The following is a 115343-nucleotide window of genomic DNA, read 5'->3' on the forward strand; positions in this document are numbered from 1 at the left end:
AGCGGAACGGAAAAGACATGGGCGATGCGAAATGCCACTTCGAGCGACGGCGAATAGCGCCCCTGCTCGATCGCCACGATGGTTTGCCGCGTGACGCCGACCTTTTCGGCCAATGCCGCCTGGGTCATTTCGCCGGCATGGAAGCGCAGGGTGCGGATCGTATTGCTGATGCCTGGAGGTCCTTTACCCATGCCGGTCACATGGTCCGGTAATAGTAAAGCTGGGAAAGCGCATTGATCGTGCCGCCGAAAACCGGCGCCAGAAACAGGGCGTAGGCGGCGAACTCGGGAGCCGTCCCCATCGCCAATGGGATCAGCGACAATGCCGCGGCCACTGATGTCACAATGCCGCTGTTTCTGAGACTGCGCGCCTCGATCTGCACGTCGCGCTCGTCGGCGGGCTCGTCCTTGAGTTCCTCGCGACGAATGATCGAAATGATGATCGTCGCGAGTATGGTCCCGACGATATTGAACGTCACCAGGCCACCCACCGCCCACAGAAGCTTGATGGCCACCCCGGCCATGCCGAGCCCTTCAGCACCACCCGTAGCAAAATCCCAGGCGAGCCAGCCGACCACCACGACCACACCCGCGAGTTGTACGCCCGCCATCATTTCTTTGAATGTCATGGTCACCTCCATCGTGTGGTCACGGATGTAGGCTTTTCACGACACTGTGTCAACTATTTCCGACATTATATACTTGACGTACCACGCTCAATTTGGCACAAGGGGCGCAGGAGATACGCCATGTTTGACCTGTCGAACCCGATCTACCAGAACCCCGAAGCAGCCCGCGAACACCTGGAAGCAATCCAGTGGCCGGCTGGCCCCGTATGCCCGCACTGTGGCAACGTTGATCGGGCGCGTATCAAGAAGCTGGAAGGCAAGTCCACGCGCCCCGGCGTCTATAAGTGCAACGAATGCCGCAAGCCCTTCTCGGTCACTGTCGGCACCGTATTTGAGCGCTCCAAAATCCCGCTGCACAAGTGGGTTGCCGCTACGCACCTGATGGCCGCCAGCAAGAAGGGCATTTCGGCCCATCAATTGCACCGTATGCTGGGCGTGACCTACAAGACCGCTTGGTTCATGGAACATCGCATTCGTGAAGCGATGGTCGTCGCCCCGAAGGATCGCGGCCCCATGGGCGGTTCTGGCAAGACTGTCGAAGCCGACGAAACCTATTTCGGCCCCAAGGACGATCAGACGCCGCCCGCTCGACCTGCCGCTCAGGGTCCGCGCACGACCAAGCCAAAGAAGGGCTTCTACAAGCGCACCGTGATGGCCCTAGTCGAACGCGGCGGCGAAGTCCGTTCCTTCCATGTCGAGGCGGCCAATATCCAGACCGTGAAGGAAGTCCTGTTCCGCAACGTTGACCGCAAGTCCACGCTCTACACCGATCAGGCCCAGTTCTATAAGCAGCCCGGCAAGGACTTCGACACCCACCGTTCGGTCAACCATTCCAAGGATGAATACGTCCGTTGGGAAGGCGAGAAGGTTGTGCACACCAACACCATTGAGAACGTGTTCTCGGTATTCAAGCGCGGCATGAAGGGCACTTACCAGCATGGCGGCGAGGCTCACCTGCACCGCTATCTGGCCGAATTTGACTTCCGCTATAACCGCCGCTCGGCTGTAGGCATCGAGGATAACGAGCGCCATGCCATGTTGCTCGCTGCCATCCGTGGCAAGCGCCTCACCTATCGGCGGATTGGTGAAGCCAGTTTCGCTTAGTCAGCAGATTAAGCGCCTGAAACGAGTGGCGAAAAAAGTGAAGGCTAGACGAAAGACGTCTATATTGACGTGACGATTCGATTCTTCTTTCCGAGGTGCATTGCCTTGCACAGAGGGGGCTACTGCCCCCGGAAAGGAGGTGAAAGCTATGAGCAAGAAAGTCGTCAAGATCGGCCGCAATGCGGGTACTGGTCGCTTCACTACGGTGAAAACCGCAGTGAACCGTCCCAAAACCCACATCGTGGAGACGATCAAAAAGTAACGTAGCCTAGGCTACTGAGCTTCCGGGCGGTCTTTCTTGACGGGAGGGCCGCCCGGTTTCTTTTTGTGGCCCGCTTCGGTTAACGGGCGGTTAATCTCGTCCATTCCATTTCGTGGCTTCGGCGGCGTCTTCAGCATCCGTCGCAATATCTCGTCTCGCTCTTTTTCGTCTTGGTCTTTTTGAGGTTCGGTCATGCAGCACCAGGCTGTTCTGTGAACAGACTTGGCGCACCGCTTTCTTCGTTTGCTGGCACAAGTTGGCCCGATCTCATTTCTCGGATCATTTCCACAACGGTCACAGCAGAAAGCTTAAACAGTTGGTCAGCGGCTACCTCATCAAGAGTGTCGCGCGGATGCATGAGAGGATTTCGATCAAGAGTGCGCATGCGGTCAAGCATTGCCGTCACACGGGGCGATGGCTTTTTTCCGCTCTCATTTCCGTCCCTGATCAGTTTCTCAGCCGCTTGGATGTAGTCATTCCACGTCTTGAAAGTGTCCGTGACGACCTGAAACGAACGAAGGTAATCATCCATTACCAGTTCCATCCCCCTCAGGGCGTGGAAGCCGCAGGCCGATGGCAAATCGAACGCCAAACACTTTCCGGCGTTCCGAAATTCATCAACGGCCACTTGCGACATGTGCGCGCGAACTTCAATCGGGATGACGCTTGCACCGTCTGAAACGAGGGCGCTCGTCTTGTAGATGCCGATCTGACCCACTGAGTATACGTCAACCTCTCGACACTCAGCATCAAACACGTTTTTGAACGAGTCGATGCGCCTGACGAAGTCTGAGAACTCCCAGGATTGGTGGTCCTTGTCGAAATTCTCAGAGATAAACTTGCCCTCAGGAGTGACCTTCTCTAGCCATGTCTTTGCGGTTTCTAGCAGATCCCCGGCAGCGTGCTTGCAGGTGTAAAATCCATTGTCGTCAGCAATAAATGACTCGATCTTACTCCTGACGTCCATGGCAGAAAAATACATGTGACCGCCCTTTACCACGTCTGGGGTCATTGTCTGCTTGGCTGACTGTAGCGTTTCCGCAAGGTGGAAATAATTCAGAAGATTGACGCGCTTCACGGACTCGCTCCCCGCCTGTTTGCGGGAAGCATATCAGTCACTCAATCGGAATCCAAAAGCGCCGGCCTGTCCCACGAATCATGCCCTGCGGGCAATTGGTACGTCAAGTATATAATGTCAACTATTTCATACATGATGTCGGGAAAGCCGACCTGCAGGTCGATCGGGAGGTTGCCGTAGAACCAAAAACGCAAAACGGCCGGGAGAGCCCCGGCCGTTTCAGCAAACATCCATACACAGTAACGGTCAGGCGCCGCCGACCTGCGCGGTTCGGCTCCGTGAGGTGCGGAACTCCGCCGGGTTGAAGGCCCGGTCTCCCTGCGCATCCCGAACCCGCGTCGGCAGGCCCATGCGGCCCAGCAGGTCGATGAACGGCACGGGGGGCAGTTCTTCGACATTGGCCATGTGGTGGCAATCCCACTCGCCCCGGGCGATCAGCATGGCGGCGGCCACTGCGGGAACCCCTGCCGTATAGGAAATCGCCTGGCTGTCGGTTTCGGCATAGGCCTCTTCGTGGTCGCTGATATTGTAGACCAGCAACTCGGCCTCGGCGCCGTCGCGGATGCCCTTGACGAGGTCACCGATGAAGGTCTTGCCGGAATAATCGGGCGCCAGAGACATCGGATCGGGCAACACCGCCTTGACCACCTTGAGCGGAACAACATCGAGCCCCTCTGCAGTGGTGACCGGCTGCTCGGAGAGCAGGCCGAGATTATTCAGCACCGTGAAGACGTTGATGTAATGCTCGCCAAAGCCCATCCAGAACCGGATATCGGGCACGTCGAGATTGGCCGACAGCGAATGGATCTCATCGTGGCCGGTGAGATAGGTGGTGTGCGTGCCCACGACCGGCAGGTCGTCCGAGCGCTGCACCTCGAACATCTTGTTCGCTGTCCACTGGCTCTCCTGCCAGCTCCAGACGGTGCCGGTGAATTCGCGGAAGTTGATCTCGGGATCGAAATTGGTCGCAAAATAGCGGCCATGACTGCCGGCATTCACATCGATTATATCGATGGAATCGATCCGGTCGAAATAGGCATTCGCGGCCAGGGCCGCATAGGCGTTGACCACGCCGGGATCAAAGCCCGCGCCAAGAATGGCGGTAACGCCCTTGCGCTCGCATTCCTCACGGTGCTTCCACTCGTAATTACCATACCAGGGCGGGGTTTCGCACACCTTGGCAGGATCCTCGTGGATGGCCGTGTCGATATAGGCCGCGCCCGTATCGAGACAGGCACGCAGCACGCTCATATTGAGGAAGGACGAACCGGCATTGATGACGATCTGGCTCTTGGTCCGCCGGATCAGGGCCTTTGTCGCCTCGATATCGAGTGCATCGAGATGATGGGCGGCCAGGACGCCCGGGCGCTTCAGCGCCTTTTTCTCGAGAATGCCGCCAATGATGGCTTCGCATTTCGAGAGTGTGCGGGAGGCAATATGGATGTCTCCGAGCACATCGTTGTGCATGGCTGCCTTAAAGGCAGAAACTTGCGCGACACCTCCGGCGCCGATGATCAACAGGTTCTTTTTCAATTGGCACGAAACACCTTTTTCGCGGGGTAACGGGTCAGTCCGGCTTTACGACAGACTGGATACATAGTCGGCATAATCGAACGATTGTACAAGATCGACGCTGCCGTTTTTCCTGCGGATGGCTATAGCGGGCATGGCCACGCCATTGAACCAGTTTTTCTTCACCATCGTGTAACCCCCTGCATTGAGCAGGGAAATCCGGTCGCCCACCGCAAGGGGCTGTGGAAAATCGAAGGTGCCAAAGACATCGCCGGCCAGGCAGGATTTTCCGGCGATCTGATAGCGGTGCGGGCCGGCATCGGGCGCGACCGAGGCGCTTTGCCGATAGACCAGGAGGTCGAGCATATGCGCCTCGACAGCGCTGTCGACCACGGCCACATCCATGCCATTGCTGACGATATCCAGCACGGTCACTTCCAGCGTGGTTGTATCGGTGACGACGGTATCGCCCGGTTCGAGATAGACCTGTACCCCGAACTTTTCCGAGAAGGCCCTGAGCCGGGCGGCGAGGCCTTCTATGTCATAACCCGATTTGGTGAAGTGGATCCCCCCACCCAGGCTCACCCAGTCGAGCCGGGCCAGCAGATCGCCGATCCGCGTTTCAATCTGATCCAGCAGCGCCGAGAACGCTTCAACGGAATCATTCTCGCAATTGCAGTGCAGCATGAACCCGGAAACCCGGTCCATTGCAGCTTCCACCCTGCCCCGGTCCGCCTCGCCGAGCCGGCTGAACTGGCGGGCCGGATCAGCCAGGTCGAAATGCGAATGACTGACGCCGGGATTGACGCGCAGGCCAATCGGCATGTGCCCGGCCTTGTCCGCGAACCGGTCGAGCTGTCCGAGCGAATTGAAAATGATCTTGTCGGCATTGGCGAGCGCTTCGTCGATTTCGCCATCCGACCATGCGACGGAATATGCGTGCGTCTCGCCGCCGAACTTTTCCCGCCCAAGCTTCAGTTCATTGAGCGAGGACGAGGTCGTGCCATCCATGTGCGGCGCAAGCTGCGGAAAGGTCGACCAGGTCGCAAAGCACTTGAGCGCCAGAAGGCATTTTGCCCCGGACAGCGACCGCAGCAGATCGACCCGTTCCAGATTGGCCGCCAGCGCGTTCTCATCGATGAGGTAATGGGGGGTAGCCAGGGGCATCGCGCCAAACTCCAACCAGCGTGTGCCCGCCGGTGACCGGCGGAAGTAAAGCGCATCGTTTAGCGACGATGGAACCGAAGAGTCAACGCCAGTTGACCTGTAAGCCGGGTTCTGTAGGGCCGTGTTTCCACGACGTGGTGACCATTCATCTGTGGCGGCTGTTACCAGCGCGCTCGTGCAACCAACCCGGACGACATGGCCTCGAAACAGGCTGAGGTTGCCCCCGCGTCATCCCTATTTGGTCTTGCTCCCGGTGGGGTTTGCCGTGCGATCCCTGTTGCCAGGCACCCGGTGCGCTCTTACCGCACCCTTTCACCCTTGCCGTCCCGAAGGCGGCGGTTTGCTTTCTGTGGCACTTTCCCTGGGGTCGCCCCCGGCGGCTGTTAGCCGTCACCGTGTTTCGATGGAGCCCGGACTTTCCTCCAGCGGGCAGTTACCCACCCGCCAGCGGTCACCCGGTCAACTGGCGCGGCCTATGTGCGGGAGGCTGTTGCCGCCGTCAAGTGAGCAATGGCTGTGGCTTGGGGCGGGTAATGGCCTGATAGGCCAGGTTGATCGCCGCCATGCGGGCCGTTGCCACGTCGACCAGGTCTTCCGGCACGCCGCGGGCAATCAGCCGGTCCGGGTGGTGTTCGGCCACCAGCTGCCGGTAAACCCGGCGCACTTCCTCGGGCGGTGCATTGTGGGACAGCCCCAGGACCGTATAGGGATCAACGCCCTCTTCGAGAAAAACATGCTGTGACGCCATCTGCTCGAAGCGGGCATCGTCAAAGCCGAAAATGCCGCTGACATTGCGCAGATATTCAAGCTCGGCTTCATGCACCAGCCCGTCGGCCGTGGCGATGAAGAACAGGCCATCGAGCACATGCTCGAGGGTTTCCGGCGTTTCGGCGAAAAAGCGTGCCACCTTGCGCGCATAGGCGTCGTAGCCGGCGACATCTTCCTTGGCGAGATTGAACAGCCGTTCGACCTGAGGCTCGCTGCCCTTGGCAACCTCGACGGTCGCATTGAAGGCCCGCACTTCCGAGGCGGTCACCGCGCCATCGGCAACCGCCATCTTGGCCGACAGGGCGATGAGCGCCAGCGTAAACGCCGCTTCGCGGCCACCGGGAAGCCAGGTGTCGGGGTCGAGGATATTGGCGACATGCCCGGCAAGGCCGGTCCGGCGCGAAAACGAGCCGAGGAATTGCGCGAACTTGTCGCGCAGGTCGCAGTTTTCGCTTTCCTCACGCACGCAGCGCAGCATGGCAATTCCCTGACGAACCAGATGCTCGGCCCGCGACCATAAACGTCCAGTCCGGCGCGGTCCATGGCCGCCCCGTCATGGCCGCCCTGCGCTACTGTCCGAATGGCCAGAAATACTCTTCTTCATAGACCGGCTGCGGACGGCGCGGCCGTGGGGACTGGTCGAGCCAGAAGCCTTCCGGCTCATACTGTTCGACCACGACATCTCCGTTTCCACGCTGGCGATTGTTCAGGAACTCGGACAGCGGCCCGGATTCCCAATCGGCCAGGTCTTCAGCGGTAACGACCCGGGGGTCTTCAACGATAAGCGGCGGCTGCTGCGCCTGCTCTATGGGCTGCACCGGAACCGGCGTGGCCGGTCGCGCCGCCGGGCGCTGCGACAGCGGTGTCGGCATGGCAAAGGCAACGGGCTTTGGCCGCTCGGGCTCAGCGGTGGCAGCAGGCTGGGTGGCAGGCACTGGCCTTGCCGGCTGCTGCACGGCCGCAGTCTGCGTATTGCTGGCCGGCTGTGGCGTCACGGCGGGCTGGGCGGCCGGTTTTGCGGCCGTTTGGGCCGGGGGTGTCGCAGGTGCGCTGTCGCCACCCGAGATGTAGCTCGGCAGCGGCTTGCCGGAGGCAAGATAGCTATCCACCGCATCGCCGCCCGGATTTGCCGGTGCAGGCGTGATGCTGGCCGTGGTTTCGGGCGCCGTTACGGTTGCGGGCGCGTTCGACGGTTGCGGCGCTGTGGTGACAGGCGCGACTTCGGCGACCGGCTGCGGTGCTTCCTGAACCACGACAGCCTGCGGCCTGTCCCCCGAAAACTGGGACGACAGGAAGTCGATTGCAGGAATACCGACCACCAAGGCGGCACCGGCCCAGGCCAGTCCTGTGGTCCAACGACGATCAATCTGCATGGGCGCTCATAGTCCGATGGATAAATCCGGGGCAGCAATGGCGCACAACATGGCCATAATATGAACCGCCCTCACCCAGAGTGCCGCTCCGCGCCTGAACGGCACATGAACGCTCTACCCCGCCAGTGGCCGGCGGCCCAGGAGACGCGCCAATGCCAGGACCAGGTTGGAGCGGTTGAGCGTATAGAAATGGAAGTCGGTCACGCCCTCGTCGAGCAATTCGGTGACCTGCTCTGCCGCAACGGCCGCGGCCACCAATGCGTGGGTTTCGGGATCGTCCTCGAGGCCCTCGAACCGGTCCGCCAGCCAATCGGGGATGGACGCGCCACAGCGGGCGGCAAAGCCCGATATCTGGCGGAAACTGTGGATGGGCTGGATACCGGGCACGATCGGCGCGGTAATGCCCGCACGCCGCGCCCGTTCGAGATAGCGAAGGTAATCGCTATTGCGGAAGAACATCTGCGTGATGGCCCGCGTGGCGCCCGCATCAAGCTTGCGCTTGAGGTTGTCGATATCGGCGTTCCAGTCCGGACTCTGCGGATGCTTTTCGGGATAGGCGGCAACCGAGATGTCGAAATCGCCTATCCTGCGAATACCGGCCACCAGGTCCGCGGCGTTACGGTAGCCATCGGGATGGGGCGTGAACGGCTGCCCGACGCCTTCGGGCGGATCGCCACGCAGGGCGACGATACTGTTCACGCCAGCCTCGCGATAACCGCGCACCACCGCATCGACCTCATCGCGGCTCGCCCCGACGCAGGTCAGATGCGCCGCTGCCGGCACGCCGGTATCGGCGGTGATGCTGCGCACCATGCGCAATGTGCGCTCGCGGGTGGACCCACCGGCGCCATAGGTGACCGACACGAATCGCGGATTGAGGGGAGCGAGCTTGTGGATGCTGTCCCAGAACCGCTCTTCCATGGCGTCGGACTTGGGCGGGAAGAATTCGAAGGAAATCTGCAGGTCAGGGCGCTGGTCTGCCGTCTGGCGGCTGGCCCGCATTGTATCGTCGATCATTAGGTCAATCCGTCTTGTCGGAATCGGTGAGGCGCCAGAGGCAAACGGTGAGGCCGCGCGTGCCGGCCTTGCTCGGAAAATCGCGAACCGAAGCCACGTCCAACGACGCTGCATCGGCCCAGTCCTGCATCTGCTCATGGGACAGGCCCAGGCGCCGATGCTCATGCTCGCTGCGCAGGACTTCCAGTTCATGCGGCGCAAAATCGACGATCAGCACCTCGCCGCCCGGCTTGAGCGCCCGCCGCGCCAGGGCCAGCATCCGGCCTGGATCGTCGAAATAGTGCAGCACCTGGTGAATGACGATGACATCGGCCAGCCCGATGGCCGGATCGATATCGGCAATGTTTCCAAGCCGGACCTGCGCATGATTGATCCCGGCCGTCGCCAGCCGCGAGCGCGCCACGGCCAGCATTTCACGGCTCGAATCGATACCGATTCCGCGCCTGTATGCAGGAGCGAGCACCTCCAGCATGCGGCCGGTGCCCGTGCCCAGGTCGACCAGCAGCTCTGCCTCGCGATCGCCGAGCGCTTCGAGCACTGCCGCTTCAACCGCAGCCTCGGGTACTTGCAGCGTGGCCTGCAGATCCCAGCTGTCGGCGACCTTGGCGAAGTAGGCCGCCGCCTGAGCCTGCTGGGCGGCGCGGGTTTCCACCTGGCGGGCCCGGTCACGCCGGTGGTCGGGGTCATCGAGATCGATGCGCGCCGTCAGCCAATGCGCCAGATCGGCCCCTGCCCCCGACGGTGCCAGGCGATAATAGGCCCAGGCGCCCTCGGCGTGACGCTGGATCAGTCCGGCATCGGCCAAAAGCTTGAGATGCCGGGACACCCTGGGCTGGCTCTGGTCGAGGATTTCCGTGAGGTCCTTGACCGAGTGGTCGCCTTCGGCGAGAAGCGCCAGCAGACGCAGCCGCGTGCTTTCGCCCGCAGCCTTCAAAACCCCCACCAAATTCGACAGATTGCCCATTCGCACCTCAGATATAAAGATATCTTTATATTCAATGTGCGATGGGGTCCAGCACCCATGTGGCGGCTTTTTCGCTGCATAGGCGGACCAGTCCGGTAGACCGCGACACGCGCACTATCACACCGGCTCCGGCCATCTCGAGAATGTGCTGGAGATGGGGCGGCGGCCCGTCAGGCCGCCTGCCCCGTTGGATCAGGCCGACTGGCGTTCTTCGCTGGCGGCCCGCTTGCGGAAGGAATGGGCGCGCCACAATTCGAAGATGCTGGTCGCATCCTCGACCTCCAGCGCCTTGAAGCGCGACAGGATCATGGACTTTTCCGTCTCGCTGGGCAGGTCCCGCCAGGGCAAGGTTGCGGCAATGGCCTCGAACAGGTCCGGCGACAGGCGTGCGGCACGCAGGGCCACGGTCACGGCGACATAGTCCTGGCTGGCCAGCCACTTGACGACGACTTCCGGCCCGACCCGCAGCATGACGGTCATGGCGGCGGCGGCATGATGGCCATAGCCGAACCGGGCAAACCGGGCCAGCGCCCGGTCGTCGAGCTGCTTGCGATCGGCAAGGCCCTTGACCTGGTTGTAGGCAACCTTCCACTCCTGCGCATTGAAGCCGGCGCGGTTGCGGATGCGGTTATAGACCACGGTGTTGATCTTGCCGGCGGCAACAGGATCGAAGCGCTTTTCGGATTCGCCCAGCGTCTGCAGCACCTTGCCGGCAGCGGATTCGATCTTTCCACGCAGGCTGTCCCAGTCGATATCGGTGCGGCCACGCAGGTCTGCCGCAAGCTCGGCATCGTTCATGGCGCGTTCGACCAGCTTTTCCAGCGTCGCGCCGTGAAGTTCTGCAGCCTGGTTACGGACCAGGCGCGTTACCGAACTGGGCTCGCCATGCTCGACAATGGCTTCGCCCACACGCTCGTTGACGCTGCCGCGACCGGCAATGGCCACACGATGATCCTCGGACTGCTTGGAGACGATGTCGATGAGATCGTCGTCGCTGAGGACCGTGGAAAATTCGAGAAGCGGCCGGGCGATCTCGATATCGTCATTGGCCAGCTTGAGCACCACCGTGCCCGGGGCACGATCCAGCGGCGCCAGCAGCTTGGCCACATGCGCCCGCGCTTCGGCCTCGACCAGCTCGGCAAGCTGACACAGGACCTCATCGTATTGGGCCACCTGATCGTCATCGCAGCGGTCGGAAACATAGCTGAACAGCTGCGCCATGTTGCGGAACAACTGGTCGCGTTCGGACTGGTTTTCCTCACCATTGAGAACGCGGAAATTCGCAAATGCCCGGTGGCCTTCGTCGAATTCGGTCATAGATCGATCTCCCGGCTTCTGCCGCTCACTACGGCCACACTGGCTCGCCACATGCTTGTGCCGCCTGAAGGCCCGAGATCGATTTTGATTCAAATTTTATCGGTCGCGCGCCGCAACAAAAAAAGCCCCGGGGGAAATCCCCCGGGGCCTGTGAAATCGCGGACAGGGAGCGCCTAGCGCAGATCGAAGCGATCCGCGTTCATCACCTTCACCCATGCGGCCACAAAGTCCTTGGTGAACTTTGCTGCCGAATCCGACTGGCCATAGACCTCGGCATAGGCCCGCAGATGCGAGTGCGAACCGAAGATCAAGTCTACGCGGGTGCCGGTCCACTTGAGTTCACCGCTCTTGCGGTCGCGCCCCTCATAGACACCCTCGTCCCCGGCCTTGGGCGACCAGACGGTCTCCATGGTCAAAAGATTGACGAAGAAGTCATTGCTCAGTGTGCCCGGGCGGCTTGTCAGCACGCCATGGTCATTGAGGCCGGTCTTGAGAACGCGCAGCCCACCCAGCAGCACCGTCATCTCGGGGCCGGACAGGCCGAGCAGATTGGCCCGATCGACCATTGCCTCCTCCGGCTGCATGAACTGGCGGCCGCTCAGATAATTGCGGAAAGCGTCGGTACGCGGCTCCAGAGCGGCAAAGGAGGCCGCATCGGTTTGCTCGGCCGAGGCATCCATGCGGCCGGGCGTGAACGGCACGCTGATGGCCTGACCCGCATCGGCTGCGGCCTTTTCGACCGCCGCCGACCCGGCCAGCACGATGAGATCGGCCAGGGAGACTTTCTTACCGCCGGTCGCCGATGCATTGAAATCGGTCTGGATGGCTTCGAGCTTTGCGAGGACGCCAGCAAGCTGCGCCGGCTGGTTGACCGCCCAATCCTTCTGCGGGGCCAGGCGGATGCGGGCACCATTGGCGCCGCCGCGCTTGTCCGACTTGCGGAAGGTCGAGGCCGAAGCCCAGGCGGCCGAAACCAGCGCGGAAACCGGCAGGCCCGTTGCCAGCACCTTGGCCTTGAGTGCCGTAATGTCGGCCTCGTCGATCAGGGCGTGGTCGACGGCCGGAATAACGTCCTGCCAGATCAGGTCTTCGGCCGGAACTTCCATGCCGAGATAGCGCACCTTGGGCCCCATGTCGCGGTGGGTCAGCTTGAACCAGGCACGGGCAAAGGCATCTGCGAACTGCTCGGGATGCTCGAGGAACCGGCGCGAAATTTTCTCGTAGATCGGATCGAACCGCAGCGACAGGTCCGTGGTCAGCATGGTCGGGCGATGCTTCTTTGAGGGATCGAACGCATCTGGAATGACCGCATCATCCGTCTTCGCCACCCACTGCCTGGCGCCGCCCGGGCTGGCCGAAAGCTCCCACTCATAGCCGAACAGGTTCTCGAAGAAGAAATTGCTCCAGCGCACCGGGGTCTGCGTCCAGGTCACTTCAAGCCCCGACGTGATCGAATGAGTTCCGACACCGCTTTCATGGCCACTCTTCCAGCCAAGGCCCTGATCTTCCAGGTTCGATCCTTCCGGATCGACACCGACAAATGAGGGATCGCCAGCGCCATGGGTCTTGCCGAAGGTGTGGCCACCGGCGATCAGCGCCACGGTTTCCTCGTCATTCATGGCCATGCGCGAAAAGGTCTCACGGATGTCCCGCGCCGCCAGAAGCGGGTCGGGATTGCCGTTCGGCCCTTCCGGATTGACGTAGATGAGACCCATCTGCACGGCAGCCAGGGGCTCTTCGAGCTGGCGTTCACCGCTATAGCGGCTGTCGCCCAGCCAGGTGCCTTCAGGACCCCAGTAGAGCTCCTCAGGCTCCCACACATCGGCGCGGCCACCGGCAAAACCAAAGGTCTTGAAGCCCATGGATTCGAGCGCGACATTGCCGGTAAGGATCATCAGATCGGCCCACGAGATCGCATTGCCGTATTTCTGCTTGATCGGCCACAGCAGCCGCCGGGCCTTGTCGAGATTGGCATTGTCCGGCCAGGAATTGAGCGGGGCGAACCGCTGCTGACCCATGCCGGCGCCACCCCGGCCATCGGTGATGCGATAGGTGCCGGCACTGTGCCAGGCCATGCGGATGAAGAGTCCGCCATAGTGACCAAAGTCGGCGGGCCACCAATCCTGCGAATCCGTCATCAACGCGGTGAGGTCGGCCTTGACCGCAGCAAGATCGAGCGCATTGAACGCCTCGGCATAGTCAAAGCCGGCATCCATCGGGTCGGAAAGGGCCGAATTGTTGTGCAGGACCTGCACATCCAGGGCCTCGGGCCACCAGTCGCGATTCTTCGGGCCGCGCCCGGCGCCATGCGGGAATGGGCATTTGCCGGCTTCGGTCTTGGGATTGGGATCGGTCATGGCGGGGGGCCTCCTGAATAGATATGCCGGCGTTATAGTCAGCTGGTCTCCATTAGGCCAATCGATTAAACTTCCTGCCACGATAGGAAGAAATTATGATGTCGGTATCGCTCAAGCAAATGCGCTACGCCCTCGCCGTAGCCGAACATGGGCATTTCGGTCGCGCGGCCGAGACCTGCGCCATCTCCCAGCCAGCGCTGTCCCAGCAAATTCTGGCGCTGGAAGCACGATGCGGCACGCCGCTTTTCGATCGCCTGAAAGCGGGCATCTCGCTGACGCCCTTCGGGCGGGATTTTGTCGAGCTCGCCCGCGTGGCGGTCAAGGGAGCCGAGGCGGTGGACAGCCTGGTGGAGGGCCTGGCGGGTCAACCGGGCCGTGCCGTGCGATTTGGCCTCATCCCCACTGTCGCGCCCTACCTGCTGCCGGAGATTTTTCCGGCGCTTCTGGCACAGTTCCCCGCCCCCGGCTTCACCATCAGCGAAAACCGCACCGAGGCCCTGCTCATGGGTCTGCATGATGGCACGCTGGACATCGCGTTGATCGCAACCGAACTGCCGGAAGCAGAAACCCGCTGGCAGGATTCGCCGCTCTTCGATGACCGTTTCGTGCTGGCCACGGCCCGGAGCGAGCCCACCCTTGAGCCGGTTGCCTTGTCCGCCCTCAATCCGGATCGGGTCCTCTTGCTCGACGAGGGGCACTGCTTTCGCGACCAGACAATCTCGGCCTGCCGCCTGGACGCAGCGCGCACGACCCGCACCTTTGCCGCGACTTCGCTGTCGACCATTGTGGAATTTGTCGCCAACGGCCAGGGCGTCACCCTGCTCCCCAGCATTGCCCTGCGCAAGGAGGCGGCCGATCCGCGCATAGCCATTCACCCGCTCGACGATCCCGAAGCCGGGCGGCAATTGCGCCTGGTCTGGCGGCGAGGATCGCCCTATGCGGATCTCTTCGAGCGGATTGCCGAAGCGATCCGATCAGGGCGCGGCGGTGCGCAGGCGGCGCTGTCTGAAACTGTCAAAGCTGAAGACCGCCAGTGACACCCAGATCAGGGCAAAGCTCAGGAGCCGCAATTCGTTGAGTGGCTCACCGAACATCAGGATGGCGATCAGGAACTGGATCGAGGGTGCCAGATACTGGAACATGCCGATGGTGGTGAGGCGCAGGCGGCGCACGCCATAGGCAAAAAGCAGCAGCGGCACCGCGGTCGCCGGACCGGTGAGCACCAGCAGGGTCATCTGCATGGGATCGGCATGGACACCGGGGCCGCGGGTCATGAGATCGAAGGCGACATAGGCCAGGGCAAAGGGCGCCACCACGGCCGCTTCGGCAAAGAGGCCCGTGGCCGGTCCGGCCTGCGCCGTCTTGCGGATGAAGCCGTAAAACCCGAAGGAAAAGGCAAGGCCCAGCGCGACATAGGGCACTTTGCCGAGGCCAAAGGCCTGGATGAGGATGGCAATGCAGGCGATGGCGATGGCCACGGTCTGCAGGCGGTTCTGCCGCTCGCCGAGCAGCACCATGCCGATGGCGACATTGACCAGCGGGTTGATGAAGTAGCCAAAGCTGGCTTCGAGCACCTGCCCGGTCTCCACCGCCCAGACATAAAGCAGCCAATTGCCCACCAGCAACACGGCCGAAAGAGCGATGATCCGCATCCGCCGCCAGTCTTTCAGCAGGCGGATGGCCTCCCCCATGCCACCGGTAAAGACCAGGATGGCCGCGAGCAGCAGCAACGAAAACAGGGTCCGCTCGGCGACGATGAGCACGGCCCCAGCCTGCTCGAGCAGGTGAAAGAGAATGGGCAAGAAGCCCCAGAGCAGGTAGGCCGAAAGCGCCGCAACCACGCCCTTTTGGGTCTCAATACCATCGGGAGATCGGACACGCGTCGCCGGTGCGGCAACCTCAGGGCTCTGTTCGGGGAGGGTCATCGGCATACTCCGCGCCGCGACGGGCGCCTTGCCGGTCTATCAGCCGCATCCGGCCGCGACAAATCAGAACTTGTGATCGCAAACCCTTGCAATGGTGATGGCTGGCACCCAACCTTTTAGGGTGTCGGACGTTTGCCCTTGGCGCGACCATTGCCGGCCGCGCCTCACGCCCGTCCCAACCTGAGGAGCAGATGATGAAATCCACCAAGACCTGGATCCTGATCGCCGACGGCACGCAGGCCCGTATTCTCCAACACAATGGGCCGGGCAAGGGACTGGCCCAGGTAGAGAATCTCGACTGGTCCATCGATCCCCTGCAAACCCAGGACATCAATGCCGACCGACCCGGCCGCAGCTTCTCGTCCGTCGGCCCCGGACGCAGTGCCATGGAACCCAAGACCGACCCCGCCGAACATCGCGAGGCCGAATTCGTCCGCTCCGTCGCGCAGGTGCTCGAGGCCAAGGCAAAGTCCGGTGCCTATGACCGGCTGGTGATCGCCGCGGCACCCATTGCCCTGGGCAATTTGCGCAAGGCGCTGTCCGACCATGTGAAGAAAACCGTGGTTGCCGAACTCGACAAGGACCTGACCAACCTGCCGACGCCGCAACTCAACAAGCACTTCGATGGCATCATCGCCGTCTGACCTGCAAGGATGAGGCCGGAGCACCCCATAGCGGGCGCTCCGGCCCAAATTGCGATTCAGCTGCAATGACTTGCGCCGCCCGGCTGATTCGATTTGTGGACACATTGAATCGATGCATCAGGGCGTTGAATCGATGTCTTAACGGTTTGAATCAATCTCGCAGAAGCCGCACCGGCCTTGCGCTAGTCGATTGACTCTTCGTGCTCATCATCACCGTCAAGCGCATCGAGGAATTCATCAATCAGGCGGCTGACAAATTCAGGCCGCTCGATGCTGGGCAGGTGTGCAGCGCCTTCGATGACCATAGCAAAGGCATTCGGCATGGTTTCCGACAGGGTCTCGTGCCGGTCGATGATGCAGGCAAAATCCTCGCTGCCGACAAGCAGCATGGTGGGCGCATTGATCGCCCCAACCTGGTTCCAGGCGTCGGGTCGCGCCTCTTCCATCGTCAGCTGCGGCGCATTGAGAATGATCCGGTTCATGTCGAGAAACAAAGACCGCGCGGGGTCCCCGACGCGGCCGCCCGGACCGCGAGGGCCGTCGAGCCAGGCATGGGCCTCCACGCGATTGACCAGATCGAGATCGCCGCGCTCCCAGGCGTCCTCCTCGGCCATCTCGACCCCCTGCTCTTCCGCCGACGTGCTCCACGGCGCCCCGGTCACCGAGGTGCCGATAAGCACGAGGCCCAGGACGCGCCCCGGATTGGCCAGCGCAAAATCGACAGCCAGCCCGCCACCCATCGAACAGCCGACGAGCAATGCGGCATGAAGATCAAGGGCGTCGAGCACGGTCGCGAGATCATCGAGGTGATTGAAGGGCTCGTCTGGCGTCCTGGTCTCGCCATGTCCGCGCCGGTCATAGGCGATGGCGCGCCAGCCGGAATCGGCGACGGCCTGCATCTGGTTGCGCCACATGCGCGAGTCGCAGACACCAGCATGCAGAAACACCACCGGAAGGCCCTCGCCCAACTCCCAGCAGGCCAGGCTTGCGCCGCCGACTTCGATGGAAAAGGGCTCGGGGGCCTCTTGGGACAAGTCGGTCACTGCGCGATAGCGGCGCAGAATTTCAGCTCGTCCTTGCTGCCCAGCCAGCAGCCGGGCTCTCCCTCGACGGGGCTGAACGCGCCAAGTTCTTCGGGACGCTGGCCCGGTTTGACATCGGCGGCGATCCGGTAACCCAGCCCCTCACCATCCTCTGTCTGTGCGAACACGAAGAGGTCGCCATCCGGCAGGGTGAAGGTCACGCCACCACCATCGGCGGCCACGTCACAGTCAAAGCTCTCATAGCCGGTGAATGAACACTCTCCCGGCGCGGCCATCGCCGGAACGGCGAGGGCAAGGCCGAACAGCACTGCCCCCGTCAAAACCTTGTTCATGCATTCCCCCAAGAACGCGAAATCATGGGGATATCTCCCCGTTCCATATAGCTTATTGCAGAAAATCCCGGCGGACCCAATGGGCATTTGCGTCCGCCGCCAACCCTATCGGCATCGTCGTTTACAAGTGATGCAGGTCAGGCCCGCAACACCAGTTCGCTGGTGACCTCGAGCGCGCGGTCCTCCCGGGCGATGCCCCCGGCGGGGGCGACATGGGCGCCAAGCACGCCATCGCGCTGGCGGATAAGGCCGGCAATGTCATCCTCATAGGCGACCAGGATTGCCGTGAGCCAGCGATTGACCAGATAGGACGGCCGGGGCATCTGCATGTCGAAGCGCGACAGCAGCGGGATGGTCGTTTCCGCATCGGCCCAGTCGTCACCCACGACCCATTGGTTGACCGTGAACAGCCGCAACAGCCTGCCGTCCTCTCCGACACCGGCGGCCACCAGATGATGGATCGGACCGTCCCTGCCCTCGGGGCGCAGGAAACAATGAAAGTGCCCGTGTTCCGCCGCGCCCTCTTCTGCCGGATGACAGTGATAGAACCACTGCGCGCCGCTGGCCGGGTCGAAAACATCTCCGGCGGGATAGTGGTCCCAGGCTGCGATGGCGTCGACGCCCTGAAATGTTTCGGTCAGCACGTTGAGCCCCGCCTTGGCCAGCACGGCCTCGCAGAAGGCCATTTCGGCCAGGGCCTGCTCACGCGCTTCGCTCATGCGCCAGTCTCGACCACGAGATCGGGCGCTTCTTCATCCGCAGGCTTTGGCTTCGGTGCGGGCGGAGGCGGCTGGAGCGCCGGCGTTGCAGCTGGAGGCTGCGCTGGCGGCAGTGGCGGCGCCAGCTTTTCCGGCTCGGCGGCAGCGGACGGGGTCGCAGGGGGCGGTGGTGGCGCCAGCTTTTCCGGCGTGGCCGGAGCGCCAGCCGCACAGGGCGCCGTTGCCGGAGGCGGCGGTGGTGCGGCCTTGGCCGGCGTTGCAGGCGCCCCGGCGGCGCATGGCGCCGAACTCACCGCGCCTGCGGCGCATGGTGCAGCCGCGCAGGGTGCAGCTCCGGAAACCGCCGTATCGGCGCCATAGACAGGACGCGGCGGCACCGGCTTGGTCAGGTGATCGGCGGCAATCGCCGCCGTTGCCGCGACCAGCGCTGTGCCGAACAGAATGGTATTGCGCCCGCTCATTTCCTGAACCCATCGAGACCGAAGACCGGCCGCAGCCAGACGCCGAAGAACGAACCCACAAAGGCCGCAGCAAACCACAGCCAGCCATGCAGGCTCCCCGTGGCAATGCCCGAGAACAGCGCCCCGATATTGCAGCCGAAGGACAGCCGGGCCCCGTAGCCCATGAGCAGGCCACCAATCATGGCCGCCACCAGCGAGCCGAGCGGCAGCGCGGCTTTGGGCGCAAACTTGCCGGCAATGGCCGCCGCCAGCGCGGCCCCGAGCACCAGTCCGAAATCCATGACCGACACCGTATCGTTGAGCACGCTGGAATTAAGCGCCTGCGCCTGCGCGGGCCAGGTCCAGAACTCCCAGGATGCGACATCGACGCCGATCGCCTGCGCGAACTTGGCGCCCCACAGGCCGAAACCATAGGTGATCGACCACGGGTGTCCGGCAACCAGCAGCGTCGCGATGTTCAGCAGCGCCAGGGCCAGGCCCGCGCCCACCAACGGCCAGGGGCCATAAAGCAGCCAGGACCATCCCTGCCGGGCGGGAGCCGGTTCCGGCTCGATATTGCCATGCACGCGCTTTTCGATGAGCGCGGTGATCAGCGCCACCAGCGCCAGGCCCGCAATGGTCACGGCCACCGCAAAGCCCACGCCCAGTTCAGCGCCCAGGCTGATGGCCGGCAGCGCCGGCTGTTCGAGCCAGAACGGCAGATGCGCGGTGCCGATCACGGCGCCGATGATGAAGAAGGTCAGCGTCACCAGCATACGCGCCGAGCCGCCGCCCACGGTGAACAGCGTGCCGGAACCACAGCCGCCGCCCAATTGCATCCCGAGCCCGAAAATCGCCGCCCCGATCAGGACCGAAACGCCGACTGGCGCCATGGCGCCGACCATGGCCTGCCCGCCGATATTGCCGGCCGCAACCAGCGGCAGCATGGCCAGTGCGGCGACGCCGATGGCCAGCATCTGCGCGCGCATGCCGCGTCCGCGCTTTTCCACCACCATGCGCTTCCAGCCGCCGGTAAAACCGAACGAGCCGTGATAAAGCGCCACGCCCAGCCCGCCGCCAATGACAAACAGCGCCCCCTGGCGCAGGTCGACCTGCCAGGTGATCAGGGCAAAGCCGGCCAGCAGCATCAGGGCTGCAACGAGCAAGGGCCCTTTATCCGCAACGGCAGGCGGCAGGAATTTCGGGGCTGTGGCGGATAGGTCGGTCATGATTCTCGAAAATGCAGTGATCTAAATGAATTAGGATGCTGCGCTCGTTCAGCGCAACATCCAATCTCTCTCCGATGCCTTGACCACCGCCGCGAGTCACCCTCGGGCCTGACCCGAGGGGACTCTACTTGCGGCGCGTTGGTCAAGTGAAACGCCCTTGGGTCAAGCCCGAGGGTGACGCGCGGTGAAATCGACCTTACTGGATCGGACGCGCCGGATCGGCAGCCCATTCGGCCATCGAGCCGTCATACATGGCCGTGTTCTGGTTGCCCTGCACTTCATGGAGCGCAAACCACACCACCGAAGCCCAATGGCCGGTATTGCAGAACACGATGTTCTTGTCGCCATTGGCGACGCCCACCGCCTCGGCCAGCGCCGACACGGTTTCCGGCTGCGCGAAGCTGGCATATTCGGCGCTGTAGAACTTGGCGTTCGGAATATTGACCGCGCCGGGAATGGTCCCCTCGATGCGCACGACCGGGCTCTTGGACTGGCCCAGGAACTGCTCTTCCGGGCGGCCGTCGATCAGGGGCGTGCCATCGGCCAATGCGGCTTCGACATCCGCCGTGGTGGCGCGCAGTTCCGGCCGTACATTGGCGACAAATTCCACAGCCTCGGGGGTCGCGGGCTCGGCGACGCGCTCGCCACCCTGCGCATCATATTGACGCCAGCCGCCATCGAGGATCGAAACGGCATCGTGGCCGAGATACTTGAAAGTCCAATAGACGCGGGTAGCGCCGCCGAATTCCGAGGAATCGGTGCCCCAAGGCACGATCACCACGTGATCATCGGCGTCGACGCCCAGCCCGCCGATCAGCGCGGCAACCTCTTCCACCGGCGGAATCTGCCCGGGCACGCCCTCGACCTCGATGCGCCAGCCGGCCGAGGCATAGGGCGCCACGACGGCATTGGCGATATAGGGCAATTCACCCAGGTCGGTCTCCGCAACCTTGTCGCGAATGTCGATGACAACGACATTCTCGTCCGCCGCATGGGTCTTGAGCCATTCGGCGGTGACCAGCGGGGTCACGTCCTGAGCCTGAGCAACAACGGGAGCCGCAACCACAAAGGCAGCGGCGGTGACGAGCGTAGCAAGACGCATGGCGATAGCTCCAGTTCCAGATTGCCACCAATCTAGAGCGAAATGGTCGGCAAATCGACGGATACCGGTCCAAATGTGGCGCCTGCACGGGAAAACTATGTTGGCAGCGGGCCGCGGCGCGCAATGAAACCGTCCCTGCGGGTTGAGCGCCGCGGGGAAAATAAATCCCCCGCATCCCGGATCCACGTTCTGCTTCGCCGCACGCCAGGAGATCGGGTCGCGCCCCGCCCCAAGTCCCTACCGCGTCAGCGGTTTATACGTCGCGCGTTTCGGGTTCACCGCATCGGCGCCCAGTCGGCGAACCTTATCCGCTTCATAGTCCTGGAAATTGCCCTCGAACCATTCGACATGGCTGTCGCCCTCGAAGGCCAGCATGTGGGTGGCGAGGCGGTCGAGGAACATGCGGTCGTGGCTGATGATCACGGCGCAACCGGCGAATTCCTCCAGCGCCTCTTCGAGCGCCGCAAGGGTTTCGGTGTCCAGATCGTTGGTCGGCTCGTCCAGCAGCAGGACATTGGCGCCGCTCTTGAGCATCTTGGCCAGGTGCACGCGGTTGCGCTGCCCGCCCGAGAGATTGCCGACCTTCTGCTGCTGATCGCCACCCTTGAAGTTGAAAGCCGAGGTATAGGCGCGTGAATTCATCTCGCGCTTGCCGAGCAGCAGGATTTCGTCGCCCCCGGAGATTTCCTCCCACACGGTTTTGTTGGAGGCCAGGGCGTCGCGGCTCTGGTCGACATAGCCGAGATGGACATTGTCGGCGACGCTGACGGAACCGCTGTCGGGCTGTTCCTGCCCGGTCAGCATCTTGAACAGCGTGGTTTTGCCGGCGCCATTCGGCCCGATGATGCCGACAATGCCGCCCGGCGGCAGCTTGAAGGAGAGGTCGTCGATGAGGAGGCGGTCGCCGAAGGACTTGCTCAGGTTTTCGACCGTGATGACATTCTGGCCCAGCCGTTCGCCGGGCGGAATGATGATCTGGGCGGTATGGGACTGGGTGCGGGCTTCGTTGAGCTTGACCAGTTCGTCATAGGCCTTGATGCGGGCCTTGGACTTGGCCTGCCGCGCCTGCGGCGACTGCCCCATCCATTCCTTTTCGCGTTCCAGCACCTTGGCGCGGGCCGCGTCTTCGCTCTTTTCCTGGGCAAAGCGCTTGGCCTTGGCATCGAGATAGGCCGAGTAATTGCCCTCATAGGGCACGCCGCGGCCGCGATCGAGCTCGAGAATCCAGCCGGTGACATTGTCGAGGAAGTAGCGGTCGTGGGTGATGATCAGCACCGCACCGTCGAATTCGCGCAGGTGACGCTCGAGCCAGGCGGTGGTTTCCGCATCGAGATGGTTGGTCGGCTCGTCCAGCAGCAGCAGGTCGGGCTTTGAGAGCAGCAGCGCGCAGAGCGCCACGCGGCGCTTCTCGCCACCCGAAAGATTGGTGACATCGGCATCGCCCGGCGGGCAGCCGAGCGCTTCCATGGCCACTTCCACCTGAGATTCGAGATCCCACAGGTTCTGGCTGTCGATGATGTCCTGCAGCTTGGTCGCCTCGTCGGCGGTCTCGTCGGAATAGTTCATCATCAACTCGTTGTAGCGGTCGACGATTTCCTTCTTTTCCTTGACGCCGGTCATGACATTGCCCAGCACGTTGAGCGCCGGGTCGAGCTGCGGTTCCTGCGGCAGGTAGCCGACCTTGGCTCCATCGGCCACCCAGGCCTCTCCGGAAAATTCGCTGTCGATGCCGGCCATGATCTTGAGCAGGGTCGACTTGCCCGAGCCATTGGGGCCTAGGACGCCGATCTTGGCATCGGGGTAGAAGGAGAGGTTGATGTTATCCAGCACCTTCTTGCCACCGGAATAGGCCTTACTCATTCCGTGCATGTGGTAGATGAACTGGCGAGCCATGTGCCGCGACCTCTCAGAAACTATTCGGTTGTCGGCGCCTATGTAGGCCATGGCCGTGCCGGGGGCAACTGCCCGGCAGCCGAGCTGCGCAGCCAAAAAACTTCGGCAAAGGAACGAAACCACCCAAGGGGCATTGAAACGGGCATGAGGGACCAGATTTGACTGAATTTCCGGCACCGCCCGTATTCTCGCACCGCCGCCCGAGCGCCTTTGAAAGCATAGCGACCTTTGCGATCATCGCCGCCCTGCTCTATCTCGGCGCCGGCATATTCGTGCCATTGGTCCTTGCGGTCCTCCTGGCCTTCGCGCTCAATCCGCTCGTCTCGTGGATGAACCGGCGGGTCGGGCTGCCCGACCCTGTTGCCGTCATCGTCGCGGTGCTGCTCGCCGTCGCGGTCCTGTCCAGTTTCGCCATTCTCGCCGGGACGCAGATCGCCAATCTCGTTCAGGAATTGCCGCTCTACCGCCAGGTCATCCAGGACAAGATGACCGGTCTGCAGGAGCAGTTCGGCGGGCTGGTCTGGATCGATCAGATCTATGCCATGCTCGCCAATGTCGGCGAAAATATCGGTGCCGAACCCGGACCGGGGCAGATGGCGCCGGTCCCTGTGACCATCTCCAATGAACTGGGCCCGTTGAGCCTGATCACCTCGATCATGGGTTCGGTCGTGGGGCCCGTGGCCACCATCGCCATCGTCACCGTGTTCCTGATTTTCCTGCTGCTCGGCCGGGCCGACCTGCAGGACCGCTTCATCCGGCTGGTGAGCGCGGGACGCTATTCCCTGACCAATCTCGCCATCAGCGATGCCAGCCGCCGCGTCGGGCGCTATCTCATCATCCAGCTGATGGTCAACGTGACTTATGGCACGCTGTTCGGGTTCGGACTCTGGCTGATCGGCGTGCCCAGCGCCCCGCTCTGGGGCCTGCTCATCGTGCTGTTTCGCTATATCCCCTTTGTCGGGGCGCTGATCATCGCCACGGTTCCCTTTGCCCTGGCCTTCGCCGTCGATCCGACCTGGAACATGCTGCTTCTTTCGGTCGGCCTGTTTCTCGTCATCGACCTGACGACGGCCAATGTCATCGAGCCGCGTCTCTATGGCTCCAGCACTGGCGTTTCCCCGATTGCCATCCTGCTTTCAGCCATGTTCTGGGCAACCCTCTGGGGCCCGGTCGGCCTGATCCTCTCCACCCCGATGACGGTTTGCCTGGTGGTGATCGGCCGGCACCTGCCGCAGTTCCAGTTTCTCGAAACCTTGCTCGGCAGCGAGCCGGTCCTGTCTCCACCCGAGCGCCTCTATCAGCGCATGCTCAAGGGTGATGCCGAAGACTCGATCGAGATCAGCGAGGCTTATCTCGAAACCCACGACAAGGGCGCATTGATCCGCGACATCATGCTGCCCGCCCTGCGCATGGGCGCGGCCGAACTGGCCGACCGCCCCGAATCCGTGCCCCAGAGACGGCAGTTGATCACTGCCTTCGATACCGTGGTCGATGCGGTTCTTGAACCAGCTTGGCCGGAAACAGCGCCGATACTCGTTATCGGCGGGCGAACAGAGATCGATGAGGCCGCTGCGCGCCTGATCGGCTCGGAACTGCTTGACGAGTCCGTCGCCAATTTGGTCCTGCCGCCCGGAGCAATCCGGCAAGAGGCCATCGGACGGCTCGATCTGGAAAACGTGCACGATATTCTGCTCGTCTTCCTGGGCGCTGACCTGCGGGCCCAGTGCCGCTATGTCGCCCGCCGCGTCCGCCGCATGGCGCCCGATGTCCGGATAACGGTGGCCGTGCTGAACGAGTTGGCCGCGGGTGAAACCGCCGAAACGCTGCATGTCGACAGCGTCGTCCGCGACCTCGATGCCGCCCTTGAGGCGCTGGCGTCGGCTGCAATGCCCACAGCGCCCGTCAAGGCAAAAGCCGTGCGGCGCCCCTTTGCCGGGCTCGGGCGCGGCGACGATGCCCTTGGCCGGGAACTCGACACGATCGCCGAGTCCTTTGGCGTGCCGGCCGCCATGATCAACCTGCTCGATGACGAACGCCACCTCGAAGATACCGACTCCGTGCGGCTGACCCGGCTGGTGGCCGAACGGAACGAACCTCTGGTCGTGCACTCGAACACGCCCGACGAAACCGTTGGCGACAACGACTATCTCGTCACCAACGGCATCGACTTTTATGCCGGTGTGCCGATCGTCCTGCCCGATGGCAACCGCGTCGGCGCGCTGGTTCTGGTCGACTACGAGCCGCACGATTTCTCCGGGGAGGACCTCGCGCGCCTCCACAGCATATCGGGCGACCTCGTCGAGCGATTTGGCTAGAGAGTTTCACCCTTAAACCGAACCATCGCCTTCATAGCCCCCTCTCCCCTCAGGGGAGAGGGATGGGGTGAGGGGTGAAAGCCCCTCGGCATGAACGCGAATGTGAACCCCACATCCGGCGCTTCGCGCCACCTTCTCCCCTCAGGGGAGAAGGGAAGGGCTCCGTCGTTTCATTCCTATCGTGAAGGGGTCTCGCCCCGGGCGGCAGCCAGGTCCGCGACAGGATCAGGGCTGATCGAAGCTTACGATGCGAAAGGCTGGCGCGTCGGCCAGTTCACCCATCCGGAAATGCTCGGTCTGGAGCGGCAATTCCGCGCGCTGGCTATCCGGCACCGGTTCCAGCCGATAGGCGCCCGGATCAAAACTCCCCGCCTCCGCCTGCGATCCAAGTGTTTCGAGAAATCCGGGGTCAAAGACCACGGCATCCTGAAAATCGACGCTGGCCATATTGGCGCCCGAGAAATCGACCGCACCGAAGGTGGCGCCGCGGAATGTCGAACCGGCGATCGAGGCGCCGGAAAAATCGACCTCATGCAAAAGGGCACCGTCGAAATTGATCGCAAAGCCCGCAGCCCCTGCAAAGCTGCTCGCTTCGATGCGCGCCCGGCGAAAATCGGCGCCGCTCATGCGGGTGACCCACAGCGTTTCGCTGTCTGGGGCCTGGTAAGTCTGGTGCGCCTGACTATTGGTCAGCGCCGCAAAGGAGACCGACTTGAGCTCCGTCCGCACGAACCTTGCCTGCTCCAATACGGCGCCACCGAACTGGACCTGGTTGAGAGAAATCCGAGAAAAATCGGCAAAGCGCAGATTGGCGTGCCGCAGCGACATCAGCACGAGAATGGGCGCGCGCACCTCTGCATAGCTGAAATCCGCGCCCACGCTGGTCAGCCACTCCGTGTCGAAAAACCGGCTCTGGAACAATAGGGTCAGCAATTGCCCCCGCTCTGGCGAGACCGGGCGATCGATCAGTTCCCCGGCCCCCAGTTCGGTGATGGCTTCGGGTTCGATCCCGGCGGCACGCAACTGGCTGGCCACACGCTCGGCCACGGGCAGGTCGCGGCGGCGCAGCAGGGCGGAGACGGAAATCTGCTCGTCATCGAGCTGCAGGATCGGCGATTGCAGGTACCGATAGGGTCGCGCTGCGTTGCTGGCCGCGACGATCCGGGCCTGGAGCGAGGCGCTGAGCGCATTGGTCGACAGCGAGCCATCGGCCATCGGGTCAATCGAATTGGCCTCATTGCCCAGTTCCGCCCCGATATCCAGGATTTCAGGCAGGATGGCGGCGCTGCGATCTGCATCACCCAGCTCGATCTGGTACTCGATCATGCGGTTCTGTTCGCTCAACCGCTCCGTCTGCTCGCGCAGCAACTGGTTTTGCTGGAACAGAAGGGCCGACCCGGCGAGTGCCGCAATCGCCGCGATAAAGGCGGTCATCGTCGCAACCAGCCAGCGCCGTGTCGCGATCCAGGCATAGCGCGCCAGCACCAGCTCTGCGAGCGACCGGGCCGCATCGGTCGCTTCGTCGACCTTCTGGGTTGCCGCATAGCGGGCGACATCGGCCAGCGGCTGGGCGAAACGCTCCATCTCGATTTCGCCGCGCCGGAACAGACTGCCCCAGATCTGCTTGCGGAAGATGAACAAAAGCGTGGCGATGACCAGGGCCACCAGCAACAGCACCAGCAGAACCGTAAGCACCTGCCCCAGATTCTCGGTGAGAAACTGCACGCCCGTCGTCGCGAGCGGAAATCCCGTGACCACGCCCAGGACAAAGACGAGCACGGCAGCCAGAATGTTGGCGGCGTCGGACTGCCGGCCGTTTGTCCGCGGACCAGCCAGTTTGGGGCCTTCGCCCTCGTTCATGAGTTTAGCCCCCTGATACCGGCCACAGCTTAATCGCAGGCGTAGCCCAGCAGAACCCCGAAAAGGGGGCGTCACACATCGGACCGGCTCTGGCCACGAACTTCGACCCGGTGCTAGGCTGTGATGCGCCACGTTTTTTGGAGGCCCCGATGACCGACACGCCAAGGTATAAGACCTATCAACACCCGGCTGGTGGCTGGGGTGCTGCGGCGGCAACGGCGAAAGTCCTCATGGAACAAAGCGTGCTGACAAAGGGCTCGCGCGCATTGCTGGAAATGAACCAGCCCGGCGGATTTAAATGTCCATCCTGCGCCTTCCCCGATGCGGACGAACGCAAGCGCCTGGAATTCTGCGAGAACGGAGCCAAGGCGCTCGCCCACGAGGCTACGAGAAACCGCGTTACGCGAGACTTCTTTGCGCAGCACAGTGTTGCCGACCTGATGGAGCAATCCGACTACTGGCTCGAAATGCAGGGTCGCCTGACCGAACCCATGCGCTACGACGCATCGTCGGACCACTATGTGCCTTGCAGCTGGGATGACGCCTTTGCGCTGATTGGCAAGCACCTGCGCGCACTCCAGAGCCCGCATGAAGCCGAATTCTACACCTCCGGCCGCACCCCGAACGAAGCGGCCTTTTTGTACTCAATCTTTGTGCGCGAATTCGGCACCAACAATTTCCCCGATTGTTCGAACATGTGCCATGAGCCAACCAGCCGTGGCCTGCCTCCGGTGTTGGGTATCGGCAAGGGTTCCGTCATTCTCAAGGATTTCGACGAAGCCGAAGCAATCTTCATCATCGGCCAGAACACCGGTACCAATTCTCCCCGCATGATGACCAACCTTGTGGAAGCGCGGAAACGCGGCATTCCTATTGTCGCGGTCAATCCGATGCCCGAGCGGGCGCTGATCAAGTTTACCGAACCCCAGGACGTCGTCCAAATGGCGACGTTCGGCTCGACCCCCATCGCCAGCGAGTTCGTCCACATCCGGATCGGCGGCGACCTCGCCCTCCTCAAGGGCATGATGAAGGTCATGTTCGAACGCGAGGCCGCAGGCGAACAAGTCCTTGACCACGCCTTCATCGACGAACATACCGCCGGTCTCGACGGCCTGCGCGATGATGTGTTGAGCCATTCCTGGCCGGAATTGGTAGAGGCCTCGGGCATCAGCGAGGAACAGATCCGTCGCGTTGCGGAGATCTATATCCGATCCAGGGCAACGATCATCTGCTACGGCATGGGCCTGACCCAGCATCAACAAGGATCGCGCCTGCTGCAACAAGTGGCCGCCCTGTTGCTGCTGCGCGGCAATATCGGCAAGCCGGGTGCCGGGATTGCGCCCATCAGGGGGCATTCCAACGTCCAGGGCGACCGCACGGTCGGTATCGACGAAAAGCCGACGCCAGAATATCTCGACCGCGTCAGAGACGTCTTCGGCTTCGAGCCGCCGCGCGACCATGGTCATCACGCCGTGGAATCGGTCGAAGCCATGAAGGCCGGCAAAGCCAAGGTTTTTATCGGCCTTGGCGGCAATTTTGTACGGGCAGTGCCCGACACCAACGAAGCCTACGCAGCAATGCGCAGGCTCTCGCTGACGGTGGGCATAGCCACCAAGCTCAATCGTGGCCACCTGGTGCATGGCCGGGACGCGTTGATCTTGCCGGTAGTGGCGCGATCCGAGCATGTCCGGACGGCCCTGGGCGAACAGGTCGTCACCATCGAGGATGCGATGAGCAATGTCACCCCGTCGCGGGGGGTGCTTGAGCCGGCCAGCGAGCACCTCCTGCCGGAAACGGAAATCGTCTGCCGCATGGCCATGGCCACGCTGCCCGACAGCAAAGTAGATTGGGCCCGCTACATCAACGACTACGCGGCCATACGCGACAAGATTGCCGAGGTTTATCCGGCCATCTATTCTGGCTTTAACGACAAGATCAAAAACCCCAAGGGTTTCCATCTCGATGTCCCCTCGCGCCGTCGGGTTTGGAAAACACCCAATGGCAAGGCCAATTTTCTGGTCTTCGAGGGGCTGGATGCCAATGCGCCGGTGGATGACAAGGACATGCTGCGGCTCGCGACCGTCCGCAGCCACGACCAGTTCAACACCACCATCTACTCCAACTCCGACCGCTATCGCGGCGTCTATAACGACCGCATGGTCCTGTTTATGAATGCGGATGACCGGCAGGATCGCGGACTGGAAGCAGGCCAGAAGATCAGTGTCGAGACGATCTTCCACGACGGCGTCTCAAGGCGTGTCGATGCCCTTACCGTGCTTGACTACCCCATGCCGCGTGGCGCAGTCGCGGGTTACTACCCCGAACTCAATCCCCTCTTGCCGCTGGATTATTACGATCGTATCAGCGGCACCCCGGCCGCCAAGTCGATTCCCGTGCGCGTCGTTCGGCAGTAATGTCCAGCACATCGGCAACTCGGACCATGGATGTTCTGCGATTGGGGCTCGGGGAACCGGGCACCAGCGAGACGGTCCGCCCCCTAGCGATCGAGGCGCCGATAGCCATAGAAGTCGGCGGCATCGGCTATGCCGTGATGATGGCAACCCCGGTTGACCTCGAAGACTATGTTGTCGGATTTGCCTTGTCCGAAGGACTCATTGCCCATCAGGATGAAATTTCAAACATGGTCATAAGCCCGATTGAAGGCGGCTTTCTCGCGCGCCTTGGACTGCCGCCGGAAGGTGTGCGAAAGGCTGTGGCGCGCGCGCGCAAACGCGTCGGTGAAAGCTCGTGCGGACTGTGCGGGATTGAGAGTATCGCCGAAGTCCTCAGGCCCCTGCCACGACTGAGTGCGACAATCGCGACGACCCGGTCTGCGATAGCTCGGGCTCTGTCCAATCTGCCCACTCATCAACTACTGGGTAGCGAAACAGGCGGTGCTCATGCCGCTGCATTCTGCACGCCGGCAGGCGAAATCCTGATGGTGCGGGAGGATGTGGGCCGGCACAATGCACTCGACAAATTGCTGGGCGCCCTGGCCCGATCAAACACCTCGCCATCGAATGGCTTCATCCTGCTGACAGCGCGTTGCAGCTACGAGTTGGTCGAAAAAACCGTGCGTGCCGGTTGCCCCATGCTGGTGACCATATCGGCGCCAACCAGTCTGGCAGCTGAGCGCGCGCGCGCGTCGGGATTGACCCTGGTGGCCCTGGCGCGTCCTGATGCTGCGCTCGTCGTCCACGGCGCAGAGGCCATCACCGGCTAATTGGCCATGGTGCTCCGGTGCGCCCAGCCGGTCATGCGCTTTTCGATCCAGGCCATCAGCGCATACATGGCAATGCCCTCGACGGCGAGCATGAGCAGGCCCGCAAACACCAGTGGCACGTTGAAGTTGGACTGCGCCGACGCCATCATCTGCCCCAGTCCATTGTTCGACGCCACCGTTTCGCTGACCACCGAACCCACAAAGGCCAGCGTGATCGCAACCTTCAGCGACCCGAAGAAATACGGCATGGACCGCGGAATCCCGACCTTGAGCATGATGTCGAGCTTCTTGGCCCCCAGGGCACGCAGCACGTCCTCGGTCTCCGGCTCTATGGTGGCGAGCCCCGTGGCCACATTGACCACGATGGGAAAGAACGAAATCAGGAACGCAGTCAGCACCGCCGGCACGGTGCCGATGCCGAACCAGATGACCAGGATCGGCACCAGCGCCACCTTGGGAATGGCGTTGAAACCGACCATGATCGGATAAAGACCGGCATAGATGGTCTTCGACCAGCCGATGAACAGCCCGATCCCCAGCCCCGCAACCACAGCGATCAGGAATCCGAGAACGGTGGTGTAGAGCGTCTGCACCGAGTTCTTCCAGATCGGCGACCAATACTGGACGATTGCCTCGAAGATGCGGCTCGGAGTCGGCAATATGGTGTGCGGCAGGCCGGACAGGCGCACGCCGATTTCCCACAGCACGAACAGCCCGATCGTGTAGAGCACGGGGGCCAGCCGCACCCAGTTGATCCGCAGGGCCGGGCGCGGCGGCGCGGCAATCGGGGAAACCGTCTGGTCGGCGCTCATGCAGCCACCCTCGCCGTGGCGATTTCGCCGTGCAGGGTCTGCACCATGGCGTTGAATTCGGGTTCGTAGAGCAGATCGAGCTGACGCGGACGCGCGAAGGGCACATCGTGTTCGGAAATCACCCGACCCGGCCGGGCGCTCATCACCACCACCTTGTCCGCCAGGAACACGCTTTCGCGCAGGTCGTGCGTGACAAGGACAATGGTGACGTCCTGCTCGGCATGCAGATCGCGGATCACGCACCAAAGCTCTTCGCGCGTAAAGGCATCCAGCGCCCCGAAAGGCTCGTCGAGCATCAGCAGTTCCGGCTCGTGGATCAGCGCCCGGCACAGATTGGCCCGCTGCTGCATGCCGCCCGACAATTGCCAGGGAAACTTGCTGCCAAAGCCCTTGAGGCCCACGGTTTCGAGAAGCTTTTCGGCCTTTTCGACATATTCGGCCCTGTGCCGGCGCAACCTATGGCGGTGCCGCTCGACGATTTCGAGGGGCAACAGGATGTTTTCGAGCGTGGTGCGCCAGGGCAGCATTGTCGGGTTCTGAAAGGCCATGCCGACGATGGAGACCGGCTTGGAGACCTGTTCCCCCGCGACGATGACATGACCCGATTGAGGGATATGCAGACCGGTGGTCAGCTTCATCAAGGTGGATTTGCCGCAGCCAGACGGCCCGACCACCGCGACGAATTCGCCACGCCCGATGGTGAGGTCAAGTCCGCTGACCGCCAGCGTGCCGGACGGCCCGCCATAGCGCATGTCGACATTTTCGATACTGACAAGAGGCGAGGCCATGCGGGCTCCCGATGCAAATTGGACCCGCCCCGGTCCGTTCTCGTTCCCTCGAATGAACGAACCGGGGCCGATGAACCCGGGCGCCCTTATCGCCCGAGCCGGGTCTGGTAGCGTCCCCCGATGCCTGGGCCGGGGAACACGATGACTTATGGCAGCATGCGCTCTTCGGCTGGCGGCAGGTATTGGCCGTCAAACACGTCGGCCGCAGTCACATTGCCCTTGAGACCCATGGAGAGCTTGAGCGTTTCAATGGACGCATCCAGCCGCGCCTCATCGATGCCGCCAAAGCCGTTCTCGACCACGTAGGGGGTCTTGATGTTCATATCGATGGCCATCTGCAGCCGCTCGGTCTCAGTCTCGACATTGAGCGTCTCGTTGCGGGCAATAACGGCTGCCGCTCCCGCTGCCGGGTCGGCAACGGCATCGGCAAAACCCTTGGCCAGCGCCCGCAGGAAACCGGTAACCGCCTCAGGATTTTCCTCGGCGAACGTCTCGTTCACGAGGACCGCGTTCCCATAGAGGTTGAGGCCATGGTCGGCGAACAGGATGGTGGCAATGTCGTCATCGGGCACGCCATTGGCCTTGAGGTTAAGGATCACCGAGAAGGCGAAGCCGAAGACGCCGTCCACATCGCCCGAGGCCAGCATCGGCTCGCGCACCGGAAAGCCGATGGATTCAAGCGTGATGGCGCTGTCGTCGATGCCGGCAACCTCCACGAAGGCGGGCCACTGCGCGAAAGCGCCATCCGGCGGTGGCGCACCCAGCTTCTTGCCTTCGAGAGACTTGGGATCCTCGGTCACGCCCAGCGACTTGCGGCCGACGACCGAGAAGACGGGCTTGTCATAGACCATCATCACCGCCTCGACCGGCTGGGCGGGGTCTTCGTCGAGGAACTTGATGACCGAATTGATGTCGCCAAATCCGAACTGGTAGGCGCCCGTTGCCACGCGTGGAATGGCCTCGACCGAGCCATTGCCCACGTCGATGGTCACGTTGAGACCTTCTTCGGCGAAATAGCCATTGTCCTGTGCCAGCAGGAACCCGGCAGCCGGGCCCTCGAAACGCCAGTCGAGCGTCAGCTTGATATCGGTCTGTGCGAAAGCGGGCAGGCTTACCCCGGAGGCGGCCAAGGCAATTGTGGCCAGGAGCATGCGGCGTGAAAGCATATTTGATGTCCCCAATGTGTATTGGGGGAAATCAAGCGCAGGCCAGTTCGCGGCGCAAGCAGTTTCTGCACATATCGGCGCCAGAAACTCATACTGCCTATTTTTTAATCTCAAATGCACGGAAGTGAACAAGAGAAGGGCGCGAAACCGAAGTTTCGCGCCCACGGGGCAGCCAACAAAGGAGCGTCAACCTTTGGGGCCGACCACCGTTTCAGGACGGAAGCTCTATTGGCGGTCCGTCGTGTAGAGGACCGGTGTCGGTACCGGTTTCCAGTGCAACGGCGGGGGCGGCATGGGGTTCCCTGAAGATTGCCTTGAACCAAAAATGTGATCGATCAGATGCTGGCGGTCAGGGTGGCACCGAGGCGTGAAACGGGCACCACTCCTGCGCCGGAATCCAACCAGGCCTGAGACGCGCCGAGCGTCAGCCGCAGCTGGTGGAAAAGGGGGGTCGTGAACCTGGCACTGACCTCGGTCCGGGACGACCACCCTGCCCCATAAAGCCCCGTCTCCCGATTGTGCGATAGGGCCAGCACCGCCTGCCGGTCTTCGGGAAGATCGGCACGAAGACCCAGTTCGGACTCCCACGTCGCGCCGGCCACATTGTCTATGGGCTTCAGCCGCTCGACGCCGGTGGCCCCGCGCAGATAGACCGAGCGCCTGTCGCTCAGCGCCACCTCTGCGGAAACATCGACATGAGGCAGCACCTGCAACCGCTCCGGCGCCGTGCGCGGCCAGACCAGGTCGACCCCGCCAAAGGCCTCGACGCCGATACTCCCGGAGCCAAGCCGCAGCCCGGCCGCCAATTGCACGCCATCGGCCGGCTCGCGCAGGAAGCTTAGCCGCTCGTCCTCATCCACCTGTGTAACAAAAGCCCGCGCGCGCGCCAGACTGGTAGCGGCCGCGCCAAGCGCCCACTCACCGTCGAGCCGAAAGGTGGTGAGGCCGGCATCGGGCGCCAGTTTTTGCGGCGGCAGCGGCAAGGGATCGAGCCGGGATAGGCCTGGGCGGAGTTGGATATGGTCGATACCCAGCACCAGAGCACGGCCGGGTGCGGCAAGGGTCAACTCGGCCAGCGCCTCATGTGTCAGGTCCGAATTGCTGATCGTCACCGGTATGTCGGCGAGGTCGAGGCTACCGCCCGACCAGTCGCGGCTCAGCGCATATCCGGCGCGCAGCGCCGCGCCCTCCCCCAGCGCCAGCCCCGCCTCAAGGCCGGCAGTGACCGACAGTTCATCGGCAATCGGCGTGGCCCCGAAGCGCGTCTGCTCCACCTGCAGACCACCCCGAAGAGCCATCTGACCGATCATGCCCTGGATGGAAAGATCGTGGGCCTGGCGTAGAAAAACGTCTCCCGCACCGTCCTCATTTTCACTGACATTGGACGTCCAGCCCGCTTCGAATGTGCTGGCGAGCGTGACCGGCGCCTGCGCTACGGCGGGCGCTCCGAGCGCGACGGACACAACGATGGTGAGCAAGCCGCGCATGCCGCGTTCCCGGCTGGTTGAAGACCCGGCCAGTCTGATCAAGCATGGTAACCGCGGCTCTACGGTCCCGATACGCAGTTTCCGAGGGGCGCTATGGTTCACATTAATGGTGAAGCGCCAAACCGGGCTACGTAAGTAGTCCGTTAACTACATTCCCGCCGCCCGATCGCCAATCCTGCGCCCATTCCAAGGACAGGCGATGAACGAAATTTCCCGATCCATAGGCCAGGCGCTGCGCAACTGGCGCATCCATGCCCGCATCCAGCAGGCCACGATTGCCGAGTGCCTTGGCGTGACCCAAAGCCAGGTCAGCCGCTGGGAAAGCGGCCGCGATACGCCAAGGCCGCACAATATCGACGCCATTCGCCGCCTCATCTGGGGGCCCGAAGCCGAACCGGCCCGCGCCCTGCGGCACTTCGTCGAACAATCCGATCAGCACCTGATGCTGATCGATGCCGACCTGAGCACAATTGCCCGCAGCCGTCCGCTGCGGGCCGAGCCCAATGTTCTGGACAGCTTTGGCTGGGTGATCGATCCCGATGCCAATCCCGCCTGCGCCCCGCTCTGGCGGCGGCTGGCGACCTTGCTTGCCGAGCCGGGCGGCGCTATTGGCCTCAACATCGTGCTGCCGTTCGAGCAGGACGGGCGGCAATGGTGTGCCAGTCTTGCGATGACCATCTATTCGCTTGCAGGCATGCGGCTGTGCCTCGCCGAACCGCGCTTCACACGCTCGGACGGCCTCGCCGACATGCGCCTAGAGGAAACCCGCATCGCCGAAACCGACACGCCCCGCCAGCGCACCACGATCTGGCAACGTGAACTGGCCTCCTGAAGTCCTTCACCTGTGAACTGATCCATCGGCTCCGTCTCCTTCACCTCCCCCTTGATGGGGCTTTGAAGCGGCCGAAGGCAAGATCGCTCCAGTGGAGCGAACTTAGCGGAAAAGGCCATGAGAGCTGAGCTCGAATGGCAAGTACCGCCGCTAGGCCCGCAGGGCCGTAGCAAAGGTAGGTGGGGGTGCTGGCGCCCCCGCTCTGACTGATGCCGTCAAGCCCCGCCCCGCCTCTTATACAGTCGAAAAAGCAAGAGCTCCGCCCAAAATAGAGAGACCCGCGCCGGGGCAGCGGCGCGGGTCGGCACGAAAGGTGGAGGCCAGCCTTTCGCGCTTGGGCTTACCAGCGGCCCTTGGTGCGCTTGTTGAAGCTGTTCCAGTAGTTGGTCTCGGAATTGTTGCTGTTGATATTGGTGTTCTGGCCGCCGAGGCCGAGAATGCCATTGCCGCTGCCGATATTGCTCAGGATCGAGCTATTGTTGCCCACGGCCACCGTGGTGCCGTTGAGCACGTTGATGTCCTTGATGCCGAGCACGGAGGTGACGTTGCCGAGCAGGCCACCCTTGGAGGTGTTGAAGAACCCGCCGGCCTGGGCGGCAGGGGCCATTGCCAGCGCGGCAACAACGGAAAGTGCGATCAGCTTTTTCATTTCGGTACTCCCTTTGAACACATGCCTGGTTGGCACGTGATGGAGGAAGCACCGGGCCGGCCGCACGGGCAATCGAACGCCCCTATTTCATGCGTTCCATGCGCCGGGAGCCCGAAAACTATGGAATTCTACTAGGTTCGTTGGCCGGTCAGAGTTCGAATGTCACCTGCAGCGCCTGGATGGCCTTGATGGCCGCCGAGGCCCGGTTCTCGACACCGAGCTTGGTATAGACCTGTTCGAGATGCTTGTTCACCGTGCGCGGGCTGAGCCCGAGAATATCGCCGATATCGCGGTTCGACTTGCCCCGGGCGATCCACAACAGCACCTCGCTCTCGCGCTGCGTCAGCCCGAAATGCTGGCGCAGGCTGTCCTCTTCGCCTTCCGCCTGTGCCGCAGCAAGGCGGAAGAGATATTCGTCGCCCCCCACAATGCCCAAGAATGCGAAGGTCAGCGGCGCCGCGCCGGCAATCGCCAGCTCGAACGCGGTTCCGGGTGAAGCCACTGTACCGGCGTCCAGCTTCCAGGCCGCAAAGGCCCGGGACATTTCCGCCTGCCCGTCGCCATCGATCCCCGCCTTCTCCAGCAACCGCGTCGCCTGCGGTGTCGACCACAACACGCCCCCATCGGCGGCAAAGGCCGTCAGGTGGCGTCCGGCGGCGTCCAGGGCGATGCGGGCACTCTGCGCGCGCCGGGCATTGGCAAGGTGAACGCGGATGCGGGCGCGCAGTTCGTCCACATTGATCGGCTTGCTGAGATAGTCCACGCCGCCGCTTTCCAGCGCATGGACGATGTGCTCGGTCTCGGTCAGGCCAGTCATGAAGATGATCGGCACATGCACCAGCGGCGCCATGGCCTTGAGCCGCCGCGCTGTCTCAAAACCGTCGAGCCCGGGCATGATCGCATCCATCAGCATCACGTCCGGCGTTACCCGCTGGGCAATGGCGAGGGCCGCATCGCCACTGCGCGCCACCAGGACGGTGACCCCGGCCAGTTCTAGAGCACTGGTCAGGAACCCAAGCGATTCCGGGGAATCGTCGACCAGAAGGACAATATCCTGCTCCTTCTCAATCCGGCTCATGGCTCACCCGTTCCAGCGTTTCGGCATAGCCGTCGAAATCGAAGGCCTCCATGTGGCGGCGCAGCGCCTCCACCAGCGGCAGGTTGCGCGGCTCGACAGCCAGTTCGCTCAACTTGGCGTCTATGCCGCGGACATGCCCGATTTGCCCCAGACTGGCCAGTTCCCGCAAGTGCTCTGCTCCGGGCGACAGCAGCTTTTTCTCGCGCGGCGCGGCGGGCATGGGGGCTTCGAACACCCATTCGAGCCCGAGGTGTGTCCCCAGCCGGTCCAGCACCTGCGCCAGGTCGAACGGTTTCGCCAAGGCGTCGTTATGCCCCGCGTCGCGGCCCGGCGTTGCCGCGCCATCCCCGATATTGGCCGACAGCATGATGATCGGTTCGACCGCTCCATGCGCGCGCAGGGCCGAAACCAGCTCCCATCCATTCATTTCCGGCATACGGATATCGATGAAGCTGAGGTCCGGTGATTGGGCCGCGCGCTGGGCCAGGCAATCGGCCCCGCCGGTCGCCGTCAGCACCGTAAAGCCGAGCGGCACCAGCATTTCGCGCATCAGCTCGCGATGATCCTGATTGTCGTCGACAACCATGATCGTCCGGCGCTCGCCCGCATAGCCGGTCACGCGGCGCGTATCGGGCGCCGGCTTGGCGGGGCGCTCCACCTTGGCCAGCATCAGGCGGGCCGTGAACCGCGTGCCCTGCCCCGGTTCGCTGGTCACCGAGATTTCGCCGCCCAGCGTTTCGGTCAATAGCTTGGTGATGGTCAGGCCCAGGCCCAGGCCCGGCGTGAACCGGTTCTTCTCGGCCTCGCCACGAACGAATGGCTCGAAAATGTGCGGCAGGTCCTCCGCGCCGATGCCGCTGCCCGTATCCTCCACCGTGAAGGTGGCCACCTGCATCCGGTATCCCACTTCAAACCGCACATGGCCCGCGCCCGTAAACTTGATGGCGTTGGACAACAGGTTCACCAAAATCTGCCGCAGGCGCTTTTCATCCGTACGGACATGGACAGGCAGGCTCTTGGCGCGCACATGGCGAAACTCGAGGCCCTTGGCCTCGGCCTGCAGGCGGAACATGTCGACGATCTGGTCCAAGAAATCCTGGATATTGATCTCGTTGGAATAGACCTGCAGCCGCCCCGCTTCGATGCGGGAAATGTCGAGCAGCCCATCGATCAACCCCGACAGGTGCTCGGCGCTGCGCCGGATCACCTGCACCGAGCCCTTGCGGTTGTCCGGCACATTGGCGTCCCGCTCGAGAATCTGGGCATAGCCCATCACAGCATTGAGCGGTGTGCGCAGTTCGTGGCTGAGACCAACCACATAACGGCTCTTGGCCTGGTTAGCGGCCTCCGCCTTTTCCTTGGCGCGCTGCAATTCGGCATCGGTGCGCGAGTGGGCGTCGATTTCCTTGAGCAGCAGCGTGTTCTGGCGCGAACTCTCCTCCTCCGCCACCAGCCGGCTGTCATGGGCCAGTACCAGGAACCAGGTCATGATGCCTGCCGCCACCGCCAGCACGAAGAACACCACCAGCAATGTGCCGCCCACGACGTCGCTGGTATGCGGTGCCGATTGCGCGGCGAAATAGTAGATCAGCCCCAGCATGGCGCCGAGAATGGCCAGCGCCAGTCCCATCGAAATCCCATATCGCCCGAGCCGCGTCTGCAATTTGTCGATTGCCCATTGCGGCAACACCGTTGCTGCCACCGCATGGGTCTGGGCGCGGAAATGGGCGTGCGGCTTGCACATGTCGTGGCAGCGCGCGTCCAGCGAGCAGCATAGCGAACAGATCGGCGCGGCATAGGCCGGGCACCAGGCCATGTCCTCGGGCTCGAACGGATGTTCGCAGATCGAGCAGGTCAGGGATGTCTTGCTGGCCCATGCCTTGCGCGGCTTGCGGGCCAGATAGTACCGCCCCTTGGTCGCCCAGGCGATTGCCGGGGAAGCCACAAAACAGATCACCAGCGCAATATAGGGAGCCAGTGCCGAGGCCATGTCGCCAAAGGCGCCAAAATGGGCCATCAGGGCAATGGTGGCCGAGATCAGCATCGACCCCACGCCCACCGGGTTGATGTCATAAAGGTGGGCCCGCTTGAACTCGATACCCGGCGGCGCCAGCCCCAGCGGCTTGTTGACGAACAGATCTGCCGAGATGGTGCAAAGCCAGGCCATGGCAATGATCGAGAAGATGCCCAGCGTTTCCTCGAGCAGCCGGTAGATGCCCAGTTCCATCAGCAACAGGGCAATCGCGACGTTGAACAGCAGCCAGACGACCCGGCCGGGATGGCTATGGGTGAGCCGCGAGAAGAAATTCGACCAGGCGAGCGAGCCGGCATAGGCGTTCATGACGTTGATCTTGAGCTGGCTGATCACCACAAAGCCGGCCATCAGCATCAGCGCCACGAATTCGTTGGGGATCATGTAGCCGAAAGCCACTGCATACATATAGCCGGGCTCGGAAGCATGTTCCGGCGAGACGCCGGCCGACAGCGCGAGGAAGGCCAGGAACGATCCGGCGATCAGTTTTGGTGCGCCGACCACCACCCACCCGGCCCCGGCCAGGAATATGCCCAGCTTGTGCCGCCACTTTGGCGCGCCCTCGGCCGGCAGGAAGCGCAGGAAGTCCACCTGCTCGCCGATCTGCGTCATCAGCGCCAGGATGACGGCGGACGCCGCCCCGAATTTTGCGACCTCGAAAGCCGCAATCGTGCCGGCCGCGCCCTCCGGCTGTCCCAGCCCGTTAAAGGCGCGCCACAGGTCGAACTTCTCCCAGTCCATGAAGGCAATGAAGAAGAACGGCAGGATGTTGAGCACGATCCAGAATGGCTGGGTCAGCAACTGGAAGCGGCTGATCATGCGAATGCCGTGGGTCACCAGCGGGATGACGATCACCGCTGATATGATATGGCCGATCCACAGCGGAATGCCAAAGGCCAGTTCGAGCGCACTCGACATGATCGAGGCTTCGATGGCGAAAAGGATGAAGGTGAAGCTGGCATAGATCAGCGACGTGATCGTGGAGCCGATATAGCCAAAGCTCGCGCCGCGGGTGAGCAGGTCCACATCCACCCCGTGCCGCGTCGCGTAGCGCGATATGGGCACACCGACCAACAGAATGGCGATCGAGGCCACGAGAATGGCGATCAGCGCATTGGTCGTGCCGTAACTGAGCGTGATCGCCCCGCCAATGGCCTCCAGCGCCAGAAACGAGATTGCGCCGATGGCCGTCTGCGAAATCCGGTCATTGGAAAAGCGGCGCGCCGACTTGGCGGTGAAGCGCAGCGCATAGTCTTCCAGAGTCTGATTGGCGACCCAGCGATTATAGTCTCTTCTGACCGGAATGATCCGCTGTCGTGCCATAAAGCGCCCAAGCCTTAACCAGAATTCTGCAATGCCCAAAAAACCGCCACACCCGTCTTAGCACGGCCGGTGGCAAAATCACGCGGTTTTTCAGGGCATTCGGGCCGTTGGCGGAATCTGGGCCAGAGCCTGTTACGTCAATCGACGTATAGGGCCCCGTTAACAAACCGGCACACAGTCCCCTCCGTCATAGGCGCCTCCCTTGGTGTCTTCGGGGCTCAACAGTTTCCAGAGGGACTTCACATGAACAACTTCAGCGCGAAATGCGCTCTGCTCGCCGCCGTCCTGGCCGGCAGCGTTTCGCTCACCGCCGTGCCGGCCATGGCGCAGGACGACACCATCAAGGTCGGCATCCTGCACTCGCTTTCGGGCACGATGGCCATTTCCGAAACCACGCTCAAGGACACCATGCTGTTCCTGATTGAGCAGCAGAACGCCAAGGGCGGCGTGCTCGGCAAGCAGCTCGAACCCGTCGTGGTCGACATTGCTTCGGATTGGCCGCTGGCCGCCGAACTCGCCCGCCAGCTGATCGAAGTCGATGGCGTCGATGCCGTCTTCGGCTGCTGGACCTCGGTCTGCCGCAAGTCGGTACTGCCGGTGTTTGAAGAACTCAATTCGCTGCTCTTCTACCCCGTGCAGTACGAGGGCGAAGAATCCCAGCGCAACGTGTTCTATACCGGCGCTTCCCCGAACCAGCAGGCCATTCCGGCCGTCGACTACCTGATGAACGAAGAAGGCGTCGAGCGCTGGGTCCTGGCCGGCACCGACTATGTCTATCCGCAGACCACCAACAAGATTCTCGAGCAATACCTGCTCGACAAGGGTGTGGCCGCCGAAGACATCATGATCAACTACACGCCTTTCGGTCACTCTGATTGGCAGACCATCGTCTCCGACATCAAGGCCTTCGGCTCGGAAGGCAAGAAGACCGCCGTGGTCTCCACCATCAACGGCGACGCCAACGTTCCCTTCTACCGTGAACTGGGCAACCAGGGCATTGCCGCCGAGGACATCCCGGTCGTGGCCTTCTCGGTCGGCGAGGAAGAGCTCTCCGGCTTCGACACCACCCCGCTGGTCGGCCATCTCGCCGCCTGGAACTACTTCATGTCGGTCGATACCCCCGAGAACGAAGAGTTCATCGCCGCCTGGCAGGACTTTATCGGCTCGACCGATCGCGTCACCAATGACCCGATGGAAGCCCACATGATCGGCTTCAACCTCTGGGTTGCGGCAGTCGAAGCCGCCGGCACCACCGATGCCGACGCCGTCATCGACTCCATCGTTGGCCTCGAAACCCCGAACCTGACTGGCGGCATCGCCACCATGCTCCCGAACCACCACATCACCAAGCCGGTGCTGATCGGTGAAATCCAGGACGACGGCCAGTTCTTCGTGGTCTGGGAAACCGAAGACCTCGTCCCCGGCGACGCATGGTCCGACTTCCTGCCCGAGTCCAAGATGCTCGAAGCCGATTGGACCGCCCCGATCAACTGCGGAAACTACAATACCGAAACCGAAACCTGCGGTTCGGCTGCGCAGTAAAGAAGGGTTACCCCACCTGACCTCCCCCTGAAGAAGGGGGAGGAACGGGCTGGTGACTGGGGCGAGATTTTGCCCGCACGCAATTTCTCCTCCCCCTCCTTCAGGGGGAGGCTGGGTGGGGGTGCCCACCATTTCGAACAACGACAAGGACTTGCCCCGCGATGCTGACTCATCTTCTGCGCCTGGCGCTTGTGCTCCTGCCGTTGTTCATGACCCCCGCTGCCATCGCCCAGGATGCCACCGTGGACATTCCCGCCCAGATCACGGCCATGGGCGAAGCCAATCTGCGCGAATTGACCGAGATCGTCTCGACCCTTGCCGCAACAGGTGACCCCGCCGTGGTGCCCGCCCTGACCGCGCTCGGCGCCGGCGACCTCTACCTCGACGAAACCACCGGCACGGTCGTCATCCAGCGCGGTTCGAGCCACCTCGATCCGGTATCCGGCGAAACGCTCGAACTGGGGGCCGATGCCGACCTCTCGCGCATCCGCGTCAACAACGGGCTGCGGCGCGACATCGCCTCCGCCCTCGCCGGCATGACCCTGATGAGCGACAATCCCCGTACGCGCCTGACCGCCGCGCAGGGTTTCCTCGCCAATCCCGACCCCGCCAATATTCCGCTTCTCGACGAAGCCATTGCCGAAGAAACCAATCCCGAAGTGCTGCGCGCCATGCAGACGGCGCGCGCCGTTACGGTTCTCCGCGACGATGACTCGAGCATCGAGGACCGGACCGCCGCCGTGCCCCTGGTTGCAAGCGGCGCCGGCCGCAATGCCATCACCATTCTCAATTCGGCGCTCAATTCCGCGCCCGAAGACGTCCAGCCCGCCATCCGCTCGGCCATTGCCGGCCTCGAGCAGGAACGCGCCGTCTGGGGGGCTCTCCAAAATGTCTGGTTCGGCCTGTCGCTCGGTTCGGTCCTGCTGCTGGCCGCCATTGGCCTGGCCATCACCTTCGGGGTCATGGGCGTCATCAACATGGCCCATGGCGAGATGGTGATGCTCGGCGCCTACACGACCTTCATCGTCCAGCTGATCATCCGGCAGAACTTCCCCTTCCTGCTCGACTATTCCCTGCTGATCGCCCTGCCCTGCGCCTTCCTGGTCACCGGCGCCATCGGGGTCGGCATCGAGCGCGGCATCATCCGCTGGCTCTATGGCCGGCCGCTCGAAACCCTGCTCGCTACATGGGGCCTGTCGCTCATCCTGCAACAGGCCGTGCGCTCGCTTTTCGGGCCGACCAACCAGATGGTGATTGCGCCGACCTGGATGAGCGGATCCTTCGAATTCTATGGCCTTTCAATCACTTATGGCCGGTTCTGGATCGTTATCTTCGCGGCTGTGGTCTTTGCCCTGCTGCTGGTGATCCTCAACCGTACACCCCTGGGCCTGCAGATGCGGGCCGTCACGCAGAACCGCCGCATGGCGTCCGCCATGGGCATCCGCACTCCATTCGTCGACGCCATGACCTTTGGCCTCGGCTCGGGCATTGCCGGGCTCGCCGGGGTGGCGCTGACCCAGATCGACAATATCTCGCCGAACCTGGGCCAGAACTACATCATCGACAGCTTCATGGTCGTGGTCTTCGGCGGTGTCGGCAATCTCTGGGGCACGCTGATCGGCGCCATGAGCCTGGGCATCGCCAACAAGTTCCTCGAGCCCTATGCCGGCGCCGTCCTGGGCAAGATCCTGATCCTCGTCCTCATCATCCTCTTCATCCAGCGCCGCCCGCGCGGCCTCTTCGCCCTCAAGGGCCGGGCGGTGGAGCAATGATGATGCTGTGCCGTGCTCCGATGGTCCCGGCCCCATCGTCCCCTCGCCCCTCAGGGGAGAGGGTCAGGGTGAGGGGTGAGAACCTATCAGTTTGCCACCGATCTGAACCCCTCATCCGGCGCTCCGCGCCACCTTCTCCCCTCAGGGGAGAAGGGACACTGTGCCTCCGGAGGGCCTTCCCATGCTGACCCAAGCCCTGTTCCGCGCCCTCGACAAGAAGGCCATCTGGGTCATCGCCATCTTCCTGGCCGTCGCCATCCTCGTGCCCATGGCAAACCTGCTGATTCCGCCCGGCCAGTTCGGCCATGTGCCGACCTACCTGGTCTCGCTCATGGGCAAATATCTCAGCTACGCCATCCTGGCGCTGGCGCTCGATCTGGTCTGGGGTTATTGCGGCATTCTTTCGCTGGGCCACGGCGCCTTCTTCGCGCTCGGCGGCTATGCCATGGGCATGTATCTCATGCGCCAGATCGGCACGCGCGGCGTCTATGGTAATCCGCACCTGCCGGATTTCATGGTCTTCCTCAACTGGAAGGAATTGCCCTGGTACTGGCTCGGCTTCGACAATTTCTGGTTCGCCATGGCCATGGTCGTCTTCGTGCCAGGCCTGCTCGCCTTCATCTTTGGCTTCTTCGCCTTCCGCAGCCGCGTCACCGGTGTCTATCTCTCCATCATCACCCAGGCGATGACATTCGCCCTGCTGCTGGCCTTCTTCCGCAACGACATGGGTTTTGGCGGCAATAACGGCCTCACCGATTTCAAGGACATCCTCGGCGCCCCTGTTCAGGCTCAGACGACCCGCGCTGCCCTGTTCGCGGCCACGGCGATCACCCTGGCCGTTTCCGTCTTCATCTGCTCGATGATCGTCAACAGTAAGCTCGGCAAGGTCATGGTCGCGGTGCGAGACGCCGAAAGCCGCACGCGGTTCATCGGCTATCGGGTGGAATATGTAAAACTCTTCGCCTTCACCGTTTCGGCGATCATGGCCGGCATTGCGGGCGCGCTCTATGTTCCGCAGGTGGGCATCATCAATCCGTCCGAATTCGAGCCCGGCAATTCCATCGAGGTGGTCATCTGGACTGCCGTCGGCGGGCGCGGCACCCTGATCGGCCCGATCATCGGCGCCATCGCCGTCAACCTGGGCAAGTCGTGGTTCACCACCACCCTGCCCGAGCTCTGGCTGTTCGCGCTGGGGGCCCTGTTCATCTTCTCCACCCTGTTCCTGCCCAAGGGCATTGTCGGGCTCTGGGCTCAGATCAGGGGGCGCCGCAAGGCGCCGCAACAGCCGGCACAGCCCACGCCGGCGCAATCCGCCGATATCGAACGCGGCGAAGACCCGGCCAGCTTTGCCGAGCCGCCCCAGCCCAAGCCCGCGGAGTAGACACATGACCGCCTCCAAGGACACCATGCTTTACCTCGATGGCGTGTCCGTCGCCTTCGACGGCTTCAAGGCCATCAACAACCTCTCCATCATTGTCGGCCCCGCCGAAATGCTGGCCATTATCGGGCCCAACGGCGCCGGCAAGACCACCATGATGGACATCATCACCGGCAAGACCCGGCCCGATGCCGGCGAGGTTCTGTTCGACGGCCGCACCGACCTGACAAAACTGGACGAGGCGGCGATCGCCAATCTGGGCATCGGCCGGAAATTCCAGAAACCCACCGTGTTCGAAAGCCACACGGTCTGGGACAATCTCGAAATGGCCCTGAAGAAACCGCGCGGCATCTTCCCGACGCTGTTCTACACGGCCAGTCAGGACGACATCGTCCGCATCACGGAAATCCTCGAAACGGTCCGCCTGCTGGCGCGCAAGGATGAACTTGCCGCCAATCTCAGCCACGGCCAGAAGCAATGGCTCGAGATCGGCATGTTGCTGGCCCAGGATCCAAAGCTCCTGCTCGTTGACGAACCGGTCGCCGGCATGACCGATAGCGAAACCGAGGAAACCGCCAAGCTATTGCGGGAAATTGCAACCACGCGCTCCGTGGTCGTGGTCGAGCATGACATGAGTTTCGTGCGCGATCTCGGCTCGCGCGTCGTCTGCCTCGCCGAAGGCGCCGTCCTGGCCGAAGGAACCCTGGACCAGGTCAGCGCCAATCCAGTGGTCATCGAAAGGTATCTGGGGAGATGATGAAACCTCCCGAAATCCATCAGCACGCCGTGTTTCCTTCTCCCCTTGTGGGAGAAGGTGCCCGAAGGGCGGATGAGGGGTCCTACATTCACCCCTCACCCGTCTCGGCCTTCGGCCGATCCACCCTCTCCCACAAGGGGAGAGGGGTAACCCCGACCGAGGTCTCCGATCATGACCACCACCCTCTCCATCAATACCATCGACCTGCACTATGGCGCCGCACAGGCGCTCAAGGGCATTTCGATTGAGTGCCAGCCCGGCCGGATCACCGCGGTTCTGGGGCGCAATGGCGTCGGCAAGTCGTCCACCCTGCGCGCCGTGACCGGGATCAACCATGTCTCTTCCGGCGGCATCCGGTTTGGCGCCGAGGATCTGAAGCGCCTGCCCCCCTATAAGCGGGCCCGCATGGGCATCGGCTATGTGCCCCAGGGGCGGGAGATTTTCCCGCTGCTGACGGTCAGGGAAAATCTCGAAACCGGCTATGCCGGACTGGCGCGCAGCGACCGGAACATCCCCGACTATATCTTCGAGCTGTTCCCGGTCCTCAAATCCATGCTGGCGCGGCGCGGGGGCGACCTCTCCGGCGGCCAGCAACAGCAATTGGCCATCGGCCGCGCGCTGGTCACGCGCCCCAAAGTGCTGGTTCTGGATGAACCGACGGAGGGCATCCAGCCCTCGATCATCAAGGACATCGGCCGCGCCCTGCAGTTCCTGCGCGACGAAAAGGGCATGACCATCCTGCTTGTTGAACAGTTCCTCGATTTCTGCCGGGAGATTTCGGACGACATCTACGTCATGGACCGCGGCGAAATCATGCATTCGGGACCGGCCAGCGATCTGGACCTGCCCGATGTCCGCCGGCACCTTATGGTCTAAAAACGCAAACACCCGGCCGAAGCCGGGTGTCTGGGATAGTCAGATGACGTCAGGCTTATTCGACCCAACCGCCGTCCACACAATCCTGATAGGTAATGATGTCAAGGTCGATGGTGGTCAGGGCATCATCGCCTTCATTGACGGCCGGGGCACCGGACACGACAGCGTCGTCACCCGAGGCAGAGTCGGACTCAGCACCAATGGTGGTGGTGTCGGCCGCGAGCTTCAGGTCATCGCAGCGGGCCTGAACGGCGACGCGGTCATTTTCGGAGACTTCGACACCGGCAATTGTCATGCCCTGGGCAAAGCTGGCACCCGAGAAGGAAAGACCAAGAACAAGGGCGGCGGCAGTCAGTACGGAAGTATTGCGCATTTGAAAAATCCTCTTGAAATACAAGATTGAAAGAGCGCTTGCTCATCCAACCAACGGGGCTATCGGCAGATCGTTGCAATGAATTTTGCTGCTGAAAGAAATGTGATCGACACTACCCCTGCGCTGCAGCGCGCGCGGGGCGTCGGCCGCATATGCACCAAGCTCAGCCAGACCGGCCAAACCCGGCTCGACCGACTCTATCAGGACGGCTGCGGCAAGATCCGGCTGCCCAATACCCACGGCAACAGCCTTGAAGCCGTGTTCATCAACACCGCCGGCGGCATCACCGGTGGCGACCATTTGCAATGGTCGGCTGAGGTCGCCGAGGACGGCCACCTCGTCGTCACCACCCAGGCTTGCGAGCGCAGCTATCGGTCCACCGGCGACATTGGCCGGGTCGAGAACACGCTATCGGTCGGTCCGGGCGCACATCTCGATTGGCTGCCGCAGGAAACCATTCTCTATGCCGGCAGCAAGCTCACCCGCCGGCTGGATGTGGACCTGGCTGAGGGCGCGACGCTCACGGCCATCGAGGCCGTGCTTCTCGGCCGTGATGCCATGGGCGAAGACGCCCGCGACGCGGTTCTTCGCGACAACTGGCGCATCCACCGCAACGGGCGCCTGCTTCACGCCGAGGCCACCCGCCTCTCTGGCGCTGGCCCAGAGCGCGACAGCATCGCCCTCCTGGACGGTTGCCGCGCCTTTGCGACCATTGTTCATATCGCGCGGAACGCGGATCGCGCCGAGGGGATCGTCAAGACCCTGCGCGCGGCAATGCCCATCGATCAGGCGATCGCCGCCAGTAGCGTGGCCGAGCGCGTGGTCATACGCGCCATGGCCCCAACCGGCCTTGCCCTCCGCCGCCTGATCGTTCCAATTCTCGTTACGCTGACTGGCGCGGGCGCCCTGCCCCGTCTTTGGCATCTCTAAGGAAGTGCACCCATGAACCTGACCCCGCGAGAGAAGGACAAGCTGCTGATCGCCATGGCAGCCATCGTCGCCCGCAAGCGCCTGGAACGCGGCGTAAAGCTGAACCACCCCGAAGCGGTGGCGCTGATCACAGATTACGTGGTCGAAGGCGCCCGCGACGGCCGCCCGGTCGCCGAACTGATGGAAGCAGGCGCCCATGTCATCTCGCGCGATCAGGTCATGCCCGGCATTGCCGAAATGATCCACGACGTCCAGGTCGAAGCCACCTTCCCGGACGGCACAAAACTCGTCACCGTTCACCAACCCATCCGCTAAGGACCAGCCGATGCTCAAGCGCGCCCTCATTGTTCTCACGGCCACCCTGCTGGCCACCATGCCCGCCTTCGCCCATCTCGACCCGGCCGAGCACGGCTCCTTCGCGGCCGGCTTCAGCCACCCCCTGTTCGGTCTCGATCATATCCTGGCCATGGTCGCGGTCGGCCTCTGGGCCGCCCTGCAGGGCGGGCGTGCGATCTGGATCGTCCCTTCGGCCTTTGTGGGCACCATGGCGATCGGATTCGCGGCTGCCATTGCCGGTGTTCCGCTGCCATTCGTCGAGCCGGTCATCCTCGCCTCGGTGATCTTTATCGGCATCGGCATCGCCCTGGCTCTGCCGATCCCCACCACCGCGGTGGCGGCCATGGTCGGCTTCTTCGCCTTCTTCCACGGCCACGCGCATGGCGGCGAACTGGGCGAGGCCGGAGCCTGGCAATTCGCCATCGGCTTCATTCTGGCGACGGCCGTGTTACATGGTGCAGGCATCGTCGGCGGCCTGGTTCTGAGCAAATTCGGTGGCAAGGTGCTGACCCGCCTGGCGGGCGCCGCGACTGCGTTGGGCGGCGTCTGGCTGGCCATCGGCGGCTGAGGAGGACCACATGATCCCGGGCGAAATCATTCCCGCGCAAGGTACGATCGAAATCAACCAGGGCGCCGAGCAGATCGTTCTCGAGGTCGCCAATACCGGCGACCGCCCGATCCAGGTCGGCTCGCACTACCACTTCTACGAGACCAATGCCGGCCTGCGGTTTGACCGCGAGAAGGCCCGCGGCATGCGGCTCGATATCGCCGCCGGCACGGCCGTCCGCTTCGAGCCGGGCCAGACGCGTGAAGTGCGCCTGGTTCCCATCTCCGGGGAACGGCGCATCTACGGCTTCCGCCAGCAGGTCATGGGCGCACTGTGACGCGATAATTGCGATTTCGGTCGCCGGCCATGGCGCTCGGCGGCCGAACCTGTTCTAAGGGGCGCTCCCGCTCACTTTTGTGCCTGCACCATGACCGAACGCTCCGACTTCTCGCAAATCCTGGCTTCCACCCTGCAGGACCTTCGCACCAACGGCATTGCCGATGGCGAAGCCATGACCCTGATCGGCAGCCTTGCCGCCGATATCGCCGACCGCCTCAAGGTATCGAGCTGGTCTGCCGCCAAGGCCAGGATCGACCGGCAGTTGCACGATCAGCTGCTCAAGAGCTTTCAAGATCAGGGCAACGCACTCCACAAGGCCGGCAATCGCAAGCAGGCCTATGCGGTCCAGGCCCTTGCCGTGTCGCTCGTCGCCCGCACCCAGACCGAGACCCCCGGTGTCCGCGAGGGCGAGCATCTGCTTGACGCCCTGCTGGACCGGGCCGTCGAGGTCTACCGGCACTCCCGCCCTACCCACTAAAAACGAAAAAGCGCCGGACCCTTCCCTTCTCCCCTCAGGGGAGAAGGTGGCGCGAAGCGCCGGATGAGGGGTTCAGCGCTGCAGCAGCCACGGCGCGTTCACCCCTCACCCCAGTCCTCTCCCCTGAGGGGCGAGGGGGCGATGGCGGCGATGGCGGCGATGCTGTAGTTCACAGACAAAATGCTCCAGAAAACGAAAAAGCGCCGGACCCGAGGGTCTCAGCGCCTTTCGATCTAAAGCCGGTTGGCTTTAGCTATTGGTGTAGATGATCAGCGAACCATCCTGGTTGTTGTCGATGGCGACAACATCCGACAGATCGATGGAATTGCCGCTGAGGAAATCGTTCAGCGCCGAATTGCCGCTCAACGCATCCTGCAGTGCCGAAATGTTGCTGGCATTGCCATTGAGGGCATTGTTGAGTGCATCGGCATCGAAATTGGCAACATCTGCCACATCAACCACGCTCACGTCGCCCACGTCAGAGATATCGCTGACATCGGCATTGCCGGCTTCGATCATGGACAGGATTTCGGAGAAGTCGGCCACGTCGCTGACATCGCCGCCGGTCACGTCGCCACCGGTCACGTCGCCGACGCTACCGTCCACGACATCGCCGACCGTGCCATCAACGGCATTGTCAACCGTGTCGCTGACCGAACCATCCACCGTGCTGTCGACCACGTCTTCGACACTTTCAACGGTAGTATCGACCGTGGCATCGAGCGTATCGGTCACGTCGTTGAGCGTATCGCCGAGAATGTTGGTGTTGTCGTCCTGCGCATAGGCAGAGGCAGCAGAGATGGACAAAGCGGCAACGGAGCCGAGAAGCAGTTTATGGAACCCACGCATGGTGTTCCTCCTGTTTTTTCAAGTTTTAGTGCAACCCAACCGGGTCGGGGAGGAGAAGTCCCTGCGCAGCGCTCCGTTCCATCACGGAATTGCAGCGCGACCCAAAAAACTGCTTTGAATCGCATTTTATCTTTTGCGTTCAATAACTTGACCCTGCCGATCACAAATTTTACCGGCTCGGTGCGCGCGCCGCTGACGCCGGCCCGGCGGCGGAAACAGTCCTGACCTACGTCAATCGGGCACTTGCCAGCACTCCGTCATATGGTCAAATTCGCCAACGGGAAGCCTTCGTCCCGGCCACCAATGGGACCATTTCATGCCTGCACGCATCTCTCGCGCCACCTATGCCGATATGTACGGCCCCACCACTGGTGATCGGGTTCGCCTGGCCGATACCGAATTGATCATCGAGGTGGAAAAGGACTTCACCATCTATGGCGAGGAGGTGAAGTTCGGCGGCGGCAAGGTCATTCGCGACGGCATGGGCCAGTCCCAGCGCACGCGGAGCCAGGGCGCGGTGGACACCGTCATCACCAATGCCCTCATCGTCGACCACACCGGCATCTACAAGGCCGATATCGGGCTGAAGAACGGCGTCATTGCAGGCATCGGCAAGGCGGGCAATCCCGACACCCAGCCCGGCGTTGATATCATCATCGGCCCCTCGACCGAGGCCATTGCCGGCGAAGGCAAGATCATCACCGCCGGCGCCATGGACGCCCATATCCATTTCATCTGTCCCCAGCAGATCGAGGAGGCGCTGATGAGCGGCGTCACCACCATGCTGGGCGGCGGGTCCGGCCCGGCCCATGGCACGCTTGCCACCACCTGCACCGGTGCCTGGCACATCGAGCGCATGATCGAGAGTTTTGATGCCTTCCCGATGAACCTGGCGCTGGCCGGCAAGGGCAATGCGGCCCTGCCCGCGCCCATCGAAGAAATGATCCTGGCCGGCGCGTCCGCCCTCAAGCTGCACGAAGACTGGGGCACCACCCCGGCCGCCATCGACAACTGCCTGTCCGTTGCCGACGCCTATGACGTGCAGGTCATGATCCATACCGACACCCTCAACGAGAGCGGTTTCGTCGAAGACACGGTCGGCGCCTTCAAGGGCCGGACCATCCATGCCTTTCACACCGAAGGCGCCGGCGGTGGGCACGCCCCCGACATCCTCAAGGTCGCGGGCCTGCCCAATGTCATCCCCTCATCGACCAATCCGACCCGGCCCTACACGGTCAATACCATCGCCGAGCATCTCGACATGCTCATGGTCTGCCACCACCTCGACCAGTCGATCCCCGAAGACGTGGCCTTTGCCGAAAGCCGCATTCGCAAGGAAACCATCGCCGCCGAGGATATTCTGCACGATATGGGTGCGCTGTCGGTCATCTCCTCCGATAGTCAGGCCATGGGCCGCGTCGGTGAAGTGCAGATCCGCACCTGGCAGACCGCCGACAAGATGAAGCGCCAGCGCGGCCGCCTCGCCGAGGAAACCGGCGACAACGACAATTTCCGCGTCCGCCGCTACATTGCAAAATACACGATCAACCCGGCAATTGCCCACGGCATGAGCCAGCACATCGGCTCGGTCGAAGTCGGCAAACGCGCCGATCTCGTGCTCTGGAACCCAGCCTTCTTTGGCGTAAAACCCGATATGGTCCTGCTGGGCGGCTCCATCGCCGCGGCGCCCATGGGCGACCCCAATGCCTCGATCCCGACTCCGCAGCCCATGCATTACCGCCCCATGTTCGGCGCCTATGGCAAGCTGGTCAGCCGGTCCTCGGTCACCTTCATTTCCCAGGCCGCCCACGATGCGGGGCTTCGCAACCGCCTCGGCGTCGACAAGCAGTTGCTGCCCGTGTCCAACACGCGGTCCGGCATCGGCAAGGCCGCAATGAAGTTCAACACCGCCACGCCGCAGATCGACGTGCATCCCGAAACCTACGAGGTCCGCGCCGACGGCGAATTGCTGACCTGCGAACCGGCCACCGTCCTGCCCATGGCGCAGCGGTATTTCCTGTTCTGATCCGGTTCGCGGCGCCCTTCGTGTTCGTGCTACGTTCTCTTTGATTCTGGAGGAGAGCAGCAATGGCCAAACTGGATACTGTCGTCGCCCTGGTCACCGGGGGCAGCCGCGGGATTGGCAAGGGCATCGCCACTGCACTGGCCGCCCAGGGCGCCAGGGTGCATGTCACCGGCCGCAGCCTGAGCGATGGCGACCATGACGGCCTCGTGCATCACCGCATCGACCACGCCGATGATGCCCAGACCGAAGCGGCCGTGGACCGGGTCATTGCCCGCGAGGGGCGCCTGGACATTCTCGTCAACAATGCCTGGCCTGGTTACGAGAACATGGTCGAGGACGGCATCTACACTTGGGAGCAGCCGCTGTGGGATCAGCCCATGTGGCGATGGGACGCCATGATCGGTGTGGCGCTGCGGGCAGCCTATTGCGGCTCGCGCCCGGCAGCCCGCCAGATGGCCGACCAGTCCGGCGGCCTCATCGTCAACATCTCCTTCTGGGCGGCCCGCAAATTCATGCAGAACGCGGCCTATGGCATATCGAAGGCTGCAACCGACAAACTGACGGCCGATCTGGCCACGCAGTTGCGCGAGCATGGCATAGATGCCGTCTCCCTCTATCCGGGCCTCGTACGCACCGAGGCCGTCATGGCCGCCGCAGAATTCTTCGACATGTCCAATTCCGAGAGCCCCGCCTTTCAGGGGCTTGCCATCGCTCATCTGTTCAGCGATCCGGCGCGGCGGGAAAAATCCGGGCGAACATTCACGTCCGCCGAACTGGCGCTTGAATATGGATACACCGACGAAGACGGCTATCAGCCTCGCCCGCTGACACTGGAGACCGCATGAATACCGTCACGGCCGAAGGAAGGCTTGCAGGGCCGCGCAAACGTCACGATTGTCATCAAGACTGTTCGAGGCAACCCCGTGACGCAGGAGAAATCGCCGTGCCAGTGACCCAGAAATTCTTTGCCGCCTTGATGCTTGCCGCCGCCTCTCCCGCCCTCGGCCAGGAGGAGGTCGCGACGCCGCCTGCGTCCCCCGCCCCGGCAACCGCGACGGCCAGCCTCACCATCACGCTGGACAGCGCCGGCGATGTCGAGCGCAATATCGTGACCTATCAATGCGAAGACGGGCAGGTGCTGGCCGTGCAATACATCAATGCCGCGCCCAATTTCCTCGCGATCCTGCCCGTCGACGGCGAAAACCACATCTTCGCCACGACGATTTCCGCCTCTGGCGCACGCTATGTTTCCGGTCCCTATGAATGGTGGAGCCACCAGGGAGAAGGCACCTTGCGCGACCTGATGCAGGATGAGGATGCCGCGCCGCTGGCCTCCTGTGTCGGCGCCAACAACACGCCCTGACGCTGCCCATGGACCCATCCACCGCCCCCGAGCTGTTTCCCCATGTGCGTATCGTCATGGGCACCATCATCGGCCTTGGCGTCACTCGCCTGCTGATGACCACGGCCGGCATCATTCAGCATCCGAGCCGGGGCAAGGTTTCGAGCCTGCACATGCTGTGGGTTGGCTCGATGCTGCTGGAGCTTGTCCTGTTCTGGTGGTGGGAGTTCGCGCTGCACCGGATCGAGGTGTGGAGCTTCGGCATCGTGCTGTTCATTCTCAGCTATGCCATCATCCTGTTCCTGATGGCCGCCCTGCTCTCGCCCGACAATGTCTCCGAATACCAGGGCTACCGCGACTTCTTCCTCAAGCGCCGGCATTGGTTCTTCGGCCTTCTGGCCGCGACCTTTGTCTTTGACACCATCGATACCCTGATCAAGGGACAGGCCCATTGGTCGCGGTTCGACTGGAGCTATTTCATGCAGGTGCCACTGGGTCTGGCGCTCTGCGTCATTGCCCTAAAATCCGCCAATCCGCGCCTGCACCTGTGGATCGTGGCCCTGCACATCGCCTATCAGCTCTTTCTCATCATCCGTTTCTTCAACACCGTCAGTTAGTGCCCATGCTTCGTGCCACCACTCACCTTCCCGCTGGTCACAATCGGCCTTTTGTCGACACAATCGTGCTGGCCCACGACGAAAGGCGGCTGCGCCGCAAGCTCCTGACCGGCCGCAACGGCACCGAGGTCATGGTGGACTTTCCCAATACCGTGACCCTCGACCACGAGGGTGCCCTGGAGCTCGATAGCGGCGAAGCCGTCGCCATCATTGCAGCCGAAGAACTGCTCTACGAGATACGCGCGCGCGACGCGGGCCACCTGCTCCGCCTGGCCTGGCATATCGGCAACCGCCATACCCCGGCTCAACTCGAAGATGGCCGCATCCTGATCAAGCGCGATCACGTGCTCAAGACCATGCTCGAAGGGCTCGGCGCCAGGGTCGGCAATGTCTCCGAACCCTTCTTTGCCGAACATGGGGCCTATCACAGCCACAACCATGGCGAGGCCAGCCATGCTCTCCTGAGCAAGCGGTGAGCGCGGACCTCCAGAAACTGCTGACCTGGCTGTCACCGGCCTTTCCGGTGGGCGCCTTTGCCTGGTCTGCCGGCCTGGAAACCGCCATCGTCAACCGCTCCGTGGCCGATCGCGCCAGCGCCGAGGACTGGATTGCCGGCACCCTTGCCCATGGCACGCTCAAGACCGACGCCATCCTCCTCGCCCATGCGCACCGCGCCTTCGAGGACCCCGCGGCCCTTCAGGAGCTGTCGGACCTCTGCCTCGCCCTGACCCCATCCCGCGAACGGCAGGTGGAGACAATCCAGACCGGCAATGCCTTTCTCCTTGCCGCCGCCGCCTGGCCGCTTGACCGCCAATTGTCGCTCCCCCGGCCCTGTCCCTATCCCATTGCCGTCGGCGCGCTGTCCGGGGCCCACGCCATTGGCCTCGGCGATACGCTCCTGGCCTTCCTCACCGCGGTTGTTCACGCCCAGGTCTCGGTGGCAGTGCGCCTTGTGCCCATCGGCCAGACGGATGGCCTGGCGATCATGGCCGCGCTCGAACCGGCGGTCGCGCACATGGCCGATCTGTGCCAGCATGCCACACTGGACGAGATCGGCTCTGTGGCCTATGGCGCCGATATCGCACAAATGCAGCACGAGACGCTGCGGACAAGGATATTCCGCTCATGAGCATGTTCATCTCCTCCTTCATGTTCATCGCCCTGTTCGCGGTATCTCTGGCGCATCTGCTCTGGTCCGCCGGGCGCACCTGGCCCATTCGCAACGAAAAGCTGCTGGCCCAGACCGTCGTCGGAACTGCTGGCATCGAACGCATGCCGCCGCGCCTGGCATCCCTCGCCGTGGCCCTGTTCACCTTCGCAGCGGGCGTGCTCGCCCTCGCCCTGGCCGATCATGACGGCTGGGGGGGCCTGCTGACCCTGGGCGGTTTCGCCCTTGGCCTGGTCTTCCTGGCCCGCGGCATCCTTGGCTACACCGGCTGGTGGGCACAATTGACCCCCGAGCCGAATTTCCGCCTCAACGACCGGCGGGTCTATTCCCCGCTCTGCCTGTTCCTGGGCCTCGGCTTCATCGCCCTGGCCATTCTGCGTCTCATCTGATCCCGCGAGGTTTTCCATGTCCAAGAGCGTCAACGGCCCCCTTCGCATCGGCATCGGCGGGCCGGTGGGCTCGGGCAAGACAACCCTCTGCGAAATGCTGCTCAAGGCCATGCGGGACCGCTATTCCATGGCGGTCGTCACCAACGACATCTACACCCGCGAAGACGCCCTCATCCTGGCACGCGTGCAGGCCATTTCCGAGGATCGCATCGTCGGCGTCGAAACTGGTGGCTGCCCGCACACCGCCATTCGCGAGGACGCTTCGCTCAACCTCGCCGCCATCGACGATCTCAACCAGAAATTTCCCGATCTCGACATCATCCTGATCGAGAGCGGCGGCGACAACCTTGCCGCGACCTTCTCGCCCGACCTGGCCGATCTGACCATCTATGTGATCTCGGTGGCCCAGGGCGAAAAAATCCCCCGCAAGGGCGGCCCGGCCATTTCCCGTTCCGACCTCCTCGTCATCACCCACACCGATCTAGCCCCCCATGTCGGCGCCAGCCTCACGGTGATGGAAAGCGACACCCAGAAGGTGCGCGAGGGCCGCCCCTACGTCTTCACCGATCTCCTGCGTCGCGAAAGCCTCGACCAGATCATCGCCTTCATCGAAAAACACGGCGGCTTCCTCGCCACCGCCGCCGAGTAAGGCTCGGCAATGAACCAGGGCTCAGGCACAATAAACGCCCTGCAAGGCGCCCGCGCCTATGCGGCCCTGAGCGTTCTGGTCGGTCACGCCGTGGAAGAGGTCGCCAGCACCTACGGCTACCATCCGCCTTTTGATACCGCGCCGCTTCTCGGTGGCGTGGACATCTTCTTCGTCATCAGCGGCTTCATCATCTACCACACCACGCGGGAGAGCTTCGGCAAGCCGTTTGCGCTACGGGACTTCGTGGCTAAACGCCTGACGCGGCTCGTGCCGGTCTATTGGTTCTTCACCACGCTCATGGTGCTGGCGCTGCTCGTGGCCGGCGACCGGATCAACGCCACGGAGCTCGAACCAGGAAATGTCCTGGCGTCCTACTTCTTCTGGCCGTTTGAACGTTCAAGCGGCCGGATCGCGCCGATCCTGTCGGTAGGCTGGACACTCAATTACGAGATTTTCTTCTACGCGCTCTCCGCGCTGGCCCTGCTTCTGCCAAGGCGGCTGGTCGGCCCCGGCGTTCTGGGCGCCCTGGCAGTCCTCTCGATCTATGGCGCATTGGCGCAACCCGCTTCCCCGGAATTGCGGTTCTGGACGCGCAATCTCATCCTGGAATTCGGCTTCGGCATTGTCCTGGCCATGGCCTATGGATGGATCATGGCACGCCGCAACCTGCCCACCTCCGCCGGCCTCGTCGTCCTCGGCCTGGCGCTACTTTTCGCTCTGCCGGCATTCTTTGACGAAGGCCCTTGGCGCTTTCTGATGCGCGGCGTCCCGGCGGCGCTGATCATTGCGGGGTGCCTCTTTCTACCCGCCCGCATGGACAGCCGCATCCCGGCGATCATCGTGCTGGTCGGCACCGCGTCCTATTCGCTCTATCTGGGTCACCGCTTCGTATTGCGCGTGCTGACCATCATCCTGGAGAAGCTGGACCTGCCGGTGCTCGCTGGCTCCATCGGCTACACCATCGCCGCGACGATCGCGTCGACGCTGATGGCGATCCTGGTCTATCAACTGATCGAAAAGCCGGCGACACGGCTGTTCCGGTCCCTCGCACACCAGCGTCCACCCGACATCTACCGGGACAAGACCTCGGCAAAGGGCGAAGCCTAAGCCACTTCGGCCCCCGCCGGTCACACCAGCGCCACGACCGATCGTGGCGGCAAGGTAGCCGTGCCTTCGGTGATCGGCGCTTCGCTGCCGTCGTCGGATTGGATGCCGACGCTCCAGTCCCCCTCCGGCAGGCGCGCCACCACGGGTTCGACCCGCCGGTTGAACCAGACGAGGACGTCATCGTCCTTGTGGCGCAAATGCATGCCCAGCACCGAGGCTTGGCTGTCGTTCCAGTCGGCCTCGGTCATTTCCCGCCCTTCCGGATGCAGCCACACAACGTCGCGCACCCCATGGCGGTCCTGTCCGGTCAGCCAGTGGTCGTGGCTGACTGCGGGATGAGCCTTGCGGAACGTGTTGAGCGCGGCGACAAGATTGACGATCGAACCATCGCCGTCTTCCCAGTCCAGCCAGGTGATCTCATTGTCCTGGGCATAGGCATTGTTGTTGCCGCCCTGGGTCCGGTACATCTCGTCGCCCTGCTGAATCAGCGGCGCCCCGCGCGACAGGAACAGTGTCGCCAAAAGCGCGCGCAGGTCGCGCTTGCGGGCGGCGATGATACCGGCATCCTCGGTTTCGCCCTCGGCACCGCAGTTCCACGAGGAATTGTGATTGTGGCCATCGCGATTGTTCTCGCCATTGGCCTCGTTGTGCTTGTCATTGTAACTGACGAGGTCCCTGAGGGTGAACCCGTCATGCACGGCCAGCATGTTGACCCCGGCGCTGGGCTTGCGCCCGGCAATGTCGAAAATTTCCGCCGAGCCCGAAACCTTCCCCGCAAGCGCCCCGATCTTGGCCGGCTCGCCTTTCCAGAAGGCGCGCACTTCGTCGCGATAGGTGTCGTTATGCTCCTGAAATTCCGGGCCGAACTGTCCGACGGCATAGCCGCCGGGACCGGGGTCCCAGGGCTCGGCCACCAGGATCACCTGGCTCAGCACCGGATCGGACTTGATCTTCTGGAGCATCTCCGCTTCCGGATTGAAGGCCGGGTCACGCCCCAGCACTGTCGCGAGGTCAAAGCGGAAGCCGGAGACGCCGAGTTCCTCGACATAGTAGCGCAGGCTTTCGATCACCAGCCTTTGCACCGCCGGATGATCACAGCGCAGCGTATTGCCGGTACCGGTGTCGTTGACGAGCCGCTTCTTGCCGTCCACCTCGACCCAGCGATAATAAGTCTGCGGGTCCAGCCCCATCATCGACAGGATCGGCCCCTGGCTGTCGCCTTCCCCGGTATGGTTATAGACGACGTCGAGGATCACCGAGATGCCCGCCTTGCGATAGGCATCGGTCATCACCCGCAATTCCTGCGGGCCGCGCGGCGCCAGCCGTGGGTCCACCGCGAAATAGGCGACCGGATTGTAGCCCCAGGCATTGGTCAGGCCCAGGGCCGGCAGGTGCCCCTCGTCAATCCAGGCCGCCGTCGGCATCAACTGGACCGTATCGACGCCCAGGAACTTGAAGTGGTCGATGACACGTTTGGTGGTCAGCCCCGCGACCGTCCCACGCAGCGGCCCCTGCACGCTTGGATGCTGCATGGTGAACCCACGGACATTGAGCTCATAGAAGAGATTTGGAACCTTCTTCTTGCGCGGCTTGGAGAGGTCATCGGCGCCGCTGCGCACGATCGCCTTGGGCACGAGCGGCGCGGTGTCCACCCCGTCCTCGCGGGCCAGCCGCAGCCGCGGCGAACGCACAAATACGCGGTCCAGGTGGCGCGCATAGGGGTCAACAAGCAGCTTGTTGGGGTCAAAGAACAGTGCTTGATCGGGGTCATAGGGCCCATCGGCGCGCAGGCCATAGCGCGCCCCTGCGCCGATATTCGCGATCAGGCCGGCCCGGATATTGTCCTGGTGCACATCGAGTTCGAAGCGGTCGATCTCCTGATCGGATTCGTCGAACAGGCACACCCAGATGTGGGTGGCACTTTCCGAATAGACTGCAAAATTCACCCCTTCCGGGGTCACCGTCGCGCCAAGCGCATCGGTGCGCCCGGCATTGGGCACCAGTTCTGGTTTCATCGATAAGCCGTTCTAGGTAATGACGCTGGGCTCGGTCCGTCCGGTGCGCGACTTGATCCCTGCAAGCTGCTCGGCGACGCCAATGAGGGGTTCGAGTGCAAGCTGGGTGTCGAGGTCGTGGCGCCCATCGGCGGCCTCATAGCGTTCAAGATAGACCCGCAACGTGGCGCCGACCGTTCCGGTTCCGGACAGGCGCAGGACGATGCGTGATCCGTCGGTAAAACCGATGCGAATGCCCTGCTTGGCACTGGTCGAGCCATCGACCGGGTCGTGATAGGTGAAGTCATCGGCATAGGCGACCTGCAGGTCCTCGCCGAACGTCTTTCCCGGAAGCGACGGCAATTGCGCCCTCAGCTCGTCCACCAGTTTGTTGGCGATCCCTGCATCCACTTCCTCATAGTCGTGGCGCGTATAGTAGTTGCGGCCATAGGTCTGCCAATGCTCGCGCACGATGGCATCCACGCTCTGCTTGCGCGCGGCGAGAATGTTGAGCCAGAGCAGCACCGCCCATAGCCCGTCCTTCTCCCGGACATGGTTGGACCCGGTGCCGGCGCTCTCCTCGCCGCAGATGGTGACACGTCCCGCATCGAGCAGATTGCCGAAAAACTTCCAGCCGGTCGGCGTTTCGTGCATTTCGATGCCGAGTTTTTCCGCCACCCGGTCCGCTGCCGCGCTGGTCGGCATCGAGCGGGCGATCCCCGCTATGCCGGCCTTGTAGCCGGGCGCCAGATGCGCATTGGCCGCCAGGAGCGCGAGGGAATCCGATGGGGTGACGAAGCGGTTCTTGCCGATGATCAGGTTCCGGTCGCCGTCGCCATCCGAGGCCGCCGCGAAATCGGGCCCGGCATCGGTCATCAGCAGGTCGAACATGTCCTTGCAATAGACCAGGTTCGGATCGGGGTGCCCGTCATTGAAGGACGGAGATGGCGTGCCATTGATGACGGTGCCCTTCGGCGCGCCCAGCAGGCCTTCGAGAATGGCGTGAGCATAGGGGCCGGTCACCGCGTGCATGGCATCGAAGGTCATGCGGAAGCCGCCGGCGAACAGGCCACGAATGGCGTCGAAGTCGAACAGCGACTGCATCAGGGCCGCATAGTCCTTGACCGGGTCGATGACTTCCACGGTCATCTCACCCACGCGCTGCGTACCGATCGTCTTGAGGTCGATATCGGGTGCGTCGAGCGTCTTGTAGGTGTCGATAACCTTGGTGCGGGCAAAGACCGCGTCGGTGATCTTCTCCGGCGCCGGCCCGCCATTGCCCACATTGTACTTGATGCCGAAGTCGCCATCCGGGCCGCCCGGATTGTGGCTTGCCGACAGCACAAGTCCGCCAAAGGCCTGATAGTGCCGGATGATATTGCTGGCCGCAGGGGTCGACAGCAACCCGCCCTGACCCACCATGACCTTGCCGAAGCCATTGGCGGCCGCGATCCGGATCGCCTTCTGGATCGCCACGTCATTGTAGAAGCGCCCATCGCCGCCGATGACCAGCGTCTTGCCCGCGAACCCATCCAGGCTGTCGAAAATCGACTGGATGAAGTTCTCGACATAGTTCGGCTGGCTGAACACCGGCACGCGCTTGCGCAGGCCCGATGTTCCCGGCTTCTGGTCCTGGTATGGCGTCGTCTTAATCGTCTGCACTGTCATGTGTCGTCAATCCGGTCAGGGATGAATAAATCTGGGCATAGCGCGCGGCGCTGGACTGCCAGCTCACTTCCGATTTCATGCCGCGCCGCTGCATTTTCTTCCACGCCTTGTCGTCCGCATGGAGCGCGAGCGTCCGCCTTATGGCATCGCCGAGAGCGCCCTCGTCCGGTGGCGCGAACTGCACGCCCGTTGCCACTTCGGCCTGCAACGCCGCCACATTGGCGTCGATCACCGTGTCGTTGAGCCCGCCCACGCGGCTCACCAGCGGAATACATCCGTAACGCAGGGCATAGAGTTGGGTCAGGCCGCACGGCTCGAAGCGCGACGGCACCATCATGACGTCCGCCCCACCCTGCACCAGATGGCTCAGTGGCTCATTGTAGCCGGTGATCAGGCCAACCTTGCCGGGATAGCGCATGGCTGCGGCGCGAATGGCGTTTTCGAGCTCCGCATCCCCCGAACCCAACACGGCCAGTTGCGCGCCTGCGGCAACCATCATGTCGATATTGGCCGCCAGAAGGTCGATGCCCTTCTGCCAGGTCAGGCGGCTGACCACTGCAAACAGCGGCCCCTCGGCAGCATCCAGTCCGAAGGCGTCCTGCAGGGCCCGCTTGTTGATCGCGCGGTGGTGCACGGTGCTGGCCGCATAGTTCTGCGCCAGGGACGGGTCCGTTGCCGGGTTCCATGCCTCCATGTCGATGCCGTTGAGGACGCCGAACACCGTTGCCGAACGATTGTTGAGCAGGCCCTCCAACCCCATGCCGAAAGCCGGAGTGCGGATTTCGCTGGCATAGGTGGGCGACACCGTCGTCACCACATCGGCACATTCAACCCCGGCCTTGAGATAGCCGACACCGCCGTAATATTCGACACCCTCCACAGAAAAGGCATGGGCCGGCAGCCGCAACTGCCCGAAAATGTCCGCGCCGAACGTGCCCTGGAAGGCCATGTTGTGGACTGTGATGACGGTCCGCAGGCTCGCCGACGGCCCATATTTGACATAGGCCGGCACCAGCCCGGCCTGCCAGTCATGGGCGTGGATCACCTGCGGCCGATAGCCATCAACCAGGCCAAGCCCCAGTTGCGAGGCCACCCAGGACAGCGCCGCAAAACGCTTCCAGTTGTCCGGCCAGTCCCAGCCGTCGGGACTGACATAGGGATTGCCCGGCCGGTCGTAGAGCGCCGGCGCATCGAGGACGATGAGATCAAGGCCCGCGACGCGCCCGGCCACCAGCCGGCCCTTGACGCCGAACAGGTCGTCGAACACCGCAACCTCGCGTCCGCCCGCCATTTTGCCGGTAACCGCAGGATAGCCGGGCACCAGCGTGCGCATGCTCACCCCGGATTCGGCCAATGCCGCGGGCAGCGCACCCGCGACATCGGCCAGGCCGCCGGTCTTGATCAGCGGATAGATTTCCGAGGTAACGGAAAGGACTTCGATCATCGGTCCGCCAGATACTTGTTGACCATGCTCTGCGTGATCAGCGTGACACCATCGTCGGAACGGCGGAACCACTTGCTGTCGAATTCGGGGTCTTCGCCCACCACCAGGCCCTCGGGGATATTCACCCCGCGGTCGATGACCACTTTCTTCAGCCGCGCATTGCGGCCGATATCGCAATAGGGCAGCACCACCGCCTCTTCGAGCACCGAATAGGAATGGACGCGCGAGCCCGTGGACAGCAGCGTCTTCTGCAGGTGCCCGCCCGAGACGATGCAATCGCCCGAGACGAGGGAATTGACCGCCGAGCCGCGCCGGCCGTCAAAGTCATGCACGAATTTCGCCGGCGGAGTGATCTCGGCATAGGTCCAGATCGGCCAGTCCCGGTCGTAGAGATCGAGCTGCGGCTTGATGTCGGTGAGATCGATCGAGGCCTTCCAATAGGCATCGATGGTCCCCACGTCGCGCCAATAGCTGACCTCCTCATTGCTCGAGCGCACGCAGGAGCGCGGGAAGCGATGCGCCCAGGCGGTGCCGTTCTTGACGATATAGGGAATGATATCCTTGCCGAAATCGCGGCTGGACCCTTCCGTCGCCGCATCGCGCCGCAACTGCTCCATCAGGAACCGCGTCTCGAACACATAGATGCCCATGGAGGCCAGCGCCATGTCCGGCTTGTCGGGAATACCCGGCGGGTCCTTCGGCTTCTCGACGAAATCGACAACCCGGTCGCGCCCGTCCACATGCATGACGCCAAAGCCCGTGGCCTCCATGCGCGGCACTTCGAGACACCCGATGGTCACATCGGCACCGGTGTCCACATGCTGGCGCAGCATGATTTCGTAGTCCATCTTGTAGATGTGGTCGCCCGCCAGGATGACAATGTAGCGCGCGCCCGAATCCTCGATGATGTCCATGTTCTGGTACACGGCGTCGGCGGTGCCGGCATACCACATGTCCTCGCGCACCCGCTGGCTGGCCGGCAGGACGTCAAAGCTCTCGTTCCGCTCCGGCCGCAGGAAGTTCCAACCGCGCGACAGGTGCCGGATCAGCGAATGCGCCTGATACTGGGTGGCCACCGAAATGCGGCGAATACCCGAATTGATCGCATTGCTGAGCGCGAAGTCGATGATGCGCGACTTGCCGCCGAAATAGACCGCGGGCTTGGCGCGCCGGTCGGTCAGTTCCATGAGGCGCGTGCCGCGCCCACCGGCCAGAACATAGGCCATGGCCTCGCGGGCCAGGGGCGAAGGTGCCCGATAATCTGCCATTCTCACTACCCTCCACTACTGCCCGGCTGAGGCCGGGACGTATTGCACTGAAGCCGGGATCACTCCGGCTCGTATTTCAGGAACAAGGTGGCCAGTGGCGGCAGATAGAGTTCTGCCTCCGCCGGCATGTGTCGTCCCTCAACGGCCAGGGCCGTGACGCCCCCCTGGTTCCCGGTATTGCCGCCGGCATACCAGCCGGCATCGGTATTCACGCGCTCCACCCAGCGCCCGGCCAGCGGCAGGGGCACCTTGTACCCACTGCGCGGCACCGGCGTGAAATTGGAGATCACCAGCACCGGATCGGCCCCCGGCGCCTGTCTGATCCAGGCCAGGACCGAATTGGATTGGTCATTGCCGATCACCCATTCGAAGCCATCTGGCTCGCAATCGCGCTCATAGAGCGCCGGCAGGGTGCGATATGCCGTGTTGAGATCGGCAACCAGCCGCCTGATGCCCTCATGGTTCGGCGCATCGAGCAGGAACCAGTCCAGCGCCCGGCTTTCCGACCATTCCTCGCGCTGTGCGAATTCCTGTCCCATGAACAACAGCTTCTTGCCCGGGTGCCCCCACATATAGGCGAGATAGGCCCGCAGGTTGGCGAATTGCTGCCAGTCATCGCCCGGCATCTTGGTCAGCAGCGATCCCTTGCCATGCACCACCTCGTCGTGGCTGAGGGGCAGAACGAAATTCTCGCTGAACGCGTACATGAACCCGAAGGTCATGTCGTTGTGGTGATAGCGCCGGTGGATCGGCGACCGGCTCATGAACCGCAGCGTGTCGTTCATGAAGCCCATGTTCCACTTGAAGCCGAAGCCCAGCCCGCCATCATAGGTCGGGGCGCTGACACCCGGCCAGGACGTCGACTCTTCGGCGATCATGAAGGCACCGGGAAACTGCCGGTACACTTCGGCATTGACCCGCTGCAGGAACGCCACCGCTTCCAGGTTCTGGTTGCCGCCATGCTGGTTGGGCACCCATTCACCGGCCTGGCGCGAATAATCGAGATAGAGCATCGAGGCCACGGCATCCACGCGCAGGCCATCGATATGGAACTGGTCGAACCAGAACAGCGCATTATTGGTCAGGAAGGCCGATACTTCCTTGCGCCCGAAATTGTAGATCGCCGTGTTCCAGTCGGGGTGATAGCCCTGCCGGGGGTCCTCATGCTCGTAGAGCGCCGTTCCATCGAACCGTGCGAGACCATGCTCATCGGTGGGAAAATGCGCCGGCACCCAATCAAGGATAACGCCGAGGCCAGCCTCATGGGCCGCGTTGACCAGCCGCGCAAACCCGGCCGGGTCGCCAAACCGGGCCGTCGGCGCAAATAGCCCAGTAGGCTGATAGCCCCAGCTGGGGTCGAAGGGGTGCTCGGAGACCGGCAGGAATTCGAGATGGGTATAGCCCATGTCCGCCGCATAGGGCACGAGTTGCTCGGCCAGTTGGTCATAGGACATGAAGCTGCCATCGGGGCGGCGGCGCCAGGAGCCCAGATGCACCTCGTAGATGGACATGGGCGTGCGCCGCCAGTCCTTGCTCGCCCGCTCCTCCATGTATTTCTGGTCGGACCAGGTGAACGGGGTCGGGTCCGGAACGATCGAAGCCGTGCGGGGCCGCATTTCGGCCTGCCGGGCAAATGGATCGGCCTTGAGCGGCAAGACTTTTCCGTCCTTGCCGACGATTTCATACTTGTAGATGGTGCCGGTGCCGAGAACGGGAATGAACACTTCCCAGATGCCCGAGCGGTTGCGCATCGGATTGCGCCGGCCGTCCCACTCGTTCCATGGCCCCACCACGGACACACGCTGCGCATTAGGGGCCCAGACGGCGAAATGGGTGCCGTGAATGCCCTCGAATTCCATTTCGTGGGCGCCCAGCTTGTCGAACAGCCGCAAATGGCTGCCTTCACCGATAAAGTAATCGTCCATCGGCCCCAGGACAGGACCGAAGGAATAAGCGTCGTGGACGTCCCATTCACCGCCCGCATTGCGGGCGCGGTAGCGAATGGGCTGGGCGTGGTCGAGGTCCACCTTGCCTTCGAAAAATCCAGCCTTGTGCCGGGGGATCAGGTGGCCAAGGGCGCGCCCGTCGAGAGTAAAGGCATCCAGGCTTTCCGCGTGGGGCACAAAGGCCCGCAACACCCAATGGCCCGAAACTTCGTGCAGACCCAGGAACGCGAAGGGATTGCCGTGATGGCCACCCACGATGGCGTCCACTTCCCTGCCGTCGGCTTGCCAGATTTCCTTCGTCAAACTCACGCCCACTCTCCCCGTTCGTCGCTGCGGACGAATTATCCAGGCATTTCAATCCGGTCTCGCCAGGCCCTCACCCGGCAATACACCCATTCCGTCAGCTGGTTGGCACCCCCCAGATGTCGGCCGCGTATTGGCGGATGGTTCTGTCCGACGAGAAGAACCCGACGCTGGCCGTGTTGCGAATGGCCATGGCGCCCCAGCGCGCCTTGTCCTTCCACAACGCGTCGACCCGCGTTTGGGCTGCGGCATAGGCATCAAAATCGCGCGCCACCATGAACCAGTCATGGTCATAGAGCCCGCCGATCAGGTCCCGATACCGGTTCGGGTCGTCCGGCGAGAACACGCCCGAAGCGATGGAGTCGAGCGCCTCGCGCAGGCGTGGCGAGGAGTCGATGGCCCCGCGCGGCACTTCTCCGCGAGCGCGCTTGTCCTCCACTTCCTCTGTGGTAAGACCGAAGATGACGATGTTGTCGTCACCCACTTCATTGTGCATCTCGACATTGGCGCCATCCATGGTGCCGATTGTCAGCGCCCCATTGGCCATGAACTTCATGTTGCCGGTGCCCGAGGCTTCCATGCCGGCCGTCGAAATCTGCTCCGACAGGTCCGCGCCGGGCACGATCACTTCCGCTAGGCTGACATTGTAGTTGGGCAGGAAAACCACCTTGAGCAGGCCGCGCACCGCCGGGTCATTGTTGATGACCCGGGCCACGTCGTTGATCAGCTTGATGATCAGCTTGGCGTTCCAGTAGCTCGGCGCCGCCTTGCCGGCGAAAATCTTCACGCGCGGCACCCAGTCCCTTTCGGGATGAGCACGGATATCGTCATACAGCGCCACGGCATGAATGATGTTCAGCAATTGCCGCTTGTATTCGTGAATGCGCTTGATCTGCACATCGAACAGCGCATTGGGGTCGACCTTGATATTGACGCGGTCCTTGATGAGTTTTGCCAGCCGCTCCTTGTTGGCGTGCTTGACCGCCGCGAACTGCTTCTGGAAGTTCGGATCGTCGGCATGGGCCAGAAGCCCCTTGAGCTTGTCGATATCGTCGAGGAATTCCGGTCCGATCCGTTCGCTGACCAGCTTGGTGAGGGCCGGATTGCACTGCATCAGCCAGCGGCGCGGGGTGATGCCATTGGTCTTGTTGTTGATGCGCTCCGGATAAAGCTTGTGCAGGTCGGCAAACACCGTCTGCTTCATCAGTTCCGTATGCAGCGCGGAAACGCCGTTGATCGAATGCGAACCCACAAAGGCCAGTTGCCCCATGCGCACCCGCCGTCCACCGTGCTCGTCGATCAGCGACACCGCAGCGACCTGCTGGTCGGAGAATTTCGCCTTGTTGCGGGCCTCGGCCAGGATGTCGGCATTGATCTGGTAGATGATCTGCATGTGGCGCGGCAGCAGCCGCTCGAGCAGGGCCACAGGCCAGCTTTCGAGCGCCTCTGGCAGCAGCGTATGGTTGGTATAGCCAAACGTGCCCTTGGTGATCCTCCAGGCGTCGGCCCACTTCATCCCGTTATTGTCGATCAGCACGCGCATCAATTCGGCTACGGAAATGGCCGGGTGCGTATCGTTGAGCTGGATTGCGACCTTGTCGGGCAGCGAACCGAGATCGCCATATTGCTGCAGGTGCCGCCGGACGATGTCCTGCAGCGAGGCCGAGGAGAAGAAGAACTCCTGCCGCAGCCGCAATTCCTGCCCGGCAGCGGTAGAATCGGCCGGGTAGAGCACGCGGGTAATCGCTTCAGCCTTGGCGCTCTCTTCCAGGGCGCCGATATGGTCGCCGGAATTGAACTTGTCGAGCAGGATCGGGTCGATCGGCTGCGCGCTCCACAGGCGCAGGGTATTCACGCGCTTGCCGCGCCAGCCGACGATCGGGGTATCGTAGGCCACGGCCAGCAGATGCTCGTTCGGCCGCCACTCCTGACGCACCTCGCCATCCGGGTCCGTCATCGGCTCGACATGGCCGCCGAAACCGACCTCATAGGCGCTTTCGCGGCGCTCGAACTCCCACGGATTGCCATGGGCAAGCCAGTCTTCCGGCAGCTCGACCTGCCAGCCTTCGCTCATTTCCTGGCGGAAAAGTCCGTGCACATAGCGGATGCCATAGCCATAGGCCGGGATATTCACCGACGACATGGATTCAAGGAAACACGCCGCCAGCCGGCCAAGGCCGCCATTGCCGAGCGCGGCATCGGGCTCGAGATTGATCAGGTCGCCCAGATCGACCTTGAGGTTCTTGAGCGCTTCGGCAACCGGCTCCATCAGCCCGACATTGCTCATGGCATCGCGCATCAGCCGGCCGATGAGGAATTCGAGGCTTAGGTAATAGACTCGCTTGTTCGACGTCCGCCAGGTTTCGCGCGAGCTCTCCATCCAGCGATCCATGATCCGATCGCGAACGGCCAATATTGTTGCCCGCAACCAATCATGCGGCCGGGCGACGATAGGATCCTTGCCAACCGAGTAAATCAGGTTCTCAAGGATCTCTGCCTGTAGCGCCTCAACAGTTGTGGCGCGGGGCTCCGGCGTAGGAGCATCGTAAACGATCGGTTTTTGCGGCATCTCGCAATCCAGTATTCATGACGATGTTCCCCTCTAGATGCGCCACTCTTGCACTTAATTTGTGCAGGGAAAAGCCCCCTCCCGAAAGCGGGGCTCAACCACCCTGCGTTTCGCGTTCGCTGCGCTGGGCCACCGCCTCGGCATCGGCGTCCGAAACCGTGACACCGCCCTCGCGCGCCTGCTCGCGGGCATTGTTCAAAAGCAGCTGTCCGCCGGTGCGCCAATCGTCTCCGTTCAGCTGCAACTCGAAGCGCTGCCGGTCGCGCTCGCGCAGGCCCTCGATGATATCGGCGATCTGTTGCTCGTCGGCGCCCAGCTGGCGGATCGCTTCCCCGCCAAAGGTTGCGGCGCTGTCGAACACCTCGCGCCGCTGGTAATCGACCCCGGCTCTCATCAGCTCGATGGCGTGGACGCGGTCGAAGGCGCGAGCCATGACCTTGGCCAGTGGAAATTCGTGCCGCACCAGTTCGACGATGCGGTTGGTCCGCTCCCGCCCATCGGTACACACCAGAATCAGGTCAGCCGTGCCGGCCCCCGCCGCCCGCAAGATATCGAGCCTGGTGCCGTCTCCGTAGTAAACCTTGAACCCGATCTGCGCGGCGGCCCGGATCATGTCGGTGTCGTTGTCGATGATCGAGACGCTGTAGCGCAGGGCCAGCAGCGGCTGGCTGACGATCTGCCCGAACCGGCCGAAGCCGATGATCAGCACCTTGGCGCTCAATCCGTCCGCCGTCTCCACCCCGTCCATCGATTGCACCTTCTTGGGCATCAGGTAGCGCATGCCGATGATCCCGAAGGGCGTCAGCACCATGGAAATGATCACCGTTGCCGTGAAGATCGCATTGGTCGGCGCATCGATCAGCCCGGTCGATGCGGCGGTGGTATAGAGCACGAAGGCGAATTCACCGCCCTGCCCCATGAGCACCGCGCGCTCCAGCGCCTCGGCGTGATCAGAGCGCAGCAGCCGGGCAATGACATAGATCGCCACCGCCTTGACCAGCATGTAGGCGACGACGCTGATGGCGATGAGCTGCCAGTTCTCGGCCACGACGCCAAGGTCGAGCGACATGCCGACAGCGAGGAAGAACAGGCCCAATAGCAATCCGCGGAACGGTTCGACATCGGCCTCCAGCTGGTGCTTGAAGGTCGAGGTCGACAGCAGCACCCCGGCCAGGAACGCCCCCATGGCCATGGACAGCCCGCTGACCTGGAACAGCAGCGCCGCACCCAGAACCACCAGCAGGGCTGCCGCAGTCATCACCTCGCGCACCCGCGCCTGCGCCAGAAAGGCGAAGAACGGATTCATGATCCGCCGCCCGAGGAAAATCAGCAGCAGGATGGCGCCGACCGCCAGCCCGAATGCAGCCAGCCGTGTCCAGGCATCGGCATCATCCGTTGTCGGCGACAGGAAGGCCACCACCGCCAGGAGCGGCACAATGGCGAGGTCTTCGAGCAGCAGGATCGACACCATTTTCTGCCCGCCATCGGTCGCCAGTTCGCCGCGCTCGCCAAGGATTTGCATGACGATGGCCGTCGAGGTCAGCACGAACCCCATGCCGAAAACAAAGGCTACCACCGGCGCAAAGCCGATCAGCACGCCGACGCCCGTCAGCAGAGCCCCGCAGGTGCCGACCTGGATCACGCCCAGGCCGAATATCTGCTTGCGCAGGGCCCAGAGGCGCATGGGCTCCATTTCGAGCCCGATGATGAACAGAAAAAGCACCACGCCCAGTTCGGCCGCAGCCAGCACCGAAGCCGGATCGGCAATCAGCCCGATGCCGGACGGGCCGAGCACCAGCCCTGCCGCGAGGTACCCGAGCACCGAGCCGAGGCCCAGCCGCTTGAACAGCGGCACGGCGATGACGCCTGCAGCCAGCAGGGCAACGACCGGCACCAGGTCCACCCCATGGTGCGCCGCCTCCGCCGCATGAGAAACCACCTCGCCTGCCATGTCTATTCCCCGAAACTATTGGGGATCGACACTGATGCGGCATGGCTCCGGCGTCAAGCGCCGGCTCCGCATGTCCCATCTTCAGTTTGCGGCAGGCTCGACCCCGGTCGGTCCGGTGCCCGGTGGTGGCTCATCCCTGGATTGGCTGCGCTTTTCCGCCGCCCGATCCTGTCGTTGTTCGCGGATCGCCTGGGCCGCATTGGCCAGCAGTTCCTCGCGATCGCTCATGCTTCTGGTTCGGCGGACCGGGCGGCGCGGCCGCACCGGCCTGCTCGGCAAGGCATGGGCAATCACCGATTGGGCGATCAGCAGCGCCGGCACGGCCACCAGTCCGCCCACCGGTCCCCATGCCCAGATCCAGAAAGTGATCGAGAGGAAGATGATGAACGGATTGAGCGTCAGGCTGCGCCCGATGAAATGTGGGGTGAAAATCTGCCCCTCGACGAAATTGATGCCGGCATAGCACGCCACCGGCAAAAGGATTTCCGGCAGTGTCGTCTGCGTCCCCAGCCCGACGGCCAACAGCACCGTGATCATGATCGCCTGCCCCACATAGGGAATGTAGTTGAGCACCGCGGCCATGGCGCCCCACAGCAGCGGCGAGGGCATGCCGATGATCCACATCGCCGTGGCCACGGCCGTGCCGACGCACAGGTTGATCATGGTCACCGACAGCAGGAACCGGCTGACTTTGGCCTCGACATCCCGAAACACATGCGCCGTGCGCCAGCGCATCCGGCGGGTGACGCACATCGACAGGACCGACATGCGGATATGATCGCGCGTGGCGACGAAGAAATAGAGGCTGGCAAGGAATATGGCGATTTGCGCCAGTGCAGCGGGCGCCATCAGCGCCACCCCCGTCACCGTGCTGCCGTCTTCCACCGTCACCGCCATGGCATCGTCGGTGCCGAGGATGGCAGAGAGCTGTTGCTGGAATTCGCCAAGCGACTCGAGCGGTCCCTTGAGCGATGCCAGTTGCGATTGCAGCTTCTCCCAGATCAGCGGCGCCCGCGCCACCCACTCACTGAGCGGCACGGCAAAGAGCACGCTGAAGGACGAGATCACCGTCAGCAGCAGCAGCACGACGACGCCCGCCGACAGCGCCGAAGGCACGCCCCAGCTCTCGACCTTGTCGGCAACCGGCCCGAACATCAGCCCGACCACCACCGCAAGTGTCACGGGCGCCAGAAACACCTTTCCGGCCTGCAGCACCATGAGCAGCACCGCCAAGCCGATGCCGACAATGGCCAGGCGAGCCGCATTGGTCAGAACCCGCTCGAACTGGCTTTCATTCATGTCTGGCGATGGCGCCTTTGAAACGGGGCGGAGCATTCGGATCCTGACCTTGGTGTGTGATGCGAAAAACGCCAGGCCACAGCATTCGTTCCGGTTCACGCCAATATCGACCCGCCCGCCCGGCTTGGATAAGCTCGCCGCGAATCTGTTCCAACATCCGAAGGCCGCCATGTCCCGCAAGATCATCATCGACACAGACCCAGGCCAGGACGATGCCGTTGCCATTCTTCTGGCCCTCGCCTCGCCGGAGGAGCTGGATGTCCTGGGGATCGTGGCCGTGGCCGGCAATGTCGGTCTTCACCACAATGCCAACAATGCGCTCAAGATCGTCGAATTGTCCGGTCGCACCGATGTGCCGGTCTATGCGGGTTATTCGCGGCCCATGCGCCGCCACCTCGTTACGGCCGAGCACGTCCATGGCGATACCGGCCTCAATGGCCCCGATCTTCCCGAGCCAACGATCAAGCTCCAGAGCCAGCATGGCGTCGACTACATCATCGACACCATCATGCAGGCGGAGCCCGGGACCATTACCCTCTGTACCCTCGGCCCGCTCACCAACATCGCAATGGCCCTCGTCAAGGAACCGGCCATCGCCGAGCGCATCGAAGAAATTGTCATGATGGGCGGGGCCTGTTTCGAAGGCGGCAACATTACGCCCTGCGCCGAGTTCAACATCTATGTCGACCCCGAAGCCGCCGATGTCGTCATGCGGTGCGGCGCCCCCATCACCATCCTGCCGCTGGATGTGACGCACATGATCCAGTCGACACCGCCGCGCCTGGATGCCATCAAGGCCCTGGCCAGCAAGACCGGCGATGCCGTCCATGCCATGCTGACCTTCTCCGAAACCTTCGATCTCAACAAATATGGCTGGGACGGTGCGCCGCTCCATGACCCCACTGTCATCGCCTATCTGCTGAAGCCCGATTTGTTCGAATGGCGCCACTGCAATGTCACCGTCGAAACCGCCAGCGAGCTGACCGTCGGCATGACCGTGGTCGATTACTGGCACGTCACCGGCCGGGCCTACAATGCCAACTACGTCCGCTCCGGCGACGCCGACGGCTTCTACACCCTCCTCACCGAACGCCTGGCACGCCTGCCCTGATCCCCACCGCGCCATTCCTGCGAAATCAGGCTCCACCCACAAAGTCATTCCTGCCCCACCACAATGTCATCCCCGCGAAAGCGGGGACCTCCGTTTCAAACCCATCCCCCTCTGCGGGAAATGAGTAGACCTCATCCCCCGCCTTCGCGGGGGCATGCTCTGACCACCCGCCGAGCCAGAGCAGACCTCATCCTGAGCCAGTCGAAGGACGAGGTCGTGGCACCAAAGCCTCCGCGCAATCGACCTCGCGGTTCGACAAGCTCACCATGAGGTCTCCCGGGGTTCGCCCGCTTCCTCGCACAACGTCGATCTCGCCCACCTCCACCGCATCATTGCCGCGAAATCAGGCATCCACCCACAAAGTCATTCCCGCCCTACCCCCACAATGTCATTCCCGCGAAAGCAGGAACCTCCGTTTCAAAACCACACCCCACCGAGCCAAGAGTAGACCTCATCCCCCGCCTTCGCGGGGGCAGGCTCTGAGCCCGTCGAAGGACGAGGTCGTGGCACCAAAGCCTCCGCGAGCTCGACCTCGTGGTTCGACAAGCTCACCATGAGGTCTCCCGGGGTTCGCCCGCCTACCTCCACAGCGTCATTCCCGCGAAATCGGCATCCACCCCCAAAATCATTCCCGCCTACCCACAATGTCATTCCCGCGAAAGTGGGGACCTCAAGTCACAATTGCAGGCCCATCCGCCCGTAGCACCACCTCCCGCTCAACCCCCACATTCTCGAGAAACGCCCGGTCGTGGCTGACGATCAGCAGCGCGCCGTCATAGGCCCGCAGGCCCGCCTCGACCACTTCGATCGCCTCGATGTCGAGGTGGTTTGTAGGTTCGTCGAGAACGATCAAAATCGGTGGCGCTGCGCCGCCGAGCACGCAGGCCAGCCCGGCTCGCAGCATTTCCCCGCCGCTCAGGGTTCCCACTACCTGCAAGGCCGCCTCGTTGCGAAACTTGAAGGCCGCCAGCATGGCGCGGCAATCGTTGATGCTACCCTGCGGATTGAGCCGGCGGAAATTCTCGACAATGGTCTGCTCCCGATCGAGCAGGGCCACCTGTTGGTCCAGAAATGCGATGGGCCCGCCCAATTGAACATGACCGGCGCCTGGTTTCAGGACGCCGGTGAGCAAATTGAGCAGCGTCGTCTTGCCGACCCCATTTGGGCCGGTGATCGCCACCCGTTCGGGCCCCACGATATCGAGCGAAAAATTGCGTATGACCGGGCGTTCCGCATCGTGGCCGCCGGTCAGTCCCTGCGCCCGCAGTACGAGCTTGCCCGCGTGCAGGCCACTTGGGGGCAGTGTAATCGAAAACGGGGTCAGCACCTCGACACGCGCCCGCGCCTCAATGGCCTGGCCCTCTGCCGCCGCCGCCTGTTTCTGGGACAATCGGTTTAGCCCGCCTGTCGTGGCTTCGGCCCGCCGCTTCATCCCGCCCAGCAATATCTTGGGCGCCCCGCCCTTGGCCCCTTTCCTTGCCCCGGCCGCATTGCGCTTGTCCTGACGCTCGCGGGCATCCTGCGCGGCCCGTGCCGCGTCGCGAACCTGCCGCTCCGCCACATCCAGGTCATGCTGGACCGCTGCGAGTTCCTGGGCCTTGCGCTCCCGGTAAAAGCTCCAGTTGCCGCCATAGCTCGTGGCACCGAGACCGGTCAGCTCACAGATGGCGTCCATGTTTTCGAGAAGCACCCTGTCATGGCTGATGACCACGGCCGCGCCCTTCCATTGCGCAAGCAGTTCCGCCACGGCAGCCCGGCCGTCGCCATCCAGATTATTCGTGGGTTCATCGAGAAGGATCAGGTCCGGCGCATCGAAAATCAGCGCCGCCAGTGCCGCCCGCGTCCGCTGCCCACCGGACAGCGTCGCCAACTCTGTATCGGGGCCGACCTCGAGGGCCAAAGCTGCAAGGGCCGTTTCGAGCCTGGCCTCGAGCGTCCAGTCGGCCTCCGCGATTTCATCGGCACCGGCATCTCCCCGCATGCACTTGGCCAGGAGGTCAAGGCCTGGCCGCGCCCCGAAGAGATCGGCTATGGTCTCCCCATCCTGCGGCCGAACCTGCTGGCGCAGGATGCCGAGCCGACCGGCGATACTGATCGTACCGGCGGCGGGTGCCAGTTCCCCGGCAACGAGGCGCAGCAACGTGGTCTTGCCGACGCCGTTGCGGCCGACAAGTCCTGTCCGGCCGGTGCCGAAACTGAGGTCGAGATTAGAAAAAAGCGGGCGGCCGTCAGGGCCGGAATAGCTTAGGCGCGAAATCGTCACGGAGGCAGGCATGGATATCCCCATTGGCAAGGCAGTTCGGCTTTGCGTTTGGGATCGTGTCCATGTGGCACCGTCCGGTCGTGTTGCGATGCCCTGAAAATAGGAAATCAGGCGCGCGCGTCAACCGCCCTCTGGCGGAAATCATGGCGCGGGCATAATGTCCGCCCGTTATTTTCGGATGGCCATCATGGACCTGTTCACCCTCCTTGCCTTCACCATCGCCTATGCCATCGCCGTCCTGGTCCCCGGTCCAGGCGTCGCGGCCGTCGTGGCCCGCGCCCTTGGTGGCGGCTTCAAGGGGGCTTTTCCCATGGTGCTCGGCATCCTTCTGGGTGACCTCGTCTATTTCGTATTTGCCGTGTTTGGGCTTGCCGCCATCGCCACCTGGTTCGGTCCGGTCTTTACCGTGGTCCGCTGGGCCGGCGCCGCTTACCTCCTCTATATCGCCTGGAAATTCTGGACGGCCCGCCCCGGCTCCGAGCAGATGAAGCCGCGCAATGAAGATGCGCTGAAGACCTTCCTCGCCGGCTTTTCCCTCACCATGGGCAATCCCAAGACCATCGTCTTCTATCTGGCCATCCTGCCCACCGTCGTCCCCCTCGGCCAGATGACCCCGCTGGCCTTTGTGGAACTCACAGCCATCGTGATCGTCGTGCTCCTGCTGATCGGGTGCGGCTATGCCTGGCTCGCATCGGCCGCCCGCGAAATGTTCCGTAGCGAAAAAGCACTTGGTCGTCTCAACAAGACGGCCGGCGCCATGATGGCCGGTGCCGCCGGTCTCGTCCTGACCCAGCATTAAGGGCGGGTATTAGGAGCGGCATAACTTTTTTGGCTTGCACAGCAAATGCTAGCAGTGTGCTAACCAAATCACGCATGGCGTATAGACCAGCGCTGAGCGGCATGACCGGCTTCAACTGCGCGTGATATTCAGGTTTCGTTAATACCTGTGACCGCCAACTAAACCCATGGTATACACGGGAAAAATCACGCGCTTCAACATGCACCAGCTGCCGCCATACGAGCGGATGCAGCACCTGCGCGCCCGTCGATTGGCTGCCGCCGAGGTCGCCCAGAAAAGCGCGATCCTCGCCGGCAATTTCGCCTCGATTCAGACCAGCAAAACCGTGTCCTATGGCGATCTGGTTTCCAAGGTGGCCATGCAGCGGCTGCTCAAGAAGGTCTGACCCTAAGCCCTTGCTGGCACTATCCTTTTCAGAAGCGCGCTCAGCTCTGCCGGTGGCTTCTGCTCGATGCGGCGATAGGTTCGTCCATCCGGCGTCCGGGTGACATAACCCATATCCACCATGGCCCGGCGCAGCAGCGCATGATCCCCGAATCCGGCCCAGGCATTGAGCAATTCCGTATTCTCACGATCGGAATAGTCACGCCCCGGCTCCATCCGGCTCCACAGGGCCCAGAGGCATAGTGGCTGCTGGATGTTCCGCGCCGGCCAGCGCAACAGCACGCCATCGGCATCGAAATGCCTGCTGACCTTTTCCACCAGTTGCAGGTCCACGGGCTCGGCGGCAGGCCGGTCATCGTGTACGGCCTTGAAATGTTGGTAGTTTCGAAACCCGGCGGCGCGGGTCAGCATGTTGAGCATTTCAACATGACCGGGCGCACCATCGCGCGCGGCGATCTGCTCACGCAACTGCTTGGCGAAGGCGGAAAGGTCAGCGATGACCAGGGATTGAACACGTTTCGACATGGCTCTTCCTTGAGCGCTCGCCCGCCGGAGAAGGCGGTGTCACGGTCGCCGGCTTGCGACTGAGCACAAGGGATTGGTGCGTGTCGAAGGTCTTTCTGAGCAGGTTTAGCTTCCCTGTCGGGACGGCGACGCCTCGGTGAACTGCAGACCGTTGTGCTGGAATACGCCTTTGCGGTCCTGCCGACAAGGGCAACGATTCCGCCGCCTCATCACAGAATGAACACTCCGAAACGGCCCCGTCCCCTCGGCTTTTTCATGCATGGGCTCGCGCGATCGGCCGACTAACGTCTTCTGAAACCTCAATTTCGCAGGCAGGCTGCTTCGGGGCGACCACGCTGCGCACAAGCACACTTTACATATAATAGTACTTTATATAGCGTGTGCTCACCGTCGAGGCGCAAAGCCCGACTGGCATTTGGGAGGATCCATCGTGAGCATCATTACCAAGCTTGCCCTCGCGGCAGGCCTCGCTACCGCCTTGTCTTCTGGCGCCCTGGCCCAGGACATTTCCGGCAAGGTTATCGGCTTCAGCCAGATCGGCTCGGAGTCCGGCTGGCGCGCTGCGGAAACGTCCGTCACCCGGCAGCAGGCCGAGGAACGTGGCGTCGACCTCAAGTTCGCAGACGCCCAGCAAAAGCAGGAAAATCAGATCAAGGCCATCCGTGGCTTTATCGCCCAGGGCGTTGACGCGATCCTGGTCGCCCCGGTGGTTGCCACTGGCTGGGAAGACGTTCTCAACGAAGCCAAGGAAGCCGAAATTCCGGTTATCCTGCTGGACCGCGGCATCGACGCGCCGGAAGACCTGTACCTGACTTCGGTCGCGTCCGATCAGGTTCTGGAAGGCCGTGTGGCCGGTGAGTGGCTGGTGAACGAAGTCGGCGGCGAAGACTGCAATGTCGTCGAATTGCAGGGCACCGTTGGTTCAAGCCCCGCCATCAACCGCAAGCAGGGCTTCGAGGAAGGCATTGCCTCGGCGGCCAATATCACCATTTCCCAGAGCCAGACCGGTGACTTCACCCGCTCCAAGGGCAAGGAAGTGATGGAAGCCTTCCTCAAGTCGTCCAATGGCGGTGCCGATATCTGCGCCGTCTATGCCCACAATGACGACATGGCCGTTGGCGCCATCCAGGCGATCAAGGATGCCGGCCTCAAGCCCGGCGAAGATATCCTGGTTGTCTCCATCGACGCTGTGCCCGACATCTTCACCGCCATTGCCGCAGGCGAAGCCAATGCCACTGTCGAGTTGACCCCGAACATGGCCGGTCCGGCCTTCGATGCTCTCGCTGCCTACTGGGCCGACGGCACCGAGCCGGAAAAGTTCATCATCACCGAGTCCAAGCTCTACACGGCAGCCGACGATCCGCAGGGCGAATATGATCGCCGCAAGGACCTCGGCTACTAAGCATGCAATGAACCTCGCGGGTGAGTGTCCAACACTCACCCGCGGTGTCATTCCCGCCCATGCGGGAACCCCTGTTCTCGGACGGAGGTCTCTGCTCTCGCGGGGATGACGCAGAGATAGTTCCGCTTTACGGTCGGCGGCGGGGGAATTTCCAATGACAGAGGCAGCTTTCGCGCTCGAAGCGCGCGGTATCGTCAAGATATTCGGCAACCATGTCGCGCTCGATGCTGTCGACTTTGGTCTGCGGGCCGGTGAAGTCCATGCGCTGCTCGGCGAAAACGGCGCCGGAAAGTCGACGCTCATCAAGATCCTGACCGGCGCCTATCAGCCCGAGGACGGCGCGGTGCTGGTGGACGGTACTGCTGTTCATCTCGACAATCCGCAGCAGGCCCAGACCCATGGCATCGGCACGGTCTATCAGGAAGTAAACCTGCTGCCGAACCGGTCTGTCGCCGAAAATCTCTTTCTCGGACATCAGCCGACCCGCTTCGGTCTTGTCGACCGCAGGCGCATGGAGCGGCAGTCACGCGACATCCTCAAGCGCTATGGGCTGGACATCGATCCGGCCAGCGAACTGGGCGGACATTCGGTCGCCGTGCAACAGATCATCGCCATTGCCCGGGCCGTCGAACTTTCCGGCAAAGTGCTCATCCTCGATGAACCCACCGCCAGTCTCGATCGCAATGAGGTAGAACGCCTGTTCGAAATCATGCGTGATCTCAAGAGCCAGGGCCTGGCCATCGTCTTCATCACCCATTTTCTCGACCAGGTTTTTGCCATCTCAGACCGCGTCACCGTCTTGCGCAACGGCAAACTGGTCGAAACGCGCGCCCTCGACGACGTCACGCGAACCGACGTGGTGCGCCTGATGCTGGGCAAGGATGTCGCCTTTTCCGGCGCCACGGCCCTTGAGGATGCGCGCCCCCAGGGCGAAGTCCTGCTCGACTTCGCCGAATTCGGCCGCAAGCGCAGCGTGCACCCGTTCAGCCTCACCATTCACAAGGGCGAGGTTGTCGGCGTGGCCGGCCTGCTCGGATCTGGGCGCACGGAAATGGCGCGGATCATGTTCGGCGCCGATGCCGCCGATCAAGGCGAACTGCGCGTTCAGGGCAAACCGGCCTCGGTCTCCCGGCCGAGCGACGCCATTGCGCTTGGCTTTGGATTCTGCCCCGAGGACCGCAAGGCCGAAGGCATATTTGGAGACCTCTCGGTCCGCGAAAACATCGTGATTGCGCTACAGGGCAAGCTGGGCTGGTTCAGCGCCCTCAATCGCGATGAACAGATGGAAATCGCCGGCCGCTTCGGCGAATCCATGGACATACGCGCCGCCTCACTCGACATGCCGATCAAGCTTCTGTCTGGCGGCAACCAGCAAAAGGTCATCCTGTCCCGCTGGCTGGCTACCGACCCCGCATTCCTCATTCTCGACGAACCCACGCGCGGCATCGATGTCGGCGCCCATGCCGAAATCGTGCGGACCATCAATCGGCTGCGCGACGAGGGCCTGGCGCTGGTCGTCATTTCTTCGGAACTGGATGAAGTCGTCGCCTACTCGTCCCGTATCGTCGTTATGCGCGATCGCGAAATGGTGGCCGAACTCAGTGGCGAGAACATCAATCCCGGCGTCATCGTGCAGGCGATAGCCAATCACCGCGAGGGCCCCACGCCATGACCCGCCGCTTCCTGAGCAAGCTCGCCAACCCGCAATTGCTGGCGCTGGTTGGCATCCTCTTGATCAACTGGCTGATCTTCCCGCCGTTCTTCCGCATCACCTGGCAGGACGGGCGCCTGTTCGGCAGCCTCATCGACGTGCTCAACCGCGGGGCGCCCGTTGCTATCCTGGCCATCGGCATGGCCGGCGTCATTGCCACCAAGGGGGTCGATCTGTCCGTCGGTGCGGTGATGGCCATGGCCGGTGCCGTCGCCGCCACCATGGTCGTGGCCGGTTACCCTGCCCCCATTGCCGTCGCTACCGCCCTGGCAGTCGGCCTCGCCTGCGGGCTCTGGAACGGATTTCTCGTTGCCGTGCTCGATATCCAGCCCATCGTGGCAACCCTGGTTCTGATGGTCGCCGGCCGCGGCATTGCGCAGCTGACCACCGAAGGTTTTATCGTGACCTTCACCGATCCGCTCCTGATCTATATCGGGACCGGCTCGTTCCTTGGGCTGCCCATGGCGGCGGTCATCACCATAGTCCTGTTGATCGTCGTGACGCTCATCGTGCGAAAAACGGCACTCGGACTGTTCATCGAGGCCGTCGGCGTTAATCGGGCCGCGGCCAGCCTGGCCGGGATCCACAGCCGCATGCTGATCATGCTGGTTTATGCGCTCTCCGGCCTCTGCGCCGCCATTGCCGGACTGATCGTTGCCGGCGACATTCGTGGAGCCGACGCGAACAATGCGGGGCTATGGCTCGAACTGGATGCCATCCTCGCCGTGGTCATCGGCGGAACGTCCCTGCTCGGCGGCCGCTTCTCGATTCCCATGGCCGTTCTGGGCGCCATCATCATCCAGGCCATGAACACCGGCATCCTGGTGTCCGGCTTCCCGCCTGAGTTCAACCTGATCGTCAAGGCCGGGCTGATTGTCCTTGTGCTTGTCATCCAGTCACCACTGGCCACCAGGATGGTGCCCAAGAGAGGCCCGGCGCTGGTCCGGGGGGCAAGCAAATGAACCGCAGCATCAGACCCCTTCTGGCGACAGCGATTATCTTCGCCATCGCCTATGCCCTGGCCGTCATGCAGTTTCCCAACATGTTCTCCACCCGGGTGCTGGGCAACTTCCTGACCGACAACGCTTTTCTTGGCATTGCGGCGGTCGGCATGACCTTTGTGATCCTCTCCGGCGGCATCGACCTGTCTGTTGGTGCAGTGATCGGGTTCACCGGGGTCCTCGTGGCCGTCTTGATCGGCTGGGCCGGGCTGCACCCCTTGCTCGCCTTTGTCATTGCCCTGTCCGCGGGCGCCGCCTTTGGCGCCAGCATGGGCCTAGCCATTCACTACCTGCAGGTGCCCGCCTTCATTGTCACGCTGGCCGGAATGTTCCTGGCCCGCGGCGGCGCGTCTGTCATCACCCGGGATTCCGTCCCGATCAAACACGAGTTCTACGACTGGATTTCCGATCTCTTGATCCGGCTTCCGGGCGGCGGGCGGCTCAGCTTCATCGGGCTGCTGATGGTCGCGGTCTTCCTGATCGGTGCCCTTGTCGCCCACCGCACCCGCTTTGGGTCCTACGTCTATGCGCTTGGCGGCAATGAAACTTCCGCCTCGCTGATGGGTGTGCCCGTGGCGCGCACCACCGTGGCGGTGTACATGGTATCGAGCACCCTCGCCGCCTTGTCGGGAATCGTATTTTCCCTCTACACTTCAGCCGGCTATCCGCTGGCAGCCGTGGGGGTGGAACTGGACGCGATCAGCGCCGTCGTAATCGGGGGCACGCTGCTCACCGGCGGCTACGGCTTCGTGCTCGGCACCTTTATCGGGGTCATGCTGCTGGGGTTGGTTCAGACCTACATCATCTTCGACGGAACACTGTCGAGTTGGTGGACTAAGATCGTGATTGGTGTCCTGTTGTTCCTGTTCATTGTCCTGCAACGGCTGATTTTCGCGGCCTCTTCACCGGGCGAAAAGGCCTAGACCATGCCGAGCGGGACAGGAGTGCGACGGTGACGCCTCCCTGGCGCCAGGGGGGTGCAAGGGGGCGGCCATGATAGAGACCGGCAGCCTCATCCGCTCGTTGACGGGCAGGCGCGCGGCGCGCAATTTCCATACCTTCGTCATCAACGAGATCGGCCAGGCCATCGTCACCGGTACCTTCCCCGTCGGCTCGGTATTGGCCAGCGACGCCGTGATGATGGAGCAATATGGCGTATCGCGCACCGTGCTGCGCGAGGCCCTCAAGACGCTGGAGGCCAAGGGTCTGGTCGAGGCCCGCCCGAAAGTGGGCACCCGGGTTTCTCCAAGGTTGCGCTGGAATTTCTTCGACCCGCAGGTGCTGGCCTGGCACTTCGACGCCGCACCGGACCCGGCTTTCTATGACAGCCTGTTCCGCATCCGTGACCTGCTCGAACCCCCGATCGTGGAACTTGCCGCGCGGCATCGCAATGCCGAGCAGGTGCGCCTCCTCAAATACTGGTGCCACCAGATGGAGACGGCAGATGACAGCATCGAACAGTTCGGTCTGGCGTGCCTGGAGGTTCACACCATCATCGCCGATAGCGGTCACGACATGCTTCTTCGCTCCGTTCTCGGCGTCGTTGAACTGACCCTCGCCCTGGCCTTGACGCGCTCCGTCACGCTGGCAGCAGCAGACTATCGCGAAAAGGCGGCTACCCTGTTCGTGTCACTCACCGCGGCGCTGGAAGCCGGGGATGCTGCCAATGCAGCGCGGCTGTACCAAGCAACGCGGCAGCTCGATCGCGCACAGGTCTATTGACTGTCGCACAATACTTTTCCCGGCTGCACTTGATTACATCATATCTTTTGATGCAGAACCGGAGCTGCATCTCGAATTTGGAAATCCCATGAGCCGCAACTTTCTTGTCGTCGACCCCGAAGAGAACATCGACGTTCTCAAGGGCCTCGCCTCCACTATTCGCGTGAGCATCCTCAAGCTCCTGCATGTAGAGGGACCGCTGAACGGCAACGACATCGCCGCGCGTCTGGACCTGCCGCAGTCGACAGTGTCGACCAATATTCAAATTCTCGAGAAAGCAGGCCTGATCCGCACGGAAACCCAGAAGGCGCGCAAGGGCAATCAGAAGATTTGCCATTCGACCTTCGACGAGATCATGGTGATGTTCAAGGACGACATAGAGCCGTCGCGGGCCAATACGATCGAAGTGGCCATGCCGTTGGGCCTTTACACCAGTTGCGAAGTGTCCGCGCCCTGCGGGCTCTGCTCGACGGACGGCATTATCGGATTGCTGGACGTGCCCAATACCTTTTTGGACCCCGACCGCATGAAGGCCGGGCTGATCTGGTTCACCCGCGGGTATCTCGAATATCAGTTCCCCAACAATGCCAAGCTGGCCCAGCACACCATCGAAGCCATGGAATTTTCAATGGAGCTGAGTTCGGAAGTGCCCGGCACGTCGGCGGACTGGCCCAGCGACATCACCCTTTCCGTCAACGGCACCGAAATCGGCACCTGGATGTCGACCGGCGACTATGGCGACAAGCGCGGCGTCTATACCCCGGATTGGTGGAAGCTCAAGGGCAGCCAATATGGCAAGCTCAAAGGCTGGCGCATCACCCAGGACGGCACCTATGTCGACGGGATGAAGATCTCGCCGGTGTCGCTGAGCGATCTGGACCTGTCCAATCACCATTCGATCCGCCTGCGCATCGCGGTCAAGCCCGACGCCAAACATCCAGGCGGCATCAATATCTTCGGGCGCGGCTTCGGCAACTATGACCAGGACATCATCCTGCGCCTGCAGACGGCCCCGTAGCAGTGCAAACTGCGCCTCCCTAAACCCCTGCGATATCGCGTTTTCGGGTTCGATAGCGGCCAACTCCTGGCTCGCTGGCGTACGCACTTATTCACTCGATCGAAAAGTGTGATAATTTTCGTCTCGCAGACCCTTGCCAGCCCGTATCCGCCCGTATAAAACCGCTTTACTGATATAAATCAGAAAAACAGGATTATTGGGAGGACACGGTGAAAGCGTCCGTTATCGCGAACAAGGACTACACCATTTCCAAAATTGACGACCGTGTCTACGGGGCTTTTCTGGAGCACCTGGGCCGGGCCGTCTATGAGGGCATCTACGAGCCGGATCACCCGACCGCCGACAAGGACGGCATGCGCGGTGACGTGATCGATCTGGTCAAGAAGCTCAACGTGCCGGTCGTCCGCTATCCCGGCGGCAATTTCGTTTCGGCCTATAACTGGGAAGACGGCGTCGGCCCGCGCGACCAGCGCCCCACCCGCCTCGACCTGGCCTGGCACACCTCCGAAAGCAACGCCGTCGGCGTGCACGAATTCGCCGACTGGTGCGCCACTGTGGGCACCGAGATGATGCTGGCGGTCAACCTTGGATCCCGCGGCATCGACGAAGCCCGCAACTTCCTCGAATACTGCAACCATCCCGGCGGCTCGTACTGGAGCGACCTGCGCATCAAGAACGGCCGCAAGGAACCGTTCAACGTCAAGCTCTGGTGCCTCGGCAACGAGATGGACGGCCCATGGCAGGTCGGCCACAAGGACGCCCACGAATACGGCAAGCTCGCTGCCAACACTGCCCGGGCGATGCGCCTGTTCGACAGCTCGCTCGAGCTGGTCGTCTGCGGTTCGTCCAATTCGGACATGGTGAGCTACCCTGATTGGGAGCGCATCGTGCTCGAGCACACCTATGACTCGGTGGACCACATCTCGCTGCACATGTACTTCGCCAATCGCGAAGACAATACGCCGAACTATCTCGGCCTGAGCCACAAGCTCGATACCTATATCGAGACAGTTGCTGCAACGATCAAGCAGGTGAAGGCAAAGAAAAAGAGCAAGAAGGACGTCTATATTTCCTTCGACGAATGGAATGTCTGGTACCACTCGAACAAGCGCGACCGCGAAGTACTTGGCGGAAACGGCGGCTGGCCACATGCCCCGGGCCTGCTCGAAGACATCTACAACTTCGAAGACGTACTGATGGTGGGCCTGATCCTCAACACCTTCATCCGTCGCTCGGATGTGGTGAAGATCGCCTGTATCGCCCAGCTGGTGAACGTGATCGCCCCGATCATGACCGAAAAGGGCGGCCCGGCCTGGGCCCAGACCATTTACTACCCCTACTACTTCGCCTCGATCTTCGGCCGCGGCACCGCGCTGCAACTGGTCACGAGCTCTCCGGGCTACGAGACCACCCACAAGGCAGAGACGCCCTTCGTGGACGTGGCGGGCACCCACGACGAAGAAGCCGGGACGCTGAGCTTCTTCCTCGTCAACCGGCACCCCACCGAGAGCATCGAAACCGAAGTCAGCCTGCAGGGTTTTGCCGGCGGCTCGATCATCGATCACCAGGTGATGACCCACACCAACCTTAAGGCGGTCAACACGGCCGGCAAGCAGGACGAAGTGGCTCCGCGCAAGGGTGATGGTGCCCGCATCGCCGATGGAAAACTGTCGGTGAACCTGCCGCCCTACTCCTACCAGATGGTGCGCGTAAAGCTCTGACATGACGTCACGCCATGGGCGCAATTCGCTAGCAGACTGCTAGCGTCTGGGATCACAAATCCCGCAAGAAGGGACGCATCGGCGACGATGCGTCCCTTTGCATTGTATATCATGCTTTCCGATTTACATCATAATCTGCATTGACAGCACTATTGGGCTGGTTAAGTATGATTTTAGTGGCGCGGGGAGCGTCACAGGGAGCCGAACGGCCCCACAATGGGAGGACATCGATGGATAGACGTAATTTTCTGATCGGCTCGACAGCTGTCGGCACGTTGATGGCAGCTGGCAACAACCTGGCCTTCGCCCAGGATGCCGCCGAAGGGACTGCTCCGGATCTGGCACAGTTCCCGCGCAATGAAACCGTTATCGTTCACAACCCCGAAGGCGTGATCCGCAATCCGAGCTGGTTCAATCTCTGGGTCAATGCCAGCGGTGGCTGGTCAACCGGCCTGCAGCAGCTGGTGATGGACACGCTGTGGTACATCGACCCCGATGCCGGCATCGAGGGCGCCAGCGAAAACGCCATCTACTACTCGCTGGCTGAAGGCCCCTGGGAATACAACGACGATTTCACCGAGATGACCGTCAAGCTGCGTCAGGGCATCCTGTGGAGCGACGGCGTCGAGTTTACCGCAGACGACGTGGTCTTCACCGTCGAGAAGCAGGCAGCGACCCCCGGAACGAACTGGAACGGCGCCTTCTCCACACAGGTCGACACCGTGACGGCCGTCGACAAATACACCGTCCACTTCAAGCTCAAGGCACCCAATTCGCGTTTCCATGCGGTCTTCTCGGTGCGCTGGAACGCCGCCTGGATCATGCCCAAGCATATCATGGAAGGCGTCGAGGACATCCTGACCTACGAGAACAACCCGCCGGTCGGCCTGGGCCCCTATACGCTGCATTCGTTCGACCCGAACGGCACCTGGTACATCTGGGAAAAGCGCGCGGACTGGGACAAGACCACGATGGCGCTTGTCGGCGAACCCAAGCCGCGCTTCGTCATCTACCGGAGCAATATTTCGACCGACAATCGCCTGATCGAGATGCGCAACGGCAATCTGGACATGATCCACGATCTGTCGCCGGAAGGCACGTTCTCGATCGTCCAGCAGGACCCGCAGACTCAGGGCTGGTTCCCGGGCTTTCCCTATGCCCACCCTGACCCGACCCTGCCGATGGTCATGTTCAACGTCCAGAACCCCAAGTTCCAGGACAAACGGCTTCGCTGGGCGCTTGCCCTCATGCTCGATGCACGCGCCATGTCCATGGCGTCCTATCGCGGCGCGGCAACGCTTTCGGCGATCTCCGTGCCGCCGACCGGCACGCATCCGCGCGACTATCACGCACCCCTGCAGGATTACCTGATCAATTTCGAGATCGACACAGGCACCCGCAAGATCAAGCCTTACGATCCCGATATCGGCCTGCAGATCGCCGAAATGGTGCGTCCGCAGTTCGGCGATGCCGTGCCAACCGATCCGGAAGCCATCCGCAATTCCTTCGGCTATGGCTGGTGGAAACAGGACCTGCAGGCTGCCGAGGAGCTTCTCACCTCTGCCGGGCTGACCAAGAACGGCAATTCCTGGATCCAGGCCGATGGTCAGCCCCTGACCATCGAGGTGCTTGCCCCTCAGGAAGGCGTCATCAACCGGCTGGCCGTGATGATTGCCCAGTCCTGGTCGCAAAACGGCATCGAAACCAATGTGAACATGGGCACGGACCGTGGCACGCGGAACGAGCAGGGCGACTACGAAGTCAATATCGGCTGGGCCGTGGAAACCTGGGGCGGACACCCCGACCTCAGCTTCTTCCTCGACAGCTACCACTCCGAGTACCTGGCCGAACCGGGCGCTATCCAGCCCGCTCGCAACTGGATGCGGTGGACCGACCCCCGGCTCGACGAAATCATCGAGAAAATCCGCGGCAGCGACTTCAACGACCCGGCCGGTATCGAATATGGCCATGAATTCGTGAAGCTGCACCTCGAAGAGATGCCGAACATTCCGATCATGTCGTACAACGTGTTCTCTGTTCAGTCGAACCGCTTCTGGACCGGCTGGCCGAATGCGGACAACAACTACGCCAATCCGGTCACCAACTGGTCGAACGCAAAGTACATCTTTACGCAGATCTCGCCCGTCGAAGGCGCGTCTTAAAAGTTCTCCCAGGCGATCTGGTTTGGGCCAGATCGCAACGAGGGGCGCGGGCAACTGCGCTCCTCGCCAATTGTCTTCGGTTGCCACAAGCAACCGGAGACTGACTGCCAGCGGCCGCTAACCGGCCTGGCGGGACGAAGCGGACGGCTGAGGAGTCCAAATGCAAGGGTACTTATTGTTTGTGGGGAAACGCGCCCTGCAATTGTTGGCAGTGGTTTTCTGCGGCGTGTCGGCCACATTCTTCGTGACGCACCTGTCCCCGGTTGACCCGGTCGAAACGGCGTTGAGCCGCATGACCTCCCGATCCAATTTCGCTCCCGAGGCCATCACCGCCCTGCGGAACGCCTTGACCGATCTCTATGGTGTGGACGAGCCCCTCTGGAGCCAGTTCGTCAATTTCTGGCTTCGGCTGATGCGCGGCGACCTCGGCCCCTCGCTTCTGACCTTTCCCACGCCGGCCATGGTGCTGGTGATGCGGGCAATGCCCTGGACGGTTTGCCTGCTGGCCTTTTCGACGATCATCACCTTTGTCATCGGCAACCTCATGGGCGGCCTGGCCGGCTACTACCAGAACAACCGCTTTCTCAAGTTTTTCGGCATTGCGGCCATCTCGATCCAGCCCATCCCCTATTACATCGTCGCCTTCATCATGCTGATCCTGTTCGGCTTCGTCTGGCCGATCCTGCCGATCTCGGGCGGGTTCGCCATGAATGTCACGCCGGGCTGGAACTGGTACTACATCACCTCGGTCATCCAGCACGCCACCCTGCCGGCGCTCACCCTGGTTCTCACCGGGTTCGGCGGCTGGTTCCTGGGGATGCGCGCTCTCGTCTCCAACATCGTCACCGAAGACTATGTGACCTATGCCGAACTGGCAGGCGTCGATCGCAAGACCATCGTGAGCGGCTATGTCATGCGCAACGCGCTGGTGCCCCAGTTCACGGCCCTGGCCATGGTCATCGGCGGGATTTTCTCGGGCACGGTGATCACCGAGCAGGTGTTCAACTATCCCGGCATGGGTTCGCTGCTGATCGACGCCGTCAATGCCGGCGACTACTCCCTCGTGCTTGCGGTTTCCACAGTGTCCATCACGGCAGTGGCGCTGGCAATTTTCATCGTGGACCTGCTGCACCCGCTGCTTGATCCACGCGTTCGGCCGGAGTGATCGCCATGTTTGCAGTCCTACGCGATCTCATCCGCTACAATATCGAGTTTGCAATCGGCATGGTGCTGGTCGGCGTGGTGGTTATCTTCGCCCTGCTGAGCCTGTTCTCGCCGGTTGATCCCTCCCTGATCTACATCGCCATCCCGGACCAGCCGCCATCGGCCCAATACTGGTTCGGCACCAATTCGCGCGGCCAGGATCTGTTCTGGCAATTGTCCGCGGCGTTCCGCAACAGCCTGCTCTTCGGCGTGACGGTGGCCGTACTCTCGCGCATCATCTCCATCGCCGTGGGTCTGGCCGCCGGCTACCTCGGCGGGTGGGTCGACAGGGTCCTGATGTTCGTCAACGACATCTTCGTCTCCGTGCCGATCTTCCCGGTGCTGGTGCTGTTCTATTTCGTGCTGCGCAACAACATGGACAGCTTCACCATGGCGCTGATCCTGGCCTGTTTCGGCTGGCCGTTCGATGCCCGGCTGATCCGCTCGGTCGCCCTGGGGCTCAAGCACCGCGAATTTACCCGCCATGCCGTGTTTGCCGGCATGAGCACCCGCAAAGTGCTGCTGGAGGAGCACCTGCCCTATGTCATGCCGATCATCTTCTCGACCTTCATGAACAACATGCTCTGGTCGATCGGCATGGAGGTGACCCTGGCGGTCCTGGGCTTCACCAATATCAACAACCCGACCATCGGCACCGTGCTCTACTGGGCCAATTCGCATTCGGCCATGGTGGTGGGCACCTGGTGGTGGATCGTCATCCCGGTGATCCTGATGGTGACCACCTTCATTGGCCTGTTCCTGCTGGCCATCAGCATGAACGAATATATCGACCCGCGCAGCCGGTTGCGGAGGATGGGCGCATGAGTGAGAACCTGCTGAAGGTCGAGGACCTCAAGGCCTACTACCAGATGAACTATTTCGGCGTGCAGCGCGAAGTGCGGGCCGTCGATGGCATCACCATGTCGATCAACAAGGGTGAGGTCTATGGCATTGCCGGGGAAAGTTCCTCGGGCAAGACCAGCTTCATCAAGGTGCTTGCCGCCGCCATCCGTCCGCCGCTACGGGTGGTGGAGGGTTCGGTCAAATACCAGTTCAAGAATGCGCCCATCGATGTGACCACGGCGAGCCCTGCCGAGATCGAGGCGGTGCGCTGGAAGCACCTCTCCTACATCATGCAGGGCTCGATGAGCGTGCTCAATCCGGTGCGCCGTATCGGCCGGACCTTCCGCGACTTTGCCGCCCGGCCCCTGGGTCTCAGCGGCGCCGCCTTCGAGCAGCGCGTCATCGGCCACCTCGAAAAGCTCAAGCTGCCGCCCGATGTGCTGCGGGCCTATCCGCACGAACTGTCCGGCGGCATGCGGCAGCGCGTTACCATCGGGCTGGCCACCGTCTGCCACCCAGAATTCGTCATCGCCGACGAGCCGACCACGGCCCTTGACGTGGTGGTGCAGAAGGAGGTGCTGAGCCTCATCCGCGATATCCAGAAGGAGATGAACTCCTCGGTGGTCTTCGTCACCCACGACATGAGCGTACACGCCAATGTCGCCGATCGGGTGGGCATCATCTATGCCGGCCGGCTGGTCGAAGAGGGGCCGACGCGCGAAATGTTTTTCGCCCCCAAACACCCCTATACCGCCCATCTCGTCGCGAGCCTGCCACGCATCGGTGACACCGCGCAGCGTCCGGCGCTCGAGGGGCGTCCTCCCAATCTCGCGGACCCACCGCAGGGCTGCCGTTTCCACCCCCGCTGCCCGCTGGCGGTCGACAAGTGCAAGAAGGACGTGCCGCCCATGGAAACCGTCGGTCCCGGCCATCGCACCGCCTGCTGGCGGTGGAAGGATGTCGAGCCGCTGGTCAAGGTGACCCAGCCCGCAGGAGCCATGGCATGACCACCCTGCTCGATGTCAGAAATGTCTCCAAGCGCTTCACCATGGGCGGCTTGTTCGGCCGCAAGACGGTCAACGCCGTGGTCGATGCCAGCTTCTCGATTGCCGCCGAGAACCCGGAAATCTTCACCATTATCGGGGAGAGCGGCTCCGGCAAGACGACGCTGGCCCGCATGATCCTGGGGCTCGAGGACCCCACGGACGGCGAGATCCTGTTTCGCGGCCAGAAGGTCGACCGCCATGCCGGCCGCGCCAAGCGGCTGGAATTCATGGGCAATGTGCAGCCGGTCTTCCAGAACCCGTTCGAGGCCTTCAACCCGCTCAAGAAGATCGAGCGCTATCTCGAAAGCACCGCGCGGCGGTTCCTCGACACCACTGACCGGGCCGTCATCGACAAAGCCATGGACGAGGCGCTGCACAAGGTGGGCCTCAGCCTGCAGGAGGTGCGTGGGCGCTTCCCCCATGAGATGAGCGGCGGGCAGCTGCAGCGCTGCGCCATTGCCCGGGCCCTGATCCCCAATCCGCCGCTCCTGATCGCCGACGAACCCGTGTCGATGGTCGACGCGAGCCTGCGCATGAGCATCGTCAACCTGCTCAAGAGCCTGCGCGATGATCTCAAGGTCTCGGTGATCTACATCACCCACGACCTGGCGACGGCCTATTACATTTCCAACCGGCTGATCATCATGCAGCGTGGACATATCGTGGAAATGGGCGACGCGCGTACGGTGCTCGACAGTCCCCAGCATCCCTATTCGCGCCTGCTCAAGGCCTCGGTCCTGTCCACTGACGACGCCGGCGACGGCAAGCTCAGCACCGATCCCGAAATGATCCAACGCGCTGCCGACATGGTGACCAATCCCGGCACGCTCACGGACCAGCCCGACGGCCGGCGTGTGCGCGTGGCGGGGTAATGCGCCGAGCATGACTGGAAAAAGAAATGACCCCGTCGCGATGCGGCGGGGTCTTCTTGTACCGCAGGGCTGACGTCAGTCGGCGGCGATGACCAGCGAGGAAAGCGGCACACGCGTGAGTTCGGCATCTTCCTTGTTGGTGGCGTAGCTCACATAGAGATGGTCATTCCACACCACGGACTTGGGATAGGAATAACTCGGCCGCTTGTATTGACCCTCAAACCGCAGCGGCTGCATGTCACTGGCTGCGCGCAGCAGATAGGCGGTGTCGAACCGGTATCCGTCGGCACTGAGCACTACTGCCAGGGGCATCCGTGCCTTGTTGGGGTGCGGATTGCCGACAGAAAAGACCGTGCCATCCGGCAAATTGCCCGCGCTTTGCTTGGTCCGGGAATCCGGCATGTTGGTCAGGATCGGATCGGTCCAGGTTTCGCCCTCGTCCGTGCTCATGGCGGCGATCTTGTAGAAGGAATTGCCCTGGTCCCGGAAAATGGCCACCAAGGTGCCATCGGCCCGCACGAATGAGCTCGGCTCCAGTTCGCGGCTGATCTCGGCATTGCTCGTCGGCAGGTTGGTCATCTCTGCCTGGTTCCAGCCGCTCACGCCGAGTGGGTCGTCTGTATAGATCGGCTTGGCGATCAGGCCCGGCTGGAAATGCGCGAAATTGACGATGCGGCCCGAAGCCAGGGCATGCGGGTCCTGCTCGAAAATCCCCTCGAGCGGGCTGCCATCGGCCATGGTCACCGGCTGCGGTTCCGACCAGGTCTCCCCGTCGCTGCTGGTCGAGTACTCGACGTGACCACCGCGCGGCGAGGCGTCCGCCGGCCACACGTTGAAATAGGCAACGAGGGTCTCGCCATCGGTCCACCAGCCGCCAGAAGACTTGTAGCCGTCGGCCCATTCTTCAGTCAGTTGGCGGGGCTCGGACCAGTCCGTGCCATTGTCGCTGACAGCATAGACAACAGTGGTGTCCGGCCCGTCCTCATCGCGCGCGGAACTCTGCCATTGTGCGTAGAGCTTGTCCTTGAAGGGGATCAGCACCACGCCATGCGCGAATTGCTGTCCGCCCTCCTCGGGTGAAAAGATGGTGATGGTCTCGGTGCCTTCGGCAGCAGCCAGGCCCAGGGTATCGGTGTCGGAAAAGTCGAGAACCTCTCCGGCCATCTCAAATGGAATCGTCTGCGAAAGCTCCTGCGCCGTCGCAGCGCTGACAAGCAGAGCCCCGGCAAGAGCCAGCGAAACAGTGTGCCTGAACAATGAACTGTCCTCCTCTGTGGCAGATGCGATGCCGGCCCCCATCTCCTCAGCCGACACAAACCGGAGGGTATGAAAATACAATCATTGAATCAACCACTGATACAATCAGCGAATTGATAACAATCGGGCACGCCGAGCACTGAGCCAGCGAGCGCGCTTTTTGGCGATTGAATGAGATGTCAGGACCTATAAATCCTGAGTCGAAAAAACCCTTTGGATTCAATGACGGCAGGAAAATTCTGAGTCAACGCCACAGGGAATTCTGAGTCGATCCCAAGTACGCGACCAGCAATCATGAGTCGATAATCGACGTTTCGACAGGCAAATACGAGTCGATGGCCTGCGGTGCCGCGCAGGCCAAGAAAAATGGCCGGGCGAAGGCCCGACCATAGAACAGAAACCGGCGATTTCGATCAATCGTTTAGGTGGCGGACGGCGCCCTGCTAGGCGGCGGTGCTTACCACGGTCTCGAGCACGCGCTCGACTTCTTCACGCGCGAAGACGAGCTGCTGCCGCTCACGAAGTTCGTGCTTCGGGTGGACTCCGAACTTGGCGAGGGTGGTGCGAACCAGGCGGTTCGGAACGCCGAGGCGCCGCGAGGCTTCATTCGTGAACATCCACTTTCGCGCCACGGCGAACACGTCGGCCCGGGCAATCGAAACCTGGCCTTTGGCCTTGACGGGAAGCAGCCGTCGAAGGACCAAGCGACCAACCATTGGCTCGGTGACGCCAAGTAGGACCGACGCCTCTATGTGGGTGAGCAGACCGTCACGGGCTTCATCAGAACCGGCATGCCGCCCGACTGCTGCTACGACGGTTTCGAAATCCGGCGCCGCCAACGATGTCATGGTGCCGGTCAGCCTGCCGTCGATACGGTGCACTGGGATGGTCCCGTCGATCACCCTGGAGATGATGCCCGCCCATGGTTTCGGCCCGGGCGGCAACCTGTAGACCGCCTTGGTCAAGCGGATATAGGTGCATGGCGGTACCGCGGGCAACACTTTCGATTCCAGGCGGTCCACCAGCCGGTTGACGCTAGAACGCGTGTAGTATTCCTTGCCCACCGCGAGCATCAGGACCGGACCTCCAACGGTATCCACTAGTCCGGCCTCCGCCAGCTCGGCCATCGCCCCGGTCGGTAGGCCGAGGCGGACGGCAGCCGAACTGGCGGCCTCCATGTCCGCGCGTTGTGCGGCGATCATCGCGATCTGTGCGCGTTCGAACAGCATAGGGGAGTTCTTCGATCCCGCATTGCGGATGACGCGCACCTCCGGATGCCCGGCCAGGATCTTGAACAGCTTCGGGCGGATGCCGAATTCCTTGGCGGCCTCGTAGGCCGTCAGGAGATCGGAGCGATTGCGATAGCTGCCCTTGCGCACGGTGGGCAGACTGACCGCGGTCATGGCCATGTCGTCTTCGACGGACTTCCGCACAGCGGCACGCAGTTCGGGAGGGAGCGCGCGGTCCGTGGTCAGGGCATAGAGCGATCCGATCTCCTTCTTCACGCCGTAATGGCCGCTGCGTTCGCTCGCGGAATCACGGGCTTGCGAGCAGAGGTCGTGAAACCCATCGGGCCAAGACAGGACCACGCGGCCCGCCTTGGCGAGGACATCGGGTTCGATGCGATCGAACATCTCGCGGCTCCCGGGCTTGGCCACCGACGTGACCGAGCGTTTCGGGTCCTGCGTCATGGCGCTCGCGATCGAGATCGCGAACTCGAACAGGGATCCGCGATCCGTTTCGATATCGGGATGCAGCGCCGGCGCGTAAGCTGCCCTGACGGCAGGATCGGGATCGACGAGCGAGGTCACGAAGCGCAAGGCCTCCATGTCCTCCACCTCCACCTTCTCCTGTGGCCAATCCCGCAGATCGACCTCGGAGCGAACGAACCCATGGTCGTCCACCCGATCGCAGCGGTCGCAGAACGCCAGATCGCGGACCCGCACCCAGCCCAACGTCGTCCCGCAGACTGGACACTCCGAGATCAGGCGCTCGCCCGTTGCCGGATCGAAGCCGAAGGCACGGATCTGCCAGGCGGCCTTGTGGTATCCGCATGTCGCGAGCGTCCCGGGCGCGATGCGGCGCACGGTCACCTCGCGGTGGATCGCGCGAATCTCGGCACCGAAGAACCGCAACCAGCCGGAACGCCCGGCCTGATCGAGGAAGAGCGGCGAAATATCCTCGACGCGGCATCCCAGATGATCCGCAAGGGGAAACTTCAAACCGGGCGCGGACGCGATGGATTCAGCGCGGGACTTGTATCCCAGAGGGATGAGGACATCGCTGGTGAGATCGTAGCCCATGAGATTGCCCGCGCGGACGACCAGGCCCGGGAGATGCTCGTCGCCATGCGGCAGGACGGAGACAGGAAGCGTCATGCGGCCACCAGTCGGGCGTCGCCGCCGCGCTTGAAGGGGTTGGTCTTCACGATGCCGCGCGGGATCGCGAAGGTATCGACCGCCTTGGACAGGTGCTCGCGCGTCACAGTATCCGCCTTGGCCTTGGCAGCATGCATGCAGGCCTTGGCGACGATGCGGCAGGCGATGCCCAGACGACCGAGCGAAGCCTCGTGCAAGGCCGCCGGGATATCCGCGTTCAGGAAATCTGCCCTTTGCGGGAACAACCCCTCCTTGGCCAGATGAATGCCGAGGCGTCCGACGAAATCCTGGAAGACCTGACGCTCCTGCGTATCCTCCCAGGACAATTCACCGAAGTCGATCTCCTCATGGCAGCGCAGCGCAAGCTGGATGTCGTCGAGAAGGTAGGGCCGTGCCTCCTCGATGCCGACGAACAGCATAGGCACCACCCCGCGGATGAGCATGGCCTTCAAAGTGTCAGTCACTTCGCTGGTCCTGGAGCGCTCGATCGAGCGCAGGGCCGCATCCTCAGACATGCGGTGCTTGGAGACCGCCAAGTGCTGGATCTCGTCGATAACAAGCAGTTCCACGCCGAGAGTGGACAGGAGGTCGTACACACGGCGGAGCATCAGGTTTTTCGATCCCCGGGCGGAGCGGGGATCGCCGAGGGCAGCCAGGATGTCGGCGCACAGGGAACGAGGCGTCGCGCCGCCTTCCAGCGTGACATGCACGACGAGCTTTTGGAGGCGGACCTGTTCATCGAGGGGCAGATCGGCTGGAACCAGCCCTCGGGAAATCGCTTCCGGCACTGCGACTTTTTCCTGGTAGTTCTTGACCGCGGTGGACTTACCGACGTGGCTGGGTGCGAACAGGGTGCCGAACTGCTTGGGTTCATCGTCGGTGATCGTGGCGCGAAGGTCGTCGCAAACCTCCGTGACGATGTCGAGACGGGGGTGCTTGACCCTGAGCTTGCGGAACACGGCGAGGATCTCGGAGTTGGTGAGCGTCTTGGTCATGGTTACCTCAAAGGTCGTCCGCGAGCGCATCTAGAGCAGCAGCGGAATTCAGGATGTGGTTGGATAGGTCGGCAGGGGCGGGATGCGTTTCGGGCGGCTTCGGCGGCGACGCGGACGGCGGAGCGGGTCGGCCCTTCGATCCCGAAGACCGGCTCTTCCGCCCCCGCGACGGCGCCTTGGGCGGTGCCCATTCGCCGGTTCGGTGTGCCGCCGAGAATTCACGCGGCGTCTCGGCGGCGGCACCCTTCGGCGTCGCCGGCACGGCATGCTGGATCACGGTGTCGCCATCGACCAGACTGGGGCTACGATCGATCTCGGCGGCGTAGTGCCGGGCGGCGTTGAACGGCATGGCCGCAACCTTCTCCGGCATTTCGTGGTAATAGGCGTGCCGGGCTGCGGCCTTTTCCTGGGGGCTGTGGAAAGCCATGTTGCGTTCGGCGGCGAACGCCTTGATCGCGTCCACCACAGCCCAGCTCAATCCCTGGGCCGGTGCTCCGTCGACACCGGGGATCCCGTGCACGTGCTTGTCGACGTTGGGCAGGCGCACCGACGTATTGTTGGAGAAATCCCAGACATGGACATGGCTGGCATCCACGCGATCCCAGTTGGCGATCACAGCCACCGTGCCGCTGGAGCCGAAGCCCTTGCGACGCGAACGCTTGGCGCCGTACTTCAGCAGGTTCTCCAGCAAGGCCGTCGTGGTCGCCGGCTCGTGGAAGCGCTGGCCATTCACGGAGATGCCCTCGGCGCTCAGGATGCAACGCGAGACATTGCCGAGCATCTTGTCCAAGGCACCCACATCGTCGATCGTAGGACGGGTCTTGGCCTGGACGCCCATTGACCAGCGTTCAGCGGGCGCCATGTTTAGGTCGGAATGAGGCTCGACGTGATAGATGTTGACGATGCCGTCCCACATCCTGGCGGTGAGGTAGTCGATCCGGAACAGCGCCTTCGCCCTGGGATCGAGGCCCAGTTCCTGCATGACCTGCGGCTTGAACGGGATGCCGCTGCCGAGGCGGTGCCACACCATTTCGTTGAGGGTGCGGAAGAAGCGCTCGACGATCGCCTTGAACGTCGGCGTGCCGACCGGCGCCCAGACGACGTGGATGCCCGCCGCCTCGCATACCGACTGCATGGAGATGCCGGAGAACTCCCAGGCATTGTCCATGACGATGGTCGTAGGTTTGCCCCAGCCGTCCGTCGCTCCCTTATGGTGGCCGTACTTCTCGATGAGGAAGTCCTTGGCTCGAACGATCTGCCGCAAGCAGAGCATGGCGCTGTAGACGCTCGGCGGCTCGAAGCTCAGGACCGCGCCGAGAATCATTCGGCTATAGACATCAATGGCCAGGGTGAGCCATGGACGTTCGGTCATGACGAGGCGACCGTATTGGTCCTCGACCACGGCCCACACGTCGAGACGGGTATGGTCAATGAGCACCAGCTCGAGGGGGCGGGACGCCTCCATCGGGACGCCCCGACCCTTGTAGCGGGCGTTGGCCGCCTTCTCGCCGTAGCGGGTCGACCAGGTCCACCATGACTCCTCTTCGTCAACCCACTTGCGGAAGGTCTCGGGTGAAATTCGGGGCAATTTCTCGAGGCCCTGCTTGACGCGCTCCTCGTTCTCCTCGTCGATCTTCTTGTAGAAGCTCTCGCGCACGTCGCAGTAGCGCTCGGTGATCGATGCCCAGTAAGCGTCGATGCTTTCCTTGGCCCACGTCAGCAAAACGTCCGGATAGCGCTTGCTCCGGTCGTGCTTGCCCCGCTTGTCGAAGAACGCCGAGACGGGGCGCGACCCAGGCACGCCGCAGGCATCGATGGCGCGGAGGATCGTGGCCGCGTCGGGACGCCACACGAAGCCTAGCTCCCGGGCGCGTTTCTTGACGTCCTTGGATTTGAAGTGGTCGTCGATGCAGTTGTGCCCGCGGCCCAGGTGAGGAGTGGCGTCGTATTCCGATGCGCACCACGCCAGCGTCCGCGCGCGCTCGAACTTCTGCCACTGGGCCAGCCGTTCCTTGCGCTCCTTGTCGCCGATGCCGCGTTCCTCGGGATCGAGAAGGGTCGCGGGATGGACGTCGCCGAGCTCGAAGGCGGATTTTTTCCGGCTCGGGATGCTGCCCTTGGGAATGCGAACGGCGCGCCCGTCGCTCCGCATCTTCTCGAAGAGGTGCGGAGCGATATCGACGGGCATGTCCAGCTGCTCGTCCGAAAAGCGCAGTTGGTGCTGGAGCGTGACCTTCTCGAACGTGGCGAGGAACGTGCGGTCGGGCAGCGTGAGCCAATAGGTCTCGCCGGCCTCGACGTCGATGGTGATCCAGGACGGCCTCATGACGGCGCCCCCTGGATCTCGACGGCGGCATCCCGGTCGAACATGTCCTCGAGGGTTTCCTCGGACAGCACGATCTCGGAATCGATCTCGTCGATATGGAACGCGTAACCTTCCGCCGTCACGGCCACCAGCGTGCCCAGCCAAGGCAACCCATCATCGTCGACCAGCACGAAGCGCTGCACCGGAAAGGCGCGGGGGGATTGGAAGACCTGACTCATGCCGCGCCTCCGATCGAACCCATAGGGAACACCATGGACTCCGGCGCCAGCCGTCCGGCGATGTCGATGCAGAGCAGGCGGCGGACATGAAGCGCGCAGGCCTTCTGGATGGCCGCCGCGTTGCCGCCGAGAGCATCCAAGACCGCATCCAGCGTCACCGGGCCGTCGCTCAGCGCCTTCTGGGCGAGATGCACCTCATGGGGCGAGACGATGACGTCGTGGTCGAGCACGATCTCGCGCACCGCATGGGCGATGCGGGAGTAGCCGAGCCCGGTGGGATCGACGAATTGGAAGAACTGCCAACCAATCCTGCCGTAGACCTCCTCGGCCAAGGCGAGCTTTGACTGGTAGACCGGATCGGCGTTGCGCGGGTCGTTCGCGGTCTTCACCTCCACGATCAACTCGCGGGTGTCGCCCGCCGTGGACGCGTCGGGACGCCATTCGGCGCAGGCGAGCAGAAACGGTACGCCACCGGCCAGTGCGGACGCAAAGCGTGCGTCAACGGTCAGGCGCAGATCGGGGAAGAACACCAATGGCGCGGGAACACCCTCGATGATCATTTCAAGGCGGTGCGGTTGCGCCATCATCCTATGGACCGGAGGCGCCGCCTCCATCAGTTCGAGCGCGGGCAGTTCGCCGCGCAACGATTCCCAAGGCAACGCACGGTGCCCGGCCTTGACCGAGACGAAGCGTCCCGTGGCATGGTGCTCGCGCCCGGTGATCAGGGTGCGGATAGGACCGCCGTCCTCGGCGACGAAGATGCGGGCGAAGATCTGATGGTCTTCGAGCAGAAGCTGATCAGACAGCAGTTCGCCGCGCCGCGGCGGCTTGATACTCTTAGGCATGGTTTCTCCTTCCATGCCCGGAAAGTGCTTGACGCGAAAAGGCGCCCAGCGGATACTCGCCGTGCATGTGTGTGGTTCCTGTCTTTGTGGGACGGGCCTATGTGTGCGGGAACGGCCTTGGTCGTTCCGTTTGCTAGGATCGGCTGCCAGGCCTTTCCAAGCGATTTGTCGCCTTTCGGCGGTGAGGATTGACCTGGTGTTTTCCAAACACGTGCCGGGTCTCGGTATTCTAACGCCCTGGAGCAATCCGGGGCGTTTCCGTTTTTGCGTTCACCTTTCCTTCGCCAACGACCGGTATCTTGGAAGACGCCGGCAACGTTGAAGCCTCACGATCATGACTCAAATCGACCGGTGCGCAAGCCCCCTCCGTTTGATTCGGAGGCGGATTTCGGAGTCATGACTCGACTTGTGGGTGTTTCTTAATGTAATGGTTTAAGAGCCTCGGGTTTGCGTCACGGCTGTGTCAATAGGCGATCCCGGTCCGGAAATTACTGCCCGCGATCGCATGTCGTGACGCCGTTCACGACGGTCGCAGATGTCATTTTCCCCCTCGTTCTTCCAGGGAAAAAAGAATCAGCACTGCACCTCCTTCGGAAGGCCTCTGCGTGCTCGTCGCCACGAGAAACTTTCCCGATCGGGAATGAAAAGCGGCGAGATGGCACACGCCCAAAGGGCTGAGACGTCACGCCGATTCGGTCCAAGGCAGCGTCGATTCGTTCGATTCGAACCTTCGCGATACGAGGTTCGTGGACGCCGATTCGCCCTTGCGCACTATCGTCAGCACTTCCGCAGCCGACAACGTAGAGCGGGACAGGAGCTCGCCGGCCAAGGTCTCGATCTCGCTTCGGCGGGAGCGCACCAGGTCGATGGCAGACGCCGCCAGCTTCGCAAGCTCCGTTTCGACCTGGGACATTGTCCTAGGGTCCAGTCGCAGCATGTCCATCGCCCTTTCGGGCTCGCATCGCCAACGCGGGGCATCCGCAGTGCCGAACGACAGATGCGCCGCCGCGAGCATTCGCATGGCGAGCCCGAGATCACTGGTCTCCGAACCACCCGATCCCGATGATGCCTCGCCTAGAAAGGCGATCTCGGCCGCTCGGCCCGCGAGCAGCATCTCCACCCGCCGATCGAGGTCGGACTTCGTCTCGAGAAGGTCATCGGGGATTTCGACGCGCACGTGACCACCCGAGGCGATGCCGCCGCCAAAGGGGTCGATGCTGACGGACACCAGCCGATCGGGAAAATGCAGGGCCGCGATGGCCGCATGTCCTGCCTCGTGCAGAGCCACGCGACTTCGTTGGGCCTCGGTCAATTCGTACGGCGGCACGAGCCGCGCAGTCAGATCGGACAACGACATCTCGCGCTTCTCGCGCCTTGCCAGCCGCTTGGCCGATCTCACGAGGTCCATGATGTCGGCCCCTGTCATCCTGCGAGCCGAGCAGATGCTCGCCATGGGAGAGAGATCGGCATCGGCGAGAGAAGGCCCGAGGTGATGACGCAGGACCCTCGCTGCTCCTGTTTCGTCGGGCGGTCCCAGATAGATCGAGCGCTCCAGCCGCCCGGGACGCAGGCAAGCCGGTGCCAGGGCCTCGACGCGGTTCGTTGCGCCGATGACGATCAGACCATCCCTGTCGGACACGGCACTGTCGAGCAACTGCAGGAAGTCGGCGACCACCGGGCTCCACCAGTCCTTGCCGCGCTGGGAGATCTGGTCGAGATCCGGCATCTGGTCGATCTCATCGAGGAACAGGACGGCCGGCGCCTGCTGCATCGCACGCTCGAAAAGGGCTCGCTGGGCCTTGATCACCGAATCCAGATATCCCGCGCTGCACGCGAACAGCTCCGACACGCTCCCGATAACCACGGGAATGCCGAGATACTGGCCCAGCGCACGGGCATATGTGGTCTTGCCCGTCCCGGGCGGTCCATGGAGGACGCAGCCCTTGTCCACCTCCGACCAGCCGATGATCCCGGCTTTGATATCGGACAGATCCTGCTTGAGATCGATCGCCCACAGCCGCGCATCGCCGAATTCGACCGCCACCTCCAGATCCGGCAGGGTTTCGCCGACACGAGCCGTGCGCGTTTTCGCCGAGATGGCATTGGCGATGCGTTCCGCCGTCACCGCGGCGTCGGCGCCCTTCTCCACGAGCCCGCACAGCTCGTCGAAGTCGAGGACCGAGGTGTCGAGCCTCGAAAAAGAGGATGGCAAGCGACCCACCGAGAACCTGCGGACCAATTGGGCCACCAGAGCTGCGCTTGGCGGCGGGACCTCGATGGTCTCCGATGCGACCGTCTTGAAGATCGCCGGCAACGTCCGCACGGACGGCGTCACGGCCACGACCGTCCTGCCGGCAGCAAGGGCCTTGTTGATGGCACCGGCGTCCTCCGCTTCTTTCTTCCCCGAAGCCTTGCAGAACGCGTAGATGCGGTCGTGAATATCCTCCACCGCTCCTCCGGCCATGTTGGTCCATTCGGCGGACGGCACGACCAGCACGATCGAGCGCAGTTCCCCCTTGATCAAGGACTTGCGCAGATCCGTCGAGATCGCACCTTTCACCGCCAGTTCGGCCAGCGCCTGCCGGACCGTCAGTCCCTCATCCTTCCTGCCGATCGTCATCTCGTCGTCTCCGTGCTGAAAAGGGAAATCGTCTTCGTCGTGGTCGAACATGCCTGGCACCTCTGCTCACTCGTCCAGGCCGAAGACCTTCGGAGGACCCAATTGGTAGTAGCGCGATAGGGTCCTTGCCCAACTGCGGTCCCGGGCGATCGCGAAGAGCTCGGACGTCACGCATTCCCTGCCGTCGACGATCCGCGGATGGCCGTATGCCGTGCCGGCCAGGCAAAGCGCGCTCCTCGGCGCGAAGCCCCAGCGCCGGAGATGCGGTGCTTCCAGCAGGCGCCCAGGCGAGGGAGGAGAACCGGCGGCAAGGCCGCGAAGGTCGGCGGCCAGGTCCTCCAGCAGCTCGGCGATCGCCAAAGGGTCGGCCCCCAGGAAGTCGACGGGGTCGCTGTTGTCACCGATCATAGGCCCGGCTCCACCAGGTGGACCTGACTGGAAGGCATGAGCCTGGCGTCGAGGTCCATGTGCAGACCGCCCTCCACGACCAGTCCCAGCACTCCCGCCACCGGATCGCCGCTGTTGACCAACCCCGCCAGGTCGAGCAGGGGCGCGCTGCCGCCGTTCTCGATGAGATGAACAAGCATCCTCATACGATCGGTCGCGCCAACGGCAGTCTCCGCCGCCTCTGCAATGACGAAGGCGTTGGTCAAGCGGGGCTCGCGACGGACGAAGCTCTCCGGTACCAGGACCACGGTACGACCGATCGTCGCCGCCGAGGCTTTCAACTCGAAGAAGAGGGGCATTCCACCCCGACGCCTCGTCCTGGTGGGCACCACCACGAGGTCCACCGCGCGATGGCCGATAGCCACAGGCACCACCACGAGTTCGTGCGGTTCGAGTCCCAGTTCGGCTGCGGTTTCCTCGATGCCGTGATCATCCGGCAAGCGACGGATGCCGGGATACGCCATGACGAGTGCCTCGGCGGCACGGCGCAGGGATTTCCCCTCCCTTTCCTGTTGCGAACGACATTTGCAGGGTTCCGATTGCATGCGAGCGGAATTGGCCTCCAGCATGGGGCATCTCCTTGGTTCGTCGGAATTGAAAACGTGATCGGACCGGCGATCCGCCGATCGAAGGTGGCGGAATTCGTTAGGCGTCAGGTGCTTGTGGCCGAGGTCAGGCCAAAGCTCCGCCACCTCGCTGCCTATGGGTCAGCGAAAGGACATCGTGGCGTATGGGGTGATGAGGCTTGGTTTCAGCCCAGGCAGGGCGTGCCGGTCGCGAGTTCGACGGCGAGGCAGCCGACCGGGTCATGGCCTCGCCCGTACCGGCAGGCATCGATATCGCGCAGGAGCGGAGCTGTACGTATCGCCTGCAGGAGGATTTGCGGATCACGATCGGCGATCGGGCGGGAGTGCAGCCTCGCAATTCCTTCGAGCGCGCGCTGGGGCACGAGAATGCAAGACCTGCCGGAGGCCAACATGTTCCGCTTGACGCGATGGACGTCCCGCATGACGGCGCCGTACCAGATGCGATTGGGAACACCCACGACCGTGAGCGGAGATCCGTCGATCAGGATCTGGCAGGTCGCCAAAGATTCGGGATCGAGGCCCTCGGCCCGGCTGTAGTGGATGAGGAGCGGGTCGGGGCCGATCACCACGATCTCTTTCGATTCCCGGAGGATACCGAACAGCTGAGCGGAAATGCGCCGGCGCAATTGCCGTGACCGCGATCCGGCCCCATCGGTGTCGTCGCGAGAGATGCCGGCAACAGGATGATGCATTAACCTTCTCCTTGTCTTTCACGACAAGTCCCCTGACGCAGTAATTGGGAGGTCGTGCACGAGGCACGAGAGAGGGAAGGTATTGATCGGCGTTCACCTCCTGTGAACGCACGCGGCTTCCATAGCTCTAGTCACTATAGGAGATGGCCGGCTTTGTCAAGCCTCTTTGCACATTTTGTGCAACAAGAATCGTTTGGTGACGGTAGAATGCCGTTGAAATCGATTCGACGGACCTCGAGCTTGGCCCTTAGCCAACCCAATGCCGCGCAGATAAGAGCCGCCCGGGCTTTGCTGGACTGGTCCCAGCAGATACTGGCCGAACGAAGCGGCATCGCTCGACGCACAGTAGCGGCGATCGAAACCGGCGACGACCGCGTCACAGCCGAGAGCATCCGGGCCGTACAGGGCGCGCTCGAAGCGGAGGGTATCGTCTTCTTGGGTCTGGAAGGAGGCGCGCCCGGAGTGAAGCACTCTCGAGAGTGCGATCCCGACGAGCGCTAGCGCTCCGGCTTGAGCATTCGAACGAGGCTGTCGTTCCTGCAGACGAAGTGCTACCTAGATCCGTGTCCAGGAACCAGATGCCGGCAATGACCTGGTGCACTATATCGAGATGTGCCGCCGATCGAGGCTGGGGCTGCGGCTATCTCCCTCGCACCGAGGTATTTCGCAACCTATTCCGTCGCCACCGGTCGACGCGACGCATCACTCGGATGCGCTCGGTCGATTTCCAACCTTTTCGATCCGCGCTGCGTCGGGCATCTTGGCCAACGGGGGTGCCGATGGTCGACTACAACAGGCAGCGAGAAGAATGGCGCGGGAGCGAACTCGATGCCATCGTCGCCGACTACTTCACGATGCTCTCGGACGAACTGGTGCAGCGACCCTACGTGAAGGCGCACCATCGCGCAGTCCTGATGCAGCAGGTAGGCCGCTCCGCCGCTTCGATAGAGTTCAAGTACCGCAACATCTCCGCGGTGCTCCAGCACCTGGGCTTCCCCTGGATCTGGGGCTACAAGCCCGCGCTCAATTATCAAGACGCCCTGTTCGACGCCATAGATCGGTATCTCACCGGCAATCGCAACATCCTCGATCAGCAACCCACCGCCTCGCCGACGCCTATACTAGATCCCGTCAGCATCTTCGCACCGATGCCGGTGATGACCATCCCAGGCCCTCGCACCGTCGGCCTCGAGCGGCTGGTCCGCAAATTCGACCCCGTCGAACGGGACTTCAGAAATCGGCAGTTGGGTCGCGCCGGCGAGGCGTTCGTAGTCGATCTGGAGCGCAGGAGATTGTTGGCCGGCGATCGGGGCGATCTCGCCCGCAAGATCAGGTGGGTGGCAGAGGAGGACGGAGACGGCGCGGGTTTCGACATCCTCTCCTTCGACCCGGATGGGCGGGAGCGTCTCATCGAGGTCAAGACGACCAATGGTGCTGCCTCGACCCCGTTCTTCGTGACCCGCAACGAGATGGAGGTGTCCTCGGAAAGATCCGAGCACTGGCATCTCTACCGGCTTCACCAGTTCGCGCAGAAGCCGCGCATCTTCACGGTCAGGCCGCCGCTCGAAAGCGTCTTGAGGCTCGACACGGAAACCTGGCGGGCGACGCCGCATCCGAGTGCTTGAGAAGGGCGCATCGTCGGCACGGATCGTACGCACCCACGGACGGCAAGCAAACCCGTCGCCTCAAACAGGGCGCCATCGCTTCATGGTGTCGCCTTGCCGCCACATGGTGACCAGACCCCACCACCCCGCTGGCGCCAGCAGGAAGACGCTGGCCATTGCCGGGAAGTACTCGAACGGGCGCCCGGTCACGAGGGGGAACACGACGATATGGGCCAATTCCGTAATCCCCATGGCCGCGAAGAAGGTCCAGGCCAGGTAGGTTCCGAAGCGAGTCCGACCAGTCAGAAACGGTATCAGCAGCCACGCGCCGACGGACAGCACCACCAACAGGATCACGGGCGGCGAGGCGACGTCGGCATTGGGCACTCCGGTGATGCCGGCCAGCGCATCGAAGAAATCCTTGAAATATTCCTCGGCCCGATGGAGGGCGGACAGGACCAACGCGGTGAAGAACGGCCACCGGACCGAGCGGAACGGACCACGCCCGGCCTCAACAGGAAGAGCAGGAGGCCGGTGACGAAACCCGTCGTGAAGAGGAGCATGGTCGCCAGCCCCAGCGACCAATAACCGACCGCCAGAAGGACGGCGGTGAACAGCGTCGCCGACATCGTCGAAAGCGTCATTTATCCCCCCCGGACGAGAAGTATCGTACTTCCTCTACCGACTGGAGGAGCAATAGGTGTGCGACATTTTTTTGCCTTGCTCCTCTAGTGGCTTGAGGTCGTAGGTTGCGCTCGCAATTCGGAGTCCCGCATGTCCGCAACAGATGATCGATCCTGGACCTGGCTCTTCTCGGCATGGGCCGTCGCCCTGGTAGCGACGCTAGGCGCCCTGTTCATCGGCGAGGTGATGGGACAGGCACCGTGCGTGCTCTGCTGGTACCAACGGATCGCCATGTTCCCCCTGGTGATCACCCTGGGGGTGGGTGCATTCCTCTCGGACCGGAACGCGATCCTGCATTCAGCCCCGCTGGCCGTCGCCGGATTCGGCTTCGCCGCGTTCCATTCCCTCCTGTTCTACGGCATCGTCCCTGAGGCCATCCAGCCCTGCACCGCGACGGGTCCGTCCTGTTCGGACGAAGCCATGACCCTGTTCGGCATCGTCCCGCTGCCTCTCCTGTCTTTGTCGGCCTTCGCCGCCATCCTCCTCTGCCTTTTCCTCGTCAACCGGAGTCGCCCCTCATGAATCGTCGCCTCGTGGTCCTTACCACCGCGGCAGTCGCCGTCCTCGTTCTCGTCATCGGGGCGATCCTCTATCCGCAATTCGCCGGCAACCAGCGTGCCGCCACCGCCGAGCCCGTCGCACCGTCCAACCTGGTGCGGTTCAACTCGCCCGTGATCGGTCCGCAGAACGCCCCGGTGACGATCGTCGAATGGTTCGACCCCTCGTGCGAGGCCTGCCGGGCCTTCTATCCGATCGTCAAGCAGATCATGGATCGCCATCCCGACCGCGTGCGACTGGTGCTGCGCTACGCTCCGTTGCACGAAGGGTCGGACCGGGCGGTCCGCATCCTCGAAGCAGCGCGCAAGCAGAACCTTTTCCTGCCGGTGCTGGAGGCATTGCTGGCCGCGCAGCCGAGCTGGGCCGCCCATGGGGCGCCCAATCTCGATATCGCCTGGCAGGCCGCGGCGGGAGCCGGCCTCGACCTTTCCCGGGCGCGCGCCGATGCACAGGGCGAGGACGTCACCGCGACCCTGCGGCAGGAGATGACGGATCTGGAGGCGCTGGGCATCGCGCAGACGCCGACCTTCTACGTGAACGGGCAGGAACTCGTCGATTTCGGTCCGCAGCAATTGGCCGACCTCGTCGCCGCCGAGGTGGAGAAAACCAACTAGCGTCCGGATGCGTTGAGGCTCCGAGGAGGCTCGAATGGCTCACGCGCACGAAGGAACGGCGGATCGATCGCCCGATCGCGGCCACCGTTTGCTGATCGCCCTGGCGCTGAACCTCGGCATTACCGTTGCCGAAGTCGTCGGCGGCGTTCTTTCGGGATCGCTGGCGCTCATAGCCGATGCGGCGCACAATCTCTCCGATGCCGGAGCGGTGCTGGTCTCCTATATCGCCTGGCGCATCTCCAGGCGCGCCGCCAACGAAAAGCGGACCTTCGGCTATGCCCGGGCCGAGACGGTCGGAGCGCTCATCAACCTCACTGCGCTCATCATGATCGGCCTCTACCTGCTCTACGAAGCGGGTTCCCGCCTGTTCGAGCCGACAGAAGTCGTGGCCACGACGGTATTGATCGTGGGAGCCATCGCCTTCGTCGAGGACGTCGCCGCCGCCTGGGTGTTGCGCAAGGATCTCGGCAGCCTCAACGTGCGCAGCACCTTCCTGCACATGATCGCCGATGCCCTAGCCACGGTGGCGGTGATAGCCAGCGGCGTCGCGATCATGGTCTGGGGCCCGGCTGTCTCATGGATCGACCCCGTCGTCACCGCCATGATCGCGGTCTACGTCCTCATCCATGCGTCGCGGGAAATCCGCGAGGCGATCGCGGTGCTGATGGACAGCGCGCCGAAAGGTTTCCACCACGACGAACTGGTCGCAAGGCTGCAAGGCACTGCCGGCGTATCGGACGTGCATCACCTCCACGTCTGGCGCATCAGCGAGGATCGGACCGCTCTGCAAGTCCACCTGATCGTCGATGAGCCCGAACTATCCGCGGCGACCGCGCTGAAGGAACGGCTGAAGCGGGAATTGCACGACGATTTCGACATCGACCACGCGACCATCGAGATCGAGGCCGCTGACGGCATCGAACACGACACGGACCTCGTTCGTAAGGAGTGAGGAAGCCTCGCGCGGGTCCCTCCCGCCCGCAATCAAACGTCGGCTTCTTCGTCGAGATGGGCGACGACATTTGCCAGAATGCTTCTGACATGGTCGTCCCCGACCCTGTAGAATACCCACTTGCCGTCCCGCTCGCGAGCGACGAGCCCGGCACCGCGCAACAGGCGCAGGTGGCGGCTCACCGAGGTCTGCTGGAGCGAGAGCTCGTCCGCGATCCGGCCAACGGCCTTCGCTTCCTCGAGGCAGCACAGCAATATCCCGAGCCTTGTGGGGTCACCCAGCAGACGGAATATCTCCGACATATCGCACAATACACGGTTGGCGATCGGCGCGGTTCGCAACGGCTTTTCCTCTCGGCTCGTACGACCGGATGGTAAGGAGGGTTTCGGCTGTCGTCGATCACATCTGCGGCACGGAAAACCTTCCGGTAACCCCGCCGCCATATGGTTGCCGAAAAATGAACGGGACCGCCATGCCAAGCTTCGCCTTCCGGGCCCTCGTCCTGCTGATCTCCGTGATCGTCCTCTCGGCGTGCAGCAGCCAGTTCGTCGGGGACAACCGCCATATGGTCCCGCTCAGCCGCGACACGGTGCAACGCCTGGCGGCGATGGGATCGTCGCCGACCGAGCCCATGGTGATCCGCGTCTACAAGCAGAGCTCGGAACTGGAGGTCTGGAAGCGGACCAATACCGGCGATTATGCCTTGTTCAAGACCTACGAGATCTGCAACTGGTCGGGCGAGCTCGGACCCAAGTTCCGCGAAGGCGACTACCAGTCCCCCGAGGGCTTCTACGACGTCACGCCTGGGCTGATGAACCCGAAATCGTCCTACTGGCTGTCGTTCAACGTCGGCTTCCCGAACAAGTTCGACCGTGCCTGGGGCCGCACCGGCACCAACCTCATGATCCACGGCGACTGCAAGTCGGTAGGCTGCTATGCCGTGACCGACGACCAGATCAAGGAAATCTACGCCCTGGCGCGCGAATCCTTCACGGGAGGCAATCGTTCCTTCCAGGTGCAATTGCTGCCCTTCCGCATGACGGACGCCAACATGGCGGCCAATGCCTCAAGTCCGCACGCGGCCTTCTGGGCCAACCTCAAGGAAGGCACCGATCTCTTCGATCGGAACCGCAAGCCGCCCGACTGGGACGTCTGCGAAAAGCGCTACGTGTTCAACCGCAATGATCCGCGTACCAACCCGCTCGATCCCCTCGGCGCCTGTCCTGCAGCATCGGACGATCGGGTCTAGCCGCCGTTTCCCACCGTACTTGCTCGACTCGCCCGACATAGGCAGCTTCGAGCCGGCCCGGCAGAGGCTGCCGTTCGCACAGGTGCACCCATGCGTCACGATTTCAACCCGTTCTCGAAGAGTATTGTCGACATCGTACCCGCCGACCTCGCCGTTCTCAGGGGCGTGGCAGAGGGGTGGTACGTCGAGTACAAGCGGGAGGTGTCGAATGCGGGCGCCGTTGCAAAGTCCATCTCCGCGTTCGCCAATACCTATGGGGGATGGATCTTCTACGGAATTGCGGAGAAGTCCAAGGATGATGCCGTCGCGGGCGAATTCCCGGGCATCCCGCGACAGGAGGCCGACGCCCTGCTGCAGCGCATTCGCCAGAGCGCTGCGAACCATATCCAGCCGACGCCGTATTTCGAGGCGAAGGCGCTGTTCGGTCCCGAGCCCGGCATCGGTCTGCCGGAAGATCGCTGCGTGGTCGCCGTCCGCGTGCCATGGGGCGCGGATGCCCCATTCATCCACAAGGACGGTCGGATCTATAGGCGCGTGGCGGACGGCTCGGAACCGCGTCACGAAACGGATCGCCACATTCTCGATCTTCTGTCGGCACGCTCCACCAAGGTCACCGACCATTTCGCGGAATGGACGAACCGCGATCTCGAGACTTCCGAGGCCGAGGAAGACGTCGCGCATGTCCGCATCTTCCTCATCGCCGATTTCTGGGGCGACCATGAACCCGTGAAGGACGTCCCCATCGGAAAGATCCGGGAGATAATGCGGGATACGAGCGGCGACTTCACGCTCTCCTTCGACAACGTCTATCGCGCCACGGGCGCCTATGTCTGCCGACAGGCCCAAATCACCGACCCCCAGTCCCTGACGCTCACATGGACCCTGCGGACGGACTTCTGCAGCGAGATCGTCGTCCCCCTGCCGAAATTCCGCGGCGGCAATCTCGCGAGCCTGCACGCGTTGTTCCGGGGATACGATCACGCCGATCGATTCATCGGGCTTTGCCGCCAGCAGCGCTACAAGGATCCGACAGTCATCGACCTGAACCTGCTGATGATCGTTCTCATGGCGCTGGCCCGGAAGCACCTGGCCTTGGCTAAGGAATTCGGCTGGACCGAGAAGATGTCCGTCAAGATCAGGATAGCAGGCGTGTGGAGGACCATCCCCTTCTTCGACGCTACCCATGTGCTGGACGAGTACGAGCAGCACGGACTGGCGCTCAACCTGCGCGACGAAGCGGAGATCCACCCCGGCAAGAGCCATCACTCCTATTTCGATCTGGCGGCGCCACAGCCCGGAGAGACGGATCAATCCAACGTCATCTGGATCGCAATAGCCCTTTTCGTGCCTATCGCGAGAGCTCTGGGGGTATCGATGGGGATGGGCGACGAGGAGGACTACGACGCCTTCAAGACATCCATCGTGGATTTCGTCATGGCGGGTCAAAGAGCTATCGGGGTCCAGAAGACCCGACTCGACCAACGGTGACGGAAAACCACAACCGGGGCGGGCACACCTTGCCCAAAGCAGCCCTGTGCCGACCGCAGGAACAGCCGCCTCGACGCCGGCAACTGCAGCGCTCCGTGGAACGCGTTCGTGGTCACGACCATTGGTCGTCCAAGAAACTGTTATCGGCGGCCCGTTGATTTATGCATTTGCTAACCGAAATGTGGGGATAGAATAATGCAGACGCATCTCGGTAGAAGATTCGGTCGCCGTTCCATGGTATTCATGTTCCGGTAACGTTCCAAATCAGTCCGAGCAAGACAGGTTTAGCGATGTCCAGGTCCGAGCTCTCACCCATTGCACGTCAGATCGTCGATGGAACTCTGAAGCGAATCGAAGAAGCGCAGTCCCACAATCAGCCGATCGACACGACCGCGGCGATGGACACCGTCGTGGGGCGGCTCTACGCGACGATAGGAAACGACTTCGCCGGCACCAACGTGAACAACGCCTTGATCGAGTTGGCGAGCACGTTGGTCGAAAAGCACCGCGAAGAACTCGTCAACTCCTGAATCAGGTCATCCGCCCTATCAGCGGGCTGGTGCCGTTGAGCTTCAGGAACAGTTCGTGGGCGTAACGATCGGTCATCCCCGAGATGTAGTCCGTGATGACCAGAAGCGCCTTGTACTTGTTCAGGCCGGCTGCATCCAAAGCGGCCCGGGAGTGGCTCGGGAGCAGATCGTAGAGATGGCGCTCCTTGGTCTTGAGATCCTTGCCCGATGCCTTCGACATGGCCATGCCGGTCAGATGCTCGAGCAGATAGGATAGAATGGTTATGCCGGCGCTCTCGGTCTCGAGCTTTCGCCGTTCCTTGTAGACCTTGTCCCTGCAGGCCTCGGCGATCGCCTCCAGATCACCGGCCACGTTGGGATCCTTGATCAGGTCCTGCCCCAGGCTGTCCGCCTCGATCGTATCCTTCATATCGATGAAACGGCGAACCGCGATCTTCGAGAGACCCACGATCGCTCCGGACCTCAGGTAGGCGATCCTATCCTGCTCCTCGGCTTCCGGGATTTCGTTATACCGTTTGGGATCGCCGCCTTTCTCCGCCAACGGACGAAGCAATGTTTCCGCAGCCTTGAATTGCAGGTGGCCTATCCGAAAAGCGTCCTCGATATCGGTCGTGCGGTAGCAGATGTCATCGGCTGCCTCGAGGATATGCACGAAGGGATGCCTTGCATATCCTTCCTGCTCCTTATGGGGTATCCCGACAGACTTGAACACCTCCGCGGCAGCATCCCTGTCGTCCCATGTAAAGCCGAACTTCGATTTTCCCGGCGACTTGTAGCGGGACGAGAAGCGTTTGGTCGATCCATAGGGATACTTGATGAATGATGCCAGCACGGAATTGGTCAACCGCAGGCCCCCCTGCTCCCGCCAGCCGGCGAGGCGGGTGACGACACGGAAACCCTGGGCATTACCCTCGAAGCCCAAAAAATCCCCGGCATATCGCCCGTCGCCCATAACGTCGCCGATCGCTCCCTTTTCCTTGTTGTCTTCGAACCATGACTGGATCGCGTACTCGCCGACATGGCCGAAAGGCGGATTCCCGATGTCGTGGATGAGGCTCGCGCAGTATACGATGTCGCCCCAATCGACTGGGTTCACCGTATCGTCATCCTTCTGAAGGATGTCCGCTATTCTCGTTGCTATCGACCGGGCGACATTGGCGACCTCGATGCTGTGGGTCAGTCGCGTCCGCAGATAGTCATAGCTCGGAAAGGGATGGACTTGCGTCTTGCCCTGTAGCCGACGAAAAGCACTGCTGTACAGTATCCTTTGCGCATCCTGTTGAAACAGCGTGAAACCTTCGGCGTCAGGATTATCCGCTCCGTCCATTCGATCCTGATAGAACCGATCTTTGGTTGTGAGCGTCTTCCAATCCATTTTCGCCGTCCCCACGCGAGTATTTTACCTGATTACCGGCGAAGGATTGCGATTGTGTCAATCGTTCTCATAGGTGGACCCAGCACAATATAGACTGGCAGCGTCTTGCCTTTGACAGCATAGGCAGCTGGAATCCGACAGCAATGTCGTCAGGTGGGGCGGTCTTCTCGGATGAAATCCCGAGATGCCATCAGGCGTGGGTGGAGCCGCCCGCCGGCATGTCCATGATGGACCGAACCTGTTCCATGGTCCGGCGCAGGTCTTCCATGTATTGGGGCGGCAGGGTCTTCGCCCGGGGCAGCTTGATCTCCAGGGGATCGGCGATGCGCCCGTTGATCTCGAGTTCGAAATGCAGGTGATTGCCGGTGGACCGGCCCGTCGAGCCGACATAGCCGATGACCTGGCCCTGGCGGACGCGGACACCGGGCGTGATGCCGTCGGCGATGGCGTTCATATGCGCATAGGCGGTCTGATAACCGTTCAGGTGCTTGATCTGCACGTATCTGCCGTACCCGGAATACCACTGCGCCATGTCGACGACGCCATCGGCGGCGGCATAGATCGGCGTGCCGCGCGGGGCGGCGAAATCCGTCCCCTCGTGGTTCGCATTGCCGCCGTTGAACGGGTCGATGCGTGTTCCCATCGCAGAGGTCAGGCGACCGCCGCCCTCCAGCGGACGACGCAGCAGGAAGCGCTTGCCGCTCTCGCCCTGCTCGTCGAAGAACGCGACCGTGCCGTCCGGTCCGGCATAGCGATAGAACCGTCGCTTCGCATTGCCGAGGGAAATCGCGGCATAGAGCAATTGCTCGCTCGCGCCGTCCCCGGGCGCGGCGGTGAGCAGCTCGATCCCGTCGCCGGGCTGCACGCGGCGGGTCAGGTCCGTATCATAGGCGACGAGGGCCACGATCTGGGAGATGACCTCGTCAGCGACATCGTTGCGGCGGCCCGTCTCCCAGATCGACTGGTAGATGCTGGGCAGATTGGCCACATCGATCTGCTCGGTGCTTTCCTCCGAGAAGGGGATGTCCGGCGGCGCGAGGGCCACGACGTAGCGACCGGTATCGGTCAGGGCGACGGTGACCGCGTGCCGATCGCTGTTGGAGGCGTCGTCGTGCAGATAGATGCTGAGCCGGTAAGGAACGAGTCCACCGCCATTGCCGGACGGGCCGAGCAGGATGCGCAGGCGCGATCCGGCCTCCAGGGTCGAGAGCCGATAGAGGTTGCGGATCATCTCCTGCACTTCCGCTGCGGAGCCAGGTGTGAAACCATGGGTGACCAGCGTGTCGAGGAGCGGCCCGGCGACGTCGAGTTTTACGATACGTTCGGACGTCGCCCGGCTGTCTCCGGCCATTGTGGTCTTGGGCACGACGGTGACGTTCTCGGCCATTCCGGCCAGCGGCGCGCTGGCTCGCGCGGTCGCGTCCGATCCGAAATAGGCCATCGCGACCCCCGGCTCGGAATAGTCGCCCCATGAAGTCGCGCCCACATAGGCGGCGGCGATGGCATCGCTGATCGCCCGCCGCGGCACGTAGCCGGACGGGAGGGCGGCATAGCTGATGCTCACCTCCGCCGCGGGCGCTCCCAGAACGTCGGTGCTGATCTGTATAGCCACCTCGGAAAAGGCATCGTCCGGCAACGCCTCGATATAGTTCTCCGGCGAATAGGCGACGACATCGTCCGTCAAGGCGGTCTGCGAGGTGGCCAGGGTGGCCGAGACCCGCACGAAGGATGCGTTGCGGATGACCTCCGAAGCCCCGTCGCTGGCCATGACGCTTGCGGAGACGA

General features: G+C 62.7%; 102 protein-coding genes and 1 other RNA gene (2 of these 103 cut by a window edge). 49 read left to right on the forward strand and 54 right to left on the reverse strand.

All coding sequences use genetic code 11. The features are described 5' to 3' along the window. Both KIT02_RS06140 and KIT02_RS06145 read right to left on the reverse strand, forming a co-directional pair. Positions 1–191, reverse strand: partial view of a helix-turn-helix transcriptional regulator gene (locus KIT02_RS06140; protein WP_297583629.1) — the 5' portion only. The gene continues 46 nt to the left of window position 1, outside the view; only the first 191 of its 237 coding nucleotides appear in the window; the start codon lies at positions 189–191; the stop codon falls past the left edge of the window. A gap of 5 nt (positions 192–196) precedes the next feature. Beyond that, positions 197–628, reverse strand: coding sequence for a hypothetical protein (locus KIT02_RS06145; RefSeq protein WP_297583632.1), 432 nt, complete (start codon positions 626–628; stop codon positions 197–199). Positions 629–748: 120 nt separating this feature from the next. Between KIT02_RS06145 and KIT02_RS06150 the strand changes: the two genes are divergently transcribed. Then, entirely contained in the window at positions 749–1732 is a 984-nt protein-coding gene (locus KIT02_RS06150) for an IS1595 family transposase (RefSeq protein ID WP_297583635.1), read from the forward strand. A gap of 452 nt (positions 1733–2184) precedes the next feature. Here KIT02_RS06150 and KIT02_RS06155 read toward each other — a convergent pair whose 3' ends face one another. The 10 genes from KIT02_RS06155 to katG form a co-directional block, all read right to left on the reverse strand. Continuing rightward, complete coding sequence (locus KIT02_RS06155; protein WP_297583637.1) at positions 2185–3072, reverse strand: hypothetical protein; 888 nt, start codon at positions 3070–3072, stop codon at positions 2185–2187. Between the two features lie 246 nt (positions 3073–3318). After that, on the reverse strand, positions 3319–4605 hold the full coding sequence (locus tag KIT02_RS06160; RefSeq protein ID WP_297583640.1) for a saccharopine dehydrogenase family protein: 1287 nt from the start codon (positions 4603–4605) through the stop codon (positions 3319–3321). A 45-nt stretch (positions 4606–4650) separates the two neighbouring features. Further along, positions 4651–5751 carry a carboxynorspermidine decarboxylase gene (locus KIT02_RS06165; protein ID WP_297583643.1) on the reverse strand — a complete coding sequence of 367 codons (1101 nt, stop codon included), beginning with the start codon at positions 5749–5751 and terminating at the stop codon, positions 4651–4653. A gap of 84 nt (positions 5752–5835) precedes the next feature. Then, positions 5836–6218, reverse strand: an RNA gene (rnpB, locus tag KIT02_RS06170) — RNase P RNA component class A. Positions 6219–6250: 32 nt separating this feature from the next. Then, positions 6251–6997 (reverse strand): DnaJ family molecular chaperone, encoded by a 747-nt coding sequence (locus KIT02_RS06175; protein WP_297583645.1) that lies wholly within the window; start codon positions 6995–6997, stop codon positions 6251–6253. Positions 6998–7088: 91 nt separating this feature from the next. Beyond that, positions 7089–7892, reverse strand: coding sequence for a hypothetical protein (locus KIT02_RS06180; protein ID WP_297583648.1), 804 nt, complete (start codon positions 7890–7892; stop codon positions 7089–7091). Positions 7893–8006: 114 nt separating this feature from the next. Then, positions 8007–8909, reverse strand: a complete 903-nt coding sequence (metF, locus tag KIT02_RS06185) for a methylenetetrahydrofolate reductase [NAD(P)H] (RefSeq protein ID WP_297583651.1) — start codon at positions 8907–8909, stop codon at positions 8007–8009. A gap of 4 nt (positions 8910–8913) precedes the next feature. Further along, on the reverse strand, positions 8914–9873 hold the full coding sequence (locus tag KIT02_RS06190) for a metalloregulator ArsR/SmtB family transcription factor (RefSeq protein WP_297583654.1): 960 nt from the start codon (positions 9871–9873) through the stop codon (positions 8914–8916). A gap of 192 nt (positions 9874–10065) precedes the next feature. Then, positions 10066–11190 (reverse strand): DUF2336 domain-containing protein, encoded by a 1125-nt coding sequence (locus tag KIT02_RS06195; protein WP_297583657.1) that lies wholly within the window; start codon positions 11188–11190, stop codon positions 10066–10068. 173 nt (positions 11191–11363) lie between these two features. Beyond that, positions 11364–13547 (reverse strand): catalase/peroxidase HPI, encoded by a 2184-nt coding sequence (katG, locus tag KIT02_RS06200; protein WP_297583660.1) that lies wholly within the window; start codon positions 13545–13547, stop codon positions 11364–11366. A gap of 95 nt (positions 13548–13642) precedes the next feature. Here katG and KIT02_RS06205 point away from each other — a divergent pair, with 95 nt between their 5' ends. After that, the gene (locus KIT02_RS06205; protein ID WP_297583663.1) at positions 13643–14584 is read left to right on the forward strand and encodes a hydrogen peroxide-inducible genes activator; all 942 of its coding nucleotides are present in this window, start codon (positions 13643–13645) and stop codon (positions 14582–14584) included. On the opposite strand, the gene rarD is transcribed toward KIT02_RS06205, so the two are convergent. Next, complete coding sequence (rarD, locus tag KIT02_RS06210) at positions 14522–15472, reverse strand: EamA family transporter RarD (protein WP_297583666.1); 951 nt, start codon at positions 15470–15472, stop codon at positions 14522–14524. The two genes, KIT02_RS06205 and rarD, sit on opposite strands and share 63 nt — an antisense overlap. A 194-nt stretch (positions 15473–15666) precedes the next feature. Here rarD and KIT02_RS06215 point away from each other — a divergent pair, with 194 nt between their 5' ends. After that, on the forward strand, positions 15667–16116 hold the full coding sequence (locus KIT02_RS06215; protein ID WP_297583669.1) for a host attachment protein: 450 nt from the start codon (positions 15667–15669) through the stop codon (positions 16114–16116). 182 nt (positions 16117–16298) lie between these two features. Here KIT02_RS06215 and KIT02_RS06220 read toward each other — a convergent pair whose 3' ends face one another. From KIT02_RS06220 to ettA, 7 genes are all read right to left on the reverse strand, one after another. After that, a complete protein-coding gene (locus tag KIT02_RS06220) occupies positions 16299–17150 on the reverse strand; it encodes an alpha/beta hydrolase (protein ID WP_297583671.1) in 852 nt (283 codons plus the stop codon). Positions 17151–17155: 5 nt separating this feature from the next. Further along, positions 17156–17491, reverse strand: a complete 336-nt coding sequence (locus KIT02_RS06225) for a hypothetical protein (protein WP_297583674.1) — start codon at positions 17489–17491, stop codon at positions 17156–17158. 137 nt (positions 17492–17628) lie between these two features. Continuing rightward, a complete protein-coding gene (locus KIT02_RS06230) occupies positions 17629–18210 on the reverse strand; it encodes a hypothetical protein (RefSeq protein WP_297583683.1) in 582 nt (193 codons plus the stop codon). Next, on the reverse strand, positions 18207–18671 hold the full coding sequence (locus KIT02_RS06235) for a hypothetical protein (protein WP_297583685.1): 465 nt from the start codon (positions 18669–18671) through the stop codon (positions 18207–18209). The genes KIT02_RS06230 and KIT02_RS06235 overlap by 4 nt, the downstream gene beginning before the upstream one ends. Further along, positions 18668–19879: a YeeE/YedE family protein gene (locus KIT02_RS06240; RefSeq protein ID WP_297583687.1), complete on the reverse strand. Its 1212-nt coding sequence runs from the start codon at positions 19877–19879 to the stop codon at positions 18668–18670. Before KIT02_RS06240 ends, KIT02_RS06235 begins: the two co-directional genes overlap by 4 nt. A 196-nt stretch (positions 19880–20075) precedes the next feature. Further along, the gene (locus tag KIT02_RS06245) at positions 20076–20981 is read right to left on the reverse strand and encodes a sulfurtransferase (RefSeq protein ID WP_297583689.1); all 906 of its coding nucleotides are present in this window, start codon (positions 20979–20981) and stop codon (positions 20076–20078) included. A gap of 237 nt (positions 20982–21218) precedes the next feature. After that, entirely contained in the window at positions 21219–22874 is a 1656-nt protein-coding gene (gene ettA / locus KIT02_RS06250; protein WP_297583692.1) for an energy-dependent translational throttle protein EttA, read from the reverse strand. 158 nt (positions 22875–23032) lie between these two features. Between ettA and KIT02_RS06255 the strand changes: the two genes are divergently transcribed. Then, on the forward strand, positions 23033–25189 hold the full coding sequence (locus tag KIT02_RS06255; RefSeq protein WP_297583695.1) for an AI-2E family transporter: 2157 nt from the start codon (positions 23033–23035) through the stop codon (positions 25187–25189). 225 nt (positions 25190–25414) lie between these two features. Here KIT02_RS06255 and KIT02_RS06260 read toward each other — a convergent pair whose 3' ends face one another. Then, a complete protein-coding gene (locus KIT02_RS06260; RefSeq protein ID WP_297583698.1) occupies positions 25415–27049 on the reverse strand; it encodes a pentapeptide repeat-containing protein in 1635 nt (544 codons plus the stop codon). Between the two features lie 149 nt (positions 27050–27198). Between KIT02_RS06260 and KIT02_RS06265 the strand changes: the two genes are divergently transcribed. Further along, positions 27199–29463: an FdhF/YdeP family oxidoreductase gene (locus KIT02_RS06265; RefSeq protein WP_297583700.1), complete on the forward strand. Its 2265-nt coding sequence runs from the start codon at positions 27199–27201 to the stop codon at positions 29461–29463. Between the two features lie 41 nt (positions 29464–29504). Beyond that, positions 29505–30272: a formate dehydrogenase accessory sulfurtransferase FdhD gene (fdhD, locus tag KIT02_RS06270; RefSeq protein WP_297583702.1), complete on the forward strand. Its 768-nt coding sequence runs from the start codon at positions 29505–29507 to the stop codon at positions 30270–30272. Here the strand turns inward: fdhD and KIT02_RS06275 are convergent. From KIT02_RS06275 to KIT02_RS06290, 4 genes are all read right to left on the reverse strand, one after another. Beyond that, positions 30269–31084, reverse strand: coding sequence for an ABC transporter permease (locus KIT02_RS06275; protein WP_297583704.1), 816 nt, complete (start codon positions 31082–31084; stop codon positions 30269–30271). The two genes, fdhD and KIT02_RS06275, sit on opposite strands and share 4 nt — an antisense overlap. Continuing rightward, positions 31081–31872 (reverse strand): ABC transporter ATP-binding protein, encoded by a 792-nt coding sequence (locus KIT02_RS06280; RefSeq protein WP_297583706.1) that lies wholly within the window; start codon positions 31870–31872, stop codon positions 31081–31083. Before KIT02_RS06280 ends, KIT02_RS06275 begins: the two co-directional genes overlap by 4 nt. Before the next feature lie 146 nt (positions 31873–32018). Continuing rightward, complete coding sequence (locus tag KIT02_RS06285) at positions 32019–33038, reverse strand: ABC transporter substrate-binding protein (RefSeq protein WP_297583708.1); 1020 nt, start codon at positions 33036–33038, stop codon at positions 32019–32021. Positions 33039–33373: 335 nt separating this feature from the next. Continuing rightward, entirely contained in the window at positions 33374–34525 is a 1152-nt protein-coding gene (locus tag KIT02_RS06290; RefSeq protein ID WP_297583710.1) for a hypothetical protein, read from the reverse strand. Between the two features lie 199 nt (positions 34526–34724). Between KIT02_RS06290 and KIT02_RS06295 the strand changes: the two genes are divergently transcribed. After that, complete coding sequence (locus KIT02_RS06295; RefSeq protein WP_297583712.1) at positions 34725–35357, forward strand: helix-turn-helix transcriptional regulator; 633 nt, start codon at positions 34725–34727, stop codon at positions 35355–35357. A gap of 340 nt (positions 35358–35697) precedes the next feature. On the opposite strand, the gene KIT02_RS06300 is transcribed toward KIT02_RS06295, so the two are convergent. From KIT02_RS06300 to KIT02_RS06310, 3 genes are all read right to left on the reverse strand, one after another. Continuing rightward, the gene (locus KIT02_RS06300; RefSeq protein ID WP_297583715.1) at positions 35698–36006 is read right to left on the reverse strand and encodes a hypothetical protein; all 309 of its coding nucleotides are present in this window, start codon (positions 36004–36006) and stop codon (positions 35698–35700) included. A 148-nt stretch (positions 36007–36154) separates the two neighbouring features. Further along, positions 36155–37084 (reverse strand): DNA-binding response regulator, encoded by a 930-nt coding sequence (locus KIT02_RS06305; RefSeq protein ID WP_297583717.1) that lies wholly within the window; start codon positions 37082–37084, stop codon positions 36155–36157. Next, positions 37071–40439: an ATP-binding protein gene (locus tag KIT02_RS06310; RefSeq protein WP_297583720.1), complete on the reverse strand. Its 3369-nt coding sequence runs from the start codon at positions 40437–40439 to the stop codon at positions 37071–37073. Before KIT02_RS06310 ends, KIT02_RS06305 begins: the two co-directional genes overlap by 14 nt. Before the next feature lie 243 nt (positions 40440–40682). On the opposite strand from KIT02_RS06310, the gene urtA reads away from it, so the two are divergent. The 5 genes from urtA (at position 40683) to urtE (ending at position 46764) form a co-directional block, all read left to right on the forward strand. Then, entirely contained in the window at positions 40683–41981 is a 1299-nt protein-coding gene (urtA, locus tag KIT02_RS06315; RefSeq protein ID WP_297583722.1) for an urea ABC transporter substrate-binding protein, read from the forward strand. 161 nt (positions 41982–42142) lie between these two features. Continuing rightward, positions 42143–43753, forward strand: a complete 1611-nt coding sequence (urtB, locus tag KIT02_RS06320) for an urea ABC transporter permease subunit UrtB (protein ID WP_297583725.1) — start codon at positions 42143–42145, stop codon at positions 43751–43753. A 181-nt stretch (positions 43754–43934) separates the two neighbouring features. Next, positions 43935–45134: an urea ABC transporter permease subunit UrtC gene (gene urtC / locus KIT02_RS06325; protein WP_297583727.1), complete on the forward strand. Its 1200-nt coding sequence runs from the start codon at positions 43935–43937 to the stop codon at positions 45132–45134. 4 nt (positions 45135–45138) lie between these two features. Beyond that, a complete protein-coding gene (gene urtD / locus KIT02_RS06330) occupies positions 45139–45888 on the forward strand; it encodes an urea ABC transporter ATP-binding protein UrtD (protein ID WP_297583729.1) in 750 nt (249 codons plus the stop codon). A gap of 171 nt (positions 45889–46059) precedes the next feature. Next, positions 46060–46764, forward strand: coding sequence for an urea ABC transporter ATP-binding subunit UrtE (gene urtE, locus KIT02_RS06335; protein WP_297583731.1), 705 nt, complete (start codon positions 46060–46062; stop codon positions 46762–46764). A gap of 55 nt (positions 46765–46819) precedes the next feature. Here the strand turns inward: urtE and KIT02_RS06340 are convergent, their stop codons facing one another. Continuing rightward, positions 46820–47137: a hypothetical protein gene (locus KIT02_RS06340; protein ID WP_297583733.1), complete on the reverse strand. Its 318-nt coding sequence runs from the start codon at positions 47135–47137 to the stop codon at positions 46820–46822. A 102-nt stretch (positions 47138–47239) separates the two neighbouring features. On the opposite strand from KIT02_RS06340, the gene KIT02_RS06345 reads away from it, so the two are divergent. The 5 genes from KIT02_RS06345 (at position 47240) to KIT02_RS06365 (ending at position 49767) form a co-directional block, all read left to right on the forward strand. Next, positions 47240–48067 (forward strand): urease accessory protein UreD, encoded by an 828-nt coding sequence (locus KIT02_RS06345; RefSeq protein ID WP_297583736.1) that lies wholly within the window; start codon positions 47240–47242, stop codon positions 48065–48067. Between the two features lie 12 nt (positions 48068–48079). Beyond that, complete coding sequence (locus tag KIT02_RS06350; RefSeq protein ID WP_297583739.1) at positions 48080–48382, forward strand: urease subunit gamma; 303 nt, start codon at positions 48080–48082, stop codon at positions 48380–48382. 10 nt (positions 48383–48392) lie between these two features. Continuing rightward, the gene (locus KIT02_RS06355; RefSeq protein ID WP_297583741.1) at positions 48393–48971 is read left to right on the forward strand and encodes a HupE/UreJ family protein; all 579 of its coding nucleotides are present in this window, start codon (positions 48393–48395) and stop codon (positions 48969–48971) included. 10 nt (positions 48972–48981) lie between these two features. Continuing rightward, positions 48982–49287 carry an urease subunit beta gene (locus tag KIT02_RS06360; RefSeq protein WP_297583744.1) on the forward strand — a complete coding sequence of 102 codons (306 nt, stop codon included), beginning with the start codon at positions 48982–48984 and terminating at the stop codon, positions 49285–49287. A 90-nt stretch (positions 49288–49377) separates the two neighbouring features. Continuing rightward, entirely contained in the window at positions 49378–49767 is a 390-nt protein-coding gene (locus KIT02_RS06365) for a hypothetical protein (protein ID WP_297583746.1), read from the forward strand. Positions 49768–50016: 249 nt separating this feature from the next. On the opposite strand, the gene KIT02_RS06370 is transcribed toward KIT02_RS06365, so the two are convergent. Beyond that, positions 50017–50616: a hypothetical protein gene (locus KIT02_RS06370; RefSeq protein ID WP_297583749.1), complete on the reverse strand. Its 600-nt coding sequence runs from the start codon at positions 50614–50616 to the stop codon at positions 50017–50019. Positions 50617–50932: 316 nt separating this feature from the next. On the opposite strand from KIT02_RS06370, the gene ureC reads away from it, so the two are divergent. The 9 genes from ureC (at position 50933) to KIT02_RS06415 (ending at position 57914) form a co-directional block, all read left to right on the forward strand. Further along, positions 50933–52642 carry an urease subunit alpha gene (gene ureC / locus KIT02_RS06375; protein ID WP_297583752.1) on the forward strand — a complete coding sequence of 570 codons (1710 nt, stop codon included), beginning with the start codon at positions 50933–50935 and terminating at the stop codon, positions 52640–52642. Positions 52643–52704: 62 nt separating this feature from the next. Continuing rightward, complete coding sequence (locus KIT02_RS06380; protein WP_297583756.1) at positions 52705–53487, forward strand: SDR family NAD(P)-dependent oxidoreductase; 783 nt, start codon at positions 52705–52707, stop codon at positions 53485–53487. Positions 53488–53585: 98 nt separating this feature from the next. Next, positions 53586–54005, forward strand: a complete 420-nt coding sequence (locus KIT02_RS06385) for an MliC family protein (protein WP_297583759.1) — start codon at positions 53586–53588, stop codon at positions 54003–54005. Positions 54006–54013: 8 nt separating this feature from the next. Further along, positions 54014–54601, forward strand: a complete 588-nt coding sequence (locus KIT02_RS06390; RefSeq protein ID WP_297583762.1) for a hypothetical protein — start codon at positions 54014–54016, stop codon at positions 54599–54601. A gap of 5 nt (positions 54602–54606) precedes the next feature. Then, complete coding sequence (locus KIT02_RS06395) at positions 54607–55077, forward strand: urease accessory protein UreE (protein WP_297583765.1); 471 nt, start codon at positions 54607–54609, stop codon at positions 55075–55077. Continuing rightward, on the forward strand, positions 55074–55730 hold the full coding sequence (locus tag KIT02_RS06400) for an urease accessory protein UreF (RefSeq protein WP_297583768.1): 657 nt from the start codon (positions 55074–55076) through the stop codon (positions 55728–55730). The genes KIT02_RS06395 and KIT02_RS06400 overlap by 4 nt, the downstream gene beginning before the upstream one ends. Then, positions 55727–56158, forward strand: coding sequence for a DUF3995 domain-containing protein (locus tag KIT02_RS06405; RefSeq protein WP_297583770.1), 432 nt, complete (start codon positions 55727–55729; stop codon positions 56156–56158). The genes KIT02_RS06400 and KIT02_RS06405 overlap by 4 nt, the downstream gene beginning before the upstream one ends. A gap of 16 nt (positions 56159–56174) precedes the next feature. Then, positions 56175–56807, forward strand: a complete 633-nt coding sequence (gene ureG, locus KIT02_RS06410) for an urease accessory protein UreG (RefSeq protein ID WP_297583773.1) — start codon at positions 56175–56177, stop codon at positions 56805–56807. A 9-nt stretch (positions 56808–56816) separates the two neighbouring features. Further along, entirely contained in the window at positions 56817–57914 is a 1098-nt protein-coding gene (locus KIT02_RS06415; protein WP_297583776.1) for an acyltransferase, read from the forward strand. Between the two features lie 20 nt (positions 57915–57934). On the opposite strand, the gene glgX is transcribed toward KIT02_RS06415, so the two are convergent. The 8 genes from glgX to KIT02_RS06455 all read right to left on the reverse strand — a co-directional run bounded on the left by glgX (position 57935) and on the right by KIT02_RS06455 (position 72392). Then, entirely contained in the window at positions 57935–59929 is a 1995-nt protein-coding gene (glgX, locus tag KIT02_RS06420) for a glycogen debranching protein GlgX (protein WP_297583778.1), read from the reverse strand. Positions 59930–59941: 12 nt separating this feature from the next. After that, positions 59942–61576 (reverse strand): alpha-D-glucose phosphate-specific phosphoglucomutase, encoded by a 1635-nt coding sequence (locus tag KIT02_RS06425; RefSeq protein ID WP_297583779.1) that lies wholly within the window; start codon positions 61574–61576, stop codon positions 59942–59944. Continuing rightward, positions 61557–63017 carry a glycogen synthase GlgA gene (gene glgA / locus KIT02_RS06430; RefSeq protein WP_297585132.1) on the reverse strand — a complete coding sequence of 487 codons (1461 nt, stop codon included), beginning with the start codon at positions 63015–63017 and terminating at the stop codon, positions 61557–61559. Before glgA ends, KIT02_RS06425 begins: the two co-directional genes overlap by 20 nt. Then, positions 63017–64288, reverse strand: a complete 1272-nt coding sequence (gene glgC, locus KIT02_RS06435) for a glucose-1-phosphate adenylyltransferase (RefSeq protein ID WP_297583781.1) — start codon at positions 64286–64288, stop codon at positions 63017–63019. The genes glgA and glgC overlap by 1 nt, the downstream gene beginning before the upstream one ends. Positions 64289–64347: 59 nt before the next feature. Beyond that, entirely contained in the window at positions 64348–66543 is a 2196-nt protein-coding gene (glgB, locus tag KIT02_RS06440; RefSeq protein WP_297583784.1) for a 1,4-alpha-glucan branching protein GlgB, read from the reverse strand. 91 nt (positions 66544–66634) lie between these two features. Continuing rightward, positions 66635–69106 carry a glycogen/starch/alpha-glucan phosphorylase gene (locus KIT02_RS06445; RefSeq protein ID WP_297583786.1) on the reverse strand — a complete coding sequence of 824 codons (2472 nt, stop codon included), beginning with the start codon at positions 69104–69106 and terminating at the stop codon, positions 66635–66637. Between the two features lie 94 nt (positions 69107–69200). After that, positions 69201–71057, reverse strand: a complete 1857-nt coding sequence (locus KIT02_RS06450) for a monovalent cation:proton antiporter-2 (CPA2) family protein (RefSeq protein ID WP_297583789.1) — start codon at positions 71055–71057, stop codon at positions 69201–69203. An 81-nt stretch (positions 71058–71138) separates the two neighbouring features. Further along, positions 71139–72392, reverse strand: coding sequence for an AI-2E family transporter (locus KIT02_RS06455; RefSeq protein ID WP_297583792.1), 1254 nt, complete (start codon positions 72390–72392; stop codon positions 71139–71141). A gap of 133 nt (positions 72393–72525) precedes the next feature. On the opposite strand from KIT02_RS06455, the gene KIT02_RS06460 reads away from it, so the two are divergent. Next, positions 72526–73467 carry a nucleoside hydrolase gene (locus KIT02_RS06460; RefSeq protein WP_297583795.1) on the forward strand — a complete coding sequence of 314 codons (942 nt, stop codon included), beginning with the start codon at positions 72526–72528 and terminating at the stop codon, positions 73465–73467. Between the two features lie 670 nt (positions 73468–74137). Here KIT02_RS06460 and KIT02_RS06465 read toward each other — a convergent pair. After that, entirely contained in the window at positions 74138–75742 is a 1605-nt protein-coding gene (locus KIT02_RS06465; protein ID WP_297583797.1) for an ABC-F family ATP-binding cassette domain-containing protein, read from the reverse strand. Between the two features lie 175 nt (positions 75743–75917). Here KIT02_RS06465 and KIT02_RS06470 point away from each other — a divergent pair, with 175 nt between their 5' ends. Together KIT02_RS06470 and KIT02_RS06475 are read left to right on the forward strand one after the other, a co-directional pair. Further along, complete coding sequence (locus tag KIT02_RS06470) at positions 75918–76529, forward strand: LysE family translocator (protein ID WP_297583799.1); 612 nt, start codon at positions 75918–75920, stop codon at positions 76527–76529. 199 nt (positions 76530–76728) lie between these two features. Beyond that, positions 76729–76914 (forward strand): hypothetical protein, encoded by a 186-nt coding sequence (locus tag KIT02_RS06475; protein ID WP_297583801.1) that lies wholly within the window; start codon positions 76729–76731, stop codon positions 76912–76914. Positions 76915–76916: 2 nt separating this feature from the next. Here the strand turns inward: KIT02_RS06475 and KIT02_RS06480 are convergent, their stop codons facing one another. Further along, positions 76917–77438 carry a DUF2087 domain-containing protein gene (locus KIT02_RS06480; RefSeq protein ID WP_297583804.1) on the reverse strand — a complete coding sequence of 174 codons (522 nt, stop codon included), beginning with the start codon at positions 77436–77438 and terminating at the stop codon, positions 76917–76919. Positions 77439–77868: 430 nt separating this feature from the next. Here KIT02_RS06480 and ytfQ point away from each other — a divergent pair, with 430 nt between their 5' ends. The 12 genes from ytfQ to KIT02_RS06540 all read left to right on the forward strand — a co-directional run bounded on the left by ytfQ (position 77869) and on the right by KIT02_RS06540 (position 92139). Beyond that, the gene (gene ytfQ / locus KIT02_RS06485) at positions 77869–78840 is read left to right on the forward strand and encodes a galactofuranose ABC transporter, galactofuranose-binding protein YtfQ (protein ID WP_366520593.1); all 972 of its coding nucleotides are present in this window, start codon (positions 77869–77871) and stop codon (positions 78838–78840) included. A gap of 154 nt (positions 78841–78994) precedes the next feature. Then, the gene (locus tag KIT02_RS06490) at positions 78995–80512 is read left to right on the forward strand and encodes a sugar ABC transporter ATP-binding protein (RefSeq protein ID WP_297583807.1); all 1518 of its coding nucleotides are present in this window, start codon (positions 78995–78997) and stop codon (positions 80510–80512) included. Beyond that, complete coding sequence (locus KIT02_RS06495) at positions 80509–81513, forward strand: ABC transporter permease (protein WP_297583810.1); 1005 nt, start codon at positions 80509–80511, stop codon at positions 81511–81513. Before KIT02_RS06490 ends, KIT02_RS06495 begins: the two co-directional genes overlap by 4 nt. Further along, positions 81510–82475, forward strand: coding sequence for a galactofuranose ABC transporter, permease protein YjfF (gene yjfF, locus KIT02_RS06500; RefSeq protein WP_297583813.1), 966 nt, complete (start codon positions 81510–81512; stop codon positions 82473–82475). Before KIT02_RS06495 ends, yjfF begins: the two co-directional genes overlap by 4 nt. Before the next feature lie 70 nt (positions 82476–82545). Further along, entirely contained in the window at positions 82546–83274 is a 729-nt protein-coding gene (locus KIT02_RS06505) for a GntR family transcriptional regulator (protein WP_297583815.1), read from the forward strand. Positions 83275–83362: 88 nt separating this feature from the next. Continuing rightward, a complete protein-coding gene (locus KIT02_RS06510; protein ID WP_297583817.1) occupies positions 83363–84292 on the forward strand; it encodes a helix-turn-helix domain-containing protein in 930 nt (309 codons plus the stop codon). A gap of 209 nt (positions 84293–84501) precedes the next feature. Beyond that, entirely contained in the window at positions 84502–86013 is a 1512-nt protein-coding gene (locus KIT02_RS06515) for an alpha-N-arabinofuranosidase (RefSeq protein ID WP_297583820.1), read from the forward strand. A gap of 230 nt (positions 86014–86243) precedes the next feature. Next, on the forward strand, positions 86244–88175 hold the full coding sequence (locus tag KIT02_RS06520; RefSeq protein WP_297583822.1) for an ABC transporter substrate-binding protein: 1932 nt from the start codon (positions 86244–86246) through the stop codon (positions 88173–88175). A gap of 160 nt (positions 88176–88335) precedes the next feature. After that, positions 88336–89340 carry an ABC transporter permease gene (locus tag KIT02_RS06525; RefSeq protein ID WP_297583832.1) on the forward strand — a complete coding sequence of 335 codons (1005 nt, stop codon included), beginning with the start codon at positions 88336–88338 and terminating at the stop codon, positions 89338–89340. Between the two features lie 5 nt (positions 89341–89345). Further along, on the forward strand, positions 89346–90203 hold the full coding sequence (locus KIT02_RS06530; protein WP_297583835.1) for an ABC transporter permease: 858 nt from the start codon (positions 89346–89348) through the stop codon (positions 90201–90203). Further along, positions 90200–91228, forward strand: coding sequence for an ABC transporter ATP-binding protein (locus KIT02_RS06535; RefSeq protein WP_297583838.1), 1029 nt, complete (start codon positions 90200–90202; stop codon positions 91226–91228). The genes KIT02_RS06530 and KIT02_RS06535 overlap by 4 nt, the downstream gene beginning before the upstream one ends. Further along, the gene (locus tag KIT02_RS06540) at positions 91225–92139 is read left to right on the forward strand and encodes an ABC transporter ATP-binding protein (RefSeq protein ID WP_297583841.1); all 915 of its coding nucleotides are present in this window, start codon (positions 91225–91227) and stop codon (positions 92137–92139) included. The genes KIT02_RS06535 and KIT02_RS06540 overlap by 4 nt, the downstream gene beginning before the upstream one ends. Before the next feature lie 75 nt (positions 92140–92214). Here KIT02_RS06540 and KIT02_RS06545 read toward each other — a convergent pair whose 3' ends face one another. The 10 genes from KIT02_RS06545 to KIT02_RS06590 form a co-directional block, all read right to left on the reverse strand. After that, positions 92215–93396 carry a sialidase family protein gene (locus KIT02_RS06545; protein WP_297583845.1) on the reverse strand — a complete coding sequence of 394 codons (1182 nt, stop codon included), beginning with the start codon at positions 93394–93396 and terminating at the stop codon, positions 92215–92217. A 443-nt stretch (positions 93397–93839) separates the two neighbouring features. Next, positions 93840–95774, reverse strand: a complete 1935-nt coding sequence (locus KIT02_RS06550) for a hypothetical protein (RefSeq protein WP_198874845.1) — start codon at positions 95772–95774, stop codon at positions 93840–93842. Beyond that, positions 95771–96769 (reverse strand): ATP-binding protein, encoded by a 999-nt coding sequence (locus KIT02_RS06555; RefSeq protein ID WP_198874846.1) that lies wholly within the window; start codon positions 96767–96769, stop codon positions 95771–95773. Before KIT02_RS06555 ends, KIT02_RS06550 begins: the two co-directional genes overlap by 4 nt. Before the next feature lie 7 nt (positions 96770–96776). After that, positions 96777–99095 carry a DDE-type integrase/transposase/recombinase gene (locus tag KIT02_RS06560; protein WP_297583856.1) on the reverse strand — a complete coding sequence of 773 codons (2319 nt, stop codon included), beginning with the start codon at positions 99093–99095 and terminating at the stop codon, positions 96777–96779. Beyond that, entirely contained in the window at positions 99092–99313 is a 222-nt protein-coding gene (locus tag KIT02_RS06565; RefSeq protein WP_198874848.1) for a hypothetical protein, read from the reverse strand. The genes KIT02_RS06560 and KIT02_RS06565 overlap by 4 nt, the downstream gene beginning before the upstream one ends. Further along, positions 99310–100158 carry a hypothetical protein gene (locus KIT02_RS06570; RefSeq protein ID WP_198874849.1) on the reverse strand — a complete coding sequence of 283 codons (849 nt, stop codon included), beginning with the start codon at positions 100156–100158 and terminating at the stop codon, positions 99310–99312. Before KIT02_RS06570 ends, KIT02_RS06565 begins: the two co-directional genes overlap by 4 nt. A gap of 682 nt (positions 100159–100840) precedes the next feature. Further along, entirely contained in the window at positions 100841–102829 is a 1989-nt protein-coding gene (locus tag KIT02_RS06575; protein WP_297583861.1) for an AAA family ATPase, read from the reverse strand. Between the two features lie 15 nt (positions 102830–102844). Further along, the gene (locus tag KIT02_RS06580; RefSeq protein ID WP_198874851.1) at positions 102845–103186 is read right to left on the reverse strand and encodes a DUF6634 family protein; all 342 of its coding nucleotides are present in this window, start codon (positions 103184–103186) and stop codon (positions 102845–102847) included. Next, positions 103183–103794 (reverse strand): hypothetical protein, encoded by a 612-nt coding sequence (locus KIT02_RS06585; protein ID WP_297583866.1) that lies wholly within the window; start codon positions 103792–103794, stop codon positions 103183–103185. The genes KIT02_RS06580 and KIT02_RS06585 overlap by 4 nt, the downstream gene beginning before the upstream one ends. Before the next feature lie 182 nt (positions 103795–103976). After that, complete coding sequence (locus tag KIT02_RS06590; protein WP_198874853.1) at positions 103977–104504, reverse strand: hypothetical protein; 528 nt, start codon at positions 104502–104504, stop codon at positions 103977–103979. A gap of 240 nt (positions 104505–104744) precedes the next feature. Here KIT02_RS06590 and KIT02_RS06595 point away from each other — a divergent pair, with 240 nt between their 5' ends. Next, positions 104745–105005 (forward strand): helix-turn-helix transcriptional regulator, encoded by a 261-nt coding sequence (locus KIT02_RS06595; RefSeq protein ID WP_236020625.1) that lies wholly within the window; start codon positions 104745–104747, stop codon positions 105003–105005. A gap of 278 nt (positions 105006–105283) precedes the next feature. Further along, positions 105284–106129, forward strand: a complete 846-nt coding sequence (locus KIT02_RS06600) for a DUF3883 domain-containing protein (protein ID WP_198874855.1) — start codon at positions 105284–105286, stop codon at positions 106127–106129. Positions 106130–106189: 60 nt separating this feature from the next. Here the strand turns inward: KIT02_RS06600 and KIT02_RS06605 are convergent, their stop codons facing one another. Then, entirely contained in the window at positions 106190–106570 is a 381-nt protein-coding gene (locus KIT02_RS06605) for a hypothetical protein (protein WP_236020626.1), read from the reverse strand. Between the two features lie 312 nt (positions 106571–106882). On the opposite strand from KIT02_RS06605, the gene KIT02_RS06610 reads away from it, so the two are divergent. Genes KIT02_RS06610 through KIT02_RS06620 form a run of 3 tightly spaced genes read left to right on the forward strand, consistent with a single transcriptional unit; the run spans position 106883 to position 108916 of the window. Continuing rightward, positions 106883–107314, forward strand: coding sequence for a disulfide bond formation protein B (locus tag KIT02_RS06610; protein WP_198874856.1), 432 nt, complete (start codon positions 106883–106885; stop codon positions 107312–107314). Beyond that, on the forward strand, positions 107311–107964 hold the full coding sequence (locus tag KIT02_RS06615; protein WP_198874857.1) for a thioredoxin domain-containing protein: 654 nt from the start codon (positions 107311–107313) through the stop codon (positions 107962–107964). Before KIT02_RS06610 ends, KIT02_RS06615 begins: the two co-directional genes overlap by 4 nt. A gap of 34 nt (positions 107965–107998) precedes the next feature. Beyond that, entirely contained in the window at positions 107999–108916 is a 918-nt protein-coding gene (locus KIT02_RS06620; RefSeq protein ID WP_198874858.1) for a cation diffusion facilitator family transporter, read from the forward strand. Between the two features lie 32 nt (positions 108917–108948). On the opposite strand, the gene KIT02_RS06625 is transcribed toward KIT02_RS06620, so the two are convergent. Then, a complete protein-coding gene (locus tag KIT02_RS06625) occupies positions 108949–109257 on the reverse strand; it encodes a metalloregulator ArsR/SmtB family transcription factor (RefSeq protein WP_236020627.1) in 309 nt (102 codons plus the stop codon). A 131-nt stretch (positions 109258–109388) separates the two neighbouring features. On the opposite strand from KIT02_RS06625, the gene KIT02_RS06630 reads away from it, so the two are divergent. From KIT02_RS06630 to KIT02_RS06640, 3 genes are all read left to right on the forward strand, one after another. Continuing rightward, positions 109389–110165, forward strand: a complete 777-nt coding sequence (locus tag KIT02_RS06630; protein WP_236020628.1) for a murein L,D-transpeptidase family protein — start codon at positions 109389–109391, stop codon at positions 110163–110165. Positions 110166–110255: 90 nt separating this feature from the next. After that, positions 110256–111653, forward strand: coding sequence for an ATP-binding protein (locus tag KIT02_RS06635; RefSeq protein ID WP_297583914.1), 1398 nt, complete (start codon positions 110256–110258; stop codon positions 111651–111653). 290 nt (positions 111654–111943) lie between these two features. Next, positions 111944–112183 (forward strand): hypothetical protein, encoded by a 240-nt coding sequence (locus KIT02_RS06640; protein ID WP_198874860.1) that lies wholly within the window; start codon positions 111944–111946, stop codon positions 112181–112183. 1 nt (position 112184) lies between these two features. Here the strand turns inward: KIT02_RS06640 and dgt are convergent, their stop codons facing one another. Together dgt and KIT02_RS06650 are read right to left on the reverse strand one after the other, a co-directional pair. Further along, positions 112185–113558, reverse strand: coding sequence for a dGTP triphosphohydrolase (dgt, locus tag KIT02_RS06645; protein ID WP_198874861.1), 1374 nt, complete (start codon positions 113556–113558; stop codon positions 112185–112187). 190 nt (positions 113559–113748) lie between these two features. Further along, on the reverse strand, positions 113749–115343 hold the 3' portion of the coding sequence (locus KIT02_RS06650; RefSeq protein ID WP_297583917.1) for a M23 family metallopeptidase. It continues 361 nt past the right edge of the window; only the last 1595 of its 1956 coding nucleotides appear in the window; its start codon lies beyond the right edge, outside the window — the gene reads right to left on this strand; its stop codon occupies positions 113749–113751.

The sequence above is a fragment of the Devosia sp. genome, from assembly GCF_025809055.1.
GTDB lineage: Bacteria > Pseudomonadota > Alphaproteobacteria > Rhizobiales > Devosiaceae > Devosia.

What these genes read in the sequence shown, in the direction of transcription:
- KIT02_RS06240 (WP_297583687.1), bottom strand. Translation starts at nt 19,879, where the DNA reads ATGACCGACCTATCCGCCACAGCCCCGAAATTCCTGCCGCCTGCCGTT.
- KIT02_RS06390 (WP_297583762.1), top strand. Translation starts at nt 54,014, where the DNA reads ATGGACCCATCCACCGCCCCCGAGCTGTTTCCCCATGTGCGTATCGTC.
- KIT02_RS06525 (WP_297583832.1), top strand. Translation starts at nt 88,336, where the DNA reads ATGCAAGGGTACTTATTGTTTGTGGGGAAACGCGCCCTGCAATTGTTG.
- KIT02_RS06180 (WP_297583648.1), bottom strand. Translation starts at nt 7,892, where the DNA reads ATGCAGATTGATCGTCGTTGGACCACAGGACTGGCCTGGGCCGGTGCC.
- glgC (WP_297583781.1), bottom strand. Translation starts at nt 64,288, where the DNA reads ATGGCAGATTATCGGGCACCTTCGCCCCTGGCCCGCGAGGCCATGGCC.
- KIT02_RS06380 (WP_297583756.1), top strand. Translation starts at nt 52,705, where the DNA reads ATGGCCAAACTGGATACTGTCGTCGCCCTGGTCACCGGGGGCAGCCGC.
- KIT02_RS06475 (WP_297583801.1), top strand. Translation starts at nt 76,729, where the DNA reads ATGCACCAGCTGCCGCCATACGAGCGGATGCAGCACCTGCGCGCCCGT.
- KIT02_RS06365 (WP_297583746.1), top strand. Translation starts at nt 49,378, where the DNA reads ATGACCGAACGCTCCGACTTCTCGCAAATCCTGGCTTCCACCCTGCAG.
- ureG (WP_297583773.1), top strand. Translation starts at nt 56,175, where the DNA reads ATGTCCAAGAGCGTCAACGGCCCCCTTCGCATCGGCATCGGCGGGCCG.
- KIT02_RS06290 (WP_297583710.1), bottom strand. Translation starts at nt 34,525, where the DNA reads ATGCGCGGCTTGCTCACCATCGTTGTGTCCGTCGCGCTCGGAGCGCCC.
- KIT02_RS06600 (WP_198874855.1), top strand. Translation starts at nt 105,284, where the DNA reads ATGGTCGACTACAACAGGCAGCGAGAAGAATGGCGCGGGAGCGAACTC.
- KIT02_RS06560 (WP_297583856.1), bottom strand. Translation starts at nt 99,095, where the DNA reads ATGAGGCCGTCCTGGATCACCATCGACGTCGAGGCCGGCGAGACCTAT.
- KIT02_RS06415 (WP_297583776.1), top strand. Translation starts at nt 56,817, where the DNA reads ATGAACCAGGGCTCAGGCACAATAAACGCCCTGCAAGGCGCCCGCGCC.
- KIT02_RS06145 (WP_297583632.1), bottom strand. Translation starts at nt 628, where the DNA reads ATGACATTCAAAGAAATGATGGCGGGCGTACAACTCGCGGGTGTGGTC.
- KIT02_RS06235 (WP_297583685.1), bottom strand. Translation starts at nt 18,671, where the DNA reads ATGAGCGGGCGCAATACCATTCTGTTCGGCACAGCGCTGGTCGCGGCA.
- KIT02_RS06280 (WP_297583706.1), bottom strand. Translation starts at nt 31,872, where the DNA reads ATGGCCTCGCCTCTTGTCAGTATCGAAAATGTCGACATGCGCTATGGC.
- KIT02_RS06590 (WP_198874853.1), bottom strand. Translation starts at nt 104,504, where the DNA reads ATGCATCATCCTGTTGCCGGCATCTCTCGCGACGACACCGATGGGGCC.
- KIT02_RS06265 (WP_297583700.1), top strand. Translation starts at nt 27,199, where the DNA reads ATGACCGACACGCCAAGGTATAAGACCTATCAACACCCGGCTGGTGGC.
- rarD (WP_297583666.1), bottom strand. Translation starts at nt 15,472, where the DNA reads ATGACCCTCCCCGAACAGAGCCCTGAGGTTGCCGCACCGGCGACGCGT.
- urtE (WP_297583731.1), top strand. Translation starts at nt 46,060, where the DNA reads ATGACCACCACCCTCTCCATCAATACCATCGACCTGCACTATGGCGCC.
- KIT02_RS06310 (WP_297583720.1), bottom strand. Translation starts at nt 40,439, where the DNA reads ATGGCACGACAGCGGATCATTCCGGTCAGAAGAGACTATAATCGCTGG.
- KIT02_RS06635 (WP_297583914.1), top strand. Translation starts at nt 110,256, where the DNA reads ATGCGTCACGATTTCAACCCGTTCTCGAAGAGTATTGTCGACATCGTA.
- KIT02_RS06565 (WP_198874848.1), bottom strand. Translation starts at nt 99,313, where the DNA reads ATGAGTCAGGTCTTCCAATCCCCCCGCGCCTTTCCGGTGCAGCGCTTC.
- KIT02_RS06455 (WP_297583792.1), bottom strand. Translation starts at nt 72,392, where the DNA reads ATGCTCCGCCCCGTTTCAAAGGCGCCATCGCCAGACATGAATGAAAGC.
- KIT02_RS06395 (WP_297583765.1), top strand. Translation starts at nt 54,607, where the DNA reads ATGCTTCGTGCCACCACTCACCTTCCCGCTGGTCACAATCGGCCTTTT.
- KIT02_RS06225 (WP_297583674.1), bottom strand. Translation starts at nt 17,491, where the DNA reads ATGAACAAGGTTTTGACGGGGGCAGTGCTGTTCGGCCTTGCCCTCGCC.
- KIT02_RS06470 (WP_297583799.1), top strand. Translation starts at nt 75,918, where the DNA reads ATGGACCTGTTCACCCTCCTTGCCTTCACCATCGCCTATGCCATCGCC.
- KIT02_RS06575 (WP_297583861.1), bottom strand. Translation starts at nt 102,829, where the DNA reads ATGTTCGACCACGACGAAGACGATTTCCCTTTTCAGCACGGAGACGAC.
- KIT02_RS06195 (WP_297583657.1), bottom strand. Translation starts at nt 11,190, where the DNA reads ATGACCGAATTCGACGAAGGCCACCGGGCATTTGCGAATTTCCGCGTT.
- KIT02_RS06370 (WP_297583749.1), bottom strand. Translation starts at nt 50,616, where the DNA reads ATGCGTGGGTTCCATAAACTGCTTCTCGGCTCCGTTGCCGCTTTGTCC.
- KIT02_RS06530 (WP_297583835.1), top strand. Translation starts at nt 89,346, where the DNA reads ATGTTTGCAGTCCTACGCGATCTCATCCGCTACAATATCGAGTTTGCA.
- KIT02_RS06450 (WP_297583789.1), bottom strand. Translation starts at nt 71,057, where the DNA reads ATGGCAGGCGAGGTGGTTTCTCATGCGGCGGAGGCGGCGCACCATGGG.
- yjfF (WP_297583813.1), top strand. Translation starts at nt 81,510, where the DNA reads ATGAACCGCAGCATCAGACCCCTTCTGGCGACAGCGATTATCTTCGCC.
- KIT02_RS06175 (WP_297583645.1), bottom strand. Translation starts at nt 6,997, where the DNA reads ATGCTGCGCTGCGTGCGTGAGGAAAGCGAAAACTGCGACCTGCGCGAC.
- KIT02_RS06260 (WP_297583698.1), bottom strand. Translation starts at nt 27,049, where the DNA reads ATGAACGAGGGCGAAGGCCCCAAACTGGCTGGTCCGCGGACAAACGGC.
- KIT02_RS06460 (WP_297583795.1), top strand. Translation starts at nt 72,526, where the DNA reads ATGTCCCGCAAGATCATCATCGACACAGACCCAGGCCAGGACGATGCC.
- KIT02_RS06285 (WP_297583708.1), bottom strand. Translation starts at nt 33,038, where the DNA reads ATGCTTTCACGCCGCATGCTCCTGGCCACAATTGCCTTGGCCGCCTCC.
- KIT02_RS06495 (WP_297583810.1), top strand. Translation starts at nt 80,509, where the DNA reads ATGACCCGCCGCTTCCTGAGCAAGCTCGCCAACCCGCAATTGCTGGCG.
- KIT02_RS06620 (WP_198874858.1), top strand. Translation starts at nt 107,999, where the DNA reads ATGGCTCACGCGCACGAAGGAACGGCGGATCGATCGCCCGATCGCGGC.
- KIT02_RS06630 (WP_236020628.1), top strand. Translation starts at nt 109,389, where the DNA reads ATGCCAAGCTTCGCCTTCCGGGCCCTCGTCCTGCTGATCTCCGTGATC.
- KIT02_RS06340 (WP_297583733.1), bottom strand. Translation starts at nt 47,137, where the DNA reads ATGCGCAATACTTCCGTACTGACTGCCGCCGCCCTTGTTCTTGGTCTT.
- KIT02_RS06520 (WP_297583822.1), top strand. Translation starts at nt 86,244, where the DNA reads ATGGATAGACGTAATTTTCTGATCGGCTCGACAGCTGTCGGCACGTTG.
- KIT02_RS06585 (WP_297583866.1), bottom strand. Translation starts at nt 103,794, where the DNA reads ATGCTGGAGGCCAATTCCGCTCGCATGCAATCGGAACCCTGCAAATGT.
- KIT02_RS06570 (WP_198874849.1), bottom strand. Translation starts at nt 100,158, where the DNA reads ATGCCTAAGAGTATCAAGCCGCCGCGGCGCGGCGAACTGCTGTCTGAT.
- KIT02_RS06640 (WP_198874860.1), top strand. Translation starts at nt 111,944, where the DNA reads ATGTCCAGGTCCGAGCTCTCACCCATTGCACGTCAGATCGTCGATGGA.
- KIT02_RS06425 (WP_297583779.1), bottom strand. Translation starts at nt 61,576, where the DNA reads ATGACAGTGCAGACGATTAAGACGACGCCATACCAGGACCAGAAGCCG.
- KIT02_RS06615 (WP_198874857.1), top strand. Translation starts at nt 107,311, where the DNA reads ATGAATCGTCGCCTCGTGGTCCTTACCACCGCGGCAGTCGCCGTCCTC.
- KIT02_RS06505 (WP_297583815.1), top strand. Translation starts at nt 82,546, where the DNA reads ATGATAGAGACCGGCAGCCTCATCCGCTCGTTGACGGGCAGGCGCGCG.
- KIT02_RS06205 (WP_297583663.1), top strand. Translation starts at nt 13,643, where the DNA reads ATGATGTCGGTATCGCTCAAGCAAATGCGCTACGCCCTCGCCGTAGCC.
- KIT02_RS06580 (WP_198874851.1), bottom strand. Translation starts at nt 103,186, where the DNA reads ATGATCGGTGACAACAGCGACCCCGTCGACTTCCTGGGGGCCGACCCT.
- KIT02_RS06295 (WP_297583712.1), top strand. Translation starts at nt 34,725, where the DNA reads ATGAACGAAATTTCCCGATCCATAGGCCAGGCGCTGCGCAACTGGCGC.
- katG (WP_297583660.1), bottom strand. Translation starts at nt 13,547, where the DNA reads ATGACCGATCCCAATCCCAAGACCGAAGCCGGCAAATGCCCATTCCCG.
- urtB (WP_297583725.1), top strand. Translation starts at nt 42,143, where the DNA reads ATGCTGACTCATCTTCTGCGCCTGGCGCTTGTGCTCCTGCCGTTGTTC.
- KIT02_RS06480 (WP_297583804.1), bottom strand. Translation starts at nt 77,438, where the DNA reads ATGTCGAAACGTGTTCAATCCCTGGTCATCGCTGACCTTTCCGCCTTC.
- KIT02_RS06150 (WP_297583635.1), top strand. Translation starts at nt 749, where the DNA reads ATGTTTGACCTGTCGAACCCGATCTACCAGAACCCCGAAGCAGCCCGC.
- metF (WP_297583651.1), bottom strand. Translation starts at nt 8,909, where the DNA reads ATGATCGACGATACAATGCGGGCCAGCCGCCAGACGGCAGACCAGCGC.
- KIT02_RS06535 (WP_297583838.1), top strand. Translation starts at nt 90,200, where the DNA reads ATGAGTGAGAACCTGCTGAAGGTCGAGGACCTCAAGGCCTACTACCAG.
- KIT02_RS06445 (WP_297583786.1), bottom strand. Translation starts at nt 69,106, where the DNA reads ATGCCGCAAAAACCGATCGTTTACGATGCTCCTACGCCGGAGCCCCGC.
- KIT02_RS06610 (WP_198874856.1), top strand. Translation starts at nt 106,883, where the DNA reads ATGTCCGCAACAGATGATCGATCCTGGACCTGGCTCTTCTCGGCATGG.
- urtC (WP_297583727.1), top strand. Translation starts at nt 43,935, where the DNA reads ATGCTGACCCAAGCCCTGTTCCGCGCCCTCGACAAGAAGGCCATCTGG.
- urtD (WP_297583729.1), top strand. Translation starts at nt 45,139, where the DNA reads ATGACCGCCTCCAAGGACACCATGCTTTACCTCGATGGCGTGTCCGTC.
- KIT02_RS06465 (WP_297583797.1), bottom strand. Translation starts at nt 75,742, where the DNA reads ATGCCTGCCTCCGTGACGATTTCGCGCCTAAGCTATTCCGGCCCTGAC.
- dgt (WP_198874861.1), bottom strand. Translation starts at nt 113,558, where the DNA reads ATGGATTGGAAGACGCTCACAACCAAAGATCGGTTCTATCAGGATCGA.
- KIT02_RS06165 (WP_297583643.1), bottom strand. Translation starts at nt 5,751, where the DNA reads ATGCCCCTGGCTACCCCCCATTACCTCATCGATGAGAACGCGCTGGCG.
- KIT02_RS06555 (WP_198874846.1), bottom strand. Translation starts at nt 96,769, where the DNA reads ATGACCAAGACGCTCACCAACTCCGAGATCCTCGCCGTGTTCCGCAAG.
- KIT02_RS06510 (WP_297583817.1), top strand. Translation starts at nt 83,363, where the DNA reads ATGAGCCGCAACTTTCTTGTCGTCGACCCCGAAGAGAACATCGACGTT.
- KIT02_RS06350 (WP_297583739.1), top strand. Translation starts at nt 48,080, where the DNA reads ATGAACCTGACCCCGCGAGAGAAGGACAAGCTGCTGATCGCCATGGCA.
- urtA (WP_297583722.1), top strand. Translation starts at nt 40,683, where the DNA reads ATGAACAACTTCAGCGCGAAATGCGCTCTGCTCGCCGCCGTCCTGGCC.
- KIT02_RS06490 (WP_297583807.1), top strand. Translation starts at nt 78,995, where the DNA reads ATGACAGAGGCAGCTTTCGCGCTCGAAGCGCGCGGTATCGTCAAGATA.
- glgX (WP_297583778.1), bottom strand. Translation starts at nt 59,929, where the DNA reads ATGAAACCAGAACTGGTGCCCAATGCCGGGCGCACCGATGCGCTTGGC.
- KIT02_RS06245 (WP_297583689.1), bottom strand. Translation starts at nt 20,981, where the DNA reads ATGCGTCTTGCTACGCTCGTCACCGCCGCTGCCTTTGTGGTTGCGGCT.
- KIT02_RS06355 (WP_297583741.1), top strand. Translation starts at nt 48,393, where the DNA reads ATGCTCAAGCGCGCCCTCATTGTTCTCACGGCCACCCTGCTGGCCACC.
- ettA (WP_297583692.1), bottom strand. Translation starts at nt 22,874, where the DNA reads ATGGCTCGCCAGTTCATCTACCACATGCACGGAATGAGTAAGGCCTAT.
- KIT02_RS06405 (WP_297583770.1), top strand. Translation starts at nt 55,727, where the DNA reads ATGAGCATGTTCATCTCCTCCTTCATGTTCATCGCCCTGTTCGCGGTA.
- KIT02_RS06190 (WP_297583654.1), bottom strand. Translation starts at nt 9,873, where the DNA reads ATGGGCAATCTGTCGAATTTGGTGGGGGTTTTGAAGGCTGCGGGCGAA.
- ureC (WP_297583752.1), top strand. Translation starts at nt 50,933, where the DNA reads ATGCCTGCACGCATCTCTCGCGCCACCTATGCCGATATGTACGGCCCC.
- KIT02_RS06230 (WP_297583683.1), bottom strand. Translation starts at nt 18,210, where the DNA reads ATGAGCGAAGCGCGTGAGCAGGCCCTGGCCGAAATGGCCTTCTGCGAG.
- KIT02_RS06540 (WP_297583841.1), top strand. Translation starts at nt 91,225, where the DNA reads ATGACCACCCTGCTCGATGTCAGAAATGTCTCCAAGCGCTTCACCATG.
- KIT02_RS06215 (WP_297583669.1), top strand. Translation starts at nt 15,667, where the DNA reads ATGAAATCCACCAAGACCTGGATCCTGATCGCCGACGGCACGCAGGCC.
- KIT02_RS06360 (WP_297583744.1), top strand. Translation starts at nt 48,982, where the DNA reads ATGATCCCGGGCGAAATCATTCCCGCGCAAGGTACGATCGAAATCAAC.
- KIT02_RS06550 (WP_198874845.1), bottom strand. Translation starts at nt 95,774, where the DNA reads ATGACGCTTCCTGTCTCCGTCCTGCCGCATGGCGACGAGCATCTCCCG.
- KIT02_RS06300 (WP_297583715.1), bottom strand. Translation starts at nt 36,006, where the DNA reads ATGAAAAAGCTGATCGCACTTTCCGTTGTTGCCGCGCTGGCAATGGCC.
- KIT02_RS06305 (WP_297583717.1), bottom strand. Translation starts at nt 37,084, where the DNA reads ATGAGCCGGATTGAGAAGGAGCAGGATATTGTCCTTCTGGTCGACGAT.
- KIT02_RS06275 (WP_297583704.1), bottom strand. Translation starts at nt 31,084, where the DNA reads ATGAGCGCCGACCAGACGGTTTCCCCGATTGCCGCGCCGCCGCGCCCG.